This is a genomic window from Moraxella sp. CTOTU49097, from assembly GCF_032064105.1.
Taxonomy (GTDB): Bacteria; Pseudomonadota; Gammaproteobacteria; order Pseudomonadales; family Moraxellaceae; genus Faucicola; species Faucicola osloensis_B.
Genome location: NZ_DAMBOA010000003.1, coordinates 1 through 115,343 on the forward strand (window position 1 = coordinate 1; position 115,343 = coordinate 115,343).

Annotated in this window: 90 protein-coding genes and 2 tRNA genes (1 of these 92 running past the window's edge); 51 read left to right on the forward strand and 41 right to left on the reverse strand. The window is 44.2% G+C overall.

Going from position 1 to position 115,343, the window contains the following annotated elements:
• Window positions 1–51: 51 nt before the first annotated feature.
• The 3 genes from RT064_RS02775 to metH form a co-directional block, all read right to left on the reverse strand.
• Window positions 52–408: a hypothetical protein gene (locus tag RT064_RS02775; protein ID WP_313061209.1), complete on the reverse strand. Its 357-nt coding sequence runs from the start codon at window positions 406–408 to the stop codon at window positions 52–54.
• Window positions 409–411: 3 nt separating this feature from the next.
• Window positions 412–654 carry a hypothetical protein gene (locus RT064_RS02780; RefSeq protein ID WP_313061211.1) on the reverse strand — a complete coding sequence of 81 codons (243 nt, stop codon included), beginning with the start codon at window positions 652–654 and terminating at the stop codon, window positions 412–414.
• A gap of 68 nt (window positions 655–722) precedes the next feature.
• A complete protein-coding gene (gene metH, locus RT064_RS02785; protein WP_313061213.1) occupies window positions 723–4,490 on the reverse strand; it encodes a methionine synthase in 3,768 nt (1,255 codons plus the stop codon).
• 184 nt (window positions 4,491–4,674) lie between these two features.
• On the opposite strand from metH, the gene RT064_RS02790 reads away from it, so the two are divergent.
• The gene (locus RT064_RS02790) at window positions 4,675–5,361 is read left to right on the forward strand and encodes a hypothetical protein (protein WP_313061215.1); all 687 of its coding nucleotides are present in this window, start codon (window positions 4,675–4,677) and stop codon (window positions 5,359–5,361) included.
• A 164-nt stretch (window positions 5,362–5,525) separates the two neighbouring features.
• On the opposite strand, the gene RT064_RS02795 is transcribed toward RT064_RS02790, so the two are convergent.
• The 6 genes from RT064_RS02795 to RT064_RS02820 form a co-directional block, all read right to left on the reverse strand.
• Window positions 5,526–10,211 carry an SdrD B-like domain-containing protein gene (locus RT064_RS02795; protein ID WP_313061218.1) on the reverse strand — a complete coding sequence of 1,562 codons (4,686 nt, stop codon included), beginning with the start codon at window positions 10,209–10,211 and terminating at the stop codon, window positions 5,526–5,528.
• Between the two features lie 228 nt (window positions 10,212–10,439).
• The gene (locus tag RT064_RS02800) at window positions 10,440–13,157 is read right to left on the reverse strand and encodes a beta strand repeat-containing protein (protein WP_313061219.1); all 2,718 of its coding nucleotides are present in this window, start codon (window positions 13,155–13,157) and stop codon (window positions 10,440–10,442) included.
• A gap of 37 nt (window positions 13,158–13,194) precedes the next feature.
• Complete coding sequence (locus RT064_RS02805; protein ID WP_204155493.1) at window positions 13,195–13,671, reverse strand: hypothetical protein; 477 nt, start codon at window positions 13,669–13,671, stop codon at window positions 13,195–13,197.
• 681 nt (window positions 13,672–14,352) lie between these two features.
• A complete protein-coding gene (locus tag RT064_RS02810) occupies window positions 14,353–18,660 on the reverse strand; it encodes a beta strand repeat-containing protein (protein WP_313061221.1) in 4,308 nt (1,435 codons plus the stop codon).
• Window positions 18,661–18,745: 85 nt separating this feature from the next.
• Window positions 18,746–21,442, reverse strand: a complete 2,697-nt coding sequence (locus RT064_RS02815) for a beta strand repeat-containing protein (protein ID WP_313061223.1) — start codon at window positions 21,440–21,442, stop codon at window positions 18,746–18,748.
• Window positions 21,443–21,459: 17 nt separating this feature from the next.
• Window positions 21,460–24,126 (reverse strand): autotransporter outer membrane beta-barrel domain-containing protein, encoded by a 2,667-nt coding sequence (locus RT064_RS02820; RefSeq protein WP_313061224.1) that lies wholly within the window; start codon window positions 24,124–24,126, stop codon window positions 21,460–21,462.
• A gap of 268 nt (window positions 24,127–24,394) precedes the next feature.
• On the opposite strand from RT064_RS02820, the gene ppk2 (RT064_RS02825) reads away from it, so the two are divergent.
• A complete protein-coding gene (gene ppk2, locus RT064_RS02825; RefSeq protein WP_409519520.1) occupies window positions 24,395–25,408 on the forward strand; it encodes a polyphosphate kinase 2 in 1,014 nt (337 codons plus the stop codon).
• A 90-nt stretch (window positions 25,409–25,498) separates the two neighbouring features.
• On the opposite strand, the gene RT064_RS02830 is transcribed toward ppk2 (RT064_RS02825), so the two are convergent.
• From RT064_RS02830 to RT064_RS02845, 4 genes are all read right to left on the reverse strand, one after another.
• Entirely contained in the window at window positions 25,499–26,941 is a 1,443-nt protein-coding gene (locus RT064_RS02830; RefSeq protein ID WP_313061226.1) for an ATP-binding protein, read from the reverse strand.
• Window positions 26,942–26,975: 34 nt separating this feature from the next.
• Window positions 26,976–27,653: a response regulator gene (locus RT064_RS02835; protein WP_007117116.1), complete on the reverse strand. Its 678-nt coding sequence runs from the start codon at window positions 27,651–27,653 to the stop codon at window positions 26,976–26,978.
• A 43-nt stretch (window positions 27,654–27,696) separates the two neighbouring features.
• Window positions 27,697–28,236: a cytochrome b/b6 domain-containing protein gene (locus RT064_RS02840; RefSeq protein ID WP_313061229.1), complete on the reverse strand. Its 540-nt coding sequence runs from the start codon at window positions 28,234–28,236 to the stop codon at window positions 27,697–27,699.
• Between the two features lie 112 nt (window positions 28,237–28,348).
• Complete coding sequence (locus tag RT064_RS02845; RefSeq protein ID WP_076776395.1) at window positions 28,349–28,624, reverse strand: PepSY domain-containing protein; 276 nt, start codon at window positions 28,622–28,624, stop codon at window positions 28,349–28,351.
• A gap of 223 nt (window positions 28,625–28,847) precedes the next feature.
• Here RT064_RS02845 and RT064_RS02850 point away from each other — a divergent pair.
• Window positions 28,848–28,924, forward strand: a tRNA-Val gene (locus RT064_RS02850).
• Between the two features lie 359 nt (window positions 28,925–29,283).
• Here RT064_RS02850 and RT064_RS02855 read toward each other — a convergent pair.
• The gene (locus RT064_RS02855; protein WP_313061232.1) at window positions 29,284–30,183 is read right to left on the reverse strand and encodes a LysR family transcriptional regulator; all 900 of its coding nucleotides are present in this window, start codon (window positions 30,181–30,183) and stop codon (window positions 29,284–29,286) included.
• A gap of 119 nt (window positions 30,184–30,302) precedes the next feature.
• Between RT064_RS02855 and RT064_RS02860 the strand changes: the two genes are divergently transcribed.
• From RT064_RS02860 to RT064_RS02950, 19 genes are all read left to right on the forward strand, one after another.
• Window positions 30,303–30,968 (forward strand): NAD(P)-dependent oxidoreductase, encoded by a 666-nt coding sequence (locus RT064_RS02860; RefSeq protein ID WP_313061235.1) that lies wholly within the window; start codon window positions 30,303–30,305, stop codon window positions 30,966–30,968.
• Between the two features lie 540 nt (window positions 30,969–31,508).
• Window positions 31,509–32,525 (forward strand): aliphatic sulfonate ABC transporter substrate-binding protein, encoded by a 1,017-nt coding sequence (locus RT064_RS02865; protein ID WP_313061238.1) that lies wholly within the window; start codon window positions 31,509–31,511, stop codon window positions 32,523–32,525.
• A 175-nt stretch (window positions 32,526–32,700) separates the two neighbouring features.
• A complete protein-coding gene (locus RT064_RS02870; RefSeq protein ID WP_313061240.1) occupies window positions 32,701–33,597 on the forward strand; it encodes an ABC transporter permease subunit in 897 nt (298 codons plus the stop codon).
• Window positions 33,597–34,376 (forward strand): ATP-binding cassette domain-containing protein, encoded by a 780-nt coding sequence (locus tag RT064_RS02875; protein WP_313061242.1) that lies wholly within the window; start codon window positions 33,597–33,599, stop codon window positions 34,374–34,376. Before RT064_RS02870 ends, RT064_RS02875 begins: the two co-directional genes overlap by 1 nt.
• Before the next feature lie 334 nt (window positions 34,377–34,710).
• Window positions 34,711–36,009, forward strand: a complete 1,299-nt coding sequence (locus RT064_RS02880; protein WP_313061245.1) for a YeiH family protein — start codon at window positions 34,711–34,713, stop codon at window positions 36,007–36,009.
• Window positions 36,006–36,203, forward strand: a complete 198-nt coding sequence (locus RT064_RS02885; RefSeq protein WP_007117079.1) for a hypothetical protein — start codon at window positions 36,006–36,008, stop codon at window positions 36,201–36,203. Before RT064_RS02880 ends, RT064_RS02885 begins: the two co-directional genes overlap by 4 nt.
• A gap of 255 nt (window positions 36,204–36,458) precedes the next feature.
• The gene (locus RT064_RS02890; RefSeq protein ID WP_201665688.1) at window positions 36,459–37,676 is read left to right on the forward strand and encodes an SfnB family sulfur acquisition oxidoreductase; all 1,218 of its coding nucleotides are present in this window, start codon (window positions 36,459–36,461) and stop codon (window positions 37,674–37,676) included.
• 17 nt (window positions 37,677–37,693) lie between these two features.
• Window positions 37,694–38,932 (forward strand): SfnB family sulfur acquisition oxidoreductase, encoded by a 1,239-nt coding sequence (locus RT064_RS02895; protein WP_313061248.1) that lies wholly within the window; start codon window positions 37,694–37,696, stop codon window positions 38,930–38,932.
• On the forward strand, window positions 38,932–40,311 hold the full coding sequence (locus RT064_RS02900; protein ID WP_313061251.1) for an LLM class flavin-dependent oxidoreductase: 1,380 nt from the start codon (window positions 38,932–38,934) through the stop codon (window positions 40,309–40,311). The genes RT064_RS02895 and RT064_RS02900 overlap by 1 nt, the downstream gene beginning before the upstream one ends.
• Before the next feature lie 87 nt (window positions 40,312–40,398).
• Entirely contained in the window at window positions 40,399–41,265 is an 867-nt protein-coding gene (locus RT064_RS02905) for a MetQ/NlpA family ABC transporter substrate-binding protein (protein WP_313061252.1), read from the forward strand.
• A 44-nt stretch (window positions 41,266–41,309) separates the two neighbouring features.
• A complete protein-coding gene (locus RT064_RS02910) occupies window positions 41,310–42,383 on the forward strand; it encodes a methionine ABC transporter ATP-binding protein (RefSeq protein ID WP_313061254.1) in 1,074 nt (357 codons plus the stop codon).
• Window positions 42,376–43,023 carry a methionine ABC transporter permease gene (locus RT064_RS02915; RefSeq protein ID WP_313061257.1) on the forward strand — a complete coding sequence of 216 codons (648 nt, stop codon included), beginning with the start codon at window positions 42,376–42,378 and terminating at the stop codon, window positions 43,021–43,023. Before RT064_RS02910 ends, RT064_RS02915 begins: the two co-directional genes overlap by 8 nt.
• Before the next feature lie 164 nt (window positions 43,024–43,187).
• Window positions 43,188–43,958 carry an FMN reductase gene (msuE, locus tag RT064_RS02920; RefSeq protein WP_313061261.1) on the forward strand — a complete coding sequence of 257 codons (771 nt, stop codon included), beginning with the start codon at window positions 43,188–43,190 and terminating at the stop codon, window positions 43,956–43,958.
• A gap of 218 nt (window positions 43,959–44,176) precedes the next feature.
• Window positions 44,177–45,103 (forward strand): CysB family HTH-type transcriptional regulator, encoded by a 927-nt coding sequence (locus tag RT064_RS02925; protein ID WP_313061264.1) that lies wholly within the window; start codon window positions 44,177–44,179, stop codon window positions 45,101–45,103.
• Window positions 45,104–45,495: 392 nt separating this feature from the next.
• Window positions 45,496–46,704, forward strand: coding sequence for an FMNH2-dependent alkanesulfonate monooxygenase (gene ssuD, locus RT064_RS02930; RefSeq protein ID WP_313061266.1), 1,209 nt, complete (start codon window positions 45,496–45,498; stop codon window positions 46,702–46,704).
• Between the two features lie 567 nt (window positions 46,705–47,271).
• The gene (locus RT064_RS02935; RefSeq protein WP_007394488.1) at window positions 47,272–47,841 is read left to right on the forward strand and encodes a hypothetical protein; all 570 of its coding nucleotides are present in this window, start codon (window positions 47,272–47,274) and stop codon (window positions 47,839–47,841) included.
• Between the two features lie 208 nt (window positions 47,842–48,049).
• Window positions 48,050–49,639, forward strand: coding sequence for a Dyp-type peroxidase (locus RT064_RS02940; RefSeq protein WP_313061271.1), 1,590 nt, complete (start codon window positions 48,050–48,052; stop codon window positions 49,637–49,639).
• Between the two features lie 73 nt (window positions 49,640–49,712).
• Window positions 49,713–50,867 carry a catalase family protein gene (locus tag RT064_RS02945; protein WP_313061274.1) on the forward strand — a complete coding sequence of 385 codons (1,155 nt, stop codon included), beginning with the start codon at window positions 49,713–49,715 and terminating at the stop codon, window positions 50,865–50,867.
• Between the two features lie 244 nt (window positions 50,868–51,111).
• The gene (locus RT064_RS02950) at window positions 51,112–52,947 is read left to right on the forward strand and encodes a 3-hydroxyacyl-CoA dehydrogenase (protein WP_313061277.1); all 1,836 of its coding nucleotides are present in this window, start codon (window positions 51,112–51,114) and stop codon (window positions 52,945–52,947) included.
• Between the two features lie 39 nt (window positions 52,948–52,986).
• On the opposite strand, the gene RT064_RS02955 is transcribed toward RT064_RS02950, so the two are convergent.
• Together RT064_RS02955 and RT064_RS02960 are read right to left on the reverse strand one after the other, a co-directional pair.
• The gene (locus tag RT064_RS02955; protein ID WP_313061280.1) at window positions 52,987–54,099 is read right to left on the reverse strand and encodes an HlyD family secretion protein; all 1,113 of its coding nucleotides are present in this window, start codon (window positions 54,097–54,099) and stop codon (window positions 52,987–52,989) included.
• Between the two features lie 119 nt (window positions 54,100–54,218).
• On the reverse strand, window positions 54,219–55,871 hold the full coding sequence (locus RT064_RS02960) for an MFS transporter (RefSeq protein WP_313061283.1): 1,653 nt from the start codon (window positions 55,869–55,871) through the stop codon (window positions 54,219–54,221).
• Window positions 55,872–56,242: 371 nt separating this feature from the next.
• Between RT064_RS02960 and RT064_RS02965 the strand changes: the two genes are divergently transcribed.
• On the forward strand, window positions 56,243–57,487 hold the full coding sequence (locus RT064_RS02965; protein ID WP_313061285.1) for an oxygenase MpaB family protein: 1,245 nt from the start codon (window positions 56,243–56,245) through the stop codon (window positions 57,485–57,487).
• 111 nt (window positions 57,488–57,598) lie between these two features.
• Here the strand turns inward: RT064_RS02965 and RT064_RS02970 are convergent, their stop codons facing one another.
• Together RT064_RS02970 and RT064_RS02975 are read right to left on the reverse strand one after the other, a co-directional pair.
• Complete coding sequence (locus RT064_RS02970; RefSeq protein ID WP_313061288.1) at window positions 57,599–59,041, reverse strand: coniferyl aldehyde dehydrogenase; 1,443 nt, start codon at window positions 59,039–59,041, stop codon at window positions 57,599–57,601.
• A 46-nt stretch (window positions 59,042–59,087) separates the two neighbouring features.
• Window positions 59,088–60,815 (reverse strand): GMC oxidoreductase, encoded by a 1,728-nt coding sequence (locus RT064_RS02975; RefSeq protein WP_313061291.1) that lies wholly within the window; start codon window positions 60,813–60,815, stop codon window positions 59,088–59,090.
• A gap of 259 nt (window positions 60,816–61,074) precedes the next feature.
• Here RT064_RS02975 and RT064_RS02980 point away from each other — a divergent pair, with 259 nt between their 5' ends.
• Window positions 61,075–61,737, forward strand: a complete 663-nt coding sequence (locus RT064_RS02980; protein WP_313061294.1) for a TetR/AcrR family transcriptional regulator — start codon at window positions 61,075–61,077, stop codon at window positions 61,735–61,737.
• Window positions 61,738–61,743: 6 nt separating this feature from the next.
• Here RT064_RS02980 and RT064_RS02985 read toward each other — a convergent pair whose 3' ends face one another.
• A complete protein-coding gene (locus RT064_RS02985; RefSeq protein ID WP_313061296.1) occupies window positions 61,744–62,172 on the reverse strand; it encodes a DUF6691 family protein in 429 nt (142 codons plus the stop codon).
• Between the two features lie 20 nt (window positions 62,173–62,192).
• Complete coding sequence (locus tag RT064_RS02990; protein ID WP_313061299.1) at window positions 62,193–62,630, reverse strand: YeeE/YedE family protein; 438 nt, start codon at window positions 62,628–62,630, stop codon at window positions 62,193–62,195.
• A gap of 220 nt (window positions 62,631–62,850) precedes the next feature.
• On the opposite strand from RT064_RS02990, the gene RT064_RS02995 reads away from it, so the two are divergent.
• From RT064_RS02995 to RT064_RS03010, 4 genes are all read left to right on the forward strand, one after another.
• Window positions 62,851–63,162, forward strand: a complete 312-nt coding sequence (locus tag RT064_RS02995; RefSeq protein WP_312522443.1) for a YqfO family protein — start codon at window positions 62,851–62,853, stop codon at window positions 63,160–63,162.
• A gap of 582 nt (window positions 63,163–63,744) precedes the next feature.
• Window positions 63,745–64,671 (forward strand): polyphosphate kinase 2, encoded by a 927-nt coding sequence (ppk2, locus tag RT064_RS03000; RefSeq protein WP_409519524.1) that lies wholly within the window; start codon window positions 63,745–63,747, stop codon window positions 64,669–64,671.
• Window positions 64,672–64,960: 289 nt separating this feature from the next.
• Window positions 64,961–66,286 carry a glutamate-1-semialdehyde 2,1-aminomutase gene (gene hemL / locus RT064_RS03005; protein WP_313061302.1) on the forward strand — a complete coding sequence of 442 codons (1,326 nt, stop codon included), beginning with the start codon at window positions 64,961–64,963 and terminating at the stop codon, window positions 66,284–66,286.
• A 147-nt stretch (window positions 66,287–66,433) separates the two neighbouring features.
• Window positions 66,434–67,165 (forward strand): RluA family pseudouridine synthase, encoded by a 732-nt coding sequence (locus tag RT064_RS03010; RefSeq protein WP_313061306.1) that lies wholly within the window; start codon window positions 66,434–66,436, stop codon window positions 67,163–67,165.
• A 110-nt stretch (window positions 67,166–67,275) separates the two neighbouring features.
• Here the strand turns inward: RT064_RS03010 and RT064_RS03015 are convergent, their stop codons facing one another.
• The 4 genes from RT064_RS03015 to RT064_RS03030 all read right to left on the reverse strand — a co-directional run bounded on the left by RT064_RS03015 (window position 67,276) and on the right by RT064_RS03030 (window position 72,372).
• Entirely contained in the window at window positions 67,276–68,175 is a 900-nt protein-coding gene (locus RT064_RS03015) for an alpha/beta hydrolase family protein (RefSeq protein ID WP_313061310.1), read from the reverse strand.
• Window positions 68,176–68,398: 223 nt separating this feature from the next.
• Window positions 68,399–68,809 (reverse strand): hypothetical protein, encoded by a 411-nt coding sequence (locus RT064_RS03020; RefSeq protein WP_065262556.1) that lies wholly within the window; start codon window positions 68,807–68,809, stop codon window positions 68,399–68,401.
• 228 nt (window positions 68,810–69,037) lie between these two features.
• A complete protein-coding gene (gene mutM, locus RT064_RS03025; RefSeq protein WP_313061313.1) occupies window positions 69,038–69,928 on the reverse strand; it encodes a bifunctional DNA-formamidopyrimidine glycosylase/DNA-(apurinic or apyrimidinic site) lyase in 891 nt (296 codons plus the stop codon).
• A gap of 26 nt (window positions 69,929–69,954) precedes the next feature.
• Window positions 69,955–72,372 (reverse strand): RelA/SpoT family protein, encoded by a 2,418-nt coding sequence (locus tag RT064_RS03030; RefSeq protein ID WP_313061315.1) that lies wholly within the window; start codon window positions 72,370–72,372, stop codon window positions 69,955–69,957.
• Window positions 72,373–72,962: 590 nt separating this feature from the next.
• Here RT064_RS03030 and RT064_RS03035 point away from each other — a divergent pair.
• Window positions 72,963–74,147, forward strand: coding sequence for a DUF1615 family protein (locus RT064_RS03035; protein ID WP_065253502.1), 1,185 nt, complete (start codon window positions 72,963–72,965; stop codon window positions 74,145–74,147).
• On the opposite strand, the gene rlmD is transcribed toward RT064_RS03035, so the two are convergent.
• Window positions 74,144–75,655, reverse strand: coding sequence for a 23S rRNA (uracil(1939)-C(5))-methyltransferase RlmD (gene rlmD / locus RT064_RS03040; protein WP_313061319.1), 1,512 nt, complete (start codon window positions 75,653–75,655; stop codon window positions 74,144–74,146). The two genes, RT064_RS03035 and rlmD, sit on opposite strands and share 4 nt — an antisense overlap.
• 297 nt (window positions 75,656–75,952) lie before the next feature.
• Between rlmD and RT064_RS03045 the strand changes: the two genes are divergently transcribed.
• Window positions 75,953–77,503 (forward strand): CYTH and CHAD domain-containing protein, encoded by a 1,551-nt coding sequence (locus RT064_RS03045; RefSeq protein ID WP_313061320.1) that lies wholly within the window; start codon window positions 75,953–75,955, stop codon window positions 77,501–77,503.
• A 323-nt stretch (window positions 77,504–77,826) separates the two neighbouring features.
• On the opposite strand, the gene RT064_RS03050 is transcribed toward RT064_RS03045, so the two are convergent.
• The 7 genes from RT064_RS03050 to gatC form a co-directional block, all read right to left on the reverse strand.
• On the reverse strand, window positions 77,827–78,435 hold the full coding sequence (locus tag RT064_RS03050; RefSeq protein ID WP_099808479.1) for a nitroreductase family protein: 609 nt from the start codon (window positions 78,433–78,435) through the stop codon (window positions 77,827–77,829).
• A gap of 189 nt (window positions 78,436–78,624) precedes the next feature.
• Window positions 78,625–79,122 (reverse strand): L,D-transpeptidase family protein, encoded by a 498-nt coding sequence (locus tag RT064_RS03055; RefSeq protein WP_313061327.1) that lies wholly within the window; start codon window positions 79,120–79,122, stop codon window positions 78,625–78,627.
• Between the two features lie 98 nt (window positions 79,123–79,220).
• Window positions 79,221–79,496 carry a hypothetical protein gene (locus RT064_RS03060; protein ID WP_099808477.1) on the reverse strand — a complete coding sequence of 92 codons (276 nt, stop codon included), beginning with the start codon at window positions 79,494–79,496 and terminating at the stop codon, window positions 79,221–79,223.
• A gap of 176 nt (window positions 79,497–79,672) precedes the next feature.
• Window positions 79,673–79,749: transfer RNA gene (locus RT064_RS03065), tRNA-Pro, on the reverse strand.
• A gap of 46 nt (window positions 79,750–79,795) precedes the next feature.
• Entirely contained in the window at window positions 79,796–81,292 is a 1,497-nt protein-coding gene (gatB, locus tag RT064_RS03070) for an Asp-tRNA(Asn)/Glu-tRNA(Gln) amidotransferase subunit GatB (protein WP_313061331.1), read from the reverse strand.
• A gap of 11 nt (window positions 81,293–81,303) precedes the next feature.
• On the reverse strand, window positions 81,304–82,800 hold the full coding sequence (gatA, locus tag RT064_RS03075; protein WP_313061333.1) for an Asp-tRNA(Asn)/Glu-tRNA(Gln) amidotransferase subunit GatA: 1,497 nt from the start codon (window positions 82,798–82,800) through the stop codon (window positions 81,304–81,306).
• 57 nt (window positions 82,801–82,857) lie between these two features.
• Window positions 82,858–83,160, reverse strand: a complete 303-nt coding sequence (gene gatC, locus RT064_RS03080; protein ID WP_313061335.1) for an Asp-tRNA(Asn)/Glu-tRNA(Gln) amidotransferase subunit GatC — start codon at window positions 83,158–83,160, stop codon at window positions 82,858–82,860.
• Window positions 83,161–83,779: 619 nt separating this feature from the next.
• On the opposite strand from gatC, the gene RT064_RS03085 reads away from it, so the two are divergent.
• From RT064_RS03085 to RT064_RS03100, 4 genes are all read left to right on the forward strand, one after another.
• Window positions 83,780–84,811: a rod shape-determining protein gene (locus RT064_RS03085; RefSeq protein WP_007115517.1), complete on the forward strand. Its 1,032-nt coding sequence runs from the start codon at window positions 83,780–83,782 to the stop codon at window positions 84,809–84,811.
• Between the two features lie 178 nt (window positions 84,812–84,989).
• Window positions 84,990–85,817 (forward strand): rod shape-determining protein MreC, encoded by an 828-nt coding sequence (gene mreC / locus RT064_RS03090; RefSeq protein ID WP_036598406.1) that lies wholly within the window; start codon window positions 84,990–84,992, stop codon window positions 85,815–85,817.
• An 11-nt stretch (window positions 85,818–85,828) separates the two neighbouring features.
• Window positions 85,829–86,314, forward strand: coding sequence for a rod shape-determining protein MreD (gene mreD / locus RT064_RS03095; protein WP_313061338.1), 486 nt, complete (start codon window positions 85,829–85,831; stop codon window positions 86,312–86,314).
• 18 nt (window positions 86,315–86,332) lie between these two features.
• The gene (locus RT064_RS03100; protein WP_313061339.1) at window positions 86,333–86,962 is read left to right on the forward strand and encodes a Maf family protein; all 630 of its coding nucleotides are present in this window, start codon (window positions 86,333–86,335) and stop codon (window positions 86,960–86,962) included.
• 63 nt (window positions 86,963–87,025) lie between these two features.
• Here the strand turns inward: RT064_RS03100 and RT064_RS03105 are convergent, their stop codons facing one another.
• Window positions 87,026–87,472 carry a GatB/YqeY domain-containing protein gene (locus tag RT064_RS03105; RefSeq protein ID WP_313061343.1) on the reverse strand — a complete coding sequence of 149 codons (447 nt, stop codon included), beginning with the start codon at window positions 87,470–87,472 and terminating at the stop codon, window positions 87,026–87,028.
• A 131-nt stretch (window positions 87,473–87,603) separates the two neighbouring features.
• Window positions 87,604–87,819, reverse strand: a complete 216-nt coding sequence (gene rpsU / locus RT064_RS03110) for a 30S ribosomal protein S21 (RefSeq protein WP_007115522.1) — start codon at window positions 87,817–87,819, stop codon at window positions 87,604–87,606.
• A gap of 538 nt (window positions 87,820–88,357) precedes the next feature.
• Here rpsU and RT064_RS03115 point away from each other — a divergent pair.
• The 3 genes from RT064_RS03115 to RT064_RS03125 all read left to right on the forward strand — a co-directional run bounded on the left by RT064_RS03115 (window position 88,358) and on the right by RT064_RS03125 (window position 89,960).
• Window positions 88,358–88,855, forward strand: a complete 498-nt coding sequence (locus RT064_RS03115) for a c-type cytochrome (RefSeq protein ID WP_313061345.1) — start codon at window positions 88,358–88,360, stop codon at window positions 88,853–88,855.
• A gap of 242 nt (window positions 88,856–89,097) precedes the next feature.
• Window positions 89,098–89,568, forward strand: a complete 471-nt coding sequence (ybaK, locus tag RT064_RS03120) for a Cys-tRNA(Pro) deacylase (protein ID WP_313061347.1) — start codon at window positions 89,098–89,100, stop codon at window positions 89,566–89,568.
• A gap of 11 nt (window positions 89,569–89,579) precedes the next feature.
• Window positions 89,580–89,960 carry a 5-carboxymethyl-2-hydroxymuconate Delta-isomerase gene (locus RT064_RS03125; protein ID WP_313061350.1) on the forward strand — a complete coding sequence of 127 codons (381 nt, stop codon included), beginning with the start codon at window positions 89,580–89,582 and terminating at the stop codon, window positions 89,958–89,960.
• A 27-nt stretch (window positions 89,961–89,987) separates the two neighbouring features.
• Here RT064_RS03125 and RT064_RS03130 read toward each other — a convergent pair whose 3' ends face one another.
• A complete protein-coding gene (locus tag RT064_RS03130) occupies window positions 89,988–90,428 on the reverse strand; it encodes a hypothetical protein (protein ID WP_313061352.1) in 441 nt (146 codons plus the stop codon).
• 279 nt (window positions 90,429–90,707) lie between these two features.
• Between RT064_RS03130 and fadB the strand changes: the two genes are divergently transcribed.
• From fadB to RT064_RS03150, 4 genes are all read left to right on the forward strand, one after another.
• Entirely contained in the window at window positions 90,708–92,864 is a 2,157-nt protein-coding gene (gene fadB / locus RT064_RS03135) for a fatty acid oxidation complex subunit alpha FadB (protein ID WP_313061354.1), read from the forward strand.
• 30 nt (window positions 92,865–92,894) lie between these two features.
• Window positions 92,895–94,067, forward strand: coding sequence for an acetyl-CoA C-acyltransferase FadA (gene fadA, locus RT064_RS03140; protein ID WP_100270450.1), 1,173 nt, complete (start codon window positions 92,895–92,897; stop codon window positions 94,065–94,067).
• 219 nt (window positions 94,068–94,286) lie between these two features.
• Entirely contained in the window at window positions 94,287–95,609 is a 1,323-nt protein-coding gene (gene paeA, locus RT064_RS03145) for a polyamine export protein PaeA (protein ID WP_313061358.1), read from the forward strand.
• Between the two features lie 136 nt (window positions 95,610–95,745).
• Window positions 95,746–96,663: a LysR family transcriptional regulator gene (locus RT064_RS03150; RefSeq protein ID WP_313061360.1), complete on the forward strand. Its 918-nt coding sequence runs from the start codon at window positions 95,746–95,748 to the stop codon at window positions 96,661–96,663.
• A 147-nt stretch (window positions 96,664–96,810) separates the two neighbouring features.
• Here the strand turns inward: RT064_RS03150 and RT064_RS03155 are convergent, their stop codons facing one another.
• Both RT064_RS03155 and RT064_RS03160 read right to left on the reverse strand, forming a co-directional pair.
• The gene (locus RT064_RS03155; protein WP_313061363.1) at window positions 96,811–97,374 is read right to left on the reverse strand and encodes a DUF2382 domain-containing protein; all 564 of its coding nucleotides are present in this window, start codon (window positions 97,372–97,374) and stop codon (window positions 96,811–96,813) included.
• A 170-nt stretch (window positions 97,375–97,544) separates the two neighbouring features.
• Window positions 97,545–98,378 carry a DUF2382 domain-containing protein gene (locus RT064_RS03160; protein WP_313061366.1) on the reverse strand — a complete coding sequence of 278 codons (834 nt, stop codon included), beginning with the start codon at window positions 98,376–98,378 and terminating at the stop codon, window positions 97,545–97,547.
• Between the two features lie 459 nt (window positions 98,379–98,837).
• Here RT064_RS03160 and RT064_RS03165 point away from each other — a divergent pair, with 459 nt between their 5' ends.
• The gene (locus RT064_RS03165) at window positions 98,838–99,479 is read left to right on the forward strand and encodes a DUF1294 domain-containing protein (RefSeq protein WP_313061368.1); all 642 of its coding nucleotides are present in this window, start codon (window positions 98,838–98,840) and stop codon (window positions 99,477–99,479) included.
• A gap of 87 nt (window positions 99,480–99,566) precedes the next feature.
• Here the strand turns inward: RT064_RS03165 and RT064_RS03170 are convergent, their stop codons facing one another.
• From RT064_RS03170 to RT064_RS03180, 3 genes are all read right to left on the reverse strand, one after another.
• Window positions 99,567–100,745 (reverse strand): thiolase family protein, encoded by a 1,179-nt coding sequence (locus tag RT064_RS03170; protein ID WP_313061371.1) that lies wholly within the window; start codon window positions 100,743–100,745, stop codon window positions 99,567–99,569.
• 214 nt (window positions 100,746–100,959) lie between these two features.
• Window positions 100,960–102,297 carry a homoserine dehydrogenase gene (locus RT064_RS03175; protein ID WP_135889670.1) on the reverse strand — a complete coding sequence of 446 codons (1,338 nt, stop codon included), beginning with the start codon at window positions 102,295–102,297 and terminating at the stop codon, window positions 100,960–100,962.
• A gap of 173 nt (window positions 102,298–102,470) precedes the next feature.
• Entirely contained in the window at window positions 102,471–103,313 is an 843-nt protein-coding gene (locus tag RT064_RS03180) for a DsbC family protein (protein WP_313061375.1), read from the reverse strand.
• Between the two features lie 383 nt (window positions 103,314–103,696).
• Here RT064_RS03180 and RT064_RS03185 point away from each other — a divergent pair, with 383 nt between their 5' ends.
• Entirely contained in the window at window positions 103,697–104,614 is a 918-nt protein-coding gene (locus RT064_RS03185; RefSeq protein ID WP_313061378.1) for a DUF808 domain-containing protein, read from the forward strand.
• Between the two features lie 106 nt (window positions 104,615–104,720).
• Here the strand turns inward: RT064_RS03185 and RT064_RS03190 are convergent, their stop codons facing one another.
• Window positions 104,721–108,527, reverse strand: a complete 3,807-nt coding sequence (locus RT064_RS03190; protein WP_313061383.1) for an Rne/Rng family ribonuclease — start codon at window positions 108,525–108,527, stop codon at window positions 104,721–104,723.
• Between the two features lie 858 nt (window positions 108,528–109,385).
• On the opposite strand from RT064_RS03190, the gene RT064_RS03195 reads away from it, so the two are divergent.
• The 8 genes from RT064_RS03195 to rplW form a co-directional block, all read left to right on the forward strand.
• On the forward strand, window positions 109,386–110,456 hold the full coding sequence (locus RT064_RS03195; protein ID WP_409519521.1) for an RluA family pseudouridine synthase: 1,071 nt from the start codon (window positions 109,386–109,388) through the stop codon (window positions 110,454–110,456).
• Between the two features lie 6 nt (window positions 110,457–110,462).
• Window positions 110,463–111,014, forward strand: a complete 552-nt coding sequence (locus tag RT064_RS03200) for a hypothetical protein (RefSeq protein WP_313061387.1) — start codon at window positions 110,463–110,465, stop codon at window positions 111,012–111,014.
• Window positions 111,011–111,658 (forward strand): HAD family hydrolase, encoded by a 648-nt coding sequence (locus RT064_RS03205; protein WP_313061390.1) that lies wholly within the window; start codon window positions 111,011–111,013, stop codon window positions 111,656–111,658. Before RT064_RS03200 ends, RT064_RS03205 begins: the two co-directional genes overlap by 4 nt.
• A 70-nt stretch (window positions 111,659–111,728) precedes the next feature.
• Window positions 111,729–113,294 carry an Rne/Rng family ribonuclease gene (locus RT064_RS03210; protein ID WP_219299098.1) on the forward strand — a complete coding sequence of 522 codons (1,566 nt, stop codon included), beginning with the start codon at window positions 111,729–111,731 and terminating at the stop codon, window positions 113,292–113,294.
• Window positions 113,295–113,628: 334 nt separating this feature from the next.
• On the forward strand, window positions 113,629–113,940 hold the full coding sequence (gene rpsJ / locus RT064_RS03215) for a 30S ribosomal protein S10 (RefSeq protein ID WP_007115544.1): 312 nt from the start codon (window positions 113,629–113,631) through the stop codon (window positions 113,938–113,940).
• 54 nt (window positions 113,941–113,994) lie between these two features.
• Window positions 113,995–114,633, forward strand: a complete 639-nt coding sequence (gene rplC, locus RT064_RS03220; protein ID WP_007115545.1) for a 50S ribosomal protein L3 — start codon at window positions 113,995–113,997, stop codon at window positions 114,631–114,633.
• Window positions 114,634–114,647: 14 nt separating this feature from the next.
• Window positions 114,648–115,250, forward strand: coding sequence for a 50S ribosomal protein L4 (gene rplD, locus RT064_RS03225; protein WP_036593427.1), 603 nt, complete (start codon window positions 114,648–114,650; stop codon window positions 115,248–115,250).
• Window positions 115,247–115,343: the start of a 50S ribosomal protein L23 gene (rplW, locus tag RT064_RS03230; protein WP_007115547.1), read on the forward strand. It continues 227 nt past the right edge of the window; 97 of the gene's 324 nt are visible here — the first part of the coding sequence; the start codon lies at window positions 115,247–115,249; its stop codon lies off the right edge, out of view. Before rplD ends, rplW begins: the two co-directional genes overlap by 4 nt.

Consider the following 115,343-nt stretch of genomic DNA (forward strand, 5'->3'; position numbering starts at 1 on the left):
TATCAAAATTCCCTCATTATGTTCTTTTGTATATTAAATGTTCAACACAACCTAGTTATCCTTGGAAATATATTTGATAAGAATAGGATAATACCTAACTAAATTAATAAAAGAAGCTATTTTAAAATTATTTTCCTGAGATATTAATTCTTTGATAATATAACCACTCAGCTTTTCATTTGTTACAAGCAATAGATCATTTAAAGCTCTTATATCTCTTTTATTATTTTCTGACTTTACCCAATTTTCAATTACATTCCATAATTCTTTTTCGGCAGACTCAAAAGAGTTTGTTTGATATAAATCTCTATTAGAAGCTAACGAAACATTGTAGGTTTCAATATTATTTGGTATTGATTTGGGACTTCGTTTTACTTTTGAAGAATAAAGTTTAATCTCATTAGCCATAGGTTACTCAGATTTTTCAAAATGCTTCTTAAGTTTTTTATATAGGTCACTAGTCATTTCGGCAGATATTTTTTTTCTTACATCAATGATTATATTACTTGGCTTACCTTCAGACAGCTGTTTAACAAATCCGAACTCTAGCAACATAGTGCTATCATCTAGAATTTCAGCTCCCATAGCTTCAGCTATAGAAATAGGCACAAGCTTTTCGTAAATTTTCTCAGATTTAATAATTTTACTTGTCATGCTATACCTCATATTTATGAAGATTTGGCTATAGTAATATTTTACATAATCATTCATTAATTAAAAAGCTATAAATTCGGATTTAGCCACTTTTCTGCGGTAGCTTTATCCCAACCCTTACGACTAGCATAATCTTCAAGCTGGTCTTGACTAATTTTCCCCACATTAAAATAATCACTCTCTGGGTGACTATAATAAAATCCACTCACGCTAGAGGCAGGGTACATGGCATAGCTTTCTGTCAAAAAGGTGCCAATGGCGTTGGTGGTATCAAGCCAGTCAAACAGCTTGCCTTTTTCGGTGTGGTCAGGGCAGGCAGGATACCCAGGCGCAGGGCGAATACCGACATATTTTTCTTTGATGAGTTCATCATTTGTCAATTGCTCGGCGGCTTGATAGCCCCAATACTGTTTACGAATCAACTCATGCAAATGCTCAGCAAATGCCTCAGCAAAGCGGTCGCAAAGCGCCTGTATCATGATGGCACTATAATCATCGCCTTTGGCTTTATAGTCATTGGCAAGTGCTTCTGCGCCAAACAATGACACCGTAAAACCACCGAGATAATCGGTTTTTTCAGGACTGATAAAATCCGCTAGGCTGTAATTAGGTTTACCACTGGCTTTATCAGATTGCTGGCGCAGGTGCTCAAAGGTATGCGTGACATTGCCTTGCTCATCAAGTACCTGCAGCGTGTCTGAGCTTGGGCGTTGGGCAGGGCTTAGTCTAAACACCGCTTTAGCTGTGACCAATTTTTCCTTGATTAATTTGTCAATCATGGCTTGGGCATTGGCAAATAAGTCTTTGGCTTCCTCCCCGACGATGTTATCGTCAAAGATTTTGGGATATTTGCCGACCAATCCCCAAGAGATAAAGAAAGGTGTCCAGTCGATATAGGGCAATAAATTTTGTAACGGATAATCGTCCAAAATTACTTGTCCTAATTGGTTGGGCTTAGGCGGCGTGTAGTTTGCCCAGTCGTATTGGAAACCGTGTTCAATCGATTCGGCATATGACAGCTTCGCCGCTTTGGGTTGGCGATTGGCAAGACGTTCACGGACTTCGCCATACTCTTGACGCAGCTCGTTGATAAAATCGACGCGTTTTTCTTTGGATAGTAAGGTCGTCGCTACGCCCACTGCGCGGCTGGCATCGGCAACATAGACAACCGCATCGTTTTGATAGTTGGGCTCGATTTTTACCGCGGTATGGGCTTTTGACGTCGTCGCACCGCCAATCAGTAGGGGCAGATTAAAGCCTTGCTCCTGCATTTGTTTGGCAACATACACCATTTCATCAAGGCTTGGGGTAATCAAGCCTGACAAGCCGATGATATCGACGTTTTCATCTTTGGCGACTTGTAGGATTTTTTCACAAGGCACCATCACGCCTAAGTCGATGATGTCATAGCCATTACAGCCGAGCACCACGCCGACGATGTTTTTGCCGATGTCATGCACATCGCCTTTCACCGTTGCCATGAGTACTTTGCCTTTGGTTTCGCCTGCAATTTTTTCTTTTTCGATATACGGATTAAGCCATGCCACCGCTTGCTTCATCACACGGGCGGATTTTACCACTTGCGGTAGGAACATTTTGCCTGCCCCAAACAAGTCACCGACCACATTCATACCGTCCATCAAAGGTCCTTCGATGACGTCTAAGGGACGCGGGAATTTTAGCCGTGCTTCTTCAGTGTCTTCATTGATATAGGTGGTTACCCCTTTGACAAGCGCGTGTTCAATGCGTTTTTCGACGGGCAATTCACGCCATGACAAATCGACGGTGCTATCTTTTTTCTTACCGCTTAAATAGTTTTCTGCCACTTGCATCAAGTGGTCGGTGGCATCTTGACCTGACTCGCCTTGGTTGCGGTTCAAAATCACATCTTCAATGGCATTTCTAGCGTCTGGCTCGATATCGTCATACAGCTCTAGCATGGCTGGGTTGACAATCCCCATGGTCATGCCGTTTTTGATAGCATGGTACAAGAACACGGCGTGAATGGCTTCACGAATGGGATTGCCACGAAATGAGAACGACACATTGGACACACCGCCTGAGACCATGGCGTTGGGCAAATTATCGGTAATCCATCGGGTGGCGTTGATAAAGTCTAAGCCGTAGTTGTTATGCTCTTCAATCCCCGTGGCGACGGCAAAAATATTGGGGTCAAAGATGATGTCTTCACTCGGAAAACCGACTTCATCAACCAAAATATCGTAGGAGCGTTTGCAGATTTCGATTTTACGCTCAAAGCTGTCCGCCTGTCCATGTTCATCAAACGCCATGACGATAATTGCCGCCCCATAACGCTGACATAGCTTGGCTTTTTGCACAAACTCTGTCTTGCCTTCTTTTAACGAGATCGAATTGACCACAGATTTGCCTTGTGTGCATTTAAGACCCGCTTCGATGATGTCCCATTTTGACGAATCAATCATCAGCGGTACACGGCTGATATCTGGCTCACTGGCAACCAAATTGACAAAGTGAATCATCGCCGCCTTACTATCTAGCATGGCTTCATCCATGTTGATATCAACGATTTGGGCGCCGCCTTCGACTTGGTCACGAGCCACGTCCAGCGCTTCGGTGTATTGTTCGTTTTTGATGAGACGCAAAAATTTCTTTGAACCTGTGACATTGGTACGTTCACCGACATTGACAAACAGGCTGTCACGGGTGATGTTGAATGCTTCGAGTCCCGACAATCGGCAAGCTGGCTTGTAGTCTGGCAGCTGGCGCGGGGCAAAAGGTGACGTCATCTCGACAATTTTGGCGATATGTTTGGGGGTAGTACCACAGCAGCCGCCCACGATATTGACCAAGCCAGACTTGGCATAGTCGGCAACCATGGTGGCAGTTTGTTCAGGCGTTTCGTCATATTCGCCAAACTCGTTGGGCAAGCCTGCATTGGGGTGAGCGGACACGAAAGTTTCGCACACATCCGACAAGGTTTTGATATGTGGTTTTAACGCATCTGCGCCCAGCGCACAGTTAAACCCAATCGAAATCGGCTTGGCGTGGCGGATTGAGTTATAAAACGCCTCGGCAGTTTGTCCCGACAGCGTACGTCCCGACGCATCGGTAATGGTGCCCGAAATCATAATCGGCAATTCAAACCCAATGGTCTCAAACACGCCCGTCACCGCAAAAATCGCTGCTTTGGCGTTTAGGGTATCGAACACGGTTTCTATCAAGATGATATCGGCACCGCCTTCAATCAAAGCATAAGTCGCCTCAGTGTAGTTATCAACAAGTTCATCAAAGGTGACGTTACGAAAGGCGGGGTCATTGACATCGGGTGAAATCGAGCAAGTGCGAGAGGTGGGACCAATCACGCCTGCCACAAACCGAGGTTTGTCTGGGTTTGTCGCAGTGACCTCATCACACACTTGACGGGCGAGGGCGGCGGCGGATTTGTTAATCTCATAAACGAGATTTTCCATGCCGTAGTCCGCCATCGAAATTTGCGTGCCATTAAAACTGTTGGTTTCAATGATATCTGCGCCTGCCTCAAGATACGAGCGGTGAATATCACGGATAATATGCGGCTGGGTGAGTACCAGTAAGTCATTGTTGCCTTTGACGTCACGTCCAAAATTGGCAAATCGCTCACCACGGTAGTCTGCCTCGATGAGTTTATAGTTTTGGATTTCAGTACCCATCGCCCCGTCAAGGAACAAAATCCGCTGTTTTAACAGGTCAGCTAAACGCGCTTTATTCGTGGCTTGACGGTCTTGATACGGAAAGCTGGTAGGGGGTGTGAGTTGAAAATTGGCTGGGTCGTGGGGTTTGTGACTGGTAGGTGCGTTACTGGTGCTAATACTCATCGAAAGGCTTGTCCTGATTCAAATTGTCATAGGTATCTGTTAATAAGTCGATTATAACATTTTGTCGCCGCTCAATCGTTAGATTTGTGGAATAAGCGGCTCAAGTGAAAGTTTACAAAAAATTTAACTTGAGCCGGACGGCCTATTGTGGAAGGATAAAGCAAACCGAAATTTAGTTAGTAATATGGCCAATAACTTATACCCAATACTGGTCACGATTGCCAAGTTTTATAATGTCGCAGCCGTCATCATCGCTTTTTATTTTGCGTCCAATTACTTATTGGCCGTTGGTATCATTGCCGTAATCACATTTTCTATGGTGGTTGGCTATGCTGCAAAATCGCCCGAAGACCTGCCAAGCTTAAGGTTGTTTTTCACCAGCCATGCCGTTATTGCCTTGATGGCCATCGCTATTGCCCATTTTTTCTCCATCACTGACACGCCACTTGAACAAAAAGACTGGCAAACCATCACCGCTACACTGCCCAAACAACCCACCGAATTGGTATTTGCCCAAGGCAAATCGGGCAGCAGCCGTGATGAGTTTTTGGTGTTAAATGGCAAGCGCTTTCGCTGTTTGGAAACCGACGGTTATCATTCAAGTTGCCCAAAAGCCTACCCGTTGGCTGGACATACGGCCAGCATTTACTATGCTGAGGACTACCCGTATGGGTTTATCGTCTATGAGATGAGGGTGGCCGACCAAGCGCTTTATAGCATTGCTGATTATGATAAAGGCGTTCAAGCCATCGCGGCCAGGCGTCGCAAAAGTGATCAATGGTTATTGATTCTGTTTGTATTACCCGCTGTTATAATGTATTTATTAAACAAAATAAATAGATTAATAACGCATAAATCAAGCGTGGGCTAGCCACCAGTCAAACACTCATTGATACTGGTAGATGCAGTAATCCATAATCAATTATCAATAAGTGAACTAGTCCTAAAAATACAAAAACCAACGCTAGGCCAAATGTAAAACGGACAACGTATCATCGTTATCCGCTTTGTGTTGGGCGCTTTTTACCTTAACAATTATTTGATGGCAATTTGTTCGTCAGTCGCATCAAGCTGATTGGCGATTGGACGTTTTTTATTAAATAAATTTTCATCAAACTTAAAGCGTAGGCGTAAATAAGGCCCTTGAGTAGTGGTGTCGCTATCAACCAAGTCTTTGTCTGAATAGCCAGAGAAATTATAGCCAGCTGATAACCACAGGTTTTGCGCTAATAGGTAACCCACTTCACCGCCTAATAGCCAGCGTTTACCATCACTATTATCACCCCATAATACGCCTGCACTCACACTGGCATCCCAACGATGGTTTATATCATAACTGGCTCTACCACTTAATAACTGAACAATGCCGCTAGATTCAAGCTCGTTAAAATCGACATTGAGTTTTTTGATGGCATATTGACCAGAAAAATGCCAGTCTTGATCAGGGTGATAGTTGGCCACTGTCGAGACGATATAAGCCTCACGTTTGACAGGGCTGTCCAGTTCAGTTTCATCGTTTTCATACCGATACTCAAACTTGCCTAACGCATCAAAGCGATTTTGATCGGCATCACGGTAGGCAGCACCAAGTTGAAAACGATCTAAAGTACGATCACCGGTGTCTTTGGTGTTGCTACTAACCTGGCTAAATATATTTTTGGTGAGCAAAGTCACATCATCATTAACCTTGTAGGCAAAGCCAAGCGCGCTAAGGGTATTATCTGACTGTGTTGCCCATCGTTTTTCTAAGCGTGCAGTCGCCTTCCAGTTTGGGTTGGCAAGATACTCAACACCTAAAGAAACAGCCGTAGCATCTTGTGAGGTATTGTCCTCACCTTCTAAGACCTGCACTTTTTCTAAGCTGGTATTAACGAAAACCCCTTTGTTGATTTCCCAACGATTGCGTAAACCCAATGCCGCTTCAGCTTCACGCGCAGAAATACCATCACGTACCCGATATTCACTAAAGACGCTTGCATCTTTGCCATACTTGCTATCGATACCCACTACCGTACTATTACGCTGCTGGGTGTCATTAAGCTCATAATTGCCGCCTAAACTTGAGATAAGCTCATGTCGTGCGTAAAGTCTTGCTTTATCATTAAGTTGGTAGTTACCACCCAATGCCAAAACTTTGCGGTCGCTCTCTTTGATATCTTGCTCATATTCTACAAAGGCATTGGATCCTTTAGGTAACTGGGCGGTAACTTTAGCGCGAGCAGTGGTGCCACTATAAGGTGTGGCTGAAGCACTGGTTACACTGGCTGGTTGGTCGGTTTCACGGTAATAGCGCATTCCCAGCTCGAGTGCTATGATACGGTTCAGTGCGCGTTCAATACTTGCTGATACACCATCACGCACGCCACCATTGTTGGTATCCTCAGTGCGGATCGCTTCAGCCTTAATAAAGCCTAGCTTATCAACGCGACTTTGCAGTTTTAATCCACTTTCTTTGCGACCCGCGGTAATCACTGCATCGGTGTTATAAAACCCTGTATCTGCTTGCTGGTGGTAGGCACGCAATTGGGTATTGTTGATGCTATGCTCAAGCTCTAAGCGATATGCAGCGCCAGAGGTTTCACCCGATGCACTGGCGGTGGTATCATCTTCTGGGTTGATAGTGCGATCGCTATGCGCGGCTTCAGCGACAAATTTTGAGGTGGGCGATAGTTTGACCACGATATTGGCGCTAGCCAGTGCTGTCTTATTTAATGGGTCATTGCTATTGACGTAGGTACCGCCCACTTTAACTTTGTCATTGAGTTTATGACTGCCGGCAATGCCCGCTACTGTGTATTCTTCACCGCCCTGATCGGTCTCTGTAGTCACACGCAGATACACAGGATTAAGGTCAATATCGACACTTGGGATTGCAGTTTTTAAGAAGATACTGTTACTGTCAGTGTCAACCTCATAGTCACTAAAACGGGAAAGTAGTGTCCGCGAGATAATCAACCCTGGGTTATTACGATCACGGATGATAACTTCAACCTTTTCACTATTACGCAGCACGCTAACGGTATCGACTTTTCCTAAGCTATACGGTCCTGTGATTCCCAAGCCCCGCTGTTCATTTGTTACTTGCGTTGCCGTGGTCTTGGCGGCAAATGCTGTGACTTTATTTTGGTCATTTTCAACATTGACACTGAGTCCTGTTAGCGAGCGATTGTATTGACCCAGTGAGATACCTTCATCGTGCTCAATGCGTGTGGCGTAATCGCCGTATAGGGCATACGAACGACCTTTATCTACGCGTACATAAAGTTTACTGGTAGATTGCGCATCAAAACCTTTAGCCGCTGCATCCCCATATACTGGGTAGTATTCATCTGGCCGGATATCACGGAATAGTCGTTGGCCTTTGCTTTTATCTGAGTCATAGCTTAAGGTTAATAGATACTCCCCCTTGACCTTGCCTTTTAAAAACAAGGCCACGCGTCCATGGGCACTTTGCTTATGATCATCAGCATCTGCAATTTCATATAACTCTTCTTCAAACCCATCACGGCTATCAACTTGGCTTAAGTTTTTTGGATCAAAGGTTTTAAAATTAATGCGACCTTCGACAATACCGGCAACGAGTAAAGGACGTAGGTCAGGTAAAAATTGTACGCGCTGACTGGCGTGATAACTGCCGCTTTCAACCTCTAACACCCCTTCACCCGGTTGACTTGGGCTTTGAATCGGTACCAACAAGCTACCGCCTTCAATAAAGGTTTGAATGCCCGTTTGGTCAGGGTTGACATCTTTAATTTGAATAGTGCCAATAGTGCTATTAAGGGTGACCGGGGTACGGCTAGAGACGGGTGTGCCAAACTGATCAACCACCTTAACCACCGCTTGATAGACATCGCTACCATTGGCAGCTACATCCTGTTTGGGGGAATCAATACTGATTTTACTCAAATTATCGGGCGCAATGACAGTGATGGCACGGGTAGCGCGGATATTACCCATCATATCAAGCTGACGCACTTCAATTTGATTTTTACCAATCGCTAACGGCACGCCAATATAGTCAAAACCTGCAACTTGAGAGTCGGCCAATACGGCTTTTTTACCAATACGACTCTCTGGGACTTGCTGACCATTGACCCATAACTGCAACTGAGCACCTGCCATCCCCTTGATTTGAATGGTGGCTTGGTTGATTGGTAGAATTTGACCATCAGTTAAATTTAAAATTTGCAGCGAGTTATTGGTGGCTTCTTCTAGCGTTTGTTCAAGGTTCAAGGTTTTAATTGCAGCAACGGGTTCAATGCTAATACGGCTTAACTGATTTTGTGCTGTTTTAGTAAGTTCAACATTACAATTACTGCTAACGCCTTCAGCAGTAATACAGCCACTGGCTGGTTGTCCACGCACATCACTAACAGCGTAGTTGAGCGGATCAGTTGTTAAGTCAGCACGGATTACTTGCTCAAGACTAATGTTATCTTGTTCGATTTTTTTCTTGCGTTCAGCAACTTGCTCAAGTAGAGATTGGTTGCAGGATTCGCTGTTATTGTCATCTGTATCGACGATGGCAAAATCTGCGCGATGCAGTTCGCCACGGCGTAAGTCTACAAAGCGGCTGCCTGCATCACCGGCTTGACGATTACTGATAAGGCGCAGTTTGCTTTGAGCGGGAAGGGTAGTGCGGTCAAGTTTTAATACATGTGTCTTGGCACTAATGCCATAAAAATCATATTTACCTTCACGATCGGTGACGATAAAACTGCCGTCTTCCAAATATAAGCGTACACCTGGTACACCTTGCTCACCATTATCTTGGACACCGTTTTTGTTGCAGTCGACGAACACTTTACCAATGATGAAACCGTCTTGAATTAATGCACCGGGACGTACGTCAATTTTGGCTGATGCCTCATTGGATGTTTGCCCCCCTTCATCTTTTGCCTGTACACGGTTGATACCATCGCCATTTAAGGCATTGGGTCCAATCTGTACTCGATAATGGACTTTAATTTCAGTATTAGGCTTTAAGCTACCCACACCGAGCTTGAGGTAAGGTCCTTTACCGCCAGCTGGGTCTGCCACTTTGATACCGTTAACACGCATACTACCAACTGTGTAGATAAATCCACGAGGTAGTGTATCTGTCATCGATACATTATCAGCATTATTATTGCTACGATTGGCTACGGTAATCGTATAATCTGCAAAATCGCCAATTTCTGCACTACTGACACTGGCTGATTTTTTGACAAATAACACACTTTTTTTAGGAATAACCACTCGAACGAGATTGGTCGCTTGAGCGTTAATAGATGAATCAGGTGATTCAATAATATATGCACTAATAGGTAAGTTTAGTTGCTGGTTATCTGTTAAATCTAAGGCTGTTGTAGCAACTACCCAGATTCCTACCTTTTGTCCAGGCTGCAATAAAATAGTTTGGTCAATAATTTGATCGTTATTATCAAATTCGCCATTTTGATTGGTATCAAGATAAACCTTGACGTTGTTTAAACCATTTATTTCTGAGGGGTTTATCTTAATATGTACGGGTGCATTACTGTTATTGGTTAACTCATTTGACCACACCACCTGTTTGCCTATTTCCACAGTTTCAAGTGGGGCAGAGGTTAAGTTAACGGCATATAACGCAGCAATATTAATATCAACAGTATTAGACGATGTAGATTGGGGATTATGGTCAAAATTATTATAAGTTGCAGAAGCTGTATTATTGATTTTGGTATCTACTTCTGGTGCCATAGCATAGCTATAGTGACTTGCCAATATTGAAGCAGTCAATGTTGAGAGCAAAAATGTTGCTTTAGCGCAACCATTTTTTCTTACAATTTGCACCACAGACATTCACCTATATAAAATTATATAAAACGAATAAAATAGAAAAAATTAAGAAGTTAAAACAAATGAGACAGTGGATAGGCATATAGCCACTAGTGACTATATGCCGATGAAAACAAGATAAGGAACTGATTACTCGTCAATTTTTACAGTAAACTGTAATTGCGCACTTGTGTTACCACTAAGCGTGGCAACGCTATTGGTAATCGCAACACCGTTAACAGTTACAGTACCAGAGGTATTGTTATTGCTTGCAGAGCCTGATACTAACGTCGTATAGGTTGGTACGTTATCGTTAATTTTCACAGTTGTTACAGGTACATTGCCTTCATTCGTTGCAGTAATGCGATAAATCACACAGGTACCTGGCTTGGCCGATAAATTGTTTTGCGTAAAGCTGGTATCAGCAATGCCATCACAAGCAGCGTCAAGTGCTTGTTCCTTGACTAAACGAATTTGACCATCATTCACAGTTGTCAAATCAGTGTTAGACACAGGCGAAGTAGTAGTGCCAGAAACAGTTGTTGGGCTTACAGTTAGTACATTACTGTTTTGCACCCCTGCAGTCGCATTGGCCGGTGCCTCGACCTTGATAAATAGCTTGATTGATTGACCAGCTTCTAAGCCTGATATATTGTCATTATCAGGATTATAAGTAGCAATCAATGCACCCAAATCATTACCAGTAACCAGCTCATTGTTATCGGCAAGACCATTGTTGTTGAGATCTACATATAAGGTTGTAGTCCAACCAGATTGGGTATTGGTCAGCGTATATGGCAGAGATCCTGCTGTAGTACCCTCAGTGATAGTACCATTATTGGTTAAGGTATGAATGTAGGTTACAGTGCCGCCTGGCGCTACTTGACCCACGTTATCTGCAGTCAAAGACAGTGAACGTTTTGTTGATACCACAACTTGGTCAGTCATGCTATCAGTCAGACCCGTTGCTGGCGAGCTAACCGTAAATACCACATTTTGAGTAATCGGTGCTTGATTGGCAGACGGTGTCACTACCGCAATCAAATTAACCGTTGAACCTGCAGGAATATTACCGGTATTAGTAATTGCCGCACCTTCTGGTACACCATCTTTATTGGCATCAACATAATACTGAACAGTCCAACCACTTGGTAATCCAGTACTGCTTAGATTGAAATTGTCCGGTGTTGTCGAATTATTGGTAACACTCAATGGGAAAGTAACCGCAGTACCTGGCGCGGTGGTTTTAGTATCCACCGGTACACCGGTATCTTGACCTGATGAACCTGCTGTTGGGCCGCCCGTGGTTGTGTCATTGTTGTCGCCGTTGGTCAGGTCAACAGTCGCCTTAACAACATCAGTAATGACAAGCCTGATAGTATCAGTTGCTGATGGTGATGGGTTAGAAACAGGTGTTAATGTTAATGTTGCTACATTAGTAATATTGGTATCGGTTTCTGAATAAGTGCTTGGTAATGTTACTTTAGCGATAACGTTATAGGTTCCACCGGCTGCTATTGGACCCGTATCAACAACACCGTCGCCATTAGTATCGGTCAGTGGCGTTACACCATCAGACTTGAATAGTTGAACAATGCTACCGCTTGGTAATGCTGACTTATTAATCGACACATTAAAAGTTTCTGTAGCGGTACCTGTGTTATGGACAACGATTAGATCAGGACCTGTATCGCTAGAGCCACTATTATCACCAAACACTACCGGTTTACCTTGCGTCGTGCTCGAATTGATGGTGTCATCAGTTGTCGGCGTAGTACCTTTATCCGCATCAGCATACGCATCTGTTGCTGAGTCATTAATGGTACCTGTATAGGTAAGCGTTGGCGTTACAGTCGTTTGGTTAGACTGGGTTGGGGTGGTGCCTGTTGGGGTATTGGTTGGGTCATTATTATCATCAATGAATATTGATGCAGTGTTGTTAACGGTGCTATTGTTGCCAGCATTTGCTTTAACAGTGAATTTTACCGTACCCGTTGAGTTAGCTGGTACATTAGTTAAAGACACATAGACGGTCTTGCTAGCACTATCATAGCGGTAATCAATACCCGTAGGGTCACCACCAGTAGCGTCAGTCAAAGCAGTTGATGAACCACTCCATTTACCAGAACCCGCATTATAGGTGACTGTATTTGGTAAAGTATCTTGAATGGTAACAAATGGCGCAGCGCCATTACCGGTATTTTTATAAGTCAGTGTATAGGTGATATCACCGTTTGGCGCGACACTAGCCACACTCGCGCTCTTTTGAATCTGCATTGAAGCGCCGGCACTCACAGTTACAGTATCGGTGTTAGCGCCTTTGACCGTTGTATCAAAACCCGCAGTAGCGTTTAAGGTATACTGGGCTTTTTGACCATCAGTTTGGGTCACAGGCACCGTTGAAACCACAATGATACCCACTGATTGATTCGCAGTTAAGGTTACTGTAGTGATGTCAGTATTGTTGTCAGGTACGCCATCTTGATTGCTGTCCAAATAAATATGGACATTGTTTAAATCAAAGTCGTCGTTGGTCAGTTGTGACACACTTAAAGTAAAGGTATCTGTACCATTACCAGTATTGGTCAATGTATGTGATAACGTCGCTGTGCCATTTGGATTGATAGTGGCATTACGGTCAGCCACTAGCGTGAAGCTAGATACTTGTAATACTATGGTTTTGACTTCATTTGAAGTAACGGTTTTGCTAGCGCCATTACCATCAGTATAGCTTGCAGTCGCGATGTTGCTAATGTTAGAACCTGCAGTTGGTGCAGCTGCTTGTGCAGTTGGCATCAACGCAACGCCACCTGCTGCTAACGCAATCGAAGCAGCTAATTGATTAAGACGCGGTAAAAATTTTTGCATTAATATAGACCTCTAAAATGATGGATGTTTATGTTGCTTAAGGGGTGACACTATTAACACGAGTTTGTGCTGAAACGCTCACTGATTTACCAGCAGGTACTTCAGCAATTGTCCATCGCAATGCACGATAGTCTTGTAAAGGTACATTAACGATTTGGTTGCCTACCTTGCGTTTTAGTGGCATAGCAGCAAAGTTCACGCCGTCGGTACTAGCTAACGTTGCGCTTGGGGTAGATTTGGCTAAGAATTGAGTAGCTGGCGGTATAGGTAAGGTAGCCGTTAAGTTTTTTATGGCTTTACCTGTATTATTGGTATAGACCGCGCGATATTCGATAACGTCATTGGGTTTTACCTTAGTGACTGGCTGTGCCACGGTTATCCCTTGAGCATTCTGGGTAAGTTTATTGGCAGTAAGCGCCACACTAACAGGCTCTTTTTGGGGTGTAACTGCGACTGATACCCCTGTAATGCCAACGATTGCTGCTGTAATTAATAATATATTAAATGCACGCACTAGACTAACTCCTTTTTTCGATAATACAAGTCATCAAAAATGTACTGATATTGAGTATATCGATATCGTATTTATTAGATAATGGAAGAGAGCTATGGGCAGTAATTATAAATTGCGGTCATTTCAGACTTAGCTTGCCCAGTTATTACCTAACAAAAATAATGTTGACCTATTCATATGCTAGTATCATAAATGATGTCTAATGCTAAATCCACAGTTACAAGAACTAACATTAAACAAAATGACTAAATGATTATTCTATCGAATAAGCGGTAAATTGTTATTTAAATAAGCCTAGTTTTTGACTACTTTGCAGTCATGAAACACCGTCTGTTCGTATGAATGGTAATAAGCAACAACCAAATATCATCCATAAAAAATACAAGACTTTAATTCTTTTCATAAAAGATTTTTAAAAATCAATATTTATATTATTGTTCTATTTTTTTTAAAAAACAAATGTAAAAATCTAAAGAAACTGTATGTAATATTGGTTATTGAATCATAGAGCATAGCACCAGCTTTACTATTTTTGCCTAAAATTTGTGATTAAGTGCATATTACTCATAAGTAGTAAAGGTTGAAAGGCGTCTATCCAAAGACGCCCTTCGTGGTTTCATTAATAATACTTGATAACCCTAGCCAGTGGCTTAAAAATTTCATAAGCCTTAAAACCCATTTTTAAGGTATTGCTACACAATACCTAACAGTACCACTGGTCGCAGGTGGTAACTTACCAGCCATTGACCATTTGAGTGAATTCCCTGATTGCGTAGGGGTACAGGTTATTCCTGTTGGCGTAGTGTTACAAGTTTGACTTTTAAATACCATACCCGTTGGTACGCTATCTTTCACCATGACATCAACCAAATTTTTAGTGCTGTTATTGCGATAAGTAATTTCATACTCCAAAAAGTTACCATTGCGGGCTTGGTTGGCAGTGACAAATGCATTGGTATCGTTAACAGTTGATGGACAGCTTGACACAACGCGCACGCCTTTTTTCATATCTAAGCCTGCACTACCTACCAGCGTAGTATCTGTCACAGTGTTGCTAGTTACAGGTGTATTACCTGAGGTTGCAGTGCCATTAGCTTGCAAGCTTACCACCTGTTGTGCACCAGCGCTGGCATTAATGGGTACGTTGACACGGTGAACCACACAAATCGACTGAACCGGGTTCAGGGTGCTGGTACCTGTTAATGCGGTTTCACCCACGTCGACTTTGCCATTGCAGTTACTGTCTAGATATATAACAGATTGCCAGGGTTGGTCAGCACTATTGGCAGGCTGCTGGGCGGCGATGCTATTAAACGAATTCATAGTAATGACCGCAAGACTACTAATTTTATGGGGATAATCAACCACGCCGCCAGCGATTGTGGTTTGTTGGTTATTCGGTGTAATCACCAATGCCAACTTAGCATCGCCAAAATTGTTATTTGGGTAATTAAAATTATTGCTGGTTTTAGTTAGCGTGATGGTGTCAGTTGATAAATTATAACTACCCCCTGAGCCCGAAGTGCCACTGACTGAGGTATAGCCTGCGGCATTTGTGGCTACAATAGTAAAAGTACTCGTCAAGTTTTCTGGGGCTACATTAAACGTATAATCACCCGTGGCATTGGTTAAAACTTCGGCAATAAGTATACCTGCGCTATTCTTTAATTGAACTTTACTACCCGCTATGCCCGTTTCACCGGCATCTTGTACACCATTGTAGGCATTATTATTGACAGCTGTGGTACCACTATTGTCTTCAAATACACGACCGCTAACGGTAATTTGTTTAAGCGAATTGGTAAAACTACAAACAAAATTTGCCCCAGGTTTTAAATAAGTAGGGTCAATGGTCAAAGTTGAATTAGAAAGACTACCAATGGGATTGGTAGTATTACCAGAGATACTGGCATTATTGTCTGTACAACTAGCACTTGAAAGTGTAAAACCCGTGGTGCTCAACTCATTGATAACCAGGCTATTACTGATGGTTTCTACATGGTGAATAACGTTACTGGTCACAGCGGTACCTGCTGTCGCTGTTGTCACGCTATCAGAACTTGTTGAGGCGTTAGTCACATTAAAGTTAAATGTACCGACATTGCCAATCGAGGTTTTAGCGATTTGAACCCGTGGCTGTATTTTGTCCGTATCTGATGTAGTACATGTTTGTGATGCGGCATCAAAGCTACGCGTAATATTGCTCGATGTATCACTCACACAGGCAGTACCCAATGCGCTAACATTCGTTGGACTCTTCACACTGGCGGTGTTGGTCACTGAGCTTGCAGTAAGGGCATTTAAGGTGACTGGTACACTAAGAATGTATTTTTGCCCGCTAGCTAGCACAGGTAAAGCATAGCCAGCTTCGAGTTGATTGACAGTTGGGGTAGTCGCTGCGGTACATTGGTTGTTATCAATGGTGCTACAAACGGGCGTACCTTTAGTCATATTAGTAGCCACTGGGTCTTTTAGTATAGCGCCTGTCACATTACTTGGACCTTGGTTTTCCACAGTTAAAGTATAAGTGGTTTGACCGATTGCATTGACCGAATCGGTATAATTGGTTTTGGTGATGACCAATGCTGCTGCATCAATGATATTGATACTTGCAGGAATAGCTGCAGTGGTTGCGCTATCATAATTTACCGTATTACAGCTGCTACCATCTATTGACAGACCAATAGCACCATAACCGCCTGGGTTTAGCTCGCCTGAAGAATACGTCCCATTGCGGTTAATGATACGGTAAGTTAACTGATGATAACCTGCCGAAAGACTAAAAGAAGTGCTTAAAAGACCGTTTGGTTGGTACTTAGATTTGCTAATTAATACCTGATTGCCTTCCATAATGTAGGCACCATCATCTACACCTAGTGAGGAATTTCCAACGCACACGCTCACGTTTTGAGTTTTGGGCAAAAATATGCCTGTTTTAAACTCCCATGCGCGGCGGTTATCTCCAAACTCACTAGTGGCAGGTAAACTCACTGTAAGATACTTAGAAGTACTCATAGTAGTAATTAATTGCTGTATCATCGGTGATGCCGTGCTGCTACTGGTACCATAGACATTGTTATTAGGCCCAGATACACTTTGTGTTAGATAAGTACCTGTGGGGCTAGATTGCGCAGCAGGCCAAGCCCCTAAAATATTATTAGCATCCTCAACGGATGGTTCATCATAATAACTGCCCGCTGGTATTGCCCCACTGCCAAGGTTACCTACCCAAAATGCGCCGTTAGGGCGGATTTCATTTTGTTCATTACTGCCCCATACTTTATAAAGCGTTTCACCCGCGCCACTACCCGGGTTAAACTCATTGCTATTCACCTTAATGCTCACTTGCTGTGCTGTACCAAGAGAGGTAGTGGATGTTGTGCTATAACTAACATTAAGCTGAAAGTTTAAATTATTGGCGACCCCACCCACATCACAGGTCCATTGCCCTGATGCCAATGTACAAGCACTACCACCTACCACATTGACACTTGTAACAGTAACACCTGACTGTGGGGCTGGAATGACGGTAGCAATCGTTCCAGTAGCCGCATCAGGCCCCTTGTTGGTAATAGTAATCAGTTGCTGCCCTGTGCCACCGCGATAAATAGTTGGTAAATCAGGTACAATTTCAAAACGTGCTTCTTTAATAGCCGCATCTTGTGGCATTGGGCTGGGTGGGGTGACAATGTTGGTATTAACTGTACTGCTATTATTGTTGAGATTGGAATCAGTAGCACTCTCGAGCAAAGTAGCGGTATTACTAACCAATCCAACGGTAGAAGCGGTTCCCTGTAAAATAATGTTACATGTGGCACCGGCTGGTCCACTAAAAGTACCACTTACCGTATTACCATTTAAGGTTGGAGTACAGGATGCACCAGTTGAAGGTGTAGTACTTACCACACTTAATCCAGTAATTGCATTCGGAACGATATCGCTATATTGTGCACTATTGACGGGATTAGCTGTGCCATTGGCAAGTGTAAGCCGATATTGAACTAAACTGCCTTGAGTGACACTCAATTGTGTGCCGTCAAATGTTCCACTATTATCAGGCCGTTGAGTTTTGGTGATTGAAATGTCGTTAGCTGCTTCCAGGCTAGACACGGCAAAGTGAAATTGGTCACCAGCGTTACTCGCGTCCCAAGTAGTGCCTTGACCATCACCTCTTATGTAAACATCAAAAGTTAGTGAGCTAATACGTCTGCCTTGTAAATATACACTACCACTTGCCCCACCACTGCCTGTGGCTGCTGATATTATGCTGGCGTTATTGGTGATTTGTGTCTGTGTTACGCTAAGCTCTTGACTACCAGATAGCCGAGACATGATCACTGAATTATTAAGTGATGTGTTTGAAACTAAATCAAATTCGGCGCTAAAACCCAAACTACCTACTTTAGCACCAAGCCCTGCCACCTGTAATACCGGATTAGTAATAGGGCGATTAAAATTAATAGTAATGGTACCGACTTTATGACGTCCACTAGTTGATAGCGCTGATAACCCAGTTGTAGCAGCAAAAAAACTTAGTCCATAATTCGCATTTGTGTCAATCCCGCCATTCGTGCTTAAACATGCCCGACCATTGATACAACTTGAGGGGGCATTGGCTAATGTGGCGGAAAAATTACTATTTTGAGGTCCTCCAATAGCACCTAAGTTTTTATAAATATTGTCGCTAGCGAGATAAGCAGTTGAATCTATAATGCCCGTGCTTGGCTTAGCACCGAATATAAAATTTGGTTGATTTCTAGTTCCGCCACTTGTATAGGTTGATTTACTATAAACTGAAGTAATTTGGTAAGTCGCTGTGGTATTTGGTGAATAAGGAGTAGCAATATTGTCAGAAGGATTATTTAAATTGGCTTCAAAGGTAACAGTCTGGGCGTTAGACGTGGGACCCATAGCGCTAGTATTTCCCCCACCTGCAAATAGTTCAATACTGGCCGGTGCAGCATACGCAAAGCCACTTAAGATGAGCATAAAAACTAAACTCATTAAGGTGATTATATTATGCAAGATAGTAGGGTATTTGTTTTCTATAGTGCTCATCATAATTTTATTCCTATCATTGACCCACATAACGCACCCCAAATTCAAAGTTATAACTGCTGTTTGGTGCAACACTGGACAGCTGACCACTTAGCGTACCGGATGACCCTTTGGCAGGAGCAACGATACTACCACTAGTACAGCTAGCACAAGTTGGCGCAAATTCCATGACGGTTGCTGCCGGTGTTGCATCGCGAAAATTAAATTGTCCGATTGCCGTTGCCCCTTCGTTTTTGACCGTCACCCGATACAGCACGCATTGCCCCGTGCCATTCGTGTTTCGACCGATGGTTAAGCCACTGGTGGTATAGCTACTGTCAGCTTGACCATTGCAGTCATCATCTTTGGCTTGAAATTTATACAAACGTAGTTGAGTGGTGGTGACGCGTGTAATGTCAGTGGCAGTATCTAGTACGGTGCCCGTGCTGGTTTTAAACTGTATGCTGGCGGTGTCAATCATGCCAACTGGCGCATTGGCTGGGCTTTGTACCTTGGCAAATATACGCACCTGACTCGTTGCAGGAAATAAACTACCGCTAATATTGGTTGGGTCAAGTAAAGTGTCTGTGCTATCAAACTGACCATTGGCATTACTATCGAGATAATAGGTGCTAGTAAAACCGGGTTGGTCATGCTGAGTTACTAATTGATAACTCCCTGTTAAAGCGGTTTTGGTGTAGTTATACAGCGTATGGGTGTAGACAATGGTACCCCCAGGGGTGATTTGTCCTCGTAAATCTGGATCAAAACTGACCGTACCGACTGCATTTAGCGTATTGATATTAATCGCGTTTTTTAAGGTATCAAAGCCAGCCGTATTGGCATCTTGATAAGTTGCTGAACTGACTTTGAAATAGATAGGTACATTGGTCAGTGTAGCCGTGTTATTTTTTAGTTTGACCACCGCACAATAAGCTTGGCTTTCACCGTTTTTAAGTAGCCGAGTCTGACCAATTTCATTGCCCAGTGTGCTACAGTCAGCTGCTGTGCTTTCAAAATAGCGTACACTAGCGATGCCAGTAGGTAACTCGAGCTTGCTAAAGTTACCGTCGCCATCAGCAGCGAACTGATAAGCAGTAGCAGCGCCCGTATGTTTGACGGTTAGAAGGAAAACCACTTGACCATTTGACTCACCCGTTAGTGTTTTCCAAGCATTCCCATTGTTGGTCGTTGCGCCATTGCCTGTACCGTTGTTGCTAGTCTCTGGACCATTGGTAAGATCCACTGAGATATTGGTAGCAGCAATGCTGGTGTTATTAGTAACAGTGTCTGACTGGGTGCTATCCCCCAATGACTGGGCTTTTGGCACCACTGTATAAACGGTGCCGGTGGCTCCCTCATTGGTGGTTGGCAAACGAACCTTAACCACAATAGGCAACATTCCCCCTGCTGGCAAATTGCCTGTATCAGGAATACCATCACCATTGCTATCAAGCAGCGGTGTCACACCATCGGCGCGGTAGAACTCGACTTGATGCGGGGTAGGGAAGTTGTCGCTATTGATAGTCAGGTTAAAGCGATCGTCTGTGTTACCTGTATTCCAAACATAGTTGGTAAAGCTTACCTCATCACCCGCGGTGATACTCGCGGCTGTAACCTGATCATCGCTGCCGCTGTTATTGATATTGGTGGCATTGGCATTGAGCACCACCCGATAAATAGGCGCAATGTTCCAACTAGCAGTGTTGGAAGTAGTAGAAATATTAGCGGTGCTAGTATTATTATCATGATCATAGCTGACATTGACAGTATTGGAAATAGCACCTGCCGTGGTCTGTACAACATTGACAGCAAATTGGATATTGCCTGTAGCGTTGGCAGGGATACTGGTTAAAGTAGCCTTGACTGTGCGGCCATCTGTATCAAGATAATAGTCAATACCGCTGGGGTCATTACTACCAGACGCGGGGTTGAGCGCTGTACCGCGCCAAGTTTCTTTGCCCGACTGATAAGACAGACTTGCAGGTAACGTATCTGTGAGTATCACTTGACCACTATCCATTGCGCTTTGATTGGCGTAATCAAAGCGCACGTAGGTAGTACCATTTTGGGCAAAAAACGATTTGGTGACTGTAACAATGGCGCTATTGGACAAAGTCACGGTGTCAGTATTACTAATTGATACGGTATTATTGTTGGCCGAGTTAGCGACTAAGCTTAATTTAGCACTGTTGCCTATTACCACGCCTGTCGTGCCTGTTAAGGGAACTTGGGCTTCAACGATAAGGCCTGTAGATTGACCGGGTGCCAGGGTGATGCTGCTTAAATTATTGATATTATCAGCTACGCCGTCTTGGTTGGCATCGGCATAGATTTTAATATTGTTTAGGTCAAAGCCATCATCAGTGAGGTTTTGGGTTAATAAATTATAGGTATCTGTGATATTACCAGTATTGGTGAGCACATGGGGGAATTGAATGGTTTGGCTGATCTGGGCATTTTGGCTACGACTCGCCACTAAAGTCGCCGCATAGACAGGTAAAATCGTGGTTTGTACCAGATTAGAGCGGCTGGTTTGGACAACGTTTGAGCCTTCTTCCTTATATTCCCCAACTGCCATATTACTAATAATATCGCCGGCCAGCACGCCGGCGCTGGCTTGATGAGTCCACAAAATAGCCACTGTCAAACCAGCCAGTTTTAGCCATTTACGGCAAGCAGCCCCCCCACTTGGCTGGACAAAAGAGGAAAGCTTGTGACGAAAATCAGTCATAGTATTGTCCTATTAGGTTAGGGGTTCACTAAAATTAAAAAATATAAAGCCGCTTTCTGACTGGCATCGAGTGTACCGACATCTGCTTTGATGCTACTTTGATTTACTGTGACCGTGCCCTGTGTCACGCTTGGCGCCGGTGAGGTTTTTAATGTGGTAAATGCCGGAGCACTGTCAGCGATTGTCACGCTTTTAGCTTGAGTTGCGCTGTCATTGTTAACCGTTAAGCGATAGGCTACACACTGGTTTGGTTTAACCTGTACGGCTGATACGCCATAATTTAACGTGGTTAAATCACTGATACCACAAGGTGTGCTGGCTTGCGATTTTACCAAGCGCAGCTGGTTGATACCCACGGTAGTGACATCGGTATTTTGCACTGAAGTGGCACTCAAACCTTGTAACGTACCGACTGGTTCAACCACGAGGGTCACTTGACTGGTCATACCTTGCTTGGCAGTGGGTGGCGCTTGCACTTTAAGTAATAACTGAATGGTTTGATTAGCGGCAAGACCTGCATTGTTAGTGATGGTTGCTAAGTCATTGGCAATAGGGTCTGTGCTATCTAACAAACCGTTATTATTAGCATCATAGTATAAGGTATAGTTAAAATTATCTTGGTTATTCATCGGCGTCACCTTTAGTAGCACTTGACCCGTGCTTGTGCCTTCGGTCAGGCTGCCGATGTTTTTTAGGCTGTGTAAATATACCACGGTACCTGCGACATCTACTTGTCCTTGTTGGTCATTTTGCAGGGTAAAGCCGCGATAGGGTTCGACGTTTACTTGATTTTTTATAACATCGCCCTGTCCATTAATGGCGGACTTGACCGCAAACCAAATCGCTAAGCTGGTATTAGTAATGGTATTGCTAGCTTGTACGACGGCGCAGTAATTCTTACTTGTCCCTGCTGCTACACTGCCTGTTTGCGTAATCTGCTTGCCTAACGTGGTACAGCTGGCATCGCCTTCATAAAAATTTACTTGCCACCCATCGGGTAAGCCACTAACTGGGTTGTTCAAATTAATAGCTCGATTGGATGCATACAAGGTATAGTTATTAGCGATAGGCGCGCTATTATTAACGATTAACGGAAAGACGGCCTTGCCTTGCTGAAGAACTTTGTTAACAAATGCCGCGCCATTATTATCAATGTTGCCTACGCCATATCCTGAGTTATCGCTATTGTATAAATCAGTAGTACCCACGATTATAGCGCTAATTTCATTACGAACGGCATTGAATTTTGTGGTGTCAGTGACCGAAGTCGCTGTTAAATCGGCATAAATAGCTTGACTGGCGCTACAATTGGCAGTGGTACTAATACCTAACTTAATAGCGCGACTAGCCCCAGCTGCCAAGATGCCGGTATCGACAATCCCATCATTATTGCTATCAACTAGCGGTGTGCGTCCATCACTGGCATATAGTTTTACACTGGCACATGCTGGCAATCCTGCTGAGCTAACGGTTAAATTAAAGCTGTCCGTCGTGCTGCCAGTGTTCCAAATATAATCATCAAACAACACCTCTTGTCCAGCGTTGATAGCGGGTTTAATAGTTAAATTGTCGGTTGCTTGATTGGGATTGCCATTATCACTACTGCTAGTTGACGTGACATTTGCAATGACGCCATAAGTATACTGATTGCGATAAATCACTGTGTTAGTCTTAGTGGTTCTGATGGCTGTAGTGCCATTGACCGCATATTGACTATAATCTGCGGTATTTGCAATGGTCGCCAGCTTGATATCATTCACTGTCGCTTTAAAGCTGACGGCGCCTGTAGTTAAAGCGGGAATGTTGGCCAATTCAAACTGTACCTGATTACCGACGACCTTGTATTTGATACCCGTATTGGCAGAGCTTTCGTTATCATCAGCCTCGGTTAAAGTACCACTACCATTGCTCCAGCTAGCGCTGTTATTTATATACCGTAAGCCCGAATCTAACATATCTGTCACAATAAGCTTACCCGGCGCACTGCCATTATTGGTGTAGCTTAATGTGTATGTCACATCTTGAATACTATTGCCACTGCTCACACTTTGTGATTTAGTCACTAAGATTACCGCATCATCAATAACTTGTGCGATATCGTTGACGCTTTGGGTGACACTACTTGAGGTTTTACTCGTTGCTGTTAAAGTAAAGTTTGCTTGATTGGTCTTGCTAGCTGTCGTGGGTATCGTACCAGCAACGACAATCGATATTGATTCGCCAGCATCTAAAGATAAAGTAGAACCTGTGTTTAGTAAGTTAATGTTATCATCGGGAATACCATTTTGGTCACGGTCAGCATACACAGCCACATTAGTTAAATCAAAGTTGTCGTTTGATGCTTGCACCAGGTTAAGCGAGTAGCTATCAGCCACATTACCGGTATTGGTAAGAACGTGGGGAAAGTTTAGCTTAGCACCAATGAGCCCTACTTGGTTTTGATTATTGGTAAGGCTCAGCGCGCGGACTTCCTGAATCGTTAACGACACTGGGTTAGAATCAATGACTAAGGTATTGCCTTGTTCATCCATATAATCGCCGCTGGCAATATTGATAATCTGACTACCGGGCAACGGCAGCCCTGCCCAAGCTGACGAGAAAGTAGTAAATAGCACCACTAATAGTAAATATTTACTGAACACACGACAAAATTTATCTTGCGCAGATGGGCAATAAAGCTGCATATGTCATTTTACCTTGTAGCAATATTTGTCAAAAAAATCGACTGTTTTTATCGCAAAAATAATCAATCATTGATATGTAACAGATACTTGATGTATTAAACTAAGTTTGTAAACTAAAGTATATATCTTTACGATAAATTGCTTTATTTTAACAGTCAAGTGGTAATGAATTAACATCGACATGTTATAAACTATTCATACTTATCATCATACCTTCATAATTTTGTCATATTATCAGCATTTTTAATGCTCATTAGAGAGTCTCAATATGCCAAATAATCAGCCCACTGCACACAGCAACCTCACTATCAGCAATCATATTACCGATATGCTTGATGACTTACCCCAATCACATTTTTTAAATGATAAAACCCTCAAAAATAATGATAGACTGCGCCAACAAATGCATGACGACTTGATTGACAGCTATGATGAAGAGATTGAGTCCGAAATGGACGACTACATCCAAGATTTACGGTATGACGGGCAGCCGTTAACCGACAGCGAAAAAATCGCTCGCCATATTTATTTTAATGAATTGATTCGTCTGCAAAAAGAATTGATCAAATTGCAAGATTGGGTAGTGGCAACCGGTGAGCGCATCGTTGTCATCTTTGAAGGACGCGATTCAGCGGGTAAAGGCGGCGCTATCAAACGTATCACCCAACGGCTCAATCCACGCGTCTGCCGTGTGGCCGCCCTGCCTGCACCCAATGACCGAGAAAAGACCCAATGGTATTTTCAGCGCTATGTCGCGCACCTGCCAGCGGCGGGCGAGATTGTGCTATTTGACCGCAGTTGGTACAACCGTGCTGGGGTTGAGCGAGTGATGGGATTCTGTACTGACGCGCAATACCAAGAGTTTTTTGAGTCGGTGCCAGAATTTGAGCGTATGTTGGTGCGCTCGGGGATTCGCTTAATCAAATATTGGTTTTCTATTTCAGATGACGAGCAAGAATCACGCTTTATGAGCCGTATTTATGACCCGCTCAAACAGTGGAAACTCTCACCGATGGATTTAGAATCGCGTCGCCGCTGGGAAGATTATACCAAAGCCAAGGAAGTGATGTTTGAACGCACCCATATCCCAGAAGCTCGTTGGTGGGTGGTTGAGGGGGATGATAAGAAAAAAGCGCGGCTAAACTGCATCAATCATCTGCTGTCACAAATTCCCTACCAAGAAATACAACGGGATGAAGTGGTATTGCCGGAACGCGAGCATCACGACAATTACCAACGTGAGCCAATCGGGGAAGATATGTATGTGCCCAACGTGTACTAATTTTTTAGTTTACTATCAAAAAAAGATACGCTATGTACCTTATTTAAATGCACCCTGTTATTAGTAAATTAAGCTTCAGCAGTGGGCAAGTCAGCGCTTGAAGAGACTGACTTGAAAACCGCAAATCTGCCCATTCTGTTCTAGGTTCTGTAGGGTAATTTGCAAACCATGCAGCTCAGCAATACGGCGCACAATCGACAGACCCAAGCCGCTACCAATCTCAGCTTGACCTGCGGGACGAAAAAACCGCTCTGATAGCCGAGCAAGGTCGATAGGTGCAACCCCGTTGCCATTGTCGATGACTGTAATCACCTCACTATCTAATACTAACCGAATCGTGGTATGGTCAGGGCTATAGCGAATGGCATTGTCCAACAGGTTACGCAGCAAAATGCCGATTAAAGTGGCGTTACCTGTCAAAGGTAAGATAGCTTTGGCATCCACTAACACGTCACGGCGTAATTGGCTGTTTTTTTCGCGGGCACGGCGGTTGACTTCTGAGAGAATGTCATTGGATAGGGCTATCCAATCAATCGGTGCAAAAGTCTGCGGGTCGAGCCCTTGCTGTGGGGCCAGTTTTGCCAAAATCAACAACTGTTCGACCAGTCGATTGGCGCGCTCATTACTGTGACTGATTTGTCGGCAGTGACTCAGGAGTGCATCAGTTTGGCTATCGGTTAAATTGGCTTGCAAGATGGTTTGTTGTAGCACATCGGTCTGTAGCTTGATGGCAGTGAGCGGGCTGCGTAATTCATGAGAGGCATCTGCGGTAAAGCGTTTTTCACGCTCAAGGGTATCCGCGACTTTATCAAATAACCCATTGAGCGCGTTTAGCAGGGGTTGAATTTCTAATGGTGTATCAACCGATAATGGGGTTTTATCTTCAGGGCTGCGAGTGCTCAACAAGTCACTAATCCGTTTGAGCGGAACAAAGCCACGCCGCACTGACAGCCATGTCAGCATAATCAATAGCAGCACCCCAATCAGCGAAGGAACAAGTTGAATGGTTAATGATTTATAGATAATCTCTTGACGCGAATTAAGGTTTTGCCCGATGGCGATGAGATGGTTGGTCGCGTCGTCGTGCGCATAAAACAGGCGCCACGAGTGGCTAAAGGGATTGAGCTCTTGATAGGCACTGTTGTTTTCTAAAAACCCATGTTGTTTGGGCAAAAATGTAAAATGCTGACCGTCTTTATCAGCCATCAGTAATTTACCATTTTGATCCCAAATCGCAAAACCCATGTAATCTTCTTCGGCATCCCCTAAATCGCCTGATAGCAAGCCATTTTCAAGATTTAAAATTTTAGGCTCATTGGCAGGGTTGGCGAGATGAAGTTTAACGTCTTGTGAGATACCAATCAGATAGCGGGCTAATTGGGTGATTTGGGTGTCATTGATTTCGTTGATTTCGTGCGAAAGCCGCCATACTGATATCAAGGTAATCGATAGCCAAATAATCGGTAGTCCGATGAGCAGGGAATTGAGCAGCTGCCTTTGGATACTATAAGCTTTTTGGGTGGCAGGCGTCATAATGGTAACAGCTTAAAGAAGGATAGCGGGCGAATCATTCAGGACGCTGCAACGCAGGATTGAGATAATAGCCAATACCACGCCGAGTGAGGATAAAATCATTGCCGAGTTTTTTTCGCAGGTTATGAATATGTACTTCAATCGCGTTGCTTTCGATATCTTGCTGCCAACCGTATAGCTTATCCTCAAGGCTGGCGCGGCTATGCACCAAATTGGGATAGCTGATAAACTGCTCAAGGACGGTGATTTCTTTGGCAGTCAAATCCACCCATTTTCCTTGATAAAAAACTTGCTGCTGCTGTGGCAAGTAGCTGACATCCCCATAGCGGATTTCAGTTTGACTGCGCCCTTGGCTACGGCGAATCAAAGCCTGCAAACGGGCAACCACTTCATCTAAAGCAAATGGTTTGACCAAATAATCGTCTGCCCCAGCATTGAGACCTGCCACGCGGTTGGCAATGGCATCGCGCGCCGTAATAATCAAGACAGGCGTGTCAATCTTTTGTTGTCGCCAATTGGCTAAAATGGTCATCCCATCGCCACGCGGTAAGGTCAAATCCAATAACACGGCATCAAACACCCCTTCATGAATTGCCATTTCACCGAGTTTGGCATCAGCAAACCAATCCACCATCATGTTTTGTTGGCTCAAACCTTTGACAATACCATCGGCAATGGTGGCATCATCTTCAATCAGTAAAATTCGGGTCATGAGGGTTTTCCGTGGGTTTTATCTTATTTTTTAGCAAAGGTATTTATTGAACGGTTTTGTCACCCGTTATCATTGATTTTACCAAGTTTTGCTGTTGTAGTCTTCCCATTATAATCGCGGCTGCCACATGTAAAGGGACTAGCACCCAAAGACTATTGGCTAAAAATTCGTGAATCGCTTGGATGGTATCGTCTCCCCAAAATTGGTCGGTGGTTTGCAAATAGCCTGTGACACCCAGCGCGATAATAACGCCCCACAGCGCAAACATCATCAGCGCACCCAACGGATTGTGACCCAGATGACCTTGAAACTTATGCTGCTTGATGTCGGTCATATGCTCGCGAATGCGGGTTGGGGTAGGGAAAAAATTGCTAAATCTGGCATATTGGCTACCTATAAATCCCCAAAGCAAACGAGACACTACTAGCGCCACGACGGCATAGCCCATGTACTCATGCACATCACTACCACCTTCAGTGACGATAAGGTTGGCAAAAATACCCGCAGCGACTGCCCAATGAGTGATACGCACCCAAATATCCCAGACTTTGACGGTTTGTGCAGATTGTGGTTGTGGTAACATTGTTATTTTCCATTGTCTAAAATATCAACACGGCTAAGTTAGCCGTGTCAAGGCATAACATTGGCAAACCTACCTCAAATTGCGTTGGTTGGACGGTTTGCTTAACCTATCATTAGTCGATTTCTGATTTAACGATTTTGCCGTCTTTGGTATCAAAGTACATTTCGACTTTTTTACCACCTTTGCTTTTGCCATACATTTCATAGCAGTTGCCATCCGTTTTGAATTTTTTGATAGTAAAGCCATGTTTTTCTAGTGCTTTTTGAAAATCGGCTTGCGGGATTTGTTCATTTTTTGGGTGCGCTTGGCAGTTGGCTTCGGCAAATGCGCTGCTGGCTGATAACATAGCGAGTGCCAATAAGCCTGAGGTGATTAATGATTTTTTCATAATGCCATCCTAAGTTTTTGATAAAGTTGTCAGGTCACGGGATAAGGTTGATAATGAGGTATATCCGAGTGGCTGAGTGTATTAAAACAATCTAACCTTAACGAAAACTTAGCTAAAGATGGCGCAATAAAAATTGAAGGGAAAAATTAAAACCACTTGCAAAAGCAAAATTTTTTGGTAAAATGGCACTCCTACTTACGCAAGTAGATTGTTAGACCCTTTTAGGCATATAGCTCAGTTGGTTAGAGCACCACCTTGACATGGTGGGGGTCGTCTGTTCGAGTCAGATTATGCCTACCATATTCCAAAAGCCCCAATCACACGATTGGGGCTTTTTTATTGCAGTGATATCAGGGGTTTAGATGGTTTTTCGAGGATTGAAATTTTGACCACTTTTGTGATTTTGGGCACAGAAAAATCGCTTAAAAATCTTGTGTGCCCAAATTGCGCCTTGGTTAATTTTTGAGCAAGTAGATTTTGACCCCCACTCAAACTTAAAAGAGATGAAACTGAATTTATTTCTTTTAACTTTTATCACTCATTTTAAAAATCTTCATGCCCTGAAAAAAATCCTTTTAAGGTGTCCATGTCAAAACTGTAAATATGAGCAAGCGGAGACTCACTATCCACTTTCATTGTCATCAATGTAGATTGTTAATTTAAGATGAGGCGTAACTACCAAATTTCTCCATTAAAAAATCAATGAGAAGCTGTATTTTTTTAGCTTTAACAGGTGTCGGCAAATAGTATAAATAATTGGCAGGAAAGGTTATCCAATATTCTTCAAGTACGGGTACCAGCGCTGAATTAGTTGCTAAAGGTTCAAAGATTCGCCCTATGCCTAATCCTTGCAAAGTGGCATCTAACACTTGTTCAGAATCATTAAAAATCAGCGTGTTTTCAATGGGTTGTAGTTTATTTTCCCCATTTATCTGTAAAAATAAGGGTTCGATTCGATTACTACTCATAAAACGAAAGCCAATGATCCGATGATGTTGTAAATCATCTAAGGTCTTTGGTATGCCGTATTTGCTTGCATAGTCTAAAGAAATATACAGCCCTTGCCGAAAAGCAGGATAAATGGGCTTAGCCACGACGTTATCAGTCAAGTTATTACCAAATCTTACCCCCAAATCAAACCCTGCTTCTATCAAATCCACACTAGCATTATTAATAGAAAATTCCAAAATTATCTTTGGATAACGCGCACAAAATTCTGCATAAAAAGGTTTAAATATTAGCTCGAAATGTAGTTGTGATAAGGTGATTCGTACAAGACCACTTGGTTGTTGGTACTGATCGCCAATATGTTGCCAAGTGTTTTGTAACCTAGAAATCGGTTCTCGGGTTTGGCTGTAAAGTTGTTCGCCCGCGTCGGTTAATTGTAGTTTACGTGTTGTGCGAACGAATAAGGCAATACCAACATTACGCTCCAATGTCTTAAGCGCCTTGCTTACCGATGGTACGGTGATACCTAGCTTTTTAGCCGCATTGGTAATTGATTTTTCTTGAACAATACTATGAAAAATCAGTAATTGCCCAAAGTCAGATTGATTCATGATAGGTTCTCTATTATTGCCTTTTAGCTAATAATATTTTAGCTTATTATAGACTAATCGTTTGTGAATAAGCGTTTTATAATAGCTTTATCTTAACTCAGTCAAATAAAGGAACAAAAATGAACCCACAAAAAATTGCCGTCATCGGAGCCACAGGGTATGTTGGGAAAGCGGTGGTCAAAGAATTAGCACAACGTGGACATCAAGTTACTGCGTTTGCCCGCCATATTGATAAAGTTGAACCCCAAGGCAATGTCACCGCTGTACAAGCTGACGTGATGAGTGCTGATTTTCCACAAAAATTACAAGGGTTTGATGCCGTTGTGAGTGCATATAACCCCGGATGGACTAACCCCAATATTGGTGAAGAATTTACACAAGGTTCTCAGGCGATTATCGAAGGTGGTAAACAGGCAAATGTACCTTATCTGCTGATTATCGGCGGTGCTGGTAGTTTGTATGTCGCTGACAATAAACAGTTGATTGATACACCAGAGTTTCCTAAAGAAATCTTTGACGGTGCCAATGCAGCACGCAATTTAATCAAAGCGTTGACAGACCGTCGTGATGTAAATTGGGCGTTTATTTCTCCGCCTGCCATGCTTGGTGTAACCGCTGGTTATAGTGAAGAGCGTACAGGAGAATATCGTTTAGGTGACAACCACCTATTGATGAACGGCGATATACCTGCAGGTGTCAGTGTAGCGGATTTAGCGATTGCGATTGCCGATGATTTAGAAAATAAAGCGCATCTGCATCAGCATTTTACAGCGGCTGCTATTTGAATGTAACCGACTGACTGAATTTAACTGAATGACTCACAAGGGCAAGGCTGCTATTGTTATGCAGCCTTGCCCTTGTAAAAATTTTTTCACAATCTTTTCAATAATAACCCAGTGAAAGTCAATTTCACAAACTGCCAGGGGCTATGAGTTGAAACTGAATAATACCAAACACCCTTCAATCCTATCTTCCTTCAATTCCATCTTCAATACACCCTTCAATCCAATCTTTAAGCGTACCAAATTTGCTGCGCGTTAAATGAACCTTTTTAATTACCGCTCAGAACTGCTCTACGGATAACTGCAGTTAATCTATTCACACTTCCCTTATATATCCGCAAGCTAAAGTATCCGCATTGTAGAGCGGTTAGCAAATTCCGCTATATTCTTATCAATTATAATTATTAAGCTTTGTTATTATTCTGTGGAATAATGTCACCATTCGATGATACTTGATAGGGCTTTATAGCATTTCATATCGAAAAAAATGAAAAATTTTGAGGATAAGGACAAATTGTCCTAAATATTGCATAAGGTGTTGTAATGAAAAAAGTTTCTGCTGTACTTATTTCGGGGTTTAGTATCAGCTTGCTATTAGCAGGTTGCCAGCAAAATACCACCAAATCTGCCAATGCGGCAAACCCCAATGAAGCACAGACCAATGACAGTAAGAGTGGTGATTCAAAACCACTTGAAGAAGTGCGTATCGGATTACAAAGTTCAGGGGCATTGGTGTATTTGCGTGAAAGTAAGCTGCTTGAAAAGTCGCTCGAAAAATCAGGCATCAAAGTCAACTGGGTGCAGTTTCAATCGGGACCACCGCTGCTAGAAGCGCTAAATACCAACAATATTGACTTTGGCACCACAGGGGACACGCCACCCATTTTTGCCCAAGCCGCGGGTAGTAATTTGGTGTATGTTGCCTATGAAAAACCTTCACCCCAGTCTGAAGCCGTCATTGTCCCCGCTAATTCAACCTTAAAGTCAGTGGCTGAATTAAAAGGCAAATCTGTGGCGGTGACTAAAGGCTCTAGTGCCAACTATACCTTACTAAAAGCATTGGAACGTGACAAATTGAGTTTCGCTGACATAGATGTCAAGTATTTACAGCCATCTGATGCCCGTGCTGCCTTTGAATCAGGGAAACTGGATGCTTGGACCGTTTGGGAGCCTTATCTGTCGAGTGCCAAAATTGAGCTAAAAGCGCGAGTGTTGACCGATGCTACAGGTCTTAAGCCCAATAATACATCGTTTTATTTGGCATCAACGGATTTTGCTCAAAAACACCCCGATGTGGTTAAAGACATTGTCAAAGCCATTGATGAAGCAGATAAAGCGATTACCGCTGACCCGGTAACTTTTAGCAAAATGATTCAAAAAGTCACCAATCTAAAACCTGACGTGGCGTTAGCCTCGGTGAAATCAAGAAATTATGGTGTCAACTATATCACCGATGACATCATTCAAGCGCAGCAGCAAGAAGCGGATACTTTTTATAAAAATAAATTGCTGCCAAAACAAATACAGGTAAAAGATATTGTCTGGTATCCACCCAAGTAAACCCTATTGCTAGTAAAAACATCGCTAGTAACAAGCTAGTAAAAAAGGGTAGGTAACCTTTATGACGCTAGCTTGCACTTACTACTTTGAAGCGATATAGCCGACAGTGAAGCTTCTAACAGTTAGCTTAATAAAGATAAAGTTGCATTGATAAATTTGCAGTGAGAGATTGTTTATGAAAACGTCAAGTTTTGTTGCGGATAATTCAGTGGTAGCGGCATCAAAGCCGCTACCGACAAAACCGATAAAGGTAAATGCGCCAGTCAAGACATTGTCAACCCGCAAGGTTGTTAAAACCCTATTTGCGCGTACAGGGGGTTGGTGGTTGCCGTTACTTATGTTGGCGGGTTGGCAACTGGTAGCAAGTTTTCAATTACTGCCTGAAGCTTACCTTAAAAATATTTCGTCACCCTATGCCGTTCTTCAAGCGGGCTATGAACTCATAAAAAGTGGTGAACTTTGGCAGCATCTCGGTATTAGTGCGCTGCGAGCGTTTGCGGGGTTGTTGATTGGCGGGTTGTTTGGGTTGGGGTTTGGACTATTGACCAGCACTTTGCCTGTATTTCGCACGTTATTGGATACCACCTTTCAAATGCTGAGAAACATCCCACATTTGGCATTAATTCCATTGGTCATCGTGTGGTTTGGGATTGATGAAGCGGCGAAGGTTTTTTTGGTGGCAGTTGGCACATTTTTTCCGATTTATTTGAATACCTATCATGGCGTCCGTAATGTGGATAAACATCTGGTCGAGATGGCAAAAAGCTATGATTTAACAGGTTGGGCATTGTTTAAAGAAGTGATTTTACCTGGCGCATTGCCGAGCATTTTGGTAGGGGTGCGTTTTTCATTGGGTATTATGTGGCTGACGCTGATTGTGGCGGAAACCATTTCGGCTACCACAGGCATTGGGTATTTAGCCATGCACGCTCGCGAGTTTTTTCAGATTGATATCATTATGTTTTCAATCTTGGTTTATGCATTATTAGGGTTTTTAGCCGATTTTATTGCCAAAAAGCTTGAGTTTGTTTGGCTCAAATGGCACCCCGCTTACCAACAAGGAGCACACTAATGTCAGCACCATTGTCAGCGTCATCCAGAACGCCATCAAAAACCTCAGCAGGATTGGCTTTAAGCTTAACCAATGTGGTCAAAAAATTTGACAATCGAGAAGTCATTAAAGACCTAGATTTGCACATTCAAAGTGGTGATTTTATCGCTATTGTCGGGCACAGTGGCTGTGGCAAATCAACGTTGCTGCGTTTACTTGCTCAGTTAGAAACGGCGAGTAGCGGGGAGTTGACAGCCATGTCAATTGCCAATCAAGCAATGTCGCCTCAGGCATGGCGACAATCTACGCGGCTGATGTTCCAAGATGACCGATTATTGCCTTGGAAAACGGTACTGGAAAATGTGGGGCTTGGGCTAAAAACGCCAGACTGGAAAGCGCAAGCGTTAAAAGCGTTAGCAGAGGTCGGCTTGGCAGAGCGGGCGGATGATTGGCCATCGGCATTGTCCGGGGGACAAAAGCAGCGAGTGGCTTTGGCTAGAGCGATTATTCATCGTCCCCAGCTGTTACTACTTGATGAGCCATTGGGGGCGCTAGATGCGTTAACCCGTCTTGATATGCAGCAACTGTTGGTCAAATTATGGCAAGAACATCGATTTACGGTGATTTTAGTGACCCATGATGTCAGTGAAGCGGTCATCACTGCTGATAGGGTGATTTTAATTGAACAAGGCAAAATTGGACTAGATTTGCCAATCTTATTGCCCCATCCCCGTAATAATATGACCAAAACTGCGCCACTTGAGCAAATTGTGCTGGATAAAATTTTAGCGGTGCATTGAGTCTCTCCATCGGTCAATGGCAAGCCACTGACACCTTTTATTGAGCAAAAGCCCATTAAAAAATTAATGGGCTTTTTTAACGATAAACTTAATTGATTTGATTTTCTCTGTCTAGGGTCTAGGCTAGTCAAAGCTTTGCTCAGCGCTTTTATGGGTGCTAAGTCAGTCAGTAAAAACCACTTAAACATTATGCGGTCACAGTACCGCCTGTTAGCAGAATTTCTTATGTTCATATCAGTTATGGTTATTAAGTGTAATCAATAATTTATGGAATAATGCCTTTTTTATTTGATGCAAGTGCTATATCAATACTGGGAGAAAGGAGCGTGCGATCATGAAATTTTTAAAAAATGAGGATAATTGGTCGGTTGTACTGGGACTATTTATTGTGGTGGTGATTTGCACCTTGTATATATTGCAAATACCTATCACCAACTTAAATGTCAAAATAAAACCTTGGTCAGACTTTAGTGAGTTATTTAACCTAGTTAGCCATTCAATCCTAGGACTGCTAAGCTTAGCGATTGGTTTTGGGTTATTGCTATTTTTGGGTGCCAAATCCGCGCAACCTGAAATAAAGTTACCCCCATTTTTAGCCAAATTTATCTTATTGTTTTTGATGGCGGCGGGCGTTTTGATTTTAAGCAGTAATAAAGTCGTCAAAGCATGGCAACTAGAAAGTCCTTTAGTAGCCTTGTTCATTGGTCTGTTACTTGGCAATTTTACCTCAATTGCTGATAAATTAAAGGAAGTGCTGAGAACCGAATACTATGTCAAAATTGGTATTATTTTAATGGGGGCAACCTTACCCTTCACTACGATTTTAAAAGCGGGTCCGGCCGCCATTGTGCAAGCCTTAATTGTTTCGGTTGTGACTTTTTCTACCATTTATTTCGTAGCAACAAAAGTATTCAAGCTTGATAACCGATTTGCAGCGACCCTTGGGGCAGGTGGCTCGGTGTGTGGGGTGTCAGCGTCGATTGCCATTGGCGGTGCCTGTAGAGCCAAGCATGAGCATGTGGCCGCGTCAATTTCGTTGGTCATTGTATGGGCGGTAATTATGATTTTTGCGCTGCCATTTGCTTGTAAGTTGTTGGATTTGCCACCTGCGATTGCCGGTGCCTGGATTGGAACGTCTGAATTTGCAGACGCGGCTGGTTTTGCAGCGGTTGAAGCGATTGGTAATGAGTCTGCTACCCAAGCTTTTACCTTAATGAAAGTGGTAGGCCGAGATATGTTTGTTGGATTATGGGCATTTTTGGCAGCTTATTTATCGGTCACTGTCTGGGAGCGTGCTTCAACGAACGAGCGAATTGATAAATCAGAGATTTGGCGTCGATTTCCTAAATTTATTATCGGTTTTTTTATTGCCTCAATCATCACTACCTTATTTGTATTGATTGCACCCAACGCTGAAGCCTTTAATAAACAAGCATTGGGTCTTATCAAAGACTATCGCGGTTGGTTTTTTACCTTAACGTTTTTATCCATTGGTATGACAACGCGATTTAAAGCATTGGCAAGTGTGGGCATTAAACCTGTACTTGCGTTTACAGCGGGTGTTTTGGTCAATCTACCGCTGGGCTATTGGCTCTCTAATCATGTGTTTGCAAACTATTGGATAAATTTATGATTACCCAATCAACCACTATCAAAAGTCAAATCCCATTGCCAAAGACGGTGTTAGCACAATTTGGCTTTAGCAATCATTGCTCCCAAGCCGTCTTTGATACATGGGAGTTAAAAAAAGCCCTCAAAGCAGCGGGTATCGATGAAAATCAATATCAGCTGACAGTAAATTATCACCGGCAGTGGGGATATTTTTGATGGTTTGAAAAAACCTATGGCAACAAATTAGCTTTGTTATTAATTTGAAATTTATCTAACAATTTACCTGTTGGTCTAAGCCCTGATATAAGCCCATTAAAAAATTAATGGGCTTTTTTATGTTCACCCAATCAATCAAATGACATATTGCTCATCACATTTCTTGCTATAGATAGCAAAATATCTTGGTTATCTTTGCGAAAAAAAATCTTTACCATGGTGCCTTATTCAAGCATTTAGCGGTAAGGAATTAGCATGACGGATTTTAATCAGCCACTTGATAAATATGCCCCAGCGCAACGCATTGTCACTGATGAGCAAGCCATTCAAGCTGCCAAGCAAGTGGCGGATTTTGCCCTCATCAAGCGCGACGAGCGCGACCAACAGCGGCAATTGCCTTTTGCAGTAATGGATCTATTTAGCCAAACTGGGCTTGGCGGCATACGTATTCCCAAACAATATGGCGGCGCCGAAGTGTCAAATCGCACCTTGGCAGACGTCTTTCGTATTTTGAGCAAAGCCGATGCCAATATTGGATTGATTCCACAAAATCAAATCAGCCTACTCAATATCATCAACATCATCGGCAATGACAGTCAAAAACGCTTTATTTTTGGCGAGATTTTGTCAGGCAGTCGCTTAGCCAATGGCGGGCCAGAACGTGACACCAAAGACAGCAAAACCTTGGCAACGACATTGACCATTGCCAACAATGGTTACTATGTTAACGGGGAAAAATTCTATTCAACAGGCAGCAGTTTTGCCGATTACTTGGCGATTAAAGCCTTACACCCAGCGGGTCATGTGGTACTCACCATTATTGATAAAGCCGCAACCGGCGTTGAGGTGGTAGATGATTGGGATGGTTTTGGACTGCGTACCACCTCAAGCGGCACGGTCAAACTCAACCAAGTCAAAGTCCTACCTGAGCTAATTTTTGATGAGCGCTTGCTCAGCGATGCACCGACGTATCGTGGGGCTTATTCTCAGCTGATACAAGCGGCGATTGATGTCGGCATTGCAGAAGGGGCGTTTGAAGACACCTTAGCCGTGGCAAAAAAAGCCCGTCCCATTGTCGATGCCAAAGTCGAAGCTGCGCGCTTTGAGCCGTATTTGCTACAAGTAGTGGGAAAGTTAAAAGTACGCTTGGATGCGGCTACCCTATTACTGCAAGAAGCGGCTGATTATTTGGATGCGCTGGATAGATTGGATTTTGTTACCGCAGAAGAAGCAGCACTCGCGTCTATCAAAGTGGCAGAAGCCAAAGTATATGCCAATGACGCCGCTCTCACGATTTCTGAAAAACTGTTTGAAATTGGCGGTAGTCGTTCATCACTTAGCGAGCATGGCTTGGATCAGCATTGGCGAAATGCCCGCGTGCATACTTTGCATGACCCCGTGCGTTGGAAGTTACACGCGTTGGGCGATTATTACTTAAATCACAAATTGCCCAACCGTCATGCTTGGATTTAAAAAGTAAGGAAAACACCATGTCAGATACCATCACCCGCCCAGTAACAGATGCTCATGCTTCAGTAGTCAAACCTGCGCCCGTCGCCCATATCATCAAGTCGGACAACGAAGCATTAGAAATCGCCTATCAGCTTGCCCAATCGTTTAAACAAGCGCGTATAAAACGAGACCGCGAACGACTATTACCCTTTGCAGAAATTGAAAGCTTGAGCCAATCAGGGTTATGGGCAATCACCGTGCCAAAACGCTTTGGCGGCGCTGATGTATCAAGTTGGACCGTCGCTCAAATCATTGCGCTATTAAGTGGTGCAGATGGGGCGATTGGGCAAATTCCGCAAAATCATTACTATGCGTTAGAAGTATTAAAAAACACGGGGACAGAAGCCCAGCAGCAACGCATTTTTGCTGAGGTATTACAAGGGGCGCGGCTAGGCAATGCGCTGGCTGAGTTTAAGCCCAAAAATGCCGTTGATAAAACCACCAAACTCACTTCAACGCTAGGCGGTTATCTAATCAATGGCGAAAAATTTTACTGCACAGGCAGTCTTTTTGCACACCGTATTCCGACTTTGGTAAAAGATGACAACGACCGCGAATTTTTGGCATTTGTGCAGCGAGACGCCAAAGGTCTCACGCTGATTGATGATTGGCAAAGTTTTGGTCAACGTACCACAGGCTCAGGCACGGTCTTATTTGACCAAGTTTTTGTGGATAAAGATGATGTCATTGCTTTTGATAAAGCCTATCAAAACCCAACGGTTTGCGGGCCGTTTGCCCAGCTGTTGCACGCCGCCATTGAGACAGGTATTGCACGTGGGGCGTTTGAAGAAACCTTGGTACAAGTGCGGCAAGCTCGTCCTTGGATTGATTCGGGCGTGGATAAAGCCACCGATGACCCACTCACGCTATTGCAAATTGGGCGCAGTGCGGCAGATGTGCGAGCGGTGGAGGTGTTACTCAAACACGCTGCCAAAACCATCGATGCCGCTCGTCCAACGCCCAATGAGCAAAATATTGCCCAAGCGTCATTGGCAGTCGCTGCAGTGCGCGCATTAAGCACCGAAGTGGCACTAAAAACCTCCTCACAACTCATCGAGCTGGCAGGCAGTCGCGGTAGCCAACGTGACAAAGGGCTAGACCTGTATTGGCGAAACGCACGGGTGCATACCTTGCACGATGCGGCACGGTGGAAATACTACTTTATCGCCAATTATGCACTCAATGGGGTATTGCCGCCACGACGAGGGACGTTGTGATGGATGAGACGGTAAAAAAAGAAAATAACCCGCCAAAGCCGATTATTCTCAACGCCTTTGATATGAATTGCGCTGGGCATATCAATCATGGTTTGTGGACGCACCCAAGGGATGAATCTTATCGATTCAATGAACTTAGCTATTGGACAGGCTTGGCAAAAACCTTGGAGCAAGGGCTATTTGATGGGTTATTTCTGGCGGATATCACCGGGTGTTATGACGTTTATCAACATAACATCGATGTGACCCTTAAAGAGTCGGTGCAATTGCCAAGCCATGACCCAACCACCTTGGTGTCTGCCATGGCGTCGGTGACCGAGCATTTGGGCTTTGGTATCACGGTGAATTTAAGTTATGAGACGCCTTATCAATTTGCTAGACGTATGGCGAGTCTAGATCACTTAACCCAAGGTCGTTTGGGGTGGAATATCGTGACAGGGTATTTGGACAGCGCTGAGCGATTGATTGGTAATCAAGGGCTAAAGGCGCATGATTTACGCTATGAGCAAGCGGATGAGTTTTTACAGTTGTGCTACCAGTTCTGGGAAGGTTCATGGCAAAACGATGCCGTCAAAATAGACAAACAGGCGCGCATTTTTACTGACCCTGCCAAGGTAAAAGCGATTCACCATCAAGGGCGTTTTTACCAAAGTGATGGGGTTTTTCAAGTGATGCCGTCTATTCAGCGCACGCCTGTGTTATTTCAAGCAGGGGCATCAGCTAAAGGTTTGGCATTTGCCACCCACCATGCCGAGGCGATTTTTATTGGGGGTGGTGAAAAATCAGCGATTAAACGGCAGGTGGAGACGATTCGCCAGTTGGCAAAAGCACAGGGTCGCGAGCCCAATGATATCAAAATACTGATGGGGATAACGGTAGTGACTGACGAGCGTCACGACCTTGCCCAAGCAAAACTGGCAGAGTATGAAGGCTATGCCAGTAGCGAGGCAGGATTGGCACATTACTCAAGTTCGGTGGGGATTGATTTATCACAGTATGCCGATGATGAGGTGATTGCCTACCAACAAACCAATAGCATTGCGTCGGTAAACCAGCGCTTTCAGCATCAGCAGGTTACCAAAGCGCAGCTGATAGCCGAGCATCGGTTGGGGGGGCGCTATCCGCTAATCGTGGGGGATGGCCGCGAGGTGGCTGAGGCATTGATAACCTGGGTCGATGAGACAGGAGTTGATGGTTTTAACGTCACTCGCACGGTCACGCCTGAGTCTTACGAGGACTTTACCCAGTATGTCATTCCTGAGCTACAACGTCGTGGACGCTTCAAAACCGAATACAAACAAGGCAGTCTACGCCACAAGCTTATTGGCAAAGGTGAGCGGTTATCCGGTTCACACCCAGTGCAAAGTTTTCGATGTTAAGGGCTTGTTTAGACGACATTTTTCAGTGTTATTAATTTTATATATTTTAAGCAGCTATTTTTAAACAATTATTTTTAAGGAGCTATTATGGCAATCGCAGCGAAACATCGTGCTACTGTTTTAGGGGTAACCATCATTGCTGTCTTGGTGTTTCTGAGTGGCTGGGCGTTTTACAATAAAAGCCAAGCATCAAACGTCACCAAAGACAATCCGTTAACCATCGGTATCAGCCCACCTTTTGCCAATCCACTGAAGGAAGCAGTCGCAGCGGCGAAACAGCAAGGTATCAACGTTAAATTGGTCGAGTTTACGGATTGGAATACCCCAAATGTAACACTTAACAGTGGCGACATCGATGCCAATTATTTTCAACATCAGCCGTTTTTAACCAATGCGCTCAAACAGCATCCCGAGTATAAGCTATCGGCTTTGGATAAAGGGATTGCCACCCATGTCGGTTTGTATTCTAAAAAATACCAAAACCTAGCGGCACTGCCGACGCGTGCCCGTGTGGTGGTGCCAAATGACCCTGTTAATCAAGGGCGAGCGCTACTACTGCTGCAACAGGCAAAATTAATTGGGCTAAAAGACCCAAATAATTTTCTGTCTAACTTAAACGATATCAGCAGCAATCCAAAACAATTGCAGTTTGTTGAAGTCGAAGGGCCGCAGACCGCCCGAGCGGTTGATGATGCTGATTTGGTATTTAGCTACCCGCATTATTTGCGCTTAGCCAAAACCATTGACCCTAATCAAGCCTTAATCCTTGATGACACCACCAACAACCGCTATGCGATTTTATTTGTCACCCGTGATGATTTTGCCCAAAAAAATCCTGAGCGAGCCGAACAGCTGAAAAAATTTATTCACATTTATCAAACTTCCCCTAACGTAAAACAAGTGCTAAATAAAGAAATCGGGGGAAAACTTTGGTTTCCAGGTTGGACCTCGTAATGCGTTAACAAGTTTTAGCCATAACAATTAGCAAGGATCATGCTATGCAATCATTTACTCATATTACCCAAGATAACAGTCATTCATCACCTTCTTATATCCGAATCGACAAGGTCAATAAGTTTTATCAAGGACAAGCGCAAGCGATTCATGCACTAAAAGATATTTCGCTTGAGGTGCCAACAGGCAAAATTCTGGGTGTTATCGGTAAAAGCGGGGCAGGCAAATCATCTTTATTACGCATTATCAACGGCTTGGAGTCGATTAGTGATGGTCATGTTTATATCGATGATAACAATGTGGCAGCACTGAGCCAAGCCCAGCTACGACAGCTGCGACAAGGTATTGGTATGATTTTTCAGCATTTTAATCTGCTGTCGAGTAAAACGGTACAAGACAACGTCGCCTTGCCCCTAAAAGTCGCCAAGGTAAGTCCGGCTGATATCAAGAAACGTGTGGCGCAAGTGCTAGAGATGGTGGGGCTTAGTGATAAAGCATTGATGTATCCTTCCCAGTTATCAGGCGGTCAAAAACAGCGGGTAGGCATTGCGCGGGCGCTCGTGAATGAACCCAAAATTTTATTGTGTGATGAAGCCACGTCAGCACTAGACCCAGAAAGTACCCAGTTGATTTTGCAGTTACTCAAGCAAATTAATAAAAAACTTGGCATTACCATTGTGCTCATTACCCATGAAATGCAAGTTATTCGAGATATTTGCGACCAAGTGATTGTCATTAACCAAGGGCAAATCGTTGAAACAGGACCTGTGTGGAAAGTATTTGCCTCACCCATGCACACCATGACCCAAGAGTTACTAGGCTATAACCAGTCATCCATTGATTTGGGTGAGGATAAACTCACCGACAAACACAATGCCACTCATACCTTGCTTAACCTAAGATACGTTACCCCGAGAAAATCTGCCCCTGATTTAAAAGCAATTTTTGCGCAATTTGAAGCGCCCGTCTCTTTGTATCAAAGTCAAGTGGATACCATTCAAGGCTATTTGGTAGGCAATATCGTCGTTGGCGTCGCAACCACTGGGTTGGATGTCGCCCAGTTGGCGCATCGCTTGGGGCATCAAATTTTGCATGTAGAGGTAATTGGTTATGCTTGAGTTGTTACTGACGGGGTTGATTGATACGCTGATTATGGTTGGTGTATCAGCGATTTTAGCGTTTTTATTGGGGTTACCGATCGCATTGGTATTGGTCAATTCAAGCGAGCAAGGTATTGCCCCATCATTTTTGACCAACCTAAGTTTGGGTTGGTCGGTGAACATCGTGCGGGCTATTCCCTTTTTGATATTGATGGTGGCTATTATTCCAGCCACTCGAATGATTGTCGGTACAAGCTATGGTGTATGGGCAGCCGTGGTACCGTTAACCTTAGCAGCGACCCCTTTTTTTGCTCGAATTGCCGAAGTGAGTCTGCGTGAAGTTGACCCAGGGCTCATAGAAGCGGCACAAGCGATTGGCTGCAACCGTACACAGATTATTCAGCATGTGTTATTGCCCGAAGCCTTGCCTGGCATTATTGCAGGATTTACTGTGACGCTTGTTACCATGATTAATTCGTCTGCCATTGCTGGGGCAATTGGGGCGGGTGGCTTGGGCGATATTGCCTATCGTTACGGCTATCAGCGCTTTGATGTGCAAATGATGGTATTAGTGATTGTGGTTTTGGTGGCATTGGTCATGTTGGTGCAAGCCACAGGCGATAGTTTGGCTCAATGGGTCGATAAACGCCAATTGTAGCCATGCAGGTTTCCCACTTTGACTTTGATATGGCAAATTTGATATAGCAAAAAATCAGCTAAATAATGCAGATATTGTTGTTTCACAAACGGCTTAATTTTTTGTTTAATAGGGTTATCGACATGTCATCGATTCATCTGATTACACTACATTAAGGAATAAAGATGTCTATCACTCAAAATTTCACCAATCAACCAAATCCAGCCATTCCACTCAATATCGTTGCGGTATCCGGTGGGCTCAACACACCATCCAAAACCGAAAGTCTGGTGCAAAATATTGTAGATGAATTGGCACAAGCCACGCCCATCAACGTGCATTTCATCAAACTTAGTGAAATTGGGCCTTTACTCAGTGGGGCGATTTATCGTAACCAACTGCCCGAAAGTGTACAAAACGACCTGGCGGCGATTGAGGCGGCGGACGCCTTGATTGTAGGAACACCGGTGTATCGCGCGTCTTTTACCGGATTGTTTAAACACTTATTTGACTTTGTGGAGCAGACCGCGCTCGTGGATGTGCCGGTATTATTGGCAGCGTCGGGCGGTAGTGAGCGTCATGCACTGGTACTAGAGCACCAACTTCGCCCATTGTTTAGTTTTTTCCAAGCCCAAACATTGCCAATTGGCGTGTATGCGACAGATAAAGACTTTACCCCAGAATACACCGTCTCAAGCCAACAGTTGCGTGACCGTATTGTGTTAGCGGTGGCGCGCGCGTTGCCGATACTTGAGTGGGCACCCGCCAAAGGCAGACGCGCCCAAGCCATTAAAGAAAAATCGGCGCAAGCCAATCAGCAGCTAGGCATTAATAAACAGGTCGAACAAGCCGAAATATTACCCTCTGTGGCAGTGCCAGATTTATCGAGCGCCGAAGCCAGACTACACCCGCAAACTGTTCAATCACAGCCTAAAACCCATCCATCCGTTGCTTGATGGGAGAGTGCCTTAGTGAGTATTAGCTGAGCGGACAAGGGCAGTCATCGTCAATATCACCTGAGCAATCAAAAGCTTAGTTTTATTCGAAATATTTTATTTTTATCATTGTTATATGTAATTTTGGAATATTAATTTGTTTGATAGGTGTTTGTTGTCTTAGGCCGCTCGGCTTACACTAATTTGATTGATTATCGAATTATTTAGGCGAACAGACTATGAATTTTCAACAACTTCGTATTATTCGAGAAACGGTACGCTGTGAGTATAACTTGACCGAAGTGGGCAACGCATTATTTACCTCACAATCGGGTGTGTCCAAACATATCAAAGACTTAGAAGATGAGCTTGGGGTAGGGCTGTTTGTGCGTAAGGGTAAACGGCTATTAGGTTTGACCGAACCGGGTAAAGAGCTATTGGTGATTGTAGAGCGGATGCTACATGATGCCAATAATATCAAAACCTTGGCTGAACAATATACTAGCCAAGATAAAGGCGAATTGACCATCGCAGCCACCCATACCCAGTCTCGTTATATTTTGCCGCCCGTTGTGCAAGCGTTTAAACAGCTTTTTCCTAAGGTGCATTTGCGCTTGCTACAAGCTGCGCCGCAAGAAATTGCGGCAATGCTACTTGATGGACGAGCGGATATTGGCATTGCCACCGAAGCCTTGTCAAGCTATAGCGAGCTTGTGACTTTTTCTTATTATCACTGGTATCATGCGATTGTGGTGCCGCCAAATCATCCGCTAACCCAGCTTGAACAGGTAACGCTTGCCGACATAGCCCATTATCCGATTATCACTTACATCAATGGTCATACCGGGCGAACGATGGTTGATGAAGCATTTGCCAAAGCAGAATTACAGCCTGATATCGTGATGACGGCATTGGATTCTGATGTGATAAAAACCTATGTGGAATTTGGAATGGGCATTGGTATTATTGCGGATATGGCGTTCAATCCCAATAAAGACACCCAGTTAACATTACTCAATTGCGAGCCTCTATTTCATCAAAATACCACCTTGCTCGCAGTGCGACAAGGGCATTTTTTACGAGGATTTGGCTATCAGTTTTTAGCCTTGTGTAACCCTACGTTGACCCAAGCAACAATGCATGATGCCATACAACCTAGCAGCTAACGCTAAATCCTAATACGCTAAATCCTAATAAGCAAGTTTGCAAACTTATCGTCTGTTACAGCCGATGGAATACGCATGAAACTCGCTTGCTATCTCGCTTGCTGGGCCATTTTTAAGATTTGGGCTTGTTTATCTGTTGTTGATATCAATTCATTTGACGATAAAAACGCTTTATGGTGAAAACTGTAAAGCGTTTTTTGATGTCACTGCTTTAGCGATTAAATTGATAGGGTTAGCAGCAAAATTATTAAGTAGTTTTTGTGCTAACCAAAGCAGTTTTTGTTATTTTTTATTAAGCGATATTTGCCTTAAGCTTATGGCTACTGATAAACCGCCCATGACAAAAGGCGAGTTATCTTAATCAATTTTTGAGCTTACAAGCAGGGGTTACGATGAAAATTTTTTGGTTTATACCAACACATGGCGACAGTCGTTATTTAGGCACGAGTAAAGGGGCAAGAACCGTTGACCATGCCTATATGAAGCAAATTGCAGTGGCAGCCGATAACCTCGGCTATGAGGGCGTGTTGATTCCGACAGGTCGCTCATGTGAAGACCCTTGGCTGGTCGCTGCTAGTCTCATTGATGCGACCACTCGCTTAAAGTTTTTGGTGGCATTACGCCCTGGGGTGACGACACCCGCGCTTGCCGCTCGTATGACAGGCACTTTTGATCGATTATCAAATGGTCGATTGCTGCTTAATTTGGTCACAGGCGGCGATGAACAAGAGCTTAAAGGCGATGGCATCTTTGAAGACCACGCCACGCGTTATCAGACAGCCAGTGAATACACCACGATTTGGCGAGAGATTTTGACCCGCTCGCACACCGGAGAATCCTTTACTTTTAACGGTGAACGCTTGCAAGTCGAGGATGCCAAATTGCTATATCCCCCTCTACAACAGCCGTATCCGCCCTTATGGTTTGGCGGTTCATCTGAGGCGGCGCAAACACTGGCTGCCGAGCAGGTTGACAGCTACTTGACCTGGGGTGAGCCGCCTGCCGCCGTCAAAGAGAAGATTGAGCAGCTTAAAACCAAAGCCGCTGCCAAAGGTCGCACGTTAAGCTATGGTATTCGTCTGCACGTGATTGTGCGTGAAACCAATGAAGCCGCTTGGCAAGCCGCTGATGAATTGTTGAGTTATGTCACTGACGACACCATTGCCTCCGCCCAAGCCAAATTCGCCCAAATGGACTCGGTGGGACAACAACGTATGGCAGCCTTGCATGGCGGTCGCCGTGATAACTTAGAAATTTCGCCCAACTTATGGGCAGGAATTGGACTGGTGCGTGGTGGCGCAGGGACGGCACTGGTGGGCGACCCACAAACTGTTGCCGCGCGTATTCAAGAGTATGCCGATTTGGGCATTGATAACTTTATTTTTTCAGGCTATCCACACTTGGAAGAAGCGTATCGGTTTGCTGAATTGGTTTTCCCATTATTACCGATTGACACCCAAAACACCTTGGTCAAGCCAAATTTGACCGGACCGTTTGGTGAAATTGTCGCTAACAACTATGCACCGCCGCAACAAACCCATGACACTGCAACCCCAAAAACACCCGCCACTGCCGCACCCAAACACGCCATTGCCTCTTAAATTTATCTTAAAGACATATTAAAGGCGTCTTAAATACTTGTGATAAACGTGCTAAGTAAGGCACGTTTTGCGCTTTGTCTATACCTATCTATACCTATCATCTGAGAGGGTATGTGAGATGCACCCGAGCCATGATAAACATCTTTTAACTGATAGACTTTTTTTTAAAAGTGGTAGCCAGTTATACCGTGAGATTAGACCAGCAAGCTACTATGCCAAAGTTAAGCATCAAGGTGTCAATATCCCAACTTTTTTTAGCAAACGCAAAGCAGGAAAAGCGACTTCTCTATAATGGGTTACATTAGCAATTTTAATAAATTATTGATAGCAATGAAAATTTTTAAATTAATACTGTTAATTTTGCAGTTTGTAGTATGTAGTATGTCATTTTTTAATCAATAGTTTAGTTATGTAATTTTATGGGTGATAAAAGTTATTTTAACGCTTTTTGCTTTTTGCGGCTTATATAATGAAAAAGATTTAAATTTTAAATAATAAAACAATTTGATAAATAAATTTAAATCAAGCACTTCAATTAATGATCAACTAATCATAAGGGCAATAAATATGACAACTGAAAACAACGAAAAACTTTCTTTATTAGACGATGTGGCTTTAAAAGCACAAATGCTCATGGCAAACCTAAAAGAGGGCGCTAATGATGGCTATGACCATTCTGTCACCAGTGCCGGTGAAAAGGGCTTAAAATCAGGCAAAGTGTCTGAACTCACCGCCATCGCCCCCTTGACCAAAGATGGGGCAGCTCGTATCAAGCGAATTTTGGAAATTACCAAAGGCAATCTTGCAGGGGCGACCAATGTAGGAACCTTGCATGACTTGCGGTTGGTGTTTTTAGACAATGACACCAAGCTCCTGTTTTGTACCGCCTATGATGGCGATTGGGACGCCTACATCAATGACTTTGCTACCAAAATTCCAGAACTCATGGACTTGATTTTTGGTAATGTAGAGGGTTGGCCTGGGATTAAAGACCCGACTGTCAAGCAATTCATTCTTGACCATCAGATTACCGCTACCGGTTGGTATGTGGGTGTACCGCATCTGACGGTTCGTGATATTGCGCGTAATGACAAAATCGTGCGTGGCATTAATAAAGCCATTGAACAAGCCCAATAATCCCGCTTAGAACCTGTATTCACCCTATCACGTTTATCAGCGTACTATTATAAGCATACTAGCGTACTATAAATGGGTAAGCTTTATGTCAAATTTTAGATACAAAAGCCATTTGTTGGGTGATTTTTACCACAAGCCATATTTAGCGTGGTGCATTGTGAACAGGTTCTTAGCATCAAATTTTTAAAATTCTCTGCTAGGAACGACCATGAATAACGATAACCCAGCGAATGAAAGCCTACTTGGCAAATTAAAAACCCATCTACAAGATGGTATCGAGCATGGCATAGATGCCATTAAAGACAAATTTGAACACAGCGATACACCCAGTGAAAAAGGTAGTGTCAAAGAACTGGTACATGAAGCGAAACAAAAAATCAGCACGCAGCTGCACAGCGTCACGACACGGGCAACGAACGCTATCTATCCCAATATTGCCACGATGGAACTTGAGGATATTCAAGCCATCATCTTACATGACCGCCCGGCGCCTTACTATGGCACGCTTGTCGCGCTAAAAGTTAATGACAGCAACGCGGGTCGTGAATTACTAAAAGCGGTATTACCAAACGTCACAGGCTCAAAAAATTTCCAAAAAGATATGGATGCCAATTTGACCATTGTGATGACGTATGAGGGGCTAAAAGCCTTAGGCTTACCGCAAAGCTCGCTTGATTCTTTCCCAGAAAATTTCAAAACAGGTATGGCAGGTCGCTCAGATATCTTGGGTGACAAAGGCGATAATGACCCTAGCAACTGGCTTGCGCCATTTGGTGATAAAGGCCATATTCATATTTGCGGCGCGGTGATTGCCGATAGCCAAGAAAAATGGCAAGCCAAACTTGCCGAACTTAAACAGGTGTTTGCCCCTTATCTAGATACCAGCCGTAACGCTATCGAAATCTTGGTAGAACATGATTTTGGCGCAGATGGTGACGTCAAAAACGTGTTTGGTTATCGCGATGGCATCAGTAACCCAGAAGTTGATGGCAGTGGTATCAGCCTTGAAAATAACACCGAACGTCCGATTGCGGCGGGTGAATTCGTGTTAGGTTATAAAGGTGAAGCGGGCGTGGTACCCCCCATGCCACAACCAGAAGTATTGGGAAAAAACGGCTCGTTTATGGTACTGCGAAAATACCGCAGTAATGTGGCTGACTTTCACCGCTATTGCCTAGAACAAAGCGACAATGACCCAGCGAAAGCCGATAAATTGGGGGCAAAAATGTTCGGTCGCTGGCGTTCGGGTGCCCCCATCACCCTAAGCCCAGACCATGATGATGAAGCCCTCGGCAAAGACAATGTAGCGAACAATAAATTTGACTACACGGATGATCCCTATGGCAAAGGCTGCCCGTTTGGTGCTCATGCTCGCCGTATGAACCCACGCAATACCAAAGACTTTATTCTAAGCGATGTGCGTCTTCACCGTATCATACGCCGTAGTGTATCGTATGGCGATATCGTGCCGCCCAACGTGACCCAAGACGACGGTCAAGACCGGGGTTTATTTTTTATCGGTATCAACGCGCATGCCATGGACACGCTTGAGTTTTTGCAAAGCCAATGGATTAATGACGGTAACTTTATGAACCTTGGGGAAGAACGTGACCCGATGCTAGGCGTACACGCAGGTAGTGACGCTGATAGCGATGTATTCACCGTACCTGATGAGCCAATTCGTAAGCGTCATACCAATATTTTGCAATTTAATGCCCTACAAGGCGGTGAATATCTTTTTGTACCAAGCTTGTCGGCACTTAAATGGATTAGTGAGCTTAACGAAAATTCATATTAGCGTAAAACTAAATAAAAAAGGTTAGGCGTTTTTAGTACACCTAACCTGACAAAAATAACAAAGGACAATCATCATGTTAAATAAATTATTCGGTCGTCGTTATGCCAAGTTTGACCCAGCCATCGACCAGCTTACGAGTGACGATGAAAAAGCCATCGACCAAATCACCGCAGATATTCGTGACTATATCGGCAAATCAGACACGGTTAGCAAAATAAACTATCACACCCGAGATGCCCATGCCAAAGGCTACTGTGCGTTAAAAGCCAACTTTGAGATTTTACCAAAACTGCCCAAAGAATATGCCCAAGGTATCTATGCCAAACCCGCTCGCCATGAAGCAGTGATTCGTTTTTCTAACGGCTCATCTCGTGTGGCTGCCGACAACAAGTTGGGGCTTTCTCAAGGGTTGGCGATTAAAGTCTTTGGTGTCAAAGGCGAAAAATTACTGCCAGATGAGCCAGATAGCCCAAACTTTGACTACAATCTGATTAATTTCCCTATTTTCTTTTGTAATACTATCCAAGACTATAGTTATATTTCACGGCTATTTTTGCAATTAAATGATTATTTTGCCAAAGGCGCAAAAGGTCAAGCCAAGTTTGCCTTTGACTGGCTTACCCAATATGGCAAAAAACTGCCATCTAAAGAATCCCTCAAGACTTTTAGGGCTTTTAGTAAGTTTAAAACAATCAAACCGCAAAATACCTTGTTATACAGTTTTTATTCACAAGGGGCGGTGCGTCATGGCGACTATATGGCGAAAATCCGTGTTGCCCCTACCAAAGCGTCACAAGCCAAAATCAAACGCCGTGACCTAGATGTCAATGCCACCAGCGAGGCGATTCGTCCTTTAATTTTACAAGAAATCCGTGAGCATGATTATGAGTTTGATGTGCAAATTCAGCTGTGCCGTAACTTAAAAGACCAACCCATCAATGACTTGACCAAAGAATGGGATGAAAAAGACGCACCGTTTGTGACAGTGGCAAAACTTACCATCCCTTGCCAAGATGTGCCAGATGACGGTAACTTTGACATCATGGAACACTTGTCATTTACCCCGTTTCGCTGTATTGAAGCCAACCGTCCGATTGGTAATTTGCAGCATGCGCGACTGCGTGCCTATCAAACCGCCTCGACCACGCGCCATCGTTTAAATCATAAAAAACGTACCGAGCCAACCAACCTAAAACAGGCGTTTGATAAAGATTTTTATAGCCTGTAAATTTGGCAAAAAATCAGTAGCGGGGCGGTTATGGGGGCATTGTTTGAAGTAAGATTTCACCCATTGGGTGAAAAACTACATCGCCCTCAATCATTCAACAACCGTTAGCGTTTGACTAGGCTAACGGTTTTTTTTCTTTCAATCTAATTAAAAATAGTCGACAGCAAATACGATAATAGCAAAAAATTTCCCTCACTCAGCCATTATAAAGTTGCGTATTTGCCCGTTAATTTAGGAGTATTGTATGTCAGAGTCGAATCCTCTTGTTAATTTTACCCATATCACAGTCGCAGGCAGTGGTGTTCTGGGCTATCAAATCGCCGTACAAGCGGCGTTTCATGGTTTTAAAGTCGTTGTGTATGATATCAATGACGAGGTACTCAATAAAGCCAAAACCAAATTTGCCGATATCGCCAAACGTCATCAGGATGATTTGGGCGAAACAAGCGAACAAGCCAAACAGGCTGAGCAAAACTTGCGTTATAGCTCAGACTTAAGCGATGCCTTGAAAGACGCAGACTTGTTGATTGAAGCGGTGCCCGAAGATGTCGCCATCAAAAAGGATTTTTATAGCAAAGCCTCAGCAGCCGCACCCGAGAAAACCGTATTTGTCAGTAACTCATCTACCATGTTACCCAGTGATTTGGTCAAATTTACCGACCGTCCTGCTAAGTTTTTGATGATGCATTTTGCCAATGAGATTTGGAAGCGCAATCTTGCCGAAATTATGTCGCATGCGGATACTGACCCTAATGTATTTGATGCGGTGACCGCGTTTGCCAAACAAATCGGCATGGTGCCTATTATCGTCAACAAAGAAACCTCGGGCTATGTACTAAATTCACTACTGAATCCTTGGTTAAATGCAGGGATGCAGCTGTATATCCAAGGCATTGCTGACATTCAAACCATCGATAAAACTTGGATGCTTGGCACAGGCTCGCCGATGGGACCATTTGCTTTTTATGATATGCTGGGGCTGACTACCCCTTATAATATTTACAAGCTCGCTGTGGCTAAGGGCAAACAACAAGACCAAGCGGTCGTTGATATGCTTAAAAAAGAGTACATCGAGAAAAATAAACTGGGCGTACCAACGGGTGAAGGGTTTTATCAATATCCCAATCCCGCCTTTAAAAATCCTGACTTTTTAAAACCACCCAAAGCGGATTTATCCAAAGTACCCTTTAAAAATATTACCGTGGCAGGCAGTGGCGTATTGGGCAACCAAATTGCGGTGCAATGTGCGTTTCATGGGTTTAACGTGACGATTTATGACATTAACGATGACGCGATTGCTAAGGCGAAAACCCGCTTTACCGACCTTGCCAATCAGCATCAGCATGACCTAGGTGAAACCGATGCCCAAGTGGCAGCAGCTAGCAAAAATTTAGCTTATACCACTGACTTAAATGAAGCGCTAAAAGATGCAGACCTATTGATTGAAGCGGTGCCAGAAAGCTTAGACATTAAAAAAGATTTTTATCAAAAAGCCTCAGCCGCCGCCCCTACCAAAACCGTGTTTGCCAGTAACTCATCAACGCTATTGCCAAGCGTGTTATCGACCTTTACTAACCGCCCAGAAAAATTCTTGATGCTGCATTTTGCCAATCATATCCATATCCGTAATACGGTGGAGTTGATGGCGGCTCCAAGTTGCGACCCCCAAGTCTATGCTGACGTCATCGAATTTGCCAAAGCCATTGCCATGTTACCGATAGCGGTAAAAAAAGAACAATCGGGCTATGTGCTTGATAGCTTATTGATTCCGTTATTGGTAGCGGGGTTAAAACTGTGGGCAAACGGCGTTGCTGATGCCGCAACCATTGATAAAACGTGGATGATAGCCACGGGCTCACCCTTTGGACCTATGGCGATTTTGGATAAAAATGGCATGAAAACCAACTACAACATCTTTAATGAACTGGCAAAAACGGACCCTTCTTTGCAGCAGCCCGCTGAAAAACTCAAAGCAGAACTGGTCGATACCAACAAATTGGGTGAAGCCACGGGCGAAGGGTTCTATCAATATCCTAACCCAGCTTATTTAGCGAAAGATTTTTTAAGCTTATCTGACTAAACTGCGTTTGGTCAGGGAGAATAAACAAGGGTTAATTTGCTAACTTGACGTATCTACTGTTGTCACTACCGACATGCCTGGTATCAATTCATTCAGACGACTTTGGTTGCCATCGATGTCGATGCGTACAGAAATGCGCTGTACCACTTTAGTAAAATTCCCGGTGGCATTGTCGGTTTTAATGACACTAAATTCTGAGCCTGTTGCGGGGGAGATGCTTTTGACTACCCCCGTAAATTTTTGTTTGCCTAGGGCATCGACAGTAAACCACGCTTTTTGCCCGATTTTCATTTTATCAATTTGGGTTTCTTTAAAATTGGCAATGACCCACATCGATTTTGGAATGAGGTAAACCAACTGCGTGCCTTGCGTCACCAGCTGACCGGTACGGATATTGATTTGCCCTAATTTACCCGAGGTCGGGGCGGTGATTAAGCCATAGTCTTGGTTGGTATTGGCTTGATTTAACTGTGCATTGGCGCTTTTAATCTGTGCCACCAAACCAATCTTTGCCACTTCCGCGGTTTTTTGACCTTCGCGGGCGACATCGACACTGGCGATTGCTTGGCTCATCAGTGCTTCATTGTTTTTAACTGCCGCTTTGGCAGTATCGACTTCGTTTTGTGACACGGCGCCAACACCAACCAAGGATTGAAGTCGTTTCAGCTGTTGGAGAGACAATTCTAGCTGGGTTTTAACTTGTGCTACTTTTGCCTGCGCGGCTTTGACATCGGCTTTACGCTGCTCGATGATTTGTTGCTGGTTGGCTAAATTGGTGGTCGCTTGTTCCAGCCCTGACTCGGCTTGTACCACTTGCTGTGAGTAGTTAGCACTGCTGACTTTAATTAACGGCTGACCTTGTTTGACGTCCTCAAAGTCGCTGACGTAGACTTTTTCGATATAGCCATTAATTTGTGCCGACAATATGGTGGTATTGCCTTTGACATAACTATTTTCGGTTTGTTGCAGTGGCGTATTAAACGGACCCAAATGCCATGCCCATAAAATCACCCCAACACCGAGCAAAAAAACCAATAACATGATAATTAAGGTAAGCGGCCTAGGGTTGATAATCTTTTCCGGTGCCTGCGTGGGTTTATCATCGCTGTTATCAGCTGGCGCATCATTCTGGGTTGTTGCTTCACTACTCATGAGTTGGGTTTTCCGTAAGCATTTTATTGATGATTAAATTTTATTTATCATTAAACTGTTATCTAAAAAAACAGTTATCTAATTGGGTCGCCTTGTTATACGCATCTAGCGTATCCAGTCTATGTTTGCTTAATTGCTACTTTTTGCCGATTTTCAATGTATTTTTTGCGGGCGATATTAATCATACCCCAAGCAAATAAGAACGTGGCAATGTAACTGTTGACAGTAATGATATCGCCATACGCTTTAATCTGCGCTTCTCGCGTGACAATTTGGTTGAGGGATTGTTGGGCTTGTTGCTGCGACAAGTTGTTGTCGGTGATGATGGGTTTAAACCCTGCTTGGTATTGTTGAAGCCGCTGGGTTACTGTGGCATCTGTCGATTGCATTTGCTGTAAAATACTTTGTTTATGATACTGGGTGCGCTGCTGTTGCAGGGTGCTATAAAAAGCCGAGCCTACCAGCCCGCCAAAGTTTTGGGTCGCACCAAACAAGATGATAAAGGTGATGACATGATTGACGCTTTGTCGCAGCGTCAGCCCAAATCCCATCAATACCAATGGACCCATAAACAGTGAGCCTGCAAACGCGACTGCAAATTGACTGAGATAAAAATTTTGGGGTCGCACTTCACTGGTGAGCATATTGGCATCATACACACTGGCAATCGCCACGAGCAAAGTCGCTACCACCATTGGCGGAATCAAATGATCCCGTGAAAAGGTCAGTGCGCTAACTATCAAACCTGCCAACATACCAACAAATATGACCGTATAAAAACCCACAAACTGGTCGGACATAAGACCTTGGGATTTTAAAAAATTCACCACTGCGTAACTTTGCTCAGACATAATCAAACGCAATAAAAAAGCACCGACCACAAAACGCCATAACGCAAAACTCCCCAGCCAGCGGGTCATAATCAAGGGATTTTTGCGGTAATGCTCAAAGAAAAAGCCTGATAACAACAGCGCCAACGCGCCAATGAGCATATAAGCCAATAACGGTGAGTTTTCCCACCATAAAATCGACCCTTGTACCAACACCCCACACAGCAACCCAAAACCGGGTGCCAATAACAAAAAGGTGAGAATGTCTTTCTTTTCATACACTTCGATACGTAAACTTCGTGGCAACTTGACGGCGACCACCATCGCAAAACAACACAGCGCCAAACCAAACTCGAAGGTATAAAGCCGAGTCCAGTCATTCACATTGACCAAATAAGGGGACATTATCCAAGCCAACGGAATCGCCAGCGCACTGACCCCAAAACCAATATACAAACCTTGCAGGCGATACTGACTACTAAAGGCTTGCATCACATAATAAAGCCCGAGTGAGGATAATGGCGCCGCGACAAAGCCTCCCATCGCCCTGACCAGTAAAGCCATCGGATAGTTTTGCACAAATATATGAATAAACATCACCAGCATGAACATCAGCAAGGAAATTTCAGAAAACCAACGTAACCCAAATTGTTGACGCGCTTTAAACAGCAGCAGGTTGGCGCTGACATTTGCCATCACATACACGGCAGGTATCCAAGCCACTTGTGATGGTGTTAGCGCATATTCGCCTTGGATTTGCGGTAAATTGGCGGTAATAATGCCGTTGCCCAAGCCACCACAAATTGCAATGAAAACACCGATGACAAAGTACACAATGCTTTTTGATCGAGAGTGAGCAATACTCGGCGGGGAACCGGGTAACGCGGGTTTTTCATCCTCGGTCCAATTGGGTGGTGTTTCTAAGATTCTAGGTGATTTCAAAGGGTAGCTCGATTTTGATACTGTTAAGACAAGAGATGTTGGCTATAGTGTAATCAAAAATAGGCTTAGCGTCAGCGACAAAATAGTTCGATAAATGTGACATGATACAGTTTTATCAAAGTGACATATGACATGGACTAGCGCTATGCTAGTCATCAATACCCAACCCATCATTATCCAACCAATCATTATCCCACAGGTCATTGAAACCCATCAGGCAAGGTATGGTCAAACACACCCAGTAAATATACCCAGTCGATTAAGGTCTAACATTTTTAAACAAAAAAATCGATTTTTTTTGCGCATAAGCATTTTTTAGTTGTCAAAATGCGCTAGGCTATCTGTTCATTCATTACTGATTTATCACTGCTATGAACCCGCTTTATCAAACCGATTTGCCGACACTGGGGCGCAATACTGACATTGACCACCATGCTGATTTACAAGTGTTGCAGCGTATCAAACGATTTTTATTGCCCCGTGATTTTGAGGTGTCAAAGGATTTATTGCAACAGATGCAGCAGGGGTATGATGTCGCAGATCAGCCTGTCGATGCGCTGTTATCCAACGGTATCAAATTTGCCAAACCCCTGCAGCAATTGATTTTGCATGAGCAAGGGTTAACGCAAATGGGTAACCTATCGGCAGCCAAAGCGTTATTGCAACAGCCCGCGTTTGAGACGCTGTATCAGCAGTTTTGCCAATATCCGAGTTGGTATGATGCCAAGCTTGCCGAGATTGGCGCAATTGCCTATCGGCGCTATCCGTTGATGCTGATTTGGTTACTGCGTAATGTCGCGCTAATGGCAGGGTATAGTATCCCTGCGCTCTCATTGCCACTCATCAAAACAGGGGCGTTAGTGCATGATGCATTGCCGAGGCTCATGCGAACCTATGCGTATATTTTGGCAGTGTCTGAGTACCCAGCGATTAGCCGCAACCAGCAACCCCCGTTGGCAATTGGCACAGAAGGCTGGCGACAAAGTCTGCAAGTGCGTCAGATACACGGTCTGGTACGACAACACTTATGCAGTCATGATTGGGACAGCGACTACTGGGGGTTACCCATTAACCAAACTGACATGGTAGCAACCCACTTGCAGTTTTCACTACTCATTATGCGCGGACTAAAATTACTCGGGGCAAGAATCAGCGCCGAAGAGTCCCAAGGCATTATGCACTTATGGCAACTGGCAAGTTGGTGGATGGGGATTGAGCTGGCGCGGATTCCTGAAGATGAAACCGAGGCGTGGGCATGGCTTTATAGCTATTTGGCAACCCAGCAATTAGATTTTGAATTTGGTAAACCCCTCGCCAAAGCGCTGCATGATTTACCTTCGCAAATTATGGGTGAGGATAACAGACGTGGACAGCTGGTTGAGCGGGTCAATGCCAGTGTTACCCGGACTTTAGTGGGTGATGATATTGGCGATGGCTTGGGACTGCCTAGCCCAAAATGGCGCTATGGCGTGCTTGTCAGTGTGCCGATTCTATTTGGGCTTGATACCGCACGAGCGCACAATGCGGCTATTGCCAAAAGATTGGAACAATTTCGTGCGAAACGCCAAGATAACATGAACTGGTGGCTCAAAAAGCACGACAACTATTACCAATGAACTAGCTCATACCAATCAACTATCACATACGATGTTACCAATTTACCAGAGTGATAGTAACGGTTATCTAGGCAAGATTATATAGGCAAAGTTATGCAAGCATTGCAATCACTAAGCTTTTAAAATTACCTTCATCATGTTCCAAAAGGTCTTGCCATACGGTGGTTGGAGCAAATGCGCGAAGTTAAGGTGACTTTGTTTAAACACCGCTTTTGGATGAGAGAAGGTGTCAAAGCTATATTTGCCGTGGTAACGCCCCATCCCTGATGCTCCGACACCGCCAAACGGCAGATTTTGCTGGGCAATGTGAAAAATCGTTTCGTTAATACAGGCGCCACCACTCACTGTATGCGCGAGCACGTAGTCGGTGTCCGCTTTGTCCTCGCCAAACACATACAGCGCCAGTGGGCGGTCACGCTCATTCACATACGCCACTGCCTGCGTCAAGTCTTGGTAGGACACCAGTGGCAATACAGGGGCAAAAATCTCCTCTGTCAGCAGTTTAGCATCGCTTGGTAAATCGGTGACAATTATCGGTGGGAAAAATCCAGTCTCAATATTCACTTCATAATCGGTCAGTGGAATGAGGGTGGCACCGCGCTGTTTGGCTTCATCAAGATAACCTTGCACGCGGCTGGCTTGTTTGGGGTTGATGACAAAGCTATAGTCAGGGTTGTCTGCAAGATTGGGGTAGTGGGCGTCAAGCCATGCGGTTGATTGTTCGATAAAGGCGTGTTTTTTATCCGCCTGTATCAACACATAATCAGGCGCAATACAGGTTTGCCCTGCGTTCATGGTTTTGCCTGTCCATACGCGGTTGACAGTTTTTGCCACATCAGCGCTCGGCGTCACCACGACAGGAGATTTGCCGCCCAGCTCAAGGGTGACAGGGGTCAAATTCTGGGCAGCGGCTTTCATGATATGTTTGCCCACTGCGGTAGAGCCGGTAAAAAATAAATGGTCAAACGGTAATTGGCTAAAGGCTTGCGCGACTTCGACACCCCCTGTAATCAAGGTCACTTCGTCTGCGGTAAAATACTTGGGTAACGCATCAGCCAGCCACTGCTCAAAATGCGGTGACGCTTCTGAGACTTTGAGCATCGCACGATTGCCTGCCACCAATGCGGCAGCCAGTGGCGCAATCACCAAATACAGCGGATAGTTCCAAGGTGCGATAATGCCTACGAGTCCTAACGGCTGCGGCTGGATATAGCTACGAGCGGGCAAAAACCAAATCCCAGTTTTGACGGGCTGTTTGGCAGACCAAGCTTTGCCGTGTTTTTGTGTATAACGAATCGCTTCAAGCGTTGGGAACAGTTCAAGCATGGTGGTTTCAGCCGCTGGGCGTTGTCCAAAGTCGGCATGAATAGCGGTGATAATCTCGCTTTGGTTATCCATCACCAGCTGTTCTAGTTTTTTTAGCCGCGCACTACGAATTGACCAATCGACATATTGGTCTTGGCGGCTAGCCGTTCGCATGATGTCGAACTGCTGCTGCATAGTATTGATAGTTGCATCCGAATTAGTTGCATCCGAGTTGTCTTGAGGTGTCATGTGTATTATCCCAATCATTTAGTTAAATTTTAACTCAACATAGCAGTTAAGCCGGTATCTTGCTAGCATCTTTTTGAACGAGCGTCACGTTTTGTCTCGTGGTATCCGCAGCATGCAGTAACTGGGTTGCTTTGTGCGGAATATGGCTCATGGCATGCTCTGTCAACGCCGTTATGGTGAGGCTTGGGTTGACGCCCAAGTTGGTCGAGATATTGCTGCCATCGCAGACATAAAACCCTTGATAATTAAACAAGCGGTGGTACTTATCGACCACGCCATCTGCGGCAGAATTGCCCAGCGAAATCCCACCCATACAATGCGCGGTGGTCGGGATGTTCAAAAATACTTCCGACAACACGCCATAACCGACTCCCCCCATTTGGGTGGCCATCTGCTCGGCAAACGCGCTGGCTTCTGGGATAAAGGCGGGGATGGCGGGACCATAGGTTTGCATCTGGTAGCGACTACCCAACCAAGCCCGCCACCACGGGCTTTTTTGATAGCGCATTTCAAGCGCATACGGCGTGCTTTGCATACATAGCAAGATAAGACTTTGTTTTGCCATATTATGTGGTCGAAATGCACGCCACGCCTGACGGGGCTTGAGGATAAACTGCGCTATAAAACACCATAACCAAGCCAGTAGCGACATTTTTTTACCGTTTTTATAATTGCTTAACGTCGCCAAAAATGACGCAATATTAAAGCCTTCAGGATAACGTGTCGCCTCAATATGTGTGCCATCGCCCAAGTAAATCCCAGAGCCGATAGCCACGCCATCGCTCATGGCGCCATGTTGGTCATCCAAAAATCGCACGCCTAGCAAAGATTCAGCATTGGTATAGATACGCTTGCCAAGATAAGGGGAAATATGGGGCATATTGCCTTTATGGCGCTGCTCAAACAGCAGTTTTTGGCTACCGAGGCTGGCGGCTGACAGTACAATCTGTTGGGTGGTGATTTGATACTCACCTTTATCCGCTGATTGCAGCGTCACCCGATAGCCTTGCGAACCGTTTTGATAGGCAGGGTCGCTTAGCGATTTGCTAGCATCAGCTATCGGTACTATATCCGTGACTTTGGTTTCAGCGAGCAGGGTAGCGCCATTTTTTTGGGCAAAATACAGGTAGTTTTTATCTAGGGTATTTTTCGCCCCATAACGGCAGCCTACCATACAGCCACCACAGCCTATACAAGGACTGCGCTTAGGACCTGCGCCGTCAAAATACGGGTCACCATTGACAGAGGGATGAGCATACTTGTCCTGTTCACTAAAGTAGGCGCCCACATCGGTAAGATAAAAACTATCGCCCACGCTACTCAAGTTTGCCATTTTTTGTAGCATCAAATCTGCGCTGCCGATTTTTTTGTTTTGGCTCACGCCTAGCATGCGTTTGGCGGTCTCATAATGTTGTGGCATCACCGCTTGCCAGTCGTGAAGCCCTGCCCAGCTACCTTGTTGCCAAATTTTGTCTTCTGGCTGTAATAAGGTGTTGGCATAAGTGACTGAGCCACCGCCCACCGCGTTACCATGCAACACCATGACATGCTTAAATAGCTGAAGCGAAAAAAAACCTTTGTACTTGAGCGCAGGCAACCACAAAAACTGCTTGATATCGCGCACGGTTTTGGGCATGGTTTCAGGAGAAATATGCTTGCCTTGCTCCGCGATAATCACGCGATAGCCTTTTTCGGTCAGTCGCATCGCTGAGACGCTACCGCCAAAGCCTGAGCCTATGACCAAAAAATCCGTATCAAATGATTGACCTTCCATGTATCGCTTTCCTTATTGTCCTTAACTTAATTAAATAGTTATCTTGAATAGTTGTCCTTATAGCTGACCAGCCGCGGGCTACTTTGCAGTGACTTTTTGGCTGTATCTGTCTTTGTATAACAGCGGTTGACCGGCAAACAGTTCAACCCGCTACCTGATTAGGGTATACTAATTTTTCAGCAGGCTGCTGCAACTGTGACATTTGGGTTTGTTTTGTTTTGATAGATTAAGTAAAGGATTGAGTTGAAAGGATTAACGCGTGCCAAAACCAACCTTCACACCGCTTCCATCGCCCACGGGTACGAGTATTGAGTCGAGTTTGAGTGATTTTGGACAGCAGGCGCATATCATGGGCAATGCCAATACCGTGGTCAGACGTTCGCTCGCCATAGCACTGCTCAAATTCATGGAATCAACCCCATTTGCCGATATCAGCGTCACCGAGTTGACCCAAAAGGCGGGCGTGAGTCGCATGGGGTATTACCGCAATTACGATAGCAAACTTGCGTTACTCAAAGACTATTTGGCGCAGATTGAGCATGATTTTCCTTTTATCGACTTGACGGCGGCAAGCGAGTCCGAGTTTTATGCGTTTTTGCGACAAGTGTTTGACTATCTGAGCAAGTTTGAATTATCGACCAAGATTTTGCTCAATCAAGGCTTTGAAGGGCTAATTTTAGACACCCTCCTTAATAGCAAAATTTTTGTCGAATACCGCAAAAAGCAGGCGTTGACTTGCCAAGCTATGACAGCGCCACATCAGGATAAAAGCGGGGAATACAATCTGGTATTTGCCTCAGGGATGCTGTATCACACCTATATTCATTGGGTGCGGCAAGGGCAAACAGAAACGCCACAGCAACTAGCCAGCTGGCTCATGGCGGGTGGGTTTTATCGGTTATTTCACCCTACTGATGACTAATGATGACTAAGCGGATTGGGTTTTATCAAACGCTATCACTATTCCCATACCTACTAGCATGGCGACAAAAAATACCACCCCTTGCCAGATGCCCATGCCCATGAGAACCACCGCAGGGGCAGGGCAGATACCAGCGATGCCCCAACCGATACCAAATATCATCGACCCAATCGCCAAGCGCTTGTCAATACCGCGGCGAATCGGTGGAAACGGCGCACCCGATAGACTGGTCTTTTTTAAGCGACTTAAGTTAAAACCGATGGTGGCGACAATGAGCGCGCCAATCATCACCAACATCAACGCAGGATTCCAATCGCCTGCGAGATCAAGAAAGCTTTGTACGGTTTTTGGGTTTGCCATATCACTGACAATCAAACCCGTACCAAACACCAACCCACAGATAGCACTAATCAATAACACAATTTCTTTTCGCATAATAGATGCCCCGATAATCTTTACTTAATCAATGCCAACCCATGACGACCGATAAACACCGTCACAAACCCTGCAGACATAAAGACAATGGTTGCCACCAATGAACGGGGCGAAAAGCGCGCATTGCCACAGATACCATGACCACTGGTACACCCTGAGCCCATCCGCGTGCCCACACCGACCAATAACCCTGCGATGACATACAGCCAAGGCGATGATGATACCGTGATGGTTGGCAAACCAAATAACTGACCAACCAGCCAGGGCGATACTAGCAAGCCCACAAAAAACGCCAATTGCCAAGCAAAATCGGCTGAGTTTGGCTGCCAGAGACTGGCAACAATGCCACTGATGCCAGCAATCTTGGCAATACTCCACCACAGCATAACCGCAGAGAGTCCAATCAACATGCCACCCACTAATGGATGACTATAATCTGCAATAGAAAATAACAACATACGCCACCTAAGCATTTCACAATAATATATATTATACAATATTGTATAATATATAGCGCGTTTAAGGGTGAATTTTTTTTAAAACGGGATAATAATCAACGAAAAAACGCAGACCAACGCGCTTTTTGCAAAAAAACTATGTTAGATTAAAGCTAGATTAAAACAAATACAAAACCATGATGATAGGGCTTAACGGCTTAACATTTTAATAAGGCAACCCATGTATAAACTCACCACCTACATACCGACCGATTATCTAGAGGCTGTAAAGCAAGCCTTGTTTGACGCAGGGGCAGGGCAGATTGGCAATTATCAGTATTGCTGTTGGCAGGTGTTGGGTACAGGACAGTTTATGCCATTGGCAGGCAATCAAGCCTTTATTGGTACGACCAATGAATTACAAACAATCGAAGAATGGCGGGTCGAGATGGTGGTTGCAGCTGAGCGCATCAAAGCGGTAGTGCAAGCGTTAAAACAGGCACACCCGTATGAAACCCCCGCTTATGATGTGCTAAAGCTTGAAGATATTTAGCCATCCAGTTTATCCTCACGCGATGACTGATTCGCTTACCTATCTACTTACATGCATAAGGTTATTAAACGCCTTTTTTGCCTCGACTACAAGTGAAAATTATGACCAGAATGTAGGGCAAAAAGCGATTGTGGCTTGGGTTTAAATGGTCTATAGTCAATAGTAAATAATTTGTTACACTTTACTTCAACCCATCAGCCGACCATTGAATTTAAGGAGTGAGACATGGCAAATCCCCCCAATAGCACAGCGACAAATAGTGTTAAAACTGACAGTACCAAAACTGACAATGCCAAAACGGATAAAGCGAAGCCCCAAAAGTCGCAGCCTACCAAGACCCTAGCTACAAAGACCCTAGCTACAAAGACCCCAGCGCGCCGCAGTACTAAAACACCAGCGACCGAGCGTATTGACCAACCTTATGAGACCGACCCCACAGTGTTGCTTGAGCAGTCGCAGCAAGCAGGGGTGAGTGAAAAAGCCAATGCCAAAAAACGCGCCATCGAGAGCATCATGAATCAAGACCTAACTACAGGCGATGTCGAGAAAATGGCAGAGCACTTGCAAGCGCTGATCAATGGTATGTCCAACGATGAAATCAACGAAGTCAAAAAACTATTTGGCAGCCAAACCACTAGCGTGCAAAGCAAAATCAACAAAGACGACGAATTGGCGGACAACTGGCGTGAAGGCGGTTATCCCTACAAAAACCGTATGTCACGCAAAAACTATGAAGCCCAAAAATACGAGCTACAAGTTGAACTATTAAAACTGCAAAAATGGGTCAAAGATAGCGGGCAAAAAATCGTCATCATCTTTGAAGGTCGTGATGCCGCAGGTAAAGGCGGTACCATCAAACGCTTTATGGAACACTTAAATCCGCGCGGTGCCAAAGTCGTTGCCCTTGAAAAACCCACCGAGCAAGAAGCGGGTCAATGGTACTTCCAGCGTTATGTCCAGCATCTACCGACCAAGGGCGAAATCGTGCTATTTGACCGTTCATGGTATAACCGTGCTGGCGTCGAGCGTGTCATGGGTTTTTGTACCGAAGACCAATACAATGACTTTATGCGCCAAGTCCCAGAGTTTGAAAAACATCTGATTAGCTCAGGTATTCATTTAATCAAATTTTGGTTCTCAGTCAGTCGTGAAGAGCAGCGTCGCCGTTTTGCCGAGCGTGAAGCCCATCCGCTCAAACAATGGAAACTCTCACCCATTGATAAAGCGTCACTTGACAAATGGGATGATTACACCCTTGCCAAAGAAACCATGTTCTTTAACACCGACAGTGCAGAATCGCCTTGGATTGTCATCAAGTCAACCGATAAAAAACGCGCGCGTTTGAATGCGATGCGCTATGTATTAAGCAAACTACCTTACGACAATAAGGACCCGAAAGTGGTGGGGACAGTTGACCCATTGATTGTGGGTCGTGCAGGGGCTTTATATGAAAAAGGCGAATATAACGAATTGGCAGTACCAAATATCTCATTCAATCACCACAAATAATTGCTCAGCAAACTGATGCAATAAACATCACAACACAACAACCCCAGTGCATGGCATTGGGGTTTTTAAATATAAAGATAGCAGCAAGTAGATCGCTACCATTGCTACCAAAACATTGCTGCCAAAAGGTGGGGATATATCAAAAAAGATAAAACCACATTTTTTATCAACGAGCCCCTATTTTTCGCCAGCCAAATTCAAGCCAGTCAAAGTCAGGATAGACGGCAAGCGTATTCAATACCCCCGAATTTTGTTAAAATAGGCAAAAATTTATTCAGCTGAGGGCCCCATGAATTCAAATAACTCAAATAACACGACAACCAACCAACTACTGTTTAAACAAGCCAAAGCCCATATCCCTGGCGGTGTAAATTCACCTGTGCGGGCATTTGCAGGCGTGGGGGGTACGCCTGTCTTTATCAGCCGTGCCCGTGGCAGCAAAATGTATGATACCGAAGGCAAACCCTACATAGATTATGTGGGCTCATGGGGACCGATGATTTTGGGTCATGCGCACCCCCATATTATCGAAGCGGTCAAAAATGCGGCAGATGACGGGTTAAGCTTTGGCGCGCCCACCACGTTTGAGACCACGGTGGCGGACAAAATCTGCGAATTGATTCCCAGTGTTGAATTAATCCGTATGACCAGCTCAGGTACTGAAGCTACCATGTCCGCCATTCGTCTAGCACGCGGCTATACAGGACGCGACAAAATTGTCAAATTTGAAGGCTGTTATCACGGTCATAGCGACAGTCTACTGGTCAAAGCGGGTTCGGGCATGCTAGATATCGGTGAACCAAGCTCAAAAGGCGTCCCTGCCGATTTTGCCAAACATACTATCACGATTCGTTACAACGACCCGCAAGCCATCAAAGACTGCTTTGCGCAATTTGGCAATGACATCGCTTGTGTGATTGTCGAGCCTATCGCCGGCAACATGAACATGATTGTACCCACGCAAGAATTTCACGATACTTTGCGTGCCGAGTGTACCGCGCATGGCGCTGTGCTAATTTTTGATGAAGTGATGACTGGGTTTAGGGTTGGCTTACAGTCAGCGCAAGCCCATTTTGGCATCACACCAGACTTGACCACATTTGGTAAAATCATCGGTGCAGGTCTGCCAGTCGGGGCGTTTGGTGGTAAACGTGAGATTATGGAATGTATCGCGCCGTTAGGGGGCGTGTATCAAGCAGGCACCTTATCGGGCAATCCACTGGCAATGCGTGCCGGTATTGCCATGTTTGATTTGCTCACGGCTGAGGGTTTTTATGACAAGTTAAGCGAAAAAGTCGTTTACTTGACTGATAATCTTGAAAAGTTGGCGAAGGATGCGGGTATTGGCTTTAAGACCACGCGCTGTGGCGGTATGTTTGGGATGTTCTTTACTGATGGTGCTTTTGACAACCAATTACCACAAAACTTTGAAGAGGTATGCCAATGCGATGCGCAAAAATTTGCGACCTTTTTCCACGGTATGCTCGATCGAGGTGTGTATCTTGCGCCATCCGCCTTTGAGGCAGCCTTTATAAGTAGTGAGCATTCGCAAGAAGATTTGGATGCGACCTTGCAAGCGGCAAAAGAAGTCTTTGCGATAATGGCGAAAGCATAACGGTTGCACATAAAAAATTTGCCAAAGGATTTTTAATTGCGTTTGGACGGTTGCCTTTGGTGAAGTTTGCCAAAGGTTAGAGCGCAAATAGTGATTTAAAGACTAACAATTTTCAATCAAATAGATTTTAGAGAATAAAAACCACCCATGCGACAACTTCCCCAAGCGTTAACCCCAGAATCCATTGCACGGCGTAATCTTGAAGAAAGTCAGCAGCCGCAACACTTTTTTGATGAGTTTGCCAAATCTGTTACCCTATATCGCGATGACGACATTTGGGTCATCGACAAACCGCACGGGCTGTTATCGGTGGATGGTAAAGAACTTAAAGTAAGCTTGCAATCTCGTTTGCTCAAAGCCGACCCCAACGTCAAACTTATTCACAGACTTGATATGGACACCTCAGGGATTATTATTTTTGCGCGCCACAGCGAAGCGCAAAGCCGTATCAGCAAACAATTTATCGAGCGTATTCCGAGCAAAGAATACCAAGCGCTGGTCTGGGGAACGCCGCCGCAGCAAGGCGAAATCGATGTGCCCGTGCGCTACGACCCATCCCAAAAACCCAAGCATATCGTCGATATGAGTTGGGATAAACGCGCCTACACGAAATACGAAACCTTGCACCACGAACTGCGTGAGGGTAAGGCTGTTAGCCGTGTCGCCTTGTATCCGGTCACAGGGCGCAGTCATCAACTACGCGTGCATATGCTGCATATCGGGCATGTGATGCTTGGCGACCCCATCTACGCGCAAGATGTATTGGACGGTCAAGCGTTTGATTTATCGCCTAGGCTTTGCTTACATGCACACAAATTACGTTTAAAACATCCCAATACGGGTGTGTGGATGGAATGGGAAAGCCCCGTGCCGTTTTAACCGCGTGGGTTTTTAGCAATCTATCTTTTAAAATGATAGGGTTTAGCGTGCTGTTTTCATCCTACTGTTAGCGTCAAACAAGGGATATAATTACCATCCCTCTTGTTTAATTACCCATGTTGGTGCAACCAATCAAGGGTTTGCTGCCAAAGTAGCTGGTTTTGTCGGCTAAAAAACTTCATATGACCGATATGCTGTAAGCCATAATCTTTGGGTTTTAGCGTTTGGGTGGTCGCTTGCATGTTGGGAAACACCCGAATCATATCGGCGACATTCTTATCATTGGCGATATCATCATCGGGCGCATTGAGCCAAAGGGCGGGCAATTTGACGTCATCATAGTAGTGTTTTTTTACGGTTTTACCGAAGGCGGTTTTGATATAGCCTGCGCCATTGCACCAATCTCGCCACTGTTTGGCAACGTTTTTGGGCAAGTCTTCGCCCATGCCAATTTTGCTTGATTGGGTATAGCCAAACACCACATTGGACACAGGAATAAATACATCCATAAACCACATGGCTTTGGCACGATACGGCATCGCCATATTACGGATTTGCCCAGATGAACAGGCAACGTTAAACACGGATGTGAACTTGTGATGATTGGGCATCAAACCAAATAATTGACCACCCGCGCTATGACCGACCAGATGGTAGGTGGTGTTGGGAAACTCTTGAATTAGTCTATCAAGCACCGCAGTCATATCGTAGCGCCCCCAACTAATCAATGACGCATTAGAGTGCTTGAGGTTGCCTTGCATCGACTCGCCAATATCTTCATTGTCATAGCTGATGACGCCATAGCCATGCTCCATTAAATACTGCGCAAAATTTTGATAAAACTGCCGTTTGATACCTGTTGCGGGCGCAATCATTACTGCTGCTTTAACCGTATCGGGTCGAAACACAGTCGCCGCCAGTGTGGCAGGGTGTTTGGTGGCTATCTGAATGGTTTGCTGCGTAGGATGTGAGGCTAAGGCTGACGGTGTTTTTAGATTTAGGTTCGACATGACTGTTATCTTCCTTGGTAATCAACTTTTTATACAAGCTTATACGAGCGCTTTTTTATACAAGCAGTAAGCCAAATTTTAACAAATGATGAGCAGACTCACTGCGTTTAAAAGCGACTATAGCAAACAATTTATGGGTGCAAAAAAGTTATCATGAACATAACAGTCATAAAAAAAGCAATCAGCGGTGACCAATTGCTTGTTTGAATCGTTGACGAAACAACTAAGGGGTTTTCACAACAACTTTTTGGTTGGTGTTGATTAAAATCTCAGAAGGTCCATCAACGGTAACGCGCACTTGGTTATTATTAGGGCGCTGTGAGCGAAAATATTGGTCTTCAGCAGGGGTACAGCCCAAGCAGCGATCGAGTGCCGCCAGTGGCTCAAGAATCAGCTTGCGTTCTACCTGATCGATTTCATCGTTATAGATGGTAAATGGCATACTGGCAATCGCCGTCACCACGCCGCCCACCACTGCCAATGCGCCCAATGGCTTACCCACAATGGTATCAGCGACCATGGAGCCATAGGTTGGACCAAAATCTTTTTCATCAATTTCGGTAGCGGCAAAGCTGCAAGTCGTCGTTGCAACCATCAAGGCTACGGCTGACGCAATCGTATTTAATAGTTTCATAGAGCAGGTTCCTAACTGGCAGCAAGCCCCCATTAACGAGGTAACTAGCTAACTAACTAAATAATTAGGCAACTAGATAACCAAATAGCTGGGGTTGACTGACAGGTTGTACCTAACAAGTTTTGCTAGGTTGTTGCTGAATAGTTCAGGAACATTACATCAATTTTGCCAAGAATTATCAAGTAAAATTGTCTTTGCCGCAGGTTTTTTTACGTTAATGCAGACTCGTTATTTTTTGAGCGTTTTTTTGAGTGGTTTTTTCACTGATTTTTTGTGGGTTATCAGCGGCTGGCAAGTGGGACAGAACGTGCTCGCCCGCTGATTGATTTTGACATTTTCGATGATAGCGCCACAGCTCGGACAATCACCGCCTTTATGCCCATACACCAATAACGTTTGCTGAAAATACCCCGTTTGTCCATCCGCTACGGTAAAATCTTTTAATGTTGAGCCGCCTTTTTCAATCGATGTTTGTAGGACTTGTCGAATATGGGCGACCAAGGTGATGAGCTGTTCATGGCTGATGAGATGGGCAGGGGTCAACGGATGAATTTTTGATAAAAATAGGCTTTCGGTCGCATAGATATTGCCCACACCGACCACAATCTCTTGCGCCATAATCACCGATTTGATGGGGCGCTCAATCGGTTTTTTGCGATTATGGATATGGTGATATAGATAGTCAGCGCTAAAGTCTTCTGACAACGGCTCTACACCCAAATGGGTAATCAGCTTGTCTTCATAGTCATCTAGCCACAGTAGCATGCCAAACCGCCGTGGGTCATGATAATGCAGTTGGGTGTGTTTTTTGCCATCATTAAATGTCAAAATCACGTGATCGTGTTTACGCTTGTCAAACCCCACAGGATGCTGCTGTAAGCTACCCGACATCCCCAAGTGAATGAGTAACTTTTTTTGCGCCACGCCCCCGTCAAAGGTGAGAATCAGATATTTGGCTCGGCGCTCAATGTCAATAAGTTGATAATCTATCAAACTCATCAAGTCATCAGGCACCGCCCAACGCAATTTGGGCTGAAAGACGCTAACTTTTTCAACGGTTTGATTGAGCAAAGGTTGCAGACTCGTCGCTGTCGTCTGCACTTCGGGCAATTCTGGCATATGCCGTGTGACTCCTATTTAAAGCATTAAGACTTGTTGTTATTGACGATACGACGCGCCAAGATAATACCATGTTGCTGCTCTAGTTTTGCGAGCAGCTTAGACAACTGACTTAGCCCCGTCACTTCTATGGTAAAATTCAACCGCGCGATATCATCATCCCCACTTAGGGTATCGACTTGGCGGATATTGACATTTTCTTGGTCGATGATTTGGGTCAGGTCTTTGAGCAAGCCACGCCTGTCATACGATTCAAGGTATATTTGTACCAATTGGCTTTTGCCTTTATTGCCATACCAAGCGGCACTAATGGCGCGTTCAGGCTCCCGCTCCACCAGTCGCTCGTATTCGACGCAATCACTGCGGTGGACGGATACGCCATTGGACTGGGTAATATACCCTGCAATTGACTCACCTTGCACAGGCGAGCAGCAATTTGCCAAGTGAATAGCGATGTTATCTAAGCCATCGACTTCGATTTTATACGCATCCAGCTTGCCTGTGGCTTTGGGGTGAATGCTGGGAATAAGCTCAGTATCAGTGACTTCGGGTTCTAAATCTAGATGACGACTGATATGACCGGTCAAATTATGCAATTCAACGTTGCCATTGACTAGCCCTACCAAAATATCATCACTATTTTTGGCATTAAAAAATTTGACGTAATCATTTAAATCGATACTGTTAGGGTGTACCGACATGCGCGCCAATTCTTTGGTTAATATGTGCTTACCTGTTTCAATATTTTTATCACGGTCTTGCTTATTAAACCATTGACGCAGTTTGCTGCGAGCGCGACTGGTATTGATATAACCTAAAGATGCCACGAGCCAATCACGGTTTGGCTCGCGTGATTGCTTGGTAATAATCTCAACTTGCTCGCCTGTTTTGAGCTGATAGGTGAGCGGCACATAGCGTTTGTTGACGCGAGCAGCTTGGGCGCGATTGCCGACATGAGTATGCACATGATAGGCAAAATCGAGCACGGTTGAGCCTTTGGGCAATTCGATGATGTCACCATCACGACTAAACACATAAATCCGCTCAAATTCCCCAAAATCAACGACTTGTTCTTCTTCATCGAGCTCGCCATGCTCATGCTCAACATGTTTATCTAGTACAAATTTTAACGGGTCGTGATTGTCAGCATTTTCTTGATTGAGCAATAACTGACGCAGTGAGCTAATTTTTTTGGTCAGATAGTCGTCTTTTTTGTTTTTGGTGCCTTCTTTGTAGTTGACGTGTGCACACATGCCAAGTTCAGCTTCATAGTGCATGTCAAAGGTACGAATTTGTACTTCCAGCGATTTGTTCTCGGCAATCACGGCGGTATGTAGCGAGCGATAGCCATTGGTTTTTGGGTTGGTGATATAGTCATCAAACTGTTCGGGAATATAGCGCCACAAACCATGCACCAGCCCCAATACGTGATAACAATCGGCATTGTTATGCACCAGTACCCGCAGTGCGCGGATGTCATATAACTGGTCAAACGACAGTGATTTGAGTTTCATCTTACGATAAATCGAATAGATGTGTTTGACACGACCGGTGATTTCCCCGTCAATCCCTTGGGCAGCTAACGCCTCACGCAGTTGTTGGGCAACACGGTCGATATAGGTTTCGCGCTCGCTACGTTTTTCAGAGAGTAATTTGGCGATTTCTTTGTAGCGGTCAGGCGCAAGATAACGAAACGATAAGTCCTCAAGCTCCCATTTAAGCTGGGCAATACCCATACGATGCGCTAGCGGCGCGTAGATTGTCATGACCTCGCGCGCGACCCGTTGCTGACGCTCAGGACTGGCATACGACAGCTCGCGCATTGCAAAAGTACGCTCAGCCAATTTGATGAGCACCACGCGCACATCATTGGTCATCGAGATGAGCATGTTATAAATGCCCGATAACTGCTCGCGCTGGTTGTTGTTAAAGTGGTCTTCTAAGCGCTTGTTGTTTTCTATCAAATCGGACAGTCGCCCTAACGCTAGGGTTTCTTGCACCAGCTCTGCGACTTCATCGCCAAAGGTGGCTTGGATTTGTTTGGGGGTAAAAATTTGAATACGCGCGGCACGATATAACATCGCAGCAACGAGCGTGTCTTCATCTTGGTACAGATAACCCAAAATATCGGCAATCCCAATCCCAGTCAAAAACGCATTAGAGCGGTTGCTTTCGGTACTTAAATCTTGATTTTTGAGTAGTTGACAGGCTTTGGTCAGCTCAGGCAGCTCAGTGAGATGAGCGCGTTTTGCCATCGATGCCAGCCAAGCTTCGGTATCAATGGTATGCTCATCGATGATGTGACTGGCAGGCTCAGAGAGAATGGGCAAGTCAGTATGGGTGAAATGACGCTGGCTGGCGGTGATACTCGCAATCATCGTGGTACTATCATGATCAACGTCTTTTCCATCCAATAGCGGCAAACTTTCTCGTATTTTTACCATGTCAATTCTACACCTTACTTACCAGATTCCTCAAAGAGCAAAAAAACTAACCTTGTTCATTTAAAATTATCAACTCACTTTCCCTGTGAATTTTTGTGTGATTAAGTTTGATTTAATACTGCGCTAGCACTAATAAAATATGACAGAGTAGTCGCTATAGCAGCGTGTTTTAGCTATGATAGTGCGTTGGTTTTGGGCGTGTTAAGCCTTGAAATAAATGTTAAACGTTAAAATAAAGTAAATGCCATAGTCACTTTATATATCTTAACCGTTTTAGGGTTGCCCATGTTTAGCCATTTAACACTAACTTTATTACGCTTACTCATGTGTTAATTTTATTAAGATGTGTCTATTAGCAAACGATTGCAAGTCAACCCGTCGATAAAATTTTTGTATCACTGTGACGAATCAATCTAAAAACCGTGGGGCACATGTAGCAATAAATGAGTGTTAGGCAACGACCCAATCAGCGATTTGCCCGAACTTCAATCCAAATTAAGATAAAACTATCTTGTTCAGTATAGGTGAGTTTAATGAAATTACCATCTCATTTTGTTACAAATGCGACTACTGTAGCGTCAGATTTTACCATGACCCGCGCAATAAGCCTTGCGAACTTTGGTAAAACCCTGTCAATGTTGGCGATAACGCTGACTTTATCGCTTGGATTGACAGGGTGTGATTATTTTCAAACGCAAACCGACGCTAACTCGCCCATTGGTGCCAAACAAATTGCCAAACTGATTCCCAAACGTGGACAAGATAGCAAAAGCTGGGCACAAGACATCAACCAAATATTTGATACCCTAAAAATAGAAAAAAACGCGCAAAATATTTGTACCGCTGTCGCCATTATCGACCAAGAGTCTAATTTTAAAGCCAATCCGCCCGTCCCGAATTTGGGGCAATCAAGCCTAAAAGCGATGAATGAAGAGTTGGAAGAAAAATTAGGCTCAACGCTAGCCCCGTATTTTCGCACCATGCTAAAAACTGAGCCTACCCCCGATAACAGCTTTGAAAAACAAATCGCTAAAGTCAAAACTGAAGAAGAACTTGACGATATTTATCATCAGATGTTTGCGTATTTTTCAAGCAAATATTATGCCAGCAAGCTGAACAGCGTCACCAAATTGGTGGGCGGGGATATTGAAGAAAAATTAGACCCGATTACCACCTTAGGCTCAATGCAGGTGCAAGTGAGTTATGCGCGTGACCATCGCCGGATGAATGGCAATAACCTTGAACTGCGTAAAGACCTATATAGCCAATATGGCGGATTGTACTATGGTATCCATCGCTTACTACTGTATAAAGCCAATTATCAAGACTCGATTTATCGCTTCGCTGACTACAACTCAGGGATGTATTCAAGCCGTAATGCGGCTTTCCAAAAAATGCTGCACGAGTTATCCAAAGCCGAAATAGACTATGACGGGGATTTATTGATTTATGAAAAAGGCAATAAAATCAGTGCCAATATCAGCCAAAGTGAGCAGGCGCTGATATCAATGATACAACAAGGCATGATTAGCCTGACGGAGCGACAAGTGCGCATGGACTTGGCAAAAGAAAAAAGCCAAGATTTTGAAAATACCGAAACCTATCGCACCATCGGTAGTCTTTACAAAATGAAAACTGGCAAAAATGCACCTACCGCCATCATGCCACAAGTGGTCATCTCTGGGGCAAAACTCAGCCGCGATTACAATACCAAATGGTACGCTGATAAAGTCAACGTACGCTATATGAATTGTATGAATAAAGCCAAATTTTAGCGTTTCTCAAATCTTGCAATACTTTCCACATGCCCTGTGTGCGGGAACATATCCATCACGCCCGCGTGGGTGAGCTTGTAGCCTTTGTCAAGCAGCACGGCGGTATCGCGGGCAAGCGTAATCGGATTGCACGACACATACACGATGCGTTTGGCATTGAATTTATCTAGATACTGCATGACTTCTAAGGCGCCTGAGCGGGGTGGGTCAATCAGCAGTGCATCGACTTGCCCAACCCAAGGCTCACTCGAGAAATCTTGGGTTAAATCTTGGGCAAAAAAGTCGGTATGGTGCAAGCCGTTGGCGATGGCATTCATTTTGGCACGCTGTGTCATCTCACTGCTGCCTTCCACCCCAATCACAAAGCCTGTATCACCCACTTGACGCGCCAGTGGTAGACTAAAATTGCCCAAACCGCAAAATAAATCAAGCACTCGCTCGCCTGGCTTCAATTCTAACAAATCAATCGCCAGCTTGGTCATTTTACGATTGACTGACAAATTCACTTGGGTAAAATCCAGTGGCGAGAATTCAAACGTCACATCAAACTCGGGCAAGCGATAAAACAAACCGCCCGTCGGTGGCACAGTCAGGCTTGATGGGCGCGCATTAGGCGTGTTCTCATATAACTGGTCAATGCGATGAACCGTGTCGCTACCTTTGGGCTGTAAAAATAACTGCCAGTTGCGCTCGGCAAAAAAAGCTTGCAGTTTTGCGATATCATGCTCACCTAAATCCACCATGTGACGGACAATGACGGCGATGGATTTTTTGCTATCGATAACATCATCAAGCGTTTCACCCATCGCTAATTCAAGCTGTGGAATATGGTCACGGGCGTCAAGCGAGCTAATAAGCGCTTTTAAGTTCTCAATTTCAAAGCCGATACGCGGATCAAGCACATGGCATTCATTTAAATTTGCCAAAAAATTGCTGGCGCGCTCACGAAAACCGACCAATGCTGTGCCTTTTTTCTCGACATAGCGCACGCCCATACGCGCCTTGGTGCGGTAGCCCAAACGGTCAGCAACCAATGGGGGAAGCCAGTGTTCAGGCTGGATATGGGCTTGGTGTTCCAGTAGCTCTGCCAGTACCGATTGCTTAAATTGAATCTGCCCATCGGGTTGCCAGTGCTGCAAGCTACAGCCACCACACACCCCAAAATGCGGGCAAGGTGGGGTCGTGCGTTCAGGGTTTGGGTTTGCCAACACGAGAGCCGCATCACCTTCTTCCATACTTTTACGTGAGCCTGTGATTTTGACGCTCACGGTCTCGTTGGGCAGCGCAAAGCTGACGAATACTTTTTTGCCATGTTTATCGAGGTGATGGTCGGGTTGGTCACCGTAACTTGCCACGCCCCGTCCGTCATGGGCAAGGTTGGTAACTGTTAGGGTAACGGGTGGGGCGTCTTGCAAACGTTTACGCACCCGCGCGGTGGGTTTGATTTTTTTGCTTGGGTTTTTGGTGAGTTGGGAAGACGATGTTTGGTCAGCGGTAGCGTTTGACATTTATTAAAAAACCTATTTAATCGAGGGTCAGTGTGAATATTTATTACAAAATTCATCAAAATTTTGCGGTTATGATAGCTTAAAATGGATTTTTTTTATATCAATACCTGACTTTACATCGCTCAAAGAAGAAGGTTTGGATGTGATTGCATAACGGGTCATCACTTATCATAGGGCGTTATGTAAATGCTTTAAAATTTTACCGCTAACAAATGAGCCAAGTGGTTATTTTTAAAAAGCAAAGTTGTGCTATGATGGTGTTTTATCCGTTAGCTATATAGGTTAATCGACACCATCATGCACGAACTAGAACTCAAGTTTGCTGTCCCAAGCTATCAACAAAGCGTCTTAAGAAAAAACATCGACACCAAAACTGCGCAGCAACAGCGCCTATCTGCGTATTACTTTGATACCCCCAATCAAGACCTTGCCAAAAAAGGCATTGCCCTGCGTATCCGCTTTGAAGACAGCCAATGGGTACAAACCCTCAAAACAGCCGGTGATGGCGTTGCCAAACGCGTTGAGCTCAATACCGTGCTGAGCCTGACGGGTACGCCAGATACCCTTGATGTTAGCAGCCTTTTGCCCGATGTTTCACTGATTACAGAGCCAACAGTGGTAGCGCAGCTGACTAACATCATGCCGCTTGATGAGCTCGCTCAAGTCTTAACCGTGCAATATTTCACCGATGTCCAGCGCACTTCTCGCCAAATTAAGAAAAATAACAGCCGCATCGAAATCGCTTATGATATCGGTAAGGTCGGCATAGGTCGCCTAAACTCACAAAAACCCGCCAATAATCATGGGTTAACCCAATCGGATATTCATGAAATTGAATTTGAACTCCTTGAAGGTGACCCAAGTGATTTGATTGACATTGCAAAAACTTGGTGCAAAAAATACAAATTATATTTATCAACCGTTACCAAAGCGCAGCGGGGTAGTTTGCTACTCGTGAATAAGCAATTTGCCGAGCCTGTCAAAGCGGATTTGGCTGTGCTGCCATTACACAAAGGCATCAGCCAATTTGCGTTTTTGCAGGCAGTGGTCAATAACTGCCTAGTGCAGATTTTGCCCAATGCCTCTGCAATTGCTGAAGGCAGTCCCGATGGCAACTTAGTACATCAACTGCGTGTCGGTATTCGGCGTTTGCGTACTGCCCTCAAACATTTCAAATTTGCCCAAGATTATATTGACCCAACTTGGCTGATGGTACTCAAACAAACCTTTAGCCTGTTAGGGGAGTATCGCGATAAAGAAATCTTGCAAATAAAAACCCAGCCCCTACTAGAATCAGTCGGTGCACCGCATGTCGAGTGGTCAACGGCAGTCGATATCATGCCGATTGACGCCGTCAGAGCCAATGATTTTCAAATTCTGCTGTTAGAGCTGATTGGTTTTACCCATTTGCCCGTACCTGCGGATAATCCAAAAGCCAAAGCCCCAGTTGCCAAAAAGTTGGAAAAACTATTTACCGCGATTGCCGCGGCGAGTGATAAATTTGCCAGTCTTGATACTGACAGCCAGCATGGTGTGCGTAAAGACCTAAAAAGCCTGCGTTATGTCAGTGAATTTGCTGCGCCGCTTTTTGCCAACCAAACCAATGGCAAAAAAGGAAAAAAAGCGACAAAGCTCAATGCCTTTTTGCAATACTTAGAGCCTGCACAAGACGTACTCGGTGAGTACAATGACAACGTGGTCGGTCATGCTAACTATCTTGAGAAAGCCAAAACCGACCCAAATGCGCTATTTGCGGTGGGTTGGTTTAGCGGACGTGAGCAAGCCAGTGCCGAGCAATGCGCAGTGAGTCTAAAAGCAGTAAAAAATGCGCCAAAGTTTTGGTCATAGTTTGGCTTGATTGTATGTAAATAACAGAGAATAAAATAAAAGTGGCTGTAAAAGTGGCTGATGCCTGTAAAAGTGCCTGAGTAGAAAGCATCAGTCAGTCAATCACTATATTACTAGTTGGGTCAGTCATGGACGACATCATTCAGCCGCTAATCTCGATACCGACAGTAGATAATATGCGGTATATTGTCGGGTTTTTACTGAGCTAATTTTTTAGTTAATGGCAATCAAATTTATATAAAAAAGCCAATATCCTCAGATATTGGCTTTTTGCTGTCACTAGCACTATCACTGTCACGTGCATTGTAGTGCAGATTGAAAAATTATTTTCCGTAAACTTTTAGGCGTTTTTCAATTGGTTCAAAGGTTTTTTCACCTGCTGGGGCGGCGATACCACCAAATACCATCTGTGCAATGAGTTTCCAGTTACTATCGATGTTCCATGTTTCTGCCACTTTTTCATCAATCACGCCATTGTAATGCTGTAAGTTTGCACCGATGTTGAGCGCGGCTAAGGCGTTCCAAAGCGCATATTGGTGCATCGCACTGGTGTGTTCAGCCCATACTGGGAAATTATGCGCATAAAGTGGGAATTGTTCTTGTAAGCCTTTGACCACTGATTGGTCTTCAAAATACAAGATAGTCCCTGCACCGGCTTTAAACATGGCCATTTTATCGGCAGTTGATTTGAATTTTTCATCATCATTCACCATCGCGCGTAGCAAATCTTCGGTGATTTGCCAAAGTTTTTGATGGTCTTCACCAAACAATACCACCAAGCGGCTTGACTGTGAGTTGAATGAAGAGGGGGTATGTAACACGGCATGTTCAACCAGTTTAACCACCTCATCTTTTGAGACAGGCAATTGGTCATTGAGCATATAGATAGAACGGCGAGTTTCTGCGATAGCGTGTAATGTTTCGACTGACATAATTAGCTCCTTTTCATTGTTATTTGATAATCAATCTACCTTATTAATTAAAGTTAAAGCCGATTGAGCTGACACGGCTATTATATGCCTAAAATACGAATAAATAAAAACTATTTTGTAATTTTTTTTAACCAATAATCATATTTATTAATTTTTTCTAATATATTATTAAGGTTAACTTTGATAAATTTACGGCAAAATTTCGACAACTGTACCAATATCCACTTGGTCATATAATGTGATAATGTCTTGATTGCGCATACGGATACAGCCATGAGAAAGCGGAATGCCCATCGGCTCGGTATCGGGCGTGCCATGAATGTAAATATAGCGCGCCTTGGTATCACACACCCCTTGCTCATTGGCGCCTTTGTTAAAGCCTTCTTCATAACCATCTAACCACAAAATCCGCGTCAAAATCCAGTCTCGATTTGGGAATGTAGTTGCCAAATGATCGTCATAAATTTCACCGGTAAATTGTCGTGCCACAAATACACTGTTGATAGGTAAATTATCACCAAATTTTTCGCTAATCACGTGCGCACCAAGCGGTGTACAGCCAGTATCCTGCAGTTGTCCAATACCATTTTTGGCAGTAGAGATGGGGTAAATTTGTGATTGGTTGCTACTAAGACATAAAGTAAGCTGTTGTTTTTCAATTGAAATGATGATTTTTGGGTAAGACATAATCGACTCGTTTAACATTAAGCTTAGACTATCATAACAAAAAAGCCCATCATATTCATGACAGGCTTTTTAAGAAAAATTTGAAAACATACAATCAGTTATTTGATGTCAGCAGTGGATACCCACAAGGTAGAATCGGCAATGTTCACAAAGCCATTTTTGGCTAATACCCAGCTAAATTTGATGCCTTTGGGTAGGGTCTGCACCACGGGGCATAAACGATTGGGACAAGAACGTACAATCGCATCTTTGTTGGTTTGTGCTTGATGACCGCTATCGGCTTGCGCGGGGAGGGGTAAAACCACCCATACCAAAGCCGCAGCCAAATTTGTCAGTTTATAGTTAGCAAGGAATGATTTAATGATCGCGCTCATGATTTTTCAAAAAATACAGTCAAATAAATACAGCTAAATAGGGAGAAAATTTTATCAATAGATTATCTATCAAAACAAAAAAACTATTGTCATATTCACGTAAAAATACTGTGACAATAGGTATAAAAAAACTCAAAAAAGAAAAAGGCCTACGTAACACGTAAGCCTTTTTAATTTGGTCGGAACGGCGGGATTCGAACTCGCGACCCCTTGCACCCCATGCAAGTGCGCTACCAGACTGCGCTACGCCCCGAAAGGTGTACTATTCTACCAAAAATGACAGAATTTGCAATACAAACTTATCCAATTAGTTCTTTTAACAGCTGATTAACTTGAGCCGGGTTGGCTTTACCTTTTGAGGCTTTCATCACTTGACCGACAAGACCGTTAAAGGCTTTTTCTTTACCTGACTTATACTCATCGACCATCGCTTGGTTGTTTTTCAACACGTCTTCGACAATTGCTTTAATCGCGCCTGTATCGGTTTCTTGTTTTAAACCTTTATCGGCAATGATTTTATCCACGGCTGTGTCATCGTCACCGCCTTCGCCAGCGAATAGGGCGATAAAGGCTTGTTTAGCCAGCTTGCCTGATAGCGTATTGTCTTTGATACGCTCTAGCAGTTTGGCAAATTGGCTCACCGAAATCGGACTTTGCTCAATGGTTTTTTCATCTTTGTTGAGCGCGCCGAGCAGGTCACCCATTATCCAGTTGGCAGCCAGTTTGGCGTTATCATGACCGACTTTTGCCACGACTTGCTCAAAGTAATCAGCGAGCGAACGGCTAGCGGTTAAAATACGGCTGTCATATTCAGGTAAGCCAAGCGCCGATTGAAAACGCTCACGACGTGCCACTGGCAATTCTGGCATGGCGTTTTTGATTTGTTCAAAAGTTGCGGTATCAATATGCACAGGTAGCAGGTCGGGGTCTGGGAAGTAGCGGTAGTCGTTGGCTTCTTCCTTGGTACGCATTGAGCGCGTTTCGTCTTTGTCGGGATCATATAGGCGAGTGGCTTGTATGACTTTGCCGCCGTCTTCAATCAAGTCAATTTGACGCTCAATTTCCACTGTGATGGCACGCTCGATAAAGCGAAACGAGTTGAGGTTCTTAATCTCACAGCGAGTACCCAAATCGGCACCGGGTTTTCGCACGGAGACGTTACAGTCGGCACGGAATGAGCCTTCTGCCATAATGGCATCAGAAATACCGAGCCAAGTGACCAACTGGTGAATGGCTTTGACATAGGCAACCGCCTCGGCAGCTGAGCGCATATCAGGCTCCGAGACGATTTCAATCAGCGGCGTACCGGCACGGTTTAAATCCACGCCTGTCATTTGTGGCACCGCATCATGCACCGATTTGCCCGCATCTTCTTCTAAGTGAGCACGGGTAATGTGAATACGTTTGGGATATTCGTTTTTTTCACCTTCATTGACCACGATGTCGATATGGCCTGTACCGACAATCGGGTGCGCCATTTGGCTGATTTGGTAGCCTTTTGGTAGGTCGGGATAAAAATAATTTTTACGGTCAAAGGCGTTCATCATGCCAATTTCAGCATTGACGCCAAGCCCAAACATCACCGCTTTTTCTACCACATCTTTGTTGAGTACAGGCAGCGCCCCTGGCATGGCTAGGTCAACAATATTGGCTTGGGTGTTGGGCTCTTGCCCAAATAGCGTTGAAGCCGATGAGAAAATTTTGGTGTTGGTATTGAGTTGGCAGTGGATTTCGATACCGATAACCACTTCATAGCCATCAACTAAAGGCGCTTGCGGTTTATTTTCGTTTGTCATAACAAGGCTCCTTAGGCTTTGGCGATGGGTGATAGTTGTTGGTGAAAATCAGTGACTTGCTGATACGCATCGGCAGTTTGCAATAGTGTTTCTTCATCCCATGCTTTTGCAATCAGCTGTAAGCCCACAGGCAGATTGTCACCATCAAAACCCACCGGATGGCTTAACGAAGGTAAACCGGCTAAATTCACGCCAATGGTATAAACATCTCCCATATAAATTTCGGCAGGGCTAAGGCTTGCACCGATTTTATAAGCCGTCGTTGGTGCAGTTGGGGTGGCAATGACATCACAACTTTCAAAGGCTTTGGCAAAGTCTTGGCTGATGAGGCGGCGCACTTTTTGCGCTTTGACATAGTAGGCATCAAAATAACCTGCTGATAGCGCATAGGTACCCATCAAAATACGGCGCTGTACTTCGGCACCAAAGCCTTCAGAACGTGAGCGGGTGTATAAATCTTCCAAGTTTTTTGGGCTATCACAGCGGTAGCCATAACGTACCCCATCATAACGCGATAAGTTAGATGAAGCTTCGGCTGGGGCGAGCAAATAATAAGTAGCAAGGGTGATTTCAGGTTTGGTCAAATTCACATCCACCAAGCTTGCACCCAAGGCTTGGTATTGTTTTAATGCCGCTTCTACACTGGCTTTAACCTCGCTATTTAAGCCATCGGCAAAATACTCGGTTGGGATACCGATGCGTAACCCTTGAAGCGGTTTATCATGGCTGGCATTGGTTTGGCGTTTGCTGGTCAAACTCGCGACAAAATCGGGCACATCTTTGTTAACGGATGTTGAGTCTTTGCTGTCATGACCTGATAACACGCTGAGCAAATAAGCACAATCCTCTGCGGTTTTACCAAAACTGCCAGCTTGGTCAAAACTTGACGCATACGCCACCATGCCATAACGTGAGACACGTCCGTAAGTTGGCTTAATCCCTGTCAAACCACAAAATGACGCAGGTTGACGAATCGAGCCACCGGTATCTGAGCCTGTGGCAAAGGGCGTAAAACCTGCTGCAACCGCTGCTGCGCTACCGCCCGATGAACCGCCTGGTACACGGCTGATATCCCAAGGGTTGTGTACGGCGCCAAAATAAGATGACTCATTGTCCGAGCCCATGGCGAACTCATCCATGCTGGTTTTGCCAAGCATGACTAAGCCTGCATTTTGGCAGTTTTCAACGATGGTAGCGTTGTAAGGCGCCACAAAGTTTTCTAGCATTTTTGAGCCGCAAGTGGTTAAAACGCCTTGGGTACAAAAAATGTCTTTATGAGCCAGTGGTATACCCGTCAAGTCTGTACCTTTGCCTTCTGCCAATAATTTATCGGCGGCGGCAGCTTGCGCTAACGCTTGTTCAGGCGTGACCGTGATAAAGCTGTTGATGGCTTTATCATGCTGGGCAATCCGACTAAGAAAATGTTGGGTAAGTTCGGTACTGCTAAAGTCTTTATTTTTTAGACCTGCCGCTAATTGGGCAACCGAAAACGTATGTAGTTCAGACATAATTTTCACTTATAATTAATTAACAAAAATTTGACAAGTTATTCGATGAGCTGTGGCTTATTCAATGACCTGTGGTACAAGGTATAGACCATCAGCGACACTTGGCGCAATGGACTGATTTAGCTCACGGTTGACTTCGACCCCATCACCGCCAATAACATCGTCACGCAGTGGCTGGGTCATATCATGGACATTGGTAAGCGGTGCGATATTGTCAGTATTGACCTCTGCCAAAATATCCATCATCGATAGGATTTTGCTTAGGTCATTGGCATAACTATCTGCTTGCTCAGCGGTCACGCCAAGCCGAGCAAGTTTTGCGATGTTCATAATTTCATCAGTTGAAAGCGTCTGCGACATGATGACTTCCTTAAGTACAAATAAAAATAAAAAACGGACAAACAAGGCAAATGTTCGATGCGATTTTAAACCAGCCAATTATAGCAACAGGCTATAATAAAAGAGGCTAAAACCTGATAAAAACAGTTGCTTTAGTTTAGTTACTTTTAATAACAAATTTGAAAAAATAGGGTGATGTGACCTAAATAATTTGTCACAAAAAATTCGTGAATAAAGATAGAATGTGATTAAATCACTATATTTTGCGATATTTTACCGCTATAATCTAGCACTATTCTTATTAAACGCAAATTAATCGCATTAAAGTCACTATCGCCTAAACCTCTTTGAAATCATAGTCACTTTTTTTATATAAAAAGATAGCCTTTTAACTATTAATCGTTAAGAGTTTCTTGCTATTTTTTATGTAAAATACAGCAGCGGTAAGCAGCTTGCTTCAGATTTTTTGCTAGTGGGCACGATAGGGCGGTTTTGAAACACGGGCATTAGAAACATCGGCATTAAAAGCTTTTAAATAAACGCTTTTAAAAACTGCGTCCTTGACTCGATGTGCGATTAGACACCCCGCTAATTTCTGCTTTGCTTGCAGTGTAGTTTTGTTATCACTGGGAAATGATACATGAGCCTTTTCGGATTTTTATCAAGTAATATCGCCATCGACCTTGGCACTGCCAACACGTTAATTTTCACCCCAGGTAAAGGTGTGGTCCTTAATGAACCAACGGTTGTTGCGCTTCGTAGTAACCGTACCCAAAATCCTACCGTCGCAGCCGTCGGTATTGATGCCAAACAGATGCTAGGTCGTACCCCAGATAATATCACTGCGATTCGTCCACTTAAAGACGGTGTGATTGCCGATTTTGAAGTGACTCAAAAAATGCTCAAGCATTTTATCAACAAAGTGAAAGTCAAACGCTTTTTAGCCAATCCAAACGTGATTGTTTGTGTGCCTTGTAAATCCACCTTGGTAGAACGTCGTGCGATTCGTGAAGCGGTTGAATCAGCAGGCGCAAACAAAGCCTTATTGCTTGAAGAGCCTATGGCAGCTGCGATTGGCGCCGGGTTACCTGTGCATGAAGCCAGCGGTTCGATGGTGGTGGATATCGGGGGTGGTACCACAGAGATTGCGGTGATTGCGCTATCAGGCTGTGTGTATGCTGACTCTATCCGTATCGGCGGTGACGTGTTCGATGAAGCGATTATTACTCATGTCCGCCGTACCCATGGCTGTGTGATTGGTGAAACCACGGCTGAACGCATCAAAACCGAAGTAGGGACGGCAATTGAAGATCCTGAAAACCCCTTGGAAGTGGAAGTGCGTGGTCGTAGCATGGCAGAAGGCGTGCCTAAATCATTTGTAGTGACATCCGCCGAAATCCAAAAAGCCTTAAGCGACCCTATTACTGGTATCATCTCAGGTGTCAAAGCGGCGCTTGAGCAAACCCCGCCTGAATTATCAGCCGATATCGCAGAGCGTGGTATTGTATTAACAGGTGGTGGTGCACTATTACGCAATCTTGATGAGCTGATTTCACGCGAGACAGGCTTGCCTGTCACGGTAGCCGAAGACCCCTTGACTTGTGTCAGCCGTGGTGGTGGTAAAGCGTTAGAGTTTATCAATAACAAAGCATTGAATATGATTTTTGTCTGATGTTAACTGATGTGTTACCGTTAACCGCTATTTTTTAATAGCGGTTTTATTGCTTTATTGACAAGATGATTTTACGATAGCTTTTTTTAAAAGATTTTTGCTACCCTTATCCGTGTTGTGCCGCTTGCTGTATTGACTGTCACGGATTTTACTTGGATGTTACTCTTGGATGTTACTTATGTCACTTACCATTTTTACCCAACAACCGCTCGCCATTCGCAAGACCCTTATTGTGGTGTTTGCAGCGATTGTGCTGATGTTATTGGATAGTAAAAATAGCAGTTGGTTTCAGCCAGTACGTACCGTGACCCATGCCGCCATGCAGCCCATCTATCAAGTATCGGCTTATCCAAGTTTTTTTGCAGGCTGGCTTGATAGCACCATGACCGAAAAAGAAGCGTTACGCCGTGAGAATGTCCAGTTAAAAGCTGAGCTGGTGCATGCCAAAGCGCAGTTGCAGCAGCAAGATTATCTTGTCGCGCAAAATGCCCGACTGCAAGGGATTTTATCCGCCACCACGCCAGACCAGTTTAATTTGCTGTTGTCGCATGTCATTGGTACCGATAGCAATCCACTGCGGCAAATGGTGGTCATCAATAAAGGCAGCAAAGACGGGGTAATTGTCGGGCAAACGGTGATTGATGAAAACGGTATTCTTGGACAAGTCGTCAATGTTTATCCCGATACCTGCCGTGTGGTGTTAATCAGCGATGACCAACAATCCGTTGCCGTCACTATCAAACGTACTGGGCAAAAAGCTATTGTATCGGGCAAAGGTAATCCGCAGTATTTGGTACTAGATTATATCTTTAAGGCATCGGATGTACGCATTGGCGATGAGCTGATTTCATCAGGGCTTGGTGGTCGTATTCCTGCCGGATTTCCTGTTGGGCGCGTGGCAAAAGTAGAAGCCGAGCAAGCAGGGGGCTATGCCAAGATTATGGTGAAACCCGCTGCCAACTTTATCAATACGTCTTATGTTTTATTGCTTCAGCAAAAGGTATAAAATCACCGATTATGGTCGTCGTTCAGCGCAAAAAAACCAAACAGCATTTATATATTGTGATGGCAATCAGTTTTATCATCGCATCGGTACTTAGTGTGTATCCGCTGTCGGCAGAGATTGCGCTATTTCGTCCGATGTGGATGATCATGATGCTGATTTTTTGGCTGATATTTCAACCGACTTTGATTGGTATGGGATTGGCGTTTGTGGTTGGTCTGTTTGCTGATTTACTGACGGATAGCCGAATCGGTCAGCAAGCCTTATGTGCAGTGCTAGTGGCATTTTTTATCAAGTTTGTCAGTGGTTATTTACGCCAATTGTCCTCGAACTTGGTATGGCTACTTGCGGGCGCCTGTTTGCTGATTTATCAATTTGGGTTAATTTTTTTGCATTTATTTACCCAAGGGGTGTTTGCACCCCAATTACTTTATACCGTTGCCATCAGCACCTTAATTTGGCCACTATTAGTCGCTGTCATGCTGCGTTATACGCGATAAGCGTATTGAGAAATTACTATGTATCAATTTAATGCCACTATACCGATTATCTTGGCGTCCACCTCACCCAGACGGCGTGAGTTGTTAGATCAAGTTGCGGTGCCACATACTTGCGCGGCAGTCAATATTGATGAAACACGGCTAGCAGAAGAATCGGCGATTGACTATATTGGACGTATGGTGAGTCAAAAAGCGCAAGCCGCTTTACACGTTTTGCCAACCGCTATGACCGAGTGTGTGGTGATTACCGCCGATACCATTGGCGTATTGCCGGATGGGGCAGTACTGCAAAAACCTAGCGATTTTGCAGACGCTTGTGCGATGTGGCGGCAAATGAGCAATGCCTCGCACCAAGTATGGACCGCGGTGCAAGTGAGCCGACTGGCGCAGCGTGGCGGTGAATGGCAGATGGATTATACTAACTGCACTGTGGTGAGAACCGATGTCAAATTTATTGCGCTCACTGACAGCATGATGACGCATTATTGGCATACGGGCGAACCACAAGACAAAGCAGGCGGTTATGCCATTCAAGGGCTAGGCGCTGCGTGGGTCAAAGCGATTGATGGTAGCTATAGCAATGTGGTTGGACTGCCGTTGGTGGAAACGTTGGACTTGCTTTCTCAGGCGATGCAAACCCATCAGTAAAAATAAACTTAAAAAAAAGCCATAAGTACAAATCTTATGGCTTTTTTACCATGTCTTAAATGGTTAACCCAATGTGGCTTTGACCAACTTAGAAATCAAAGCAGGGTCAGCGCGACCTGCAGTTTTGACTTTTAACGCATTCATCACAGCGCCCATTTGCTGCATTGAAGTGGCACCTTGCTCAGCAATTTCAGCAGCTACCAGATTGGCAAGTTCTGCTTCACTCATGGGTTGTGGCAAGAATTGACTAATCACATCAATCTCGAATTGTTCTTTTTGTGCCAAATCTTCCCGACCATTGGCTGCAAAAATCGCGAGCGACTCTTGGCGCTGCTTGGTTTGCTTTTGTAAGATGTCTAGTACACCTGCATCATCGAGCGTTATTTGGCGGTCAATTTCGATTTGTTTTATCACCGCTTGTACGCTGCGTAGCACTTTAACTTTTTCAAGCTCACGCGCTTTCATGGCAGTTTTGACCACATCGGTCAGGGTGTCTTTTATGGTACTCATGGTTTTAACGCTCCTTAATGTTAGCTAATGGCGTTTTTAAAATTGTGGTTAGCAACATAGCATAAAAAAATCCACTTAACAAAGTGGATTTTATCATTTACTAGTATTGGGTTGTCTGTCGACAAATTACCTTAGTAAAGACGAGTCGTGCGTACTGATTCACGTGACATTTTCTTTTTGTAACGTTTTACCGCAGCTGCTTTTTTGCGTTTACGTTCTTGAGTTGGTTTTTCATAGAACTCATGTTTACGTACGTCTGCTAAAATACCGGCTTTCTCACAAGCACGTTTAAAGCGGCGAATTGCGATATCTACAGGTTCGTTCTCTTTTACCTTTACTGCTGGCATGTAGACTCCTTAAGTCTAGGCTTATTGATAGACAATGAATGTGCTATCAAAAAAGCGGGGTTAGTGGGTCAGGAACATTAATCCGGCTGTATAGGTGATTATTAGCCAACCTACCCATGGTTTGGCATCAGCTCAGATTAGGATAAAAATAGGTGCGAATTTTAACTAAATATTGAATGTAAGTCAATGTAAATTTTAGCTTTTTAATAACTTATTAAATTAGAAAATCCTCCTGTTAGCCAATTCCTTTGTTTTTTTTAGCTATTAAAAAAATTTTGCCTGTTATTGTAACAAAATACACAACGATAGTAATGATTTAGCAAGGTGGCTTTAAAATGCTATTTTATTCATACCGCAGTAATGCTAATATAGTCACTAATTCTCATGTAATAACAACATACCGCCAAATGTCGTACTAGCCATTTGCCAGTCGGCATTACCACGCAAAACATTACCATGCAAAAACAGTTTGTAGGGCTATTAAAAATTTATACATTGATGTGAAATTAGATTTCACCTTATTTGAAAGGAAAAGGTTATGCCGATATCAAAACGCAATGCCACGCTAGCCAGTCTTATGATTGCCTTAGGTCTCACCATGAGCGCATGTAGTAAGCATGAGTCAGGTGAAAGCAAACCAACCGAAGAAATTGCTGCACAGCAAGGTGAAATCGCTCGTGCAAACCATCCCATGCCAGTAGCTTCACAGCCTGCTTCATTTGTGCCACCAACAGCCGCCTCAGCCGCTGCCACCACGACGACTGCAGCCGCTACCCCAGTTTCTGCTGATGCTGGCGAAAAATTGTTTGGTAGTGTATGTACCACTTGTCACACAGCAGGCTTAATGGGCGCACCAAAATTTGGTGATAAAGCCGCTTGGGCACCTCGCATTGCGCAAGGTAAAGACACGCTTTATAAACACGCCATCGGCGGCTATCAAGGAAAAGCCGGTGTAATGCCAGCCAAAGGCGGTAGCCAAGCCTCGGATGATGAAGTAAAAGCTGCCGTTGATTATATGGTCTCAAAAGCAAGCTAATAGGCAGTGCGCCATTTATAACTCAAGGCTATACGTTCAAGCCTATGCAATGAAGCTTATTCAACAATTAGCATTGAGCAGCTCAGTCAGCAATAAAGCCATCAGCAGTAAACCAGTCACTAGTACAATAGTTGGCTGGTTTTTTTTATACGTTTTTTATACCCAATGTGCTTTGTTTTAACCCGCAGTTTGGTTATGATAAATGACTCTGTTCAATCACCAAACCCTGTTAAGAAACCGCCATGACACCTGCCGTTAATCTTGCCAAAAAATTAAAAATCAACTTCCAATTACATGAATACCATCATGACGCGCATAGTGAAAGCTATGGGCTTGAAGCGGCAGAAAAACTACAAGTTGAGCCAAAGCGGGTATTTAAAACCTTGGTGGTGCAAGATGACAATGACAAACTCGCTGTTGCAATACTGCCTGTTGAGCATTTGCTCAACCTAAAAAAAATCGCCAAAGCCATCGGCAGTAAAAAAGCACAAATGGCAGACCCCAAATTGGTAGAACGTACCACAGGCTATGTGCTAGGTGGGGTAAGCCCGCTAGGTCAAAAAAAACGCCTGCCCACAGTTATCGATCAGTCGGCACGAGACTTTGCGACGATCTATTGTAGTGGCGGTAGACGCGGCTTGGAGATTGAGTTGTCACCGTCGGATTTAGCAGGCGCAATAAACGCCAAGTTTGCAGATTTAATTCAAGAGTAAAGGATAACACCATGCCCAATGTCATTATTGAAGTGAGTCACGACCGTCTTATTAGTCAGCCCGATAACCTATTAGCGCGGGTCAATGATACGCTATGGCAGTCTGGCAACTTTAAGCTGCAAAGTGATATCAAATCACGTATTTACTACCCAAACCACGTCTTAGTAGGACTGACCGATAGCGGAGATGAAGCCTTTGTTATGGCGCATTTTTATCTGATGCCAGGGCGGGATGACGCTACCATTCAATCATTGGCGCAGCGCATTGCCGATGCTATCAAAGCGCATCTGCAGGAATTCGAAAGTGAGGTGCCTGCTGGCAATTTACAGATTTGCGTCAATTCCACCACGCTAAGCGCCAATTATGTCAAGCAGTATGTCGAATTCAAATAGAGAATTTAGGGATAAAAATTGGCTACTTTAAGCACATTTTTGCTGACTTTTGCCAACGGGTAAGATAGTAAGTTTGGCAACAAAACCTGCAGCGCCTCCGTTGCTCGCCATCAAATTGCGTGCGATGCGGATGGTGTAGTTGCCTGATTGTGGCAAACAACCTTGATAGACAACACCGCCTTTGCCCCCATCAGAGTTGCCCGTAGGGGATATAATAACACCGACATTGGCAAATTCAGCATAGCCCCTACGAGGCATCAATACTAAGGTTGCGTATTGATTTTTGCTAGCGTTGAATTGGTAAAGCAGGCTGTCTTGTTTGGGCGATAATTGACCAACCCACATTTTACTGGTTTGGTTTTTGCCAAAATGGATAACGGTCTGTACGGGTGTGGCATTGAGCGGGTGGGTCATCCCCAATAAAGATAAGATAATGACCAACTGATAACGTTTTAAAAATTTTGCCATGTTTTTCGCTTCCTATGAAAAATCTGTAAGATATAAATAAGGATACACAAGGGTAAGGATACACAAGGGCTAGCCAATGACTAAACAGTCATTTGCGTTATTCTCAACTTATCGCAAACATAGTAAACTAGTCAAGATTTTGTTTTGTCTGCGGTATGTAAAAATTTTAACAAGCATCTTTTCATAAGCATCTTTTAAAGACATCATATAAAGACATCGTGCAAAACATCATTTTTTCGGTTTTCCCCGTTGATTTCAACATAACTCAAGGAGTTAGCAATGATTTATCAAGGAAATAGCATCTCGGTATCGCTACTCGAAGACGGTATTGCTAAATTAAACTACGATAATCAAACTGAGAGCGTTAATAAATTTGACCAAGCCACTATCAAAGAATTTGGCGAAGCAGTCACGGCATTAGAACAATCTTCAGACGTTAAAGGTCTAATCGTTACTTCAGGAAAAAAAGTTTTCATCGCTGGTGCGGACATTACTGAATTTGTTGGTAACTTCAAAAAACCAGAAGGCGAGATTGCTTCGTGGGTACTTGACATCAACAAAACGTTCAACCGTTTTGAAGACCTGCCTTTCCCAAAAGTTGCGGCAATCAATGGCGCATCGATGGGCGGTGGTACAGAGATGACGTTGGTTTGTGACTACCGTGTCATGAGTGACAAAGCCAGCATCGGTTTGCCCGAAGTTAAACTGGGCATCTTCCCAGGCTTTGGTGGTTCGGTGCGTTTGCCACGTATCATCGGTATCGATAATGCCTTAGAAATCATCGCAACTGGCGAAGCACAAAAACCAGCTGCTGCATTGAAAGTCGGTATGGTGGATGCGGTTGTTGCCGCTGACCAGTTAGAGGCTTCAGCGATTGATTTAGTCAAAAAATGTATCGCAGGCGATTTAGATTGGAAAGCACGCCATGACGAAAAAATCAATCCAGTCAAATTAAACGCCCTAGAACAAGCGATGGCATTTAACTCAGCCAAAGGTGTATTGTTCTCAAAAGCCAATCCAGCGCAGTACCCAGCGCCAAAAATCGCGTTAGAGTCTATCGAAAAACACGTGAATCTACCACGTGACAAAGCCTTAGAAATTGAATCTGCAGGTTTTGCAAAAGCCGCAAAAACCCCCCAAGCAGAAAGCCTAGTCGGTTTATTCTTAAACGACCAAGCGGTTCGTAAACTCGCTAAAACTTACAGCGCCAAAGCGCATGATATTAAAGAAGCTGCTGTATTGGGCGCAGGTATCATGGGTGGCGGTATCGCTTACCAAGCCGCCTCAAAAGGCTTGCCAATCATCATGAAAGACATCAAGTCAGAGCAACTTGACTTAGGTATGCGCGAGGCCAGCAAACACCTATCAAGCGGTATGGCACGCGGTAAAGTAACCCCAGCACAAATGGGCGAAACTTTAAGCCGTATCCGTCCTACTCTAAACTACGGTGATTTTGGTGAGACTGACATCGTGATTGAAGCGGTTGTTGAAAATCCAAAAGTTAAACACGCGGTATTAAAAGAAGTTGAAGGACTAGTTAAAGACAACTGTATCCTTGCATCTAACACTTCGACCATCTCTATCACCTACTTAGCTTCGGTACTAGAGCGCCCAGAAAATTTCGTCGGCATGCACTTCTTTAACCCAGTCCATCGTATGCCGCTGGTTGAAGTAATTCGTGGTGAAAAATCAAGCGAAGAAGCGGTAGCGACTACAGTAGCGTTAGCAGAAAAAATGGGTAAAGTGCCCGTGGTGGTAAATGACTGCCCAGGTTTCTTAGTAAACCGCGTATTATTCCCTTACTTCGGTGCGTTTGACTTATTGATCAAACAAGGCGCTGACTTTGTTCAAATTGACAAAGTCATGGAAAAATTTGGTTGGCCAATGGGTCCTGCTTACTTGATGGACGTTGTGGGTATCGACACAGGCGTTCATGGGGCAGAAGTCATGGCGGAAGGCTTCCCAGACCGTATGAAACCAGATTATAAAGTGAGCGGTCAGATATTGTTTGAAGCCAATCGCTTAGGTCAAAAAAATGGCGTTGGTTTCTACAAATACGAAACGGATAAAAAAGGCAAGCCAGTTAAAACTGCCGATCCACAAACTGTTGAATTATTAAAACCATTTATCGATGCGCCAAAACAGTTTGAAGACCAAGAAATCATCGATCGTTTAATGATTGCATTATGTAATGAAACGGTTCGCTGCCTAGAGGACAACATCGTGGCGACACCTGCAGAGGCAGATATGGCGATGATTATGGGTATTGGCTTCCCGCCATTCCGTGGTGGCCCATGTCGTTACATCGACCAAATCGGCCTACAAAATTACCTAGCCCTTTGCGACAAATACGCAAGCTTAGGTAAAGCCTATGAAGCGCCACAAATGATTCGCGATATGGCGGCAAATGGTAAAACTTTTTACCCACAAGCGTAATCGACGATTATAAATTTTAAGGAGAATAAAATGACTACATTAAGTCCAAAAGATGTCGTGATTGTCGATGGCGTTCGTACCGCAATGGGCAAATCAAAAAATGGTATGTTCCGTAATGTACGCGCTGACAGCATGTCTGCGGAGCTTGTTAAAGCTTTGGTAGCGCGTAACCCGTTTGATACCAAACTTGTAGAAGATGTCATCTGGGGCTGTGTCAACCAAACCCTAGAGCAAGGTATGAACATCGGTCGTAACATCGGTTTATTGGCTGAATTACCCCGTACTACGGCAGGTCAAACGGTCAACCGTCTATGCGGTTCATCCATGCAAGCGCTTCACACCGCAGCGGCACAAATCATGACCGGTCAAGGTGATGTGTTCATTATCGGCGGTGTTGAGCACATGGGTCACGTGGGCATGATGCACGGTATTGACATCAACCCAGAGGCTTCAAAATACTATGCAAAAGCCTCTAACATGATGGGTTTAACCGCTGAAATGCTTGGACGTATGAATAACATCAGCCGTCAAGAACAAGATGCGTTTGGTGTAGAATCACATCGCCGTGCATGGGAAGCGACACAGCAAGGTCGTTTCAAAAACGAAATCATCGGCATTGAAGGTCATGACGAAAACGGTAACCTACAACTTTGCACTATCGATGAAGTGATTCGTCCCGATGCCAACCTACAATCATTTGCGGCATTACGTCCCGTATTTGATCCTAAAGGTGGTACCGTGACAGCTGCCACGTCATCCGCCTTATCTGACGGTGCGTCTGCGATGCTTATCATGTCTGCACAAAAAGCCAAAGACTTAGGTTTAACACCACGCGCCCGTATTCGTGGTATGGCAGTGGCAGGCTGTGATGCCGCTATCATGGGTTATGGTCCAGTACCTGCTACCCAAAAAGCCTTAAAACGCGCTGGCATGAGCATCGACGATATGCAAACTATCGAGCTTAACGAAGCATTTGCCGCACAAGGCTTATCAGTTCTTAAGGGCTTAAACCTACAAGACAAACTAGACATCGTTAACCTAAATGGTGGCGCTATCGCGTTAGGTCACCCACTAGGCTGTTCTGGTGCACGTATCACCACCACACTATTAAATGTGATGGAACAACAAGATACCCAAATTGGTCTTGCCACCATGTGTATTGGTCTGGGTCAAGGTATTGCCACCATTATCGAACGTGTATAATTATTTTGTTATTAAAAAAACCCTTGATTTCAATCAAGGGTTTTTTTTACGCGTGTAGTTTTTTACCCATATTTTTTACTAATGTTTTTTATCCGTTTTTCTTTATCATATTTCTTTATCAATGTTTGTTTACTGCTATTGCTTTACCATAAAGTCTAAGAAATTTTTTGCCAAATCTGTTATGTTGTCTAGATAAAAATAGATAAATATAGGTGTATTGTGAGTTTATTCCAAAATCTACTAATTATTTGTATATTAGTATTGATTTCCAGTTTTTTCTCCATTTCCGAAATTGCCTTGGCAGGTGCTAGGCGCATTAAGCTAAAGTTGTTGGCAGAATCGGGTGACAATCGCGCCAATAAAATTTTACATTTACAAGAAAATTCTGCCGAATTTTTTGCCACCTCACAAATTGGGCTAAATGCCGTGGCAATTTTGGGCGGTATCGTCGGTGAGTCTGCGCTTCGCCCCTACTTTATTGACCTTATTTCCCCATTTTATCAAGGCAAAATGCTTGATAATATCGGTTTTATAATGTCATTTTTGTTTGTCACTTTGTTGTTTATTTTGTTTGCCGATTTGATTCCTAAACGCATTGGTATGATTAACCCAGAACGCGTGGCGTTAGCGGTGATTGAGCCTGTACTGCTGTCAATCAAATTATTTAAGCCGCTAGCTTGGATTATCAATGGGCTGGCAAATCTGATTTTTAGAATTTTTAAAGTCAACATGGTGAGAGAAGAAAATATCACCTTTGATGATGTTTCTGCTGTGGTGGATGCAGGGGCGCAAGCGGGGGTGTTGCTCAAGCAAGAACATCACTTTATCGAAAACGTTTTTGAGCTTGAAGAACGTAACGTGCCCTCTAGCATGACCACCCGTGAGAACGTGGTGTATTTCACCCTTGGCGAGTCTGAGCAAAGTATTCGCCAAAAAATCGCAAGTTACCCGTATTCAAAATTTTTGGTATGTAAAGACCATATTGATGAAGTGATTGGCTATGTCGATACCAAAGATATTTTGGTAAAACTTCTTAGTAACCAGTCGCAAATTTTGCTCAATGAAACTACGATTCGTAATGTATTAATCATCCCCGATACATTAACTTTATCTGAGCTGCTAGACCGTTTTCGCTCTAGTAAAGAAAAATTTGCCGTGGTGATGAATGAGTATGCGCTCATTGTCGGTGTCATTACGCTATCTGATATCATGATGACAGTGATGGGGGATTGGGTCGCACCGATTGAAGATGAGCAGCAGATTATCCAGCGTGATGAATTTTCATGGCTGATTGAAGGTACCACGCCGATTGAAAACGTCAAACATGCGCTCGGTATCGAAGATTTTCCTGATTGGGACAACTATGAAACTTTAGCAGGTTTTATGATGTATAAACTGCGCAAAATTCCTCGCCCTGCGGATTTTGTTGAATATCAAGGTTATAAATTTGAAGTAGTCGATATTGATCATCATAAAATTGACCAGTTACTTGTGACGCGTAATTTCAAAGATGAAGAAGAGCACATTATCAGTGATAGTTAGTCAAAGTGATTAAGTAATACGGCCGCTTTGACTTGAAATTGATTAACTTTTTTCACGTTTCTTGTTAAAGTAGTTCATGGTTTCATGAAATCGTGAACTTTTTTCTTTTGGGCTTGGCAAACGGTAAAATTATTTTATGCTTGAAATCCGCCATCTTCAATTATTGACTGCACTACGTGAGCAAGGCTCGCTTGCTGCCGCGGCTGAGGACTTGTATGTCACGGCATCAGCAGTCTCGCATCAGCTCAAAGAAATTGAAAATTATTATGGTGTTAGCCTCGTCAATCGCCGCTCAAGACCGCTAAGCTTTACCCCGGCAGGCAAAGAAGTACTCAAACTTGCGGACAATGTGCTACCGCAATTTAATCGCACCACTGCCAACCTTAAAAGACTGGGTCGTGGTCAAACGGGACAATTGCGTTTGGCCTCAGAATGTCATAGCTGTTTTGATTGGTTGATGCCTATTCTTAATCGTTATCGCAGGGAATGGCAAGACGTTGAGCTGGACTTTAGCTCAGGCTTTGAACCTGAGCCTCACCAAATGCTACTCGATGAAGAAATTGATGTACTTATCACAGCCAGTCGCTTAGCCTTGGAAGGAATCAGCTATCTGCCGTTATTCCAATATGAAAGTCGATTGGTGTTGTCACCGACGCACCCATTAGTTGATAAAAAATCGCCGATTTTGCCAGAAGATTTGATTGATGAAACGCTCATCGTTTATCCCGTGGAAGCCAAGCGCCTTGATATCATCGCGCATTTTTTTGCGCCTGCAGGACTTGCGCCCAAGAAACTAAGAACCACAGAATTGACTGCCATGTTAATTCAGCTGGTTGCGAGTGAACGAGGGGTTGCCTCGTTACCGAATTGGGTGGTCAATGAATACGAAAAAAAAGGATGGGTAATATCAAGGGCGTTAGGAGAGGGTGTGTTTTGCCAGCTTTATGCGGCGACTCGTACCACAAGTAAAGAGGTGGCTTATATTCAAGGGTTTTTGGATCTACTGCCAGAGATTACCCATAAATCGATATTACCAGCCCATCATCGAGCCTAATGGGTTAAACCTAATCAATTAAAAATGCTGGATGTGACATTATGACACTTATATTGATGTATGCCACACCCAAATTACATATCAACATACGCCACCAAAAGACACGCCAATAGATACTAAGGCGAGTTCACCCAGAGTAGAATGGAGTTACTTTGAAACTAAGTTAACCTCTTCAGGTGAGATATGCGTTGTTGCTAATACTGTTGGCTCATCGTATTCAACTTTTTCAGTAACCAATTCTTCATGGCGCAGTGTCACAGGGATTTGCGTTTCATGACTGACGTTTTGGGTCATTAACTGTACTTTTTCCGCCACAATGGTTTCAATATTTACTTTCGCTGTTTGTTGAAGTAGAGGAATCTCAATCGGGGTATCGCCTAAAGTAATCGCTTGTCCATTTACCATCAACTGTGGCACATTGACGTTATTAGTAACCACGCTAACTAAATTATCATGAGAGGCGTTAGGCTGGGCAAATACATGTTCAATCACTAACACTTCTTGATTGAGTGTCACAGGAACGTTAACCGTTTGGGTGATGATTTTTTTTGATAATTTAATATTGTCTTTGATAAATCGCTCGATTTGCACTTGGGGGCGTTCAGCTAATAGCTCTAAAGTGTTAGTAGTATCTTCACGAAGATCGATGGTTTTAACAATATTATCATGAGTATGGTTATCATGGGTGTTTAGTTCAGTAGTATTAATCATCGGGTTTTTCATCGAGTGTTTTCCATTGCAAAGTTATTGTTCCAAAATCCTGTAATAATATATGACAACCACAAAAAAGACAGATGAAATCATCTGCCTTTTTCAAGCCAATGGCAACACCGTTGGCAGAAGTTAAACTTTATAGTAATTAATTCTAATGATATTAATTATCAAAGTTTACGGGGCGAATTTGGGTCGATTGCAGGTGATACATTACCCTCGACAGTATCAACACCCGTTACGCGCTCAACGCCATCTTTTTGTACATCTAATTCTTCACGGCGAACGGTTTCATTAAATGTCTCGGTGCGAGTTTGGGCAACTTTATCTACGTTCACTTCTTCAGTCACGTAAGTTTGTTTGTTGACATTTGCACGTTCTGCTTCCAGTTCAACCTCGATAGTAGCATTGTCATTATCACCGATGCTGCGGTCAGTAGGTTTATTAACTGGCGTACGCTGGATATGCGCTTGTTCTTCAGTTAGCTCAACATTAACAGTGCGTGGCTCAGACACAACGTGTTTACCTACTTTTAGTAGACCCGCTACAATTTTTTCTTTATTGACTGAAAGTCGTTCTTCAAGCAACTGCAGTGTACTCGGTGATTGGTAGTCGTTATCAGTAAGTTTAACGGGCGTTGCAGCACGGTCAAATACATGACGGTCACGAACCGTTTGTTCTTCAATACTGTAATTGTAGTCAGGATCGTAGCTGTCCATTGTTTCAACAGTATCTCGGCTGAGCGAATCAAAATAGACATTGTCGTCTTGAATACGAGCTAACCCTGCTGGTACCAAAACTTCTTTTGAGCTAAACCAACCGCCTACATCAACGATGAAATAACGAATACGACCTGTGGTATCATCAACTAGAGCACCTTGAATGCTACCTATTTTTTCGCCATTGGCGCCATAAGCGGTTTTACCCGTTGGATCAAAATAATCATTACCTAAAAGGTCAACGTGGGTGTCTTGAATATCGCGTAAACGCATTAAACTTGCCATGAGAAAATCTCCTTTATATATCTTATTGTGTATTTTTATTAAAATAGTTAAATTAAAATTTAACAAATATAAGATAATTTTTTATAGTTAACTGAAACTTGTTATAATAAATTTTTTTAAATTCAACAAATTAAATATTTCATCACTGATGGATTGCTGAATTCGCCGATGATAAGAGTGATGAAAAACTTCGTAATCTTTATCGCTCGACTTGCACACAAGGTTACTCGAAAATTTGCCTGTTAAATAGTAGAATTGGATAAAGTTTTGTGTGGTGGGTGTAATTGGCCGTTGTCTTAAGTAACTTTTGCAACCAAGCGTAAAAAAATTGGGCTTTTAGCAATAAAGTAAAAATATATAAAAAAGTTGGGTAGAACACATCGCGCAAACCACCATCGCGAACCCCAGTAATGAGTTATAAAAAATGCGTTATAAAAACATAGTACTAGGTGATTTTTAATGACAAAATATCAGGGCAAAATAAGCCGTTGGCAAGATGACAAAGGCTTTGGGTTTATTGAGCGAACGGATAATAATTTACAAGACTCTGCCATCTTTTTTCATATCAGCGAATACCGAGCGAACCAACGTCCTGTGCTTAATGAAGCGGTAGTTTTTGAAATAGGGCAAGGCAGAGATGGCAAACCCTGCGCTGTCAACGTGCAGCAACAGTCGTTTGTTAGACAAAAAATTGCCCAACAAAATGCCCGCCAAGTTCGTCAAACTCAAAACAACCTTAACAATCAAACATTACTCATGTGGGTGGCTATTGGGGTGCTGTTTTTTGTGTTACTGACCGCTGTTGTGCTGGTTAAGCACTTACCCTTATGGATTATAGGTTGGTATTTTGCGATAAGCTTGGCGACCTATCTGCTGTATGCGCATGATAAAAAAGCTGCGCAAAATGGTGATTGGCGCGTGCAAGAAGCGTCACTCCATAAATTGGCTTTTGTTGGGGGTTGGGTAGGGGCAGCGTTTGCCCATTGGTTATTGCGCCATAAATCGACCAAACCAGAATTTCGTAGGGCTTTTTACTTGACAGTGATCGGCAATCTCTTAGCTTTGGCAATCATAAGTTATATCAACATGAAAATCAGATGATTGCTTGATAGATTGATTGTTATAGGTCGATTGTTGAGCAAAAAAAATCCCTAATATAGATTAGGGATTTTTTTTAGCATGAGACAATTAGATTAATTCAATGGCTAATGCAACCGCTTCACCGCCACCGATACATAAGCTAGCAATGCCTTTTTTGCCGCCTGTGCGTTTGAGTGAGTTGATAAGTGTGACTACGATACGCGCACCTGATGCCCCCACGGGATGACCTAATGCACAAGCACCGCCTTCGATATTAACCTTAGCATGGTCAAGGTCAATTTCTTGCATAGCAAGCATGGTTACCATGGCGAATGCTTCATTGATTTCCCAAAGATCAACGTCTTCTTTGCTCCAGCCAGCTTTTGCTAAAACTTTTTTCACACACTCGATGGGCGCGATGGTAAATTCGCTTGGGTGTTGTGAGTGGGTCGCTTGGGCAACGATGCGTGCAAGTGGTTTTAAGCCTTTTTCTTTGGCTTTGTCTTCTGACATCAATACAACGGCGGCGGCCCCATCAGAGATTGAGCTTGAGTTAGCGGCAGTGACTGTACCATCTTTTGAGAACGCGGGTTTTAAGGTCGGGATTTTGTCTACGTTAGCTTTACCAGGTTGTTCATCCGTGTCAATGACCACATCGCCTTTACGAGTTTTCACGGTGACTGGAACGATTTCGTTTTTGAAGTGACCTTCATTGATGGCGGTGTTGGCACGTTTTAGCGATTCGATAGCAAATGCATCCATCGCTTCACGTGTGATACCCCGTTTATCTGCCATTTCTTGAGCAAATACACCCATTAACTTGCCGGTATCAGCATCTTTAAGACCATCTAAGAACATGGTGTCTTTGATTTCGCCATCACCCATGCGATAACCACCACGTGCTTTTGGTAGCACATAAGGGGCGTTGGTCATTGATTCCATGCCACCTGCTACCACGATATCAAATTCGCCGCTACGAATTGAGTTGGCACCGAGCATAATGGCTTTCATACCAGAACCACAAAGTTTGTTGACATTGATTGCGCCTGTGGCATCTGGGATACCTGCTTTACGCATCGCTTGACGCGCTGGGCTTTGACCTGCACCCGCGGTTAAGATACAACCCATGATAACTTCGTCAATCTCTTCTGGTTTTACGCCGGCACGGTTGACGGCTTCTTTAATGACGGTTGCACCAAGCTCTGGCATTGATACTTCGTTCAAATCACCTTGGAATCCACCCATTGGAGTGCGAACGCCATCTACGATTACGACTGAATTTTCCATATTAAATTTCCTTTGAGTTAGGGTTTTTGTTGTCACAAGCAAACTACGACCTAAATCACTAGGGTCTATAAACAGGGTTGTAAACGGCAACCATGCCAATCACAATAGATGTTTTAAGTTTAGCTAATGCGATACATTTCATATTATCATAGTTAAAATGTAAATTAAACTACTGAAAATACTGTAAAATATACCAGTCAAGTCTACCCAAATTTTACTGCATTAACTCATCCAATCGAATGCGTATCACCTTATCGGTCACGGTATCTAACGCTTCAATTTTGGCAATCGCTTCATTCATATTGCGCTCAACAACGGGGTCAACCATAATAATGACAGGCAAATCAGTGCTAGTATCATCATGCGCTGGCTGTTGCAAAATTGCATCAATACTAATTTTAGACTCACTTAAAATGCGGGTAACTTCTGCTAGTACACCCAAATCATCTTTGACTTGTAGGCGCAGATAGTAGCCTGTGATCATTTCATCGCTCGATAAAATGCGTGTGTTATTTAGTGTCTCAGGCTGGAATGCCAGATGCGGCACCAAATTGGCGGTTGAATCATTGGTCTCTGCAAGGGCGCGTACCATGTCCACCACATCTGCCATCACGGCTGATGCAGTTGCGCCTGCGCCGGCACCCGAACCGTAATACAAGGTTTGTCCGACAGGCTCTGCGTCAACCATGATGGCATTTTTTACCCCATTTACATTGGCAAGTAACACCTGTTTTGGAATCAAAGTGGGGTGTACACGTAATTCAATACCTTCTTCGCCACTGTCTAAAATACGACGTTTAGCAAACCCTAAATGCTTGATACGATAGCCAAGCTCGTTGGCATAACGCACATCTTGCTTGGTGATTTTGGTAATGCCTTCACAGTAAACTTTGTCAAATTGTAGCGGGATACCAAACGCAATTGACGCAAGTAGCGTTAATTTATGCGCAGCATCAATCCCTTCGACATCAAATGTCGGATCGGCTTCGGCATAACCCAGCGCTTGGGCTTCAGCTAGGACATCTGCAAAGTCCCGCTTTTTATCGCGCATTTCAGTCATGATAAAGTTGCCTGTACCATTGATGATACCTGCAAGCCAATCGATTTTATTGGCAGCTAAGCCTTCACGTAAGATTTTGATAATCGGAATACCGCCGGCGACCGCGGCTTCATACGCCACTTTGACGCCCTTGGCATCTGCCTTGGCAAAAATCTCATTGCCATGTTCTGCCAGTAATGCTTTGTTGGCAGTCACAATATGTTTGCCATGCTCGATTGCTGCTAAAATCACCTCTTTAGCCGTGGTCGTACCGCCCATCAATTCCACCACAATATCCACATCATCTTGCTGAACGATATCAAGCAAATCGGCAGATTGTTTGATGTCTGTTGGGATATCGGTACGGTTGCGACGCGTGCCTACGTGGGTAATTTTAATCTCACGTCCTGTGCGACGCGTCATTTCATCAAGGTTGTTTTGCAGTAGTTCAACCACCCCAGTACCCACAGTACCAAGCCCTAAAATCGCTAATTGAATAGGTCGATTATTCATAAAAAAAATTCTCAAATGTCAAAAATATAAAAATAAAAGTTCAAAAGTTGGCTAGCTAAATATACCATGCTAACTTGTGATTGGTAAGGTATAAAATCCAATTGCCCAAAAAAATTAAAACAAAAAAACCAGCTAATGACAACTAGCTGGTTGGTATCCCATCTGGGGTTAACTTATTTGAGGTTGAGCGCCTGTGCCAATTCAGCCGGTGGCAGATAACCGCCAAGTTGATGACCCTCTGTGTCAAACACCGCTGGGGTACCATTGATACCTAAATTTGCGCCTAACTCATAAATTTTACGTACGGGGTTAGTGCAAGTCGATGCATTGATAGGCATGCCCAATTTGGCATCGGTTAAGGCTTTTTTGCGGTCACTGCTACACCAGATTTTTTCCATGATGGGCATGGTCTGTTCACTACGTGGCCAAGGTAGATAACGCACTTCGATCCCCAGTGCGTTCACCTCATCAATTTCACTGTGGAATTTACGGCAATAACCACAATCTGCATCGGTAAACACATAGATTGCTGCTTTCGTCTGCCCCTTGGCGGGGAAGATAATCATGTCTTTTTTATCGATAGTGGCAAGGCTGGCTTTCGCATCTTGCGCTTGCAAGTTCGCTGAGATATGCTCAGGTTTGGCACCACCGACTTTGATGATATCACCTTGTACCACATATTGACCTGTCGCATCGGTAAAAAATGCCGGTAAACCTTCGGCTTTGACCCAATAGATATTTGGCATACTGGTCGCTGTCACCGAGGTGATTTTGGCGGTGATACCTGATTTGGCCAAATTTGCCGTCAGCATTTGCTGTAGCTGCGATTCATTTTTTGCCACAGAGGCTGAGCTGCTAATTGCTTCAAGTTTCTGACTTTCAGACTTGGCGGGTGTGCGCGATTGGGCATTATCACAACCTGCCAAACCAACAATGCCAGCCACGGCGATAACACTGTTAAGCAAACGAATAGTTAATGAGGTTTTAGCAGGATAAGTTGCAAAACGAATGAGCATGAGAAAACCCACAGAACGTTAATATAGGTTTTTATTTTACCATATTGTTATGGAGTATGAGCGCTACCCCTGTCAACTTATTGTTAATAATCTACTAGATTAGGCTTCACATTCTCGCTTGTTTCAGTTTCAATGGACTCAAAGCCATGGACTCAAAGCAATCGGCTTAAAGCCAAGTTCTATTAATGGATTGAAAAATTATTTAACAAAGTTTGTTTAACTGGATTGATTAAAAAAATTCAACGTTTAAGTGAATAACTATTGATAAGTTGCGATACAATTTAAACATTGTGTTTGAATGACAAATTTGTAAACTAACAAATCGTCAGCTAGTTATAACTATTATTATTTTTTCATCCTTTACTATTTTTTAGGAATTTATCATGGCAATTGCTAGTTTGTTAACCTTACTCGACGATATTAGCGTCATCCTAGATGATGTATCGGTGATGACAAAAGTCGCTGCCAAAAAAACGGCGGGCGTGTTGGGTGATGATTTGGCACTCAACGCCAATCAAGTATCAGGGGTAAAAGCCGATCGCGAGCTGCCTGTGGTGTGGAGTGTCGCCAAAGGCTCTTTAGTCAATAAAGCGATATTGGTGCCGCTGGCTTTGATTATCAGTGCAATTTCGCAAGCCTTGGTGACAGGATTATTGATGATTGGTGGTTTATATCTGTGTTATGAAGGGGCAGAAAAAGTGGTGCACAAATTTTGGCCCCACTCTGGCAGTAACGACCCCGAGCAAGCCGAGCGGGTAGCAGCCAATGCCGATGAAAGTGTGGATTTGGTGGCGCATGAAAAAGAAAAAATCAAAGGGGCAGTGCGGACGGACTTTATTTTATCCGCTGAAATCATTGTAATTTCACTGGGCACCATTGCGGCAACGGTGCCTTTACTGGATAAAGCGATAACACTGGTAGTAATTTCACTCATCATGACAGTGGGTGTGTATGGCTTTGTTGCCATGATTGTCAAGATAGATGATTTGGGGCTGCACTTGCAACAAAAGTCGTCATCAGCGGTACAAAGTATAGGTAAAGCCTTATTAGCCTTTGCGCCTATTTTGATGAAAGTGCTATCAATCGCCGGTACTTTGGCGATGTTCTTGGTGGGTGGTGGTATTTTGGCGCATGGCTTTGGTGCGTTACATCATGGGATTGAACATTTAGGTGACTTGTCAGGGGCGTTTTCAGGCTTAACTACCAACCTGTTAAATGCACTGGTTGGTTTGGTAGCAGGTTTAGTGGTAGTTGCGATCATGACAGTCATCTCAAAAATTCGCAATAAGCCTACCCATTAGAAAAGCCCGCCCATTCACTGTATCTAAAATTTGTAGCTAAAATAAAAAAGCAGTTCATGTCGAACTGCTTTTTTTATTGCTATACAGGCACGCAAACACGATTGATTTACTGATTGTGCTGCGGCGTTACCGACTCATCGTGAGAGGGCGCTACGTCAGTTTGGGAGGTAGTCGTCGATTTTTTAGTGACAACCACGGCATTTTCCACCTTTTTACTGGTACGCGCTTTGGGTTTGGCTGCTGGTTTTTCGCTCGCCTTAGCTTTACGCGTACGGGTTTTTGGTGCTTTTGGCGTTGCCAAGGTCAGCATACCAACGGTTGCCGGTTTCATTTGCTCTGCCACACTTTCAATCATGTTCTTATAACTAACGGGTGTGGTTTTACGTTTTTGCGCCGCTGCTTCTGCGCTATCTTCTACGTCCGTTGCTTCAACACCTTCGCTGTCAGTGTTATGGTCTAATGCGGGTTCATCAGCTGTTGGCACTGAGTCAACGTCCTGATTCACTATAGCATCATCCGCTATTGTTGTCGCAGAGACTGACTCGGCTGGTTGGTTAGCGACTGGCACATTGTGCGCTTGCAAGTAAGCTTCGACCAATTTACCTTGCTCAATCAAAGCATGACCTTGCTCGCCCAAGCGCGCCACAATCCATGCGCCTACGCTACCTGATTGATATGACAGGTGATTTTGGTTAGGCGACGCTGATTGAGTTGAGGCTGCTTCTACTTGACCGGTGACACTGTCAGTTTGATTGGGGGTAGGCTCAGCAACTGACGGGTTTGCGTCAGTCGGCGCTTGAGCGACAGCGGTATTCACTAAGGAACCGCGTGGATCATTGATGGCGCGTTTAGTCACTGTTGGCAGCGCAGCGTCAGTTTTGCCTGCTTGGCGTTGGAACTGATTGGCTGGCAAAATGGCCGTATGATAATCATCCAAGTTTTGCGCGGATAGACTGGCATAGCCATAATTTCTAAAGTACTGCCCAAAACGCTGTTGTTCAGCCCCTACGACATTATCTTTTGCTGGGGTAGTGGTGGTAGCAGCTTGATGATTAAAGGCATCGATGGCTTGGATAAAGCAGCTAACCACGCTGTCACTTGCCATTTTTTCAGCGGCATTATCTAAGTACTGATTAATAAACTGACTCACCGTACCTGAAATTTTTGTCACCGAAGTACTCACTACAGAGGCAACTGGGCTAAATTGCGCTTGATAAGCCTTATAGACTTCGCGTGGGTCATTTTTGGCACGACCTTGGCTCGGTGTCACTGCTAGCTGGGCAGGGGCTTGCTCAGCGGATGGCGCAGATGGTATAGAGGCTGTAGAAAGCTCTGCTACCTTGTCATTGGAAACTGTAACGCTGCTAGGGTTAACTGGCATCTGAATTGCCTGTTCTGGTGTTGTGGGTTCGGCTGTCGTAGCCGAGGCTATTGACTGCACCTCAGTTTTTGCAATTTCTCCTTTGCTGGCATCTAGCGAGAGGTGCGTTGTTTCAACCGCAGCTATAGTTTGCTGTTGTTCAGTTTTAAATACTTGAACTTGCACACTGTTGGGGTCACGTTGTTTGGTGCCTTTCGGTTTTTCTGCTCTGGATTGGTTGTTTTTTCTACCATCGACAGGGGCAACAGCGGTATCAGTGGCTGTTACATCATTGACTGCAATCGCGTTACTATCGTCATTCGCTAGTGTAGCACGACGTTCTTTGACCCCACGGCTGTCACGGCGACTATTCGGCTCGCGTTTTGGCAGCTCACTAGTTTTGGCAGTTTTTGACGCATCGTTTGACTTGTCTTTATTGCTGTCAGTGTCCTGTGATGAAACTTCCGCCTCACTCGTTTCAGATTGATAACGGTTTGGTTTTTTAGCCTTTGGTTTGCGGTTACCACGTTTACGGCGCTCGGCATCTTTATCGCCTGATTCAGCCGTGGCTAAAGGTTGTTGAGACGCTTCTTGATAAGGATTGGCACTAGTTTCACTGGTGTTTGTGCTCACCGCAGGGATGCTTGCCGTCAATGCGGCATGATTGATTTGACCTTGCACCCCCAAGCTTTGCGCCCCGGTATTGACGAGACTCTCAATCGCCGAAGCGGCATCTTGACCACTAAAGTGTGGGGTGACTTGGGCTTGCTGGGTAGGGGCAAACAAGTTCGATAGCCAAGCGACTGCTGAAGTCGCAGGGACAGTGGCAGCCGGCTGCACGGGTTGTGGCGCGGCAGCTTTGGCGGCAGTCGTATTGTTGGCAGTTTGCTGAGGTTTGTTGGATGGCGTTGCAGGGTTAGGCGTGGTATTGGCGGCGTTGCTAGCATTGCTCCAGGCATTATGATTACCTGTCGGTGCTACACGGCTCACTTCATTGTCATCGGTGTGCCAGTTGCTCGTATCGTAGCCACGGTCTTTATATTCTTGTTGTTGGCTTTCGGCGACACGCTCATAGCTCGATGGCGCGAATCCATCACTGTTATAAGTGATATTAAACTCGGGGGATTCAAGATGCGCATGCGGCAAGATAGTAATGCGCGTGCCACTTTCTTGCTCAAGACACACCAGCGTTTCACGTTTTTCGTTGAGTAAAAATGCCGCGATGTCAGTTGGCACTTCGGCTTGTATTTCGCCATGACGCTCTTGTAGCGCCCGTTGTTCGATTTGACGCATGATTGACAAAGCAAGTGAACGCAAGTCACGAATCATACCGGTACCATGACAACGGGGGCAGAGGTAACCTGTCGCTTCTTCAAGTGACGGACGCAAGCGTTGACGACTCATTTCAAGTAGTCCAAAACGTGAAATTTCAGCGAATTGGATACGCGCGCGGTCGTTTTTGGTGGCTTCTTTGAGACGATTTTCCACTTGTTTTTGGTGGTCATCGGTTGCCATGTCAATAAAGTCAATAACAATCAAACCACCCATATCACGCAAGCGTAATTGACGGGCGATTTCATCTGCCGCTTCTAAATTGGTATTAAACGCCGTTTCTGAGACATCCGCGCCTTTGGTGGCTTTTGATGAGTTAATATCAATCGATACTAGGGCTTCAGTTTGGTCAATCACAATCGAACCGCCGCTTGGCAAACGTACTTCACGTTGGTAGGCGGTTTCGATTTGTTTTTCAATTCCAAAACGGGCAAACATCGGCTCATAGTCAGTGTATTTGCGCAGTTTATTTGCTTGCTGCGGCATCACCGCTTCAATAAAATTCGCCGCTTCATTATAGGCGTATTCATTGTCGACCCAAATTTCCGCGATATCATCACGCAGGTAGTCGCGTACGGCACGGGTGACGACGCCCGCTTCTTGGTGCAACAGGCGAGGTGAGGGGAATTTTTGGCTTTGTTGTTGGATGCCTTTCCAGATGTTTAATAAATGGTCAAGGTCTTGTTGTAATTCATCCGTGGTTTTACCAATCCCTGCGGTACGGATGATAACGCTCATGCCTTTAGGTAGTCTTAGCTCACTTAGCGCTTGCTTCATCTCATCGCGCAGCTTGCCAGAGATTTGGCGAGAGATGCCGCCGCCACGCGCGTTGTTGGGCATCAATACCAAATAACGACCTGCCAATGAAATAAAAGTAGATAACGCCGCGCCTTTATTACCGCGTTCTTCTTTTTCCACTTGCACGATGAGCTCATCGCCTTCTTTAATCAGTTGTTTGATGTTATTGGTAGAGCGAGGGTCGCCTGCTAGATACTCTGGGGCGATTTCACGAATCGGTAAAAAACCTTGACGTTGCGAACCGTATTCGACAAATACCGCTTCAAGCGATGGCTCGACACGGGTCACATGACCTTTATAAATATTGGCTTTTTTTTGCTCGCGGGTACGGTTTTCTAAATCGAAATCATACAAATGATTGCCATTGCACAGGGCAACACGGATTTCTTCGGCGTGGGTAGCATTGATGAGGATGCGTTTCATGTGTTTTCTCCTAAACACACAAAACATACGAGCGTAGATAAATGTTGCTATCAAACATTACTATCAAATATTAGATAAAACAACGTCAAACAGTCCTGACTAGACTCGCTGATACCAAGCGCAAGTGGCTTGACAACGCTTGATAACAAGGTTTGTTGTTCACCAAAAATTGCATGATTAAGTTGGATTATTGCCATAGCGAGGTTGTAAGCCTGTTAGGTAAATGCAACTGTCATGCTGGATTGGGGGTTGTTGCCCAAAACAATGTGTGTTTTAGGACAGATGAATGAACCCTTTTTCCCTATTGGTCAAAAAGTGTTAGCGTTAGTTTTCGTTTTAAATGGCAAGCCTGATAAGTTAGGTTTTACAAAGGCGTGGGCAATTTAAAATGGTAAATCGTCCAAAACCGTAAACGTTTATCTCAAAATCGCAACTACTGAGTTCATTTACCTAGGCGCATAATACGCTAATCGTTACCAGCTGTTTTGTGGTTGTAAGGCACAAAACCCACCATTTATCTGTTATCTCTATATATCACTAATCTTTACAAACTATTTGAACATGTTTTCAAATGACAATTATCTTCGTTACTCGTATGTCGTGTGCTGATATTGATTAAAATCAGTCTTAAAATCTATAAATATTGGCAGTCTAGTGCGCCCTATCGTGAGTCATACTGCCATGAATAAATTTCGGCTGTATGGGCGACAGCAAAAGCGACAGTCTAATTATCCCGCATACACTCCATTCTAAGGAAGCTTAACAGGGTTTAAGTCGAATTGATGGCGCGAATTCATAGCGGCACAGGCACTAAACTGCTAAACTATAGCAAATTTTTATGTAAACGGCTATCAAAATATGACAGAGCACGCGCAGTCTCCCAAACGTCCCGCCCATCCTAACAAAAAACGCGACACCCCATCGCAACAATCGGCTCATCAAACCCCAAAACGCATGCCTAGCAAACAACCGCAGTCTGCAGATGACGATATTTTAGATTTTGCTAAAGTCAATTATCTGACCGTCACGCGCCAGCAACATGACCAACGTGTCGATAACTTTTTGTTGGGTCGTCTTAAAGGACTGCCGCGCTCACACGTCTATAACATGATTCGTTCCGACGAAATCCGTGTCAATGGCAAACGCTGTAAACCCCACGACAAACTGCAGCGTAATGACGTGGTGCGCATTGCACCCATCAAGCTTGCCACGCGTGAAAAGCCCGTGATTAGCCCTGACTTTGCCCAGAGCTTGCTTGAGCGCATTGTGTATGAAGATGAGGGTCTAATCGTACTCAATAAACCATCGGGTATGGCGGTGCATGGCGGCAGTGGCGAGAGTTTTGGCGTGATTGAAGCCATGCGAGAAGCAACGAGTAAAAAATACCTTGAGCTAGTACATCGCATTGACAAAGATACCTCTGGTTTACTGATGATTGCCAAAAAACGCTCAACCCTTAAAACTTTACAAGAGCATTTGCGAGAAAAAACCTTGCAAAAAACCTATCTGTGTTTGGTGGTAGGTTGGATAAGTAGCGAAACACAAACCATTGATAAACCGCTATTAAAATACACGTTGCCTGCCACACAAGAAGGCAAAAGCGGTGAACGCCGGGTCAAAGTGGATGTAAAGTCCGAAGACAGTAAGCCAAGCCAAACCCAAATTAACGTGTTGCAAAAATTTGAGTTAAATGGTCAAGAAGTCAGCTTAATTGAAGCCAAACCGCTCACAGGGCGTACTCATCAAATCCGTGTGCATTTGGCGAGTATCGGGCATCCGCTGTTGGGTGATGATAAATACAATCCGAATGTGGCTAAAGGCGATAAAAGCGTGCGCCGTTTGTGCTTGCATGCTTATCAGCTTGCTATTCCGGAATATGAGGTGATAACAGCAGATTTACCCGATGATATGCAATCATTAGTAGGGTAATAAGCGGTGGCAATAGTCTATAAAGATGATAGATGGGCAAAGCTAGAGCCTTCGCTCATCACGCAAATTACTGAGCAGTTTAACCAATTTTCAGCAACTCAAGTGCGGGCGTTTTTGCTATCTCTTGCCCTTGAAACATCCGCAAATACCGATGATTGCATTGTTTTTATGCCATTGACTTACTTAGTAGGTCAACAGCCTGTGGCTATTCCGAAGCAATCAAGCATTCAGACAACCACTCAAGAATTCCCGATTGATAAAAAGATTGAGGTGAATGGCAAAGGCATCACGTTTGAAAAAGCCATGATGTTTAACCAAATGGGTATTTTGGGTAACTATGATATGGGGTATGAGGATAATCTTGAGTATATTGCCGATTTTTCAAAGGCATTACAAATCTTATTAACTACAAATGCGCTAACTGCTGAGGATTTTATCAATATAGTGCATTACTTATTATGGGTTTGGGAAACTCGCTTTCATCGAAAAGATTTTTGTCCCGAGATTGTCAGTCGAATTAATCAATTTTTACAATCAAGTGAAAACAACAACTTATGAATAATTTTAACCAAAAATCGCTAATCATTTTCGATTGGGACGGCACGCTGATGGATTCGGTTGGCTTAATCGTCGCTGCCATGCGCTATGCTGCCGAAAAGCACGGTTTAACCGTCACCGATGACGCCACCAAATCCATTATCGGCATTGCGTTAGTCGATGCGTTTCCCATGCTTTTCCCCAATCACAGCGATAAATATGATGAACTTTTAGCCACTTACTCTGAGTATTATGTCAAGCATTGTGACAACGACAAACTGTTTGATGGTATTAAAGAATTGATTCAAGATTTACACGCACAAGGCAAAACCTTAGCGATTGCCACAGGCAAGAAACGAAAAGGGCTGCAGCGCGTGCTACCCAATTCTGGGATTCAAGCGTTTTTTACGCTCACCAAAACCGCTGACGAAACCGCAGGTAAGCCAAATCCCTTAATGCTTGAGCAAATCTTGTTAGAAACAGGCACAAGAATCGAAGACGCTGTTTTTATCGGTGATAGTATTCATGATATTCGGATGGCAAATAATATCAATATGGACAGCATAGCAGTGAGTTACGGCTGTGAAAAGGCCGATGTTTTGGCAAAAGAACATCCAACCAAGCTTGTGACTACAATCAATGAACTAAAACAACAGCTAATTTAGTTTAGCTTTGTGCAGATAACTAACTTCGAGTAGAATAACGGCAATTAAAAATTTTAAAAAGCTGTTAATAATGACCGAAGAACTACTCATCAACATCAGCCCATCTGAGAGCCGAGTCGCCGTGCTCGAAGATGGGATACTCAACGAAATCTTTATCGAACGCCATAGCAAACTTGGCTCAGTGGGCAATATCTACCTTGGCACAGTGGTGCGCGTACTGCCAGGGATGCAGGCGGCGTTTATCGACATTGGGCAATCGCGTACCGCGTTTTTGCACGTCAATGATATGCAGACCCTGCGTCCTAAGCTCTCAGCCATTGAGCCGCCCAAACCGCAAAACCCCGCAATTGACAATACTCTAGACCCTGACACCACTACGCTTGCGATGACCACAACCACCTATCAGCCACCGCCTAGCGAGTTGATAGAAAACCGCTTGTATGAAGGACAGCGTATCTTGGTGCAAGTGATTAAAGATCAATTAGGCAGTAAAGGGGCACGACTGACGACGGATGTGTCATTGCCTTCGCGTTATTTGGTGTACTTGCCGTATGGTGAACATATTGGCATCTCTCAGCGGATTGATGGCGATGAGCGAGAGCGGTTAAAAACACAGCTTGGCGAGCTGATGCACCAAGTCAATCTACAAGGCGGATTGATTGCCCGTACCGCTGCCGAAAATATCCCGCAATCCAAACTTGAAGAAGATATTTATTATCTACTACAGCTTTGGCGGATGGTACAAGCCCGCCGTGAACAAACGCCGACCCATCGCCGTTTTGAGCTGATTTATCAAGATTTATCGCTACCTTTGCGCGCGATTCGAGATTTGATTGGTGAGCAGACGGAAAGGGTGACGGTCGATAATGCCCGAGTGTTTGATGCTATTCGTCATTTTGCCAAAGAATTTGTCCCTGCCATTTTCCCACGTATTCAATTGTACGAAGGCGAGCAGGCGTTATTTGATGTTCACCGCGTTGAAGAGGATTTAAAAGACGCGCTCAATCGCCGTGTTAATCTCAAATCAGGCGGTTATCTCATCATTGACCAAACCGAAGCCATGACCACCATTGATGTCAATACAGGCTCATTTGTCGGAGGGCGTTCCCTTGAAGATACGGTGTATAAAACCAATTTAGAGGCTACCCACGCCATCGCCCGTCAGCTGCGACTGCGTAATTTGGGCGGGATTATCATTCTTGACTTTATCGATATGCAAGAGCAACAACACCGCGATGAAGTGCTAGCAAGCCTGCAAGAACAATTAAAGCGCGATTATGCCAAAACCAACATCAGCGAAGTCTCAGCGCTTGGGCTAATAGAGATGACTCGCAAACGCACGCGAGAGAGCCTACAACAACAGCTTTGTGAGCCGTGTCCAACCTGTGGCGGTAAAGGCTTTGTCAAAAGCGCCGAAACCGTGTGTTTGGAGATTTTCCGCGAATTGATGCGCTGTGCCAGAACCTATAATGCCCCTAAGAAATTTACCGTGGTCGCAAATAGCGGGGTGATTGATTTGCTTGAAACCATTGAAGCGGATACGGTGGCAGAGATGGAATATTTGCTGGGTCGTCCGATTAATTTGGAGAGTGATAACCGTTTTAATCAAGAACAATATGATATTTTGCTAGATTAGCCTATTGCTTTTACCCAAAAAATCGGTATAATACAGCCCACTTAACTTATTGCAGGGCGACGAAGATGATTCGTCAATTCATAAAAGAATAAGCCCTTTAATACAGTCGCTCCATTGTTTGCGACACGAAATTAAAGAATACAGTTTCACCGACTATTAATAATGCTATCTATGTATTGCAAGTTAATAGTTTGAGTGGGACCGAAATTTTTTTATTTTCAAAAAGTGCCTGTCAAGAACAGGTAAAAAATGCAAGTTAGGTGTTTACTCAATAACAGCTTAACACCCAACGCAAATTAACCCATATCAAACTTTATATTAGGAGCTTACTGGCATGGCTAACCAGAAAATCCGTATCAGACTTAAATCTTTTGACCATCGTCTGATTGACCAATCAGCTCAAGAGATTGTTGATACCGCAAAACGCACAGGTGCACAAGTTCGTGGTCCAGTACCGCTACCAACTCGCATTGAACGCTTCAACATCTTAACCTCACCACACGTGAACAAAGATGCCCGTGACCAATACGAAATCCGCACATTCAAACGTATGGTAGATATCGTTCAGCCTACTGACAAAACAGTCGATGCACTGATGAAGTTGGATTTGGCGGCGGGTGTTGATGTACAAATCGCATTAGGCTAACCCCTTAGGGTAACACCTATATTGAATAACAGTAAAAATTAAGAGGTTAACAACATGGCGATCGGTTTAGTCGGAAAAAAATGCGGCATGACTCGTATCTTCACAGAAGCAGGTGTTTCAATTCCTGTAACTGTTGTTGAAGTTACTGCCAACCGTATCTCTCAAATCAAAACACAAGACACAGACGGCTATCAAGCTATCCAAGTAACAACTGGTGAACGTCGTGATTCTCGTGTTAATGCAGCTCAAAAAGGTCACTTTGCAAAAGCTGGCGTTGCTGCAGGTCGTGGCACTTGGGAATTTCGCGTCGAAGACAGCGAACTTGAAGGCCGCGAAGCAGGTAGTGAAATCGCTGCTGACTTGTTCCAAGTAGGTCAAATCGTTGACGTAATTGGTACCAGTAAAGGTAAAGGTTTCCAAGGTGGTATCAAACGCCACAACTTCCGTTCACAAGATTGGACACATGGTAACTCAGTATCTCACCGCGTTGTGGGTTCTACAGGTCAAAACCAAACACCGGGTCGTGTATTTAAAGGCAAAAAAATGCCAGGTCAAATGGGTAACAAACGTGTGACCGTACAAGGCTTAGAAGTGATTTCAGTTGATGCTGAAAAAGGTATCCTAGTTATCAAGGGTGCAATTCCTGGTGCCAACGGTGGCGACGTTATCGTACGTCCATCAGTTAAAGCTTAATCAAGGGGATTAACGTGAATCTAAATACAGTAACAGGTTCGGCGGTTGAGCTATCAGACGTAGCATTTGGTCGTGAATTCAACGAAGCACTTGTACACCAAGTAGTTACCGCTTATTTAGCGGGTGGTCGTCAAGGTAGCCGTGCTCAAAAAACGCGTGGTGAAGTATCTGGCGGTGGTAAAAAACCATGGCGTCAAAAAGGTACTGGCCGTGCACGTGCAGGTTCTATCCGTAGCCCAATTTGGGTCGGTGGTGGTCGCGCATTTGCCGCCAAACCACAAGATTGGTCACAAAAAGTGAACCGTAAAATGTACCGTGGTGCCATGCAATGCATTCTTGCTGAATTGATTCGTCAAAACCGTTTGGTATTGGTTGATGACATCAGCATTTCAGCCCCAAAAACTAAAGAGCTTATCGCTAAACTTAAAGACTTAAATGCCCCTAAAGCATTAATCGTTACCAATGAAGTTGACGAAAATCTTTACTTAGCTGCTCGCAATATTCCATACGTCAGCGTACTAGGTAGCACTGAAGTTGATCCAGTTAGCCTAATTGCGTTTGACAAAGTCATCATGTCTGTCGCAGCCGCCAAAGAAATTGAGGGAGTGTTAGCATGAATAACGCAAGACTATATCAGGTACTAAAAGCACCTGTATTTTCAGAAAAATCTCAAATCTTGGGCGATACGTTAGGTGTGCAAGTGTTCAAAG

What these genes read in the sequence shown, in the direction of transcription:
- RT064_RS03035 (WP_065253502.1), top strand. Translation starts at nt 72,963, where the DNA reads ATGACCCGCGCAATAAGCCTTGCGAACTTTGGTAAAACCCTGTCAATG.
- ybaK (WP_313061347.1), top strand. Translation starts at nt 89,098, where the DNA reads ATGACACCTGCCGTTAATCTTGCCAAAAAATTAAAAATCAACTTCCAA.
- RT064_RS02905 (WP_313061252.1), top strand. Translation starts at nt 40,399, where the DNA reads ATGGCAATCGCAGCGAAACATCGTGCTACTGTTTTAGGGGTAACCATC.
- RT064_RS02830 (WP_313061226.1), bottom strand. Translation starts at nt 26,941, where the DNA reads ATGACGCCTGCCACCCAAAAAGCTTATAGTATCCAAAGGCAGCTGCTC.
- metH (WP_313061213.1), bottom strand. Translation starts at nt 4,490, where the DNA reads ATGAGTATTAGCACCAGTAACGCACCTACCAGTCACAAACCCCACGAC.
- RT064_RS02865 (WP_313061238.1), top strand. Translation starts at nt 31,509, where the DNA reads ATGAAAAAAGTTTCTGCTGTACTTATTTCGGGGTTTAGTATCAGCTTG.
- rpsU (WP_007115522.1), bottom strand. Translation starts at nt 87,819, where the DNA reads ATGCCAGCAGTAAAGGTAAAAGAGAACGAACCTGTAGATATCGCAATT.
- mutM (WP_313061313.1), bottom strand. Translation starts at nt 69,928, where the DNA reads ATGCCAGAATTGCCCGAAGTGCAGACGACAGCGACGAGTCTGCAACCT.
- RT064_RS02875 (WP_313061242.1), top strand. Translation starts at nt 33,597, where the DNA reads ATGTCAGCACCATTGTCAGCGTCATCCAGAACGCCATCAAAAACCTCA.
- RT064_RS02845 (WP_076776395.1), bottom strand. Translation starts at nt 28,624, where the DNA reads ATGAAAAAATCATTAATCACCTCAGGCTTATTGGCACTCGCTATGTTA.
- RT064_RS02855 (WP_313061232.1), bottom strand. Translation starts at nt 30,183, where the DNA reads ATGAATCAATCTGACTTTGGGCAATTACTGATTTTTCATAGTATTGTT.
- RT064_RS02935 (WP_007394488.1), top strand. Translation starts at nt 47,272, where the DNA reads ATGACAACTGAAAACAACGAAAAACTTTCTTTATTAGACGATGTGGCT.
- hemL (WP_313061302.1), top strand. Translation starts at nt 64,961, where the DNA reads ATGAATTCAAATAACTCAAATAACACGACAACCAACCAACTACTGTTT.
- RT064_RS02800 (WP_313061219.1), bottom strand. Translation starts at nt 13,157, where the DNA reads ATGCAAAAATTTTTACCGCGTCTTAATCAATTAGCTGCTTCGATTGCG.
- RT064_RS03130 (WP_313061352.1), bottom strand. Translation starts at nt 90,428, where the DNA reads ATGGCAAAATTTTTAAAACGTTATCAGTTGGTCATTATCTTATCTTTA.
- RT064_RS02790 (WP_313061215.1), top strand. Translation starts at nt 4,675, where the DNA reads ATGGCCAATAACTTATACCCAATACTGGTCACGATTGCCAAGTTTTAT.
- gatC (WP_313061335.1), bottom strand. Translation starts at nt 83,160, where the DNA reads ATGTCGCAGACGCTTTCAACTGATGAAATTATGAACATCGCAAAACTT.
- RT064_RS02815 (WP_313061223.1), bottom strand. Translation starts at nt 21,442, where the DNA reads ATGACTGATTTTCGTCACAAGCTTTCCTCTTTTGTCCAGCCAAGTGGG.
- RT064_RS02950 (WP_313061277.1), top strand. Translation starts at nt 51,112, where the DNA reads ATGTCAGAGTCGAATCCTCTTGTTAATTTTACCCATATCACAGTCGCA.
- rplC (WP_007115545.1), top strand. Translation starts at nt 113,995, where the DNA reads ATGGCGATCGGTTTAGTCGGAAAAAAATGCGGCATGACTCGTATCTTC.
- RT064_RS02925 (WP_313061264.1), top strand. Translation starts at nt 44,177, where the DNA reads ATGAATTTTCAACAACTTCGTATTATTCGAGAAACGGTACGCTGTGAG.
- RT064_RS02995 (WP_312522443.1), top strand. Translation starts at nt 62,851, where the DNA reads ATGTATAAACTCACCACCTACATACCGACCGATTATCTAGAGGCTGTA.
- RT064_RS02945 (WP_313061274.1), top strand. Translation starts at nt 49,713, where the DNA reads ATGTTAAATAAATTATTCGGTCGTCGTTATGCCAAGTTTGACCCAGCC.
- RT064_RS02990 (WP_313061299.1), bottom strand. Translation starts at nt 62,630, where the DNA reads ATGTTGTTATTTTCTATTGCAGATTATAGTCATCCATTAGTGGGTGGC.
- RT064_RS03045 (WP_313061320.1), top strand. Translation starts at nt 75,953, where the DNA reads ATGCACGAACTAGAACTCAAGTTTGCTGTCCCAAGCTATCAACAAAGC.
- ssuD (WP_313061266.1), top strand. Translation starts at nt 45,496, where the DNA reads ATGAAAATTTTTTGGTTTATACCAACACATGGCGACAGTCGTTATTTA.
- fadB (WP_313061354.1), top strand. Translation starts at nt 90,708, where the DNA reads ATGATTTATCAAGGAAATAGCATCTCGGTATCGCTACTCGAAGACGGT.
- RT064_RS02820 (WP_313061224.1), bottom strand. Translation starts at nt 24,126, where the DNA reads ATGCAGCTTTATTGCCCATCTGCGCAAGATAAATTTTGTCGTGTGTTC.
- fadA (WP_100270450.1), top strand. Translation starts at nt 92,895, where the DNA reads ATGACTACATTAAGTCCAAAAGATGTCGTGATTGTCGATGGCGTTCGT.
- RT064_RS02880 (WP_313061245.1), top strand. Translation starts at nt 34,711, where the DNA reads ATGAAATTTTTAAAAAATGAGGATAATTGGTCGGTTGTACTGGGACTA.
- RT064_RS03085 (WP_007115517.1), top strand. Translation starts at nt 83,780, where the DNA reads ATGAGCCTTTTCGGATTTTTATCAAGTAATATCGCCATCGACCTTGGC.
- RT064_RS02910 (WP_313061254.1), top strand. Translation starts at nt 41,310, where the DNA reads ATGCAATCATTTACTCATATTACCCAAGATAACAGTCATTCATCACCT.
- RT064_RS03055 (WP_313061327.1), bottom strand. Translation starts at nt 79,122, where the DNA reads ATGTCTTACCCAAAAATCATCATTTCAATTGAAAAACAACAGCTTACT.
- RT064_RS03190 (WP_313061383.1), bottom strand. Translation starts at nt 108,527, where the DNA reads ATGAAACGCATCCTCATCAATGCTACCCACGCCGAAGAAATCCGTGTT.
- RT064_RS02915 (WP_313061257.1), top strand. Translation starts at nt 42,376, where the DNA reads ATGCTTGAGTTGTTACTGACGGGGTTGATTGATACGCTGATTATGGTT.
- msuE (WP_313061261.1), top strand. Translation starts at nt 43,188, where the DNA reads ATGTCTATCACTCAAAATTTCACCAATCAACCAAATCCAGCCATTCCA.
- RT064_RS02895 (WP_313061248.1), top strand. Translation starts at nt 37,694, where the DNA reads ATGTCAGATACCATCACCCGCCCAGTAACAGATGCTCATGCTTCAGTA.
- RT064_RS02970 (WP_313061288.1), bottom strand. Translation starts at nt 59,041, where the DNA reads ATGACACCTCAAGACAACTCGGATGCAACTAATTCGGATGCAACTATC.
- RT064_RS03125 (WP_313061350.1), top strand. Translation starts at nt 89,580, where the DNA reads ATGCCCAATGTCATTATTGAAGTGAGTCACGACCGTCTTATTAGTCAG.
- gatA (WP_313061333.1), bottom strand. Translation starts at nt 82,800, where the DNA reads ATGTCTGAACTACATACGTTTTCGGTTGCCCAATTAGCGGCAGGTCTA.
- RT064_RS03185 (WP_313061378.1), top strand. Translation starts at nt 103,697, where the DNA reads ATGGCAATTGCTAGTTTGTTAACCTTACTCGACGATATTAGCGTCATC.
- RT064_RS02870 (WP_313061240.1), top strand. Translation starts at nt 32,701, where the DNA reads ATGAAAACGTCAAGTTTTGTTGCGGATAATTCAGTGGTAGCGGCATCA.
- RT064_RS03155 (WP_313061363.1), bottom strand. Translation starts at nt 97,374, where the DNA reads ATGATTAATACTACTGAACTAAACACCCATGATAACCATACTCATGAT.
- RT064_RS03170 (WP_313061371.1), bottom strand. Translation starts at nt 100,745, where the DNA reads ATGGAAAATTCAGTCGTAATCGTAGATGGCGTTCGCACTCCAATGGGT.
- RT064_RS02955 (WP_313061280.1), bottom strand. Translation starts at nt 54,099, where the DNA reads ATGAGTAGTGAAGCAACAACCCAGAATGATGCGCCAGCTGATAACAGC.
- RT064_RS03100 (WP_313061339.1), top strand. Translation starts at nt 86,333, where the DNA reads ATGTATCAATTTAATGCCACTATACCGATTATCTTGGCGTCCACCTCA.
- RT064_RS02940 (WP_313061271.1), top strand. Translation starts at nt 48,050, where the DNA reads ATGAATAACGATAACCCAGCGAATGAAAGCCTACTTGGCAAATTAAAA.
- RT064_RS02890 (WP_201665688.1), top strand. Translation starts at nt 36,459, where the DNA reads ATGACGGATTTTAATCAGCCACTTGATAAATATGCCCCAGCGCAACGC.
- RT064_RS02835 (WP_007117116.1), bottom strand. Translation starts at nt 27,653, where the DNA reads ATGACCCGAATTTTACTGATTGAAGATGATGCCACCATTGCCGATGGT.
- RT064_RS03060 (WP_099808477.1), bottom strand. Translation starts at nt 79,496, where the DNA reads ATGAGCGCGATCATTAAATCATTCCTTGCTAACTATAAACTGACAAAT.
- RT064_RS02795 (WP_313061218.1), bottom strand. Translation starts at nt 10,211, where the DNA reads ATGGCACCAGAAGTAGATACCAAAATCAATAATACAGCTTCTGCAACT.
- RT064_RS02975 (WP_313061291.1), bottom strand. Translation starts at nt 60,815, where the DNA reads ATGGAAGGTCAATCATTTGATACGGATTTTTTGGTCATAGGCTCAGGC.
- gatB (WP_313061331.1), bottom strand. Translation starts at nt 81,292, where the DNA reads ATGACAAACGAAAATAAACCGCAAGCGCCTTTAGTTGATGGCTATGAA.
- rpsJ (WP_007115544.1), top strand. Translation starts at nt 113,629, where the DNA reads ATGGCTAACCAGAAAATCCGTATCAGACTTAAATCTTTTGACCATCGT.
- RT064_RS03175 (WP_135889670.1), bottom strand. Translation starts at nt 102,297, where the DNA reads ATGAATAATCGACCTATTCAATTAGCGATTTTAGGGCTTGGTACTGTG.
- RT064_RS03050 (WP_099808479.1), bottom strand. Translation starts at nt 78,435, where the DNA reads ATGTCAGTCGAAACATTACACGCTATCGCAGAAACTCGCCGTTCTATC.
- RT064_RS03105 (WP_313061343.1), bottom strand. Translation starts at nt 87,472, where the DNA reads ATGAGTACCATAAAAGACACCCTGACCGATGTGGTCAAAACTGCCATG.
- ppk2 (WP_409519520.1), top strand. Translation starts at nt 24,395, where the DNA reads ATGCCAAATAATCAGCCCACTGCACACAGCAACCTCACTATCAGCAAT.
- RT064_RS02985 (WP_313061296.1), bottom strand. Translation starts at nt 62,172, where the DNA reads ATGCGAAAAGAAATTGTGTTATTGATTAGTGCTATCTGTGGGTTGGTG.
- RT064_RS03015 (WP_313061310.1), bottom strand. Translation starts at nt 68,175, where the DNA reads ATGTCGAACCTAAATCTAAAAACACCGTCAGCCTTAGCCTCACATCCT.
- RT064_RS03010 (WP_313061306.1), top strand. Translation starts at nt 66,434, where the DNA reads ATGCGACAACTTCCCCAAGCGTTAACCCCAGAATCCATTGCACGGCGT.
- RT064_RS02840 (WP_313061229.1), bottom strand. Translation starts at nt 28,236, where the DNA reads ATGTTACCACAACCACAATCTGCACAAACCGTCAAAGTCTGGGATATT.
- RT064_RS02775 (WP_313061209.1), bottom strand. Translation starts at nt 408, where the DNA reads ATGGCTAATGAGATTAAACTTTATTCTTCAAAAGTAAAACGAAGTCCC.
- RT064_RS03020 (WP_065262556.1), bottom strand. Translation starts at nt 68,809, where the DNA reads ATGAAACTATTAAATACGATTGCGTCAGCCGTAGCCTTGATGGTTGCA.
- RT064_RS03030 (WP_313061315.1), bottom strand. Translation starts at nt 72,372, where the DNA reads ATGGTAAAAATACGAGAAAGTTTGCCGCTATTGGATGGAAAAGACGTT.
- RT064_RS03180 (WP_313061375.1), bottom strand. Translation starts at nt 103,313, where the DNA reads ATGCTCATTCGTTTTGCAACTTATCCTGCTAAAACCTCATTAACTATT.
- RT064_RS03115 (WP_313061345.1), top strand. Translation starts at nt 88,358, where the DNA reads ATGCCGATATCAAAACGCAATGCCACGCTAGCCAGTCTTATGATTGCC.
- RT064_RS02900 (WP_313061251.1), top strand. Translation starts at nt 38,932, where the DNA reads ATGGATGAGACGGTAAAAAAAGAAAATAACCCGCCAAAGCCGATTATT.
- RT064_RS03150 (WP_313061360.1), top strand. Translation starts at nt 95,746, where the DNA reads ATGCTTGAAATCCGCCATCTTCAATTATTGACTGCACTACGTGAGCAA.
- RT064_RS02965 (WP_313061285.1), top strand. Translation starts at nt 56,243, where the DNA reads ATGAACCCGCTTTATCAAACCGATTTGCCGACACTGGGGCGCAATACT.
- RT064_RS03205 (WP_313061390.1), top strand. Translation starts at nt 111,011, where the DNA reads ATGAATAATTTTAACCAAAAATCGCTAATCATTTTCGATTGGGACGGC.
- RT064_RS03160 (WP_313061366.1), bottom strand. Translation starts at nt 98,378, where the DNA reads ATGGCAAGTTTAATGCGTTTACGCGATATTCAAGACACCCACGTTGAC.
- ppk2 (WP_409519524.1), top strand. Translation starts at nt 63,745, where the DNA reads ATGTCCAACGATGAAATCAACGAAGTCAAAAAACTATTTGGCAGCCAA.
- RT064_RS02885 (WP_007117079.1), top strand. Translation starts at nt 36,006, where the DNA reads ATGATTACCCAATCAACCACTATCAAAAGTCAAATCCCATTGCCAAAG.
- RT064_RS03195 (WP_409519521.1), top strand. Translation starts at nt 109,386, where the DNA reads ATGACAGAGCACGCGCAGTCTCCCAAACGTCCCGCCCATCCTAACAAA.
- RT064_RS02860 (WP_313061235.1), top strand. Translation starts at nt 30,303, where the DNA reads ATGAACCCACAAAAAATTGCCGTCATCGGAGCCACAGGGTATGTTGGG.
- RT064_RS03165 (WP_313061368.1), top strand. Translation starts at nt 98,838, where the DNA reads ATGACAAAATATCAGGGCAAAATAAGCCGTTGGCAAGATGACAAAGGC.
- rlmD (WP_313061319.1), bottom strand. Translation starts at nt 75,655, where the DNA reads ATGTCAAACGCTACCGCTGACCAAACATCGTCTTCCCAACTCACCAAA.
- mreC (WP_036598406.1), top strand. Translation starts at nt 84,990, where the DNA reads ATGTCACTTACCATTTTTACCCAACAACCGCTCGCCATTCGCAAGACC.
- RT064_RS02810 (WP_313061221.1), bottom strand. Translation starts at nt 18,660, where the DNA reads ATGCTCATCTTAAGTGGCTTTGCGTATGCTGCACCGGCCAGTATTGAA.
- RT064_RS02780 (WP_313061211.1), bottom strand. Translation starts at nt 654, where the DNA reads ATGACAAGTAAAATTATTAAATCTGAGAAAATTTACGAAAAGCTTGTG.
- RT064_RS03210 (WP_219299098.1), top strand. Translation starts at nt 111,729, where the DNA reads ATGACCGAAGAACTACTCATCAACATCAGCCCATCTGAGAGCCGAGTC.
- mreD (WP_313061338.1), top strand. Translation starts at nt 85,829, where the DNA reads ATGGTCGTCGTTCAGCGCAAAAAAACCAAACAGCATTTATATATTGTG.